Source organism: Citrobacter sp. Marseille-Q3906 (genome assembly GCF_916618775.1).
In the GTDB taxonomy this organism is placed as follows: Bacteria; Pseudomonadota; Gammaproteobacteria; order Enterobacterales; family Enterobacteriaceae; genus Citrobacter; species Citrobacter murliniae.
This window is the reverse complement of sequence record NZ_CAKAKA010000003.1, coordinates 1,153,430-1,266,722: the sequence shown is the minus strand read 5'-3', so window position 1 is coordinate 1,266,722 and position 113,293 is coordinate 1,153,430. Positions and strand designations below refer to the sequence as shown.

The window sequence follows — 113,293 nt, the reverse complement described above, 5'->3', positions numbered from 1 at the left end:
TAATGAATTACGTGTTCACTCAGAGACTTGGTATTCATTTTTCGTCTTGCGACGTTAAGAATCCGTATCATTGAGTGCCCACACAGATTGTCTGATAAATTGTTAAAGAGCAGTTGCGACGCGCTTTGGCGCTCTGTCGCGAGGTCCCGTATAATACGTTTTCCTCATTCAGAGTCAAGCATTTATTTTTGCTTTTCTCCGCGAAGTTCTCAGTGGAACCCCGCTGACCCGGCGGCCTGTAGCCCGTTGTTCCGTGTCAGTGGAGGCGCATTATAGGGAGTTATTTCAGGCTGACAAGTTAAAAATATAAAAAACCTATCAATCGATTACTTTTCAATCAATATATGTGATACAAACCCATTAGAGCCTTCTTTTTAAACAAAAACGGGTCCTGACGGACCCGTTTTTGATGTTTTGCGGCTTACTGCACTGCCACAATACGATCGTCATTCACTTCCAGGCGAATCGTTTTGCCCGGCATCAGCTCACCAGACAGGATTTGCTGTGCCAGCGGGTTTTCGATCTGCTGCTGAATAGCACGTTTCAATGGACGCGCCCCGTAAACAGGATCGTAGCCATTCGCACTCAGCAGTTTAAGCGCCTCATCAGAAATGTGGATTTCATAGCCACGTTCTTCCAGACGTTTGTACAGACGCTGCAACTGAATCTGGGCAATAGATGCAATGTGTTGTTCCCCAAGAGGATGGAATACAACAACTTCATCTATACGGTTGATGAATTCCGGACGGAAGTTTTGGCTCACAACTCCCAGCACCAGATCTTTCATATGGCCGTAATCGAGTTCACCGAAACGTTCCTGAATCAAGTCTGAACCGAGGTTAGAGGTCATAATCACTACCGTATTACGGAAGTCAACCGTTCTCCCCTGCCCGTCAGTCAGGCGGCCGTCATCAAGTACCTGCAGCAGAATATTGAACACATCCGGATGCGCTTTTTCAACTTCATCCAGCAAAATGACCGAATAAGGACGACGACGCACTGCTTCCGTCAGGTATCCACCTTCTTCATAACCGACATATCCCGGAGGCGCCCCTACCAGACGAGACACGGAGTGTTTCTCCATAAACTCGGACATATCGATACGTACCATTGCGTCATCGCTGTCGAACATAAAGTTGGCCAGCGCTTTGCACAGTTCAGTTTTACCCACACCGGTTGGTCCAAGGAACAGGAACGAACCAATCGGGCGATTAGGATCGGACAGCCCAGCACGGCTACGGCGAATAGCGTTAGAAACAGCTTCGACCGCCTCATTCTGCCCAATGACGCGACTATGCAGTTCCTGCTCCATCCGCAGCAGTTTTTCACGTTCACCTTCCAGCATTCTGGCGACCGGGATCCCCGTCCAGCGCGCCAGCACTTCAGCAATTTCCGCATCAGTCACTTTATTACGCAACAGACGCATCGTTTTGCCTTCGGACTGGGTGGCTGCTTCCAGCTGTTTTTCCAGCTCAGGAATTTTACCGTATTGTAATTCGGACATCCGCGCCAGGTCGCCAACACGACGAGCCTGTTCAATCGCGATTTTCGCCTGCTCCAGTTCAGCCTTGATGGTTTGCGTTCCGGAGAGTGACGCTTTTTCCGCTTTCCATTCTTCCTCTAACTCAGAATACTGACGTTCTTTCTCGTCCAGCTCTTCGTTGAGCATATCAAGGCGTTTCTTGCTCGCCTCATCAGACTCTTTCATCAACGCCTGCTGCTCCAGTTTCAACTGGATAATTCGGCGGTCGAGTCGGTCCAGTTCTTCCGGCTTGGAGTCAATCTGCATACGAATGCTGGACGCGGCTTCATCGATCAGATCGATGGCTTTATCCGGTAACTGACGGTCAGCGATATAGCGATGGGACAGCGTCGCTGCAGCAACAATTGCCGGGTCAGTTATCTGCACGTGGTGGTGCAGTTCATAACGTTCTTTCAAACCACGCAGAATGGCAATGGTGTCTTCTACTGAAGGTTCAGCGACAAACACTTTCTGGAAACGACGCTCCAGCGCAGCATCTTTTTCGATATACTGACGATATTCATCGAGCGTCGTGGCACCCACGCAGTGAAGTTCCCCACGCGCCAGCGCTGGTTTCAGCATGTTCCCGGCATCCATTGCGCCATCCGCTTTACCTGCACCTACCATAGTATGCAATTCATCGATAAACAGAATGACGTTGCCTTCCTGTTTCGAAAGATCGTTCAGAACACCTTTCAGACGTTCTTCAAACTCACCACGATATTTCGCCCCAGCCACCAGCGCGCCCATATCCAGCGCCAGTACGCGACGGCCTTTTAAACCTTCTGGCACCTCACCATTAATGATTCGCTGAGCAAGGCCTTCAACGATTGCCGTCTTACCGACACCAGGCTCACCAATTAATACCGGGTTGTTTTTAGTACGACGTTGCAGTACCTGAATGGTACGACGAATTTCTTCATCACGCCCAATAACCGGATCGAGCTTGCCCTGTTCGGCACGTTCGGTCAGATCAACAGTATATTTTTTCAAGGCTTGACGTTGGTCTTCAGCCCCCTGGTCGTTCACGCTTTCACCTCCACGCATCTGTTCAATTGCCTGAGTGATATTGGCGGTCGTCGCCCCCGCTGATTTTAATAAATCTGTCAGCGTACCGCGCGACTCAAGCGCCGCCAGAACGAACAGTTCTGACGAAATAAAGTTGTCCCCACGCTTTTGCGCCAGCTTGTCGCAAAGATTCAGTACACGCACCAGTTCTTGAGAAGGCTGCACATCACCGCCGGTACCTTCTACCTGCGGTAAACGGCTCAACGCCTGATCAATAGCTGTACGTAACTGGCCGGCATTAATACCAGCAGACGTTAATAAAGGACGTACCGATCCCCCTTCCTGATTCAGCAAGGCGCTCATTAGATGAAGTGGTTCGATGAATTGGTTGTCGTGCCCCAATGCGAGTGACTGGGCATCGGCAAGAGCAAGCTGGAATTTATTAGTAAGACGATCCAGACGCATAACTCCTCCCATAACAGGTCAAAATTGCTACTGGAGATTAAATGAGGTCATCCCTCAATTATTCAAGGTGAATGACCTGAATTATGTGAAAAGAAAATTACGCGTACCGGATCGTCTTGATTCTTTAGGTTATATCAGCCAAATAAAACTTGCCATACGACCCGTGGTATTGTCGCGACGATAAGAGAAGAAAGTCTCACTTTCGCTGAAGGTGCAATGGTCGCCTCCGTAGAGGTTCTCAACCCCGACATTTGCCAGACGCTGGCGCGCTAGTTGATAGATATCTGCCAGATACTTTTCACCGCGAGCCTGAAATGCGCTTTCCGCTTGCGGATCTATTGCCATAAACGCTTCGCGGACTTCTGGTCCCACCTCAAAAGCGTTCGGGCCAATCGCCGGCCCTAACCAGGCAATAATGTTTTCAGGTTTATCAGTAAAACACGACACCGTCTCTTCCAGGACACCCGCACATAGCCCGCGCCAGCCCGCATGGGCCGCCGCGACTTCCGTTCCTGCTCGGTTACAGAACAGCACTGGCAAACAGTCCGCCGTCATCACCGCACATACGGTGCCTGGCGTATTGCTCCAGGAGGCATCTGCACGCTTTGAAGAGTAAGGCCCGCCGCTAAGCTTGAGGACATCTTTACCATGAACCTGTTCTAGCCAGACGGGTTTCGAAGGCAGATTGCCCGCAGCAAACAGCCGATTGCGGTTCTCTTCAACATGCTCCGGGTTATCGCCGCAATGGGCCCCCAGATTCAGCGAATCATAAGGCGGCATACTGACACCGCCAATACGTGTAGAACTACAGGCTGCGACGCCTTGCGGCAGCGGCCACTGCGGGACAATTAGCTTACTCATAACCAGGCAACATCATCCTTATGTTCTTCGAAATCGGCACGCATCACCGCGATCAGATCAACCATATCTTGTGGAATCGGCGCGTGCCATTCCATTTCGATACCAGAGATCGGGTGATACAGGCGCAGCATGGTGGCATGCAGTGCCTGACGATCAAATTTACGCAGCGTAGAAATGAATTCGTCCGATGCACCTTTCGGTGGGCGCGGACGACCACCGTAAACCTGATCACCCACCAACGGATGGGTGATATGCGCCATGTGCACGCGGATCTGGTGCGTACGTCCGGTTTCCAGACGCAGCCGCAGACGCGTGTGCACACGGAAGTGCTCCATAATACGATAGTGAGTCACCGCCGGTTTACCCATTGGATGGACTGACATATGCGTACGTTTGGTTGGATGACGACTGATCGGTTCTTCAACCGTACCACCCGCAGTCATATGACCGATTGCCACAGCCTCATATTCACGCGTGATTTCACGCAGCTGCAACGACTCTACCAGACGCGTTTGTGCCGGAACGGTTTTTGCCACCACCATTAATCCGGTCGTGTCTTTATCCAGGCGGTGCACAATACCGGCCCGCGGAACATCCGCGATTGGCGGGTAGTAATGCAGTAACGCATTCAGTACCGTACCATCCGGATTACCGGCGCCCGGATGTACCACGAGGTCACGTGGTTTGTTGATGACAAGAATGTCATCATCTTCATAAACGATATCCAACGGGATATCCTGAGCTTCAAAACGGACTTCTTCATCAATTTCAGCATTGATGGAGACTCGTTCTCCACCTAACACTTTTTCTTTCGGTTTATCGCAAAGATGACCATTTACCAGCACGCGCTGATCGAGGATCCATTCTTTTATGCGTGAACGCGAATAATCAGGGAACAATTCGGCCAAAGCCTGATCTAAGCGTTGACCGAGCTGATTTTCGGAGACTGTTGCGGTGAGTTCTACTCGTTGTGCCATAAACTGCTTCTTCGTTTAACGTTGGGTTTTACGGCTTTGCCGTTTAATATAGTGTGCTATTGTAGCTGGTCTTAACCGGGAGCAGGAACAGAGAATCTCCCGTAAAACATTTTGAGGAAAGTCAAAACGTCATGACGCGCATGAAATATCTGGTGGCAGCAGCCACGTTGAGCCTGTTTTTGGCGGGTTGCTCTGGTTCAAAGGAAGAGGTGCCCGATAATCCGCCAAATGAAATCTACGCGACTGCTCAGCAAAAGCTGCAGGACGGTAACTGGAAACAGGCAATAACGCAATTGGAAGCGTTGGATAACCGTTATCCATTTGGACCGTATTCTCAGCAGGTGCAATTAGATCTCATCTACGCCTACTACAAAAACGCCGATCTGCCACTTGCTCAGGCTGCTATCGATCGTTTTATCCGCCTGAACCCGACACATCCTAACATTGATTACGTCATGTACATGCGTGGCCTGACCAATATGGCGTTGGATGATAGCGCACTGCAAGGATTCTTTGGTGTCGATCGCAGCGATCGCGATCCTCAGCATGCCCGAGCTGCGTTTAATGACTTTTCCAAACTGGTACGCGGTTATCCGAATAGCCAGTACACGACGGATGCCACCAAACGACTGGTCTTCCTGAAAGATCGCCTGGCGAAGTATGAGTACTCCGTTGCTGAATACTACACTGCACGTGGCGCATGGGTTGCAGTTGTGAACCGAGTGGAAGGAATGCTGCGCGATTTCCCGGATACACAGGCAACACGTGATGCTCTACCGTTGATGGAAAACGCCTATCGCCAGATGCAGATGAATGCACAGGCCGAAAAAGTGGCGAAAATTATTGCCGCCAACAGCAGCAACACCTGATTTATCTGTAAATGCAAAACGGCAGCCTTTGGGCTGCCGTTTTTTTATCCGTTGACGCTGTAACTGAAGCGGTTTAGCTGCAACGCATCCAGTCAAATATGGCCTGCTTTCAGGTATTCCTCAAGTAATAAATCACCTGTTCCTGCGGTGCCTCACAAAAAGGTTTTCTTGACAAAAAGCGACAAAAAAATGTGATTTAAATCACACATTTTGACATTAGGAACGGTATGCTGGAATCACCAAGACGGGAAAGACAAGAGGTAAAATTTATGACAATGAACATTACCAGTAAACAAATGGAAATTACTCCGGCAATTCGCCAGCATGTCGCAGACCGTCTCGCCAAATTAGATAAATGGCAAACTCATCTGATTAATCCACATATCGTCCTGTCCAAGGAGCCACAGGGTTTCATTGCTGATGCCACCATCAATACACCGAACGGACATCTGGTCGCCAGCGCAAAACACGAAGATATGTACACCGCAATTAACGATTTGATCAACAAGCTGGAACGGCAGCTCAATAAAGTGCAGCACAAAGGCGAAGCCCGTCGTGCAACAACTTCAGTAAAAGACGCCAACTTCGTCGAAGCAGAAGAAGAGTAGTCCCTTACATTGAGTGTATCGCCAACGCGCCTTCGGGCGCGTTTTTTGTTGACAGGGTGAAAACAGTACAGGTACTTTACTGTCGTAGCCAAAGGAAAATTACATGAAACTTGTCCCGTTCTTCTTCGCATTCTTTTTTACCTTCCCCTGAATGGGAGGCGTTTCGTCGTGTGATAAAGAATGCGAAGACGAACAATAAGGCCTCCCACAACGGGGGGCCTTTTTTATTGATAACAAGAAAGGCAACACTATGACATCGGAAAACCCGTTACTGGCGCTGCGAGAGAAGATAAGCACGCTGGATGAAAAATTACTGGCTTTGCTGGCTGAGCGACGTGGACTGGCCGTAGAAGTCGGCAAAGCTAAGCTGCTTTCTCATCGTCCGGTTCGCGATATTGACCGCGAACGTGATCTGTTAGACCGGTTGATTCAGCTTGGTAAAACACATCACCTCGACGCACACTACATCACCCGACTATTCCAGCTCATCATCGAAGACTCCGTACTCACCCAACAGGCGCTCCTTCAGCAGCATCTGAACAAGATCAACCCACACTCAGCACGGGTCGCTTTTCTGGGGCCAAAAGGCTCGTATTCTCACCTTGCAGCACGTCAGTATGCCGCACGCCACTTTGAGCAGTTTATTGAGAGCGGCTGCGCAAAATTTGCCGATATTTTCAACCAGGTAGAAACAGGGCAAGCCGACTACGCGGTGGTACCGATTGAAAACACCAGTTCCGGTGCGATCAACGATGTCTACGACCTCCTGCAACATACCAGCCTTTCTATCGTGGGGGAGATGACGATCACTATCGACCACTGTGTGCTGGTTTCCGGTACTGCGGATCTAAATAGCATTGAAACCGTGTACAGCCACCCGCAACCGTTCCAGCAGTGCAGCAAGTTTCTCAACCGCTATCCACACTGGAAGATCGAGTATACAGAAAGCACCTCTGCAGCAATGGAAAAGGTCGCGCAGGCCAACTCACCACACGTAGCGGCTCTTGGAAGCGAGGCCGGTGGCGTACTGCATGGTCTGCAGGTCCTCGCACATATTGAAGCCAATCAGTCGCAAAATATTACCCGTTTTGTCGTGCTGGCACGCAAGGCAATAAATGTTTCCGACCAGGTTCCGGCGAAAACCACGCTGCTAATGGCGACGGGTCAGCAGGCTGGTGCGCTGGTTGAAGCGCTCCTGGTGCTGCGTAACCATAATCTGATAATGACTAAACTGGAATCACGCCCGATTCACGGCAATCCGTGGGAAGAGATGTTTTATCTCGATATACAGGCCAATCTGGAATCACCAGAGATGCAAAAAGCATTGAAGGAGCTGGGGGAAATTACCCGTTCGATGAAAGTACTTGGCTGTTATCCAAGTGAGAATGTAGTGCCAGTCAATCCGAGCTAAAGTGTGACAATGCCGGATAGCGCTACGCTAATCCGGCCTACGATTCATACGATTTTGTAGGCCGGATAAGACGCGTAAGCGTTGCCATCCGGCATTTTACTTACTGGCGACTGTCGTTAGCCTGGCGCAACAGAGTACGGCTTTCACTCTGAAAACGTTTAGCATAATCACCAAACCAGTGTTCAACCTTACGGAAGCTGTCGATAAAGGCCTGCTTGTCCCCCTGTTCCAGTAAACCAATCGCTTCGCCAAAACGTTTGTAATAACGTTTGATCAGCGCGAGGTTACTCTCTGAAGACATAATAATATCGGCATACAACTGCGGATCCTGGGCAAACAGCCGTCCTACCATCGCCAGTTCAAGGCGGTAGATCGGTGAAGAGAGCGCCAGCAACTGCTCCAGTTGCACATTCTCCTCTGCTAAATGCAAGCCGTAAGCAAAAGTCGCAAAATGACGCAACGCCTGGATAAAGGCCATATTCTGGTCATGCTCAACGGCGCTAATACGATGTAGCCGCGCGCCCCAGACCTGAATCTGTTCCAGGAACCACTGATAAGCTTCCGGCTGACGTCCGTCACACCACACAACCACCTGCTTTGCCAGGCTGCCGCTGTCCGGGCCAAACATCGGATGTAAACCCACTACGGGACCATCGTGCGCCGCCAGCATCGCCTGCAGCGGGCCATTTTTCACCGAGGCCAGATCGACCAGGATACAGTCAGCAGGCAAGCGCGGTAATTTCGCAATAACCTGCTCCGTGACGTGAATTGGCACACTGACAATCACCATTCCGGCGTCAGCCACAATTTCCTGCGCACGATCCCAGTCCTGCTGTTCGAGAATACGCACCTGATAACCCGACAGGGTGAGCATTTTTTCAAACAGCCGCCCCATCTGACCGCCGCCACCGACGATCACCACCGGACGCAGAGAAGGACAAAGCGTTTTAAAGCCTTTGTCATTCTCGCTGGAGTAAGACTCGCGCATTACCCGACGCAAAACATCTTCAATAAGATCTGGAGGGACTCCGAGCGCTTCTGCCTCCGCACGGCGCGAAGCCAGCATAGATGCCTCGCGCTCAGGTACGTAGATCGGTAGCCCAAAGCGGCTTTTAACTTCGCCGACTTCAGCAACCAGTTCCAGACGGCGCGCAAGTAAATCCAGCAGCGCCTTATCCACTTCATCAATTTGATCGCGCAACGCGGTCAATTCAGCAACCATAACTAACCTCTTAAACCAGGCGCGTCGCCAGATGGCCGTTCAAGTCTTTGCTAATTTCACGCAACAACGCGTCCGTCATTTCCCAGCTAATGCAGGCGTCAGTTACAGAGACGCCGTATTTCATTTCACTGCGCGGTTGCTCGGAGGACTGGTTGCCTTCGTGAATATTACTTTCAATCATCAGGCCGATGATTGAACGGTTGCCATCTTTAATTTGAGCAACCACAGACTCAGCCACGGCTGGCTGACGACGGTAATCTTTATTGGAGTTACCATGACTGCAATCTACCATCAGTGAAGGCCGCAGTCCCGCCTGCTCCATCTCTTTTTCGCACTGTGCTACGTCTGCCGGACTGTAATTCGGCGCTTTACCGCCACGCAGGATCACATGGCCATCCGGGTTACCCTGGGTTTGCAGCAATGCAACCTGCCCTGCCTGGTTAATGCCAACAAAGCGGTGCGACTGCGCAGCTGCGCGCATGGCATTGATTGCTGTCGCCAGGCTGCCGTCAGTTCCGTTTTTAAAGCCTACCGGCATGGACAAACCCGAAGCCATTTCACGGTGAGTCTGCGATTCAGTCGTACGCGCACCAATAGCTGACCAGCTAAACAGATCGCCCAGGTATTGCGGACTGTTTGGATCTAATGCTTCCGTTGCCAGCGGCAGCCCCATATTAACCAGCTCAAGCAGCAGTTGACGCGCAATCTTCAGGCCTGCTTCTACATCAAAAGAGCCATCCATATGAGGATCGTTAATCAACCCTTTCCAGCCGACGGTGGTACGGGGTTTTTCAAAATAAACGCGCATCACCAGATAGAGGCTATCGCTGACCTCTGCGGCAAGGGTCTTAAATCGACGAGCATATTCAAGAGCAGTTTCAGGGTCGTGAATTGAGCAAGGGCCACATACCACCAACAGACGCGGATCGCGACCCGCTATAATGTCAGAAATGGTTTTGCGCGATTGAGCAATTTGCTCCTCTTGCGCCAGGCTCAACGGGAATTCCGTTTTGAGTTGTTCCGGGGTCATCAGAACCTGTTCGTCGGTGATATGTACGTTGTTCAGCGCGTCTTTTTGCATGGTGGTGATCCTGTTTAGCTCGTTTGCGATAGTGTCCTCTGCGAGGAGGAGATAACGATAACATAACAGGTAAAGATTTCAATCCATAATCCGTAAATTTTAATTTACACCACTACATTTTAACGCAAAAAACTGGCCTATAGATGTACATTTTAATTTACACTCCTCATGTTTCAGATCCACTATGCTTTTTTAATAAACCCAGGGAGTACAGGCAATGAAGCAACTCATCAGCACCCTATTTGTATTATTTCTTAGCGGCTGCCAGATAGATCCTTATACCCACGCCCCCACATGGACCAGCACCGACTGGTACGATGCGGGGATACAAGACTCTATTTCGGGTAATGTCATTAAAGATAATGAAATACTTGCCGACAACTACAATGATCCAGAGGTCGATCGTCCACAATATCTTAAGGGTTATGCCGAGGGACAAAGAAAAATCTGTCAGCCAGACTTTGTCTATGCACGAGGATTGAGCGGAAAAACCTTCCCCCCAGCTTGCGATACTGTCGAGAATGTCAGCCAATTACACAGTGCCTGGCAAAAAGGAGCAAACGAGGGAGCCGCCTCAACAAGATTAAATTAAACAAAGACTTACAATTCACCAATCACTGAGGTTTAGCTTAGGTCGTCAATATTAGCCCTCCAGATATAATGACGCCCTGAAAAAATAATGTTATTTTGCTACAAACAATCGCCAATTTATTTCGACGTATACAGCTGACGCTAGTAGGTAACATCTCATGAGCTTTTCTTATCGACTCATACTTCTACTGGCACTGCTCATGACCGGGTTACCGCTGTTTGCCCAAAGCATGACTGAAGAAGCAAAATCTGTACGTTCAATGGTTGCCGGCATCGTCAGTTACACTCGCTGGCCAGCACTTTCAGGTCCACCAAAACTGTGTATTTTCTCTTCATCACGTTTTTCCAGCGTATTGCAAGATACCAGTTCTGCGGCGTTGCCTTATCTTCCCGTCATTGTTCATACGGACCAGGAAGTTTTAGTTGCACAGTGTGATGGTTTTTATTTTGGTAAAGAATCGCCTACATACCAGGTGGAATTAAAGAATAAATATCCATCTAAGGCATTGTTATTAATTGCTGAACAGAATACTGAATGCGTTATTGGTAGCGCCTTCTGCCTCATAATTAATGATAAAGACGTAAGATTTTCCGTAAATATGGATGCCCTGTCGCGCAGCGGTGTAAGGGTTAGTCCAGACGTATTGATGCTGGCACGGAATAATAAGCATGGATAAGGGTATTTCTCCCATAAAACGCCCGACGTTTAAACGGACATTACGGCGTATCAGCATAATCAGCGTTCTGGTAACAATGACGCTGATCTGGCTGCTGCTTAGCATTTCTTCCGTGTTAGCTTTGAAGCAATATGCGCAAAAAAATCTGGATTTGACCGCCGCGACTATGACTCACTCGCTTGAAGCCGCGTTAGTCTTTTCTGATGGCTTTGCCGCAACAGAAACACTGGCTGCACTGGGGAAACAAGGGCAATTTTCAGTTGCCGAAGTACGCAACCAGGATCAAAAAGTGATCGCCACCTGGCGCTATGACGCACAGGATACAACAGACAAAATCAGCGGACTGATAAGCCACTGGCTTTTCCCACAACCGGTTACTCAGCCCATTATGCACAATGGCAACGTTATCGGTGAAGTATGCGTGGTTGCGCGCGATAGCGTGATCAGCCATTTTATTTATTTGTCATTAGCCGTTCTTACCGGATGCATTTTATTGGCATCGGGTATTGCATTAATGCTCACTCGCTATTTACACAACGGCGTTGTGGAGGCTCTGCAGAATATTACTGAAGTGGTGCATGATGTTCGTACTAACCGTAACTTCTCGCGACGAGTTTCAGAAGAACGTATTGAAGAGTTTCATCTTTTTGCTCAAGACTTTAATAGTCTGCTGGATGAGATGGAAGAATGGCAGCTACGGCTCCAGGCCAAGAATGCACAACTATTGCGTACCGCACTGCATGACCCTCTTACCGGTCTTGCTAATCGGGCCGCATTTCGTAACAGCATTAACGCCCTGATGAACGACAAAGACGCTCACGGTAGTTCGGCGTTGTTATTCCTCGATGGTGATAACTTTAAATTTATTAATGACACCTGGGGGCATGCTGCAGGCGATCGGGTTCTGATTGAAGTCGCCAAAAGACTGGCCGAATTTGGTGGCAATCGCCATCAACCGTACCGTCTGGGAGGGGATGAATTTGCCATGGTGTTGTACAGCGTTCATTCAGAACACGAAGTTGAGCACATTTGTACCGCACTGTCGCAAGAGTTTAACCGACCTTTTGACCTTGATAATGGTCATCTGGCAAGCATGACGCTAAGCATCGGTTTTGCGCTGACGTGGGAACATGCCTCTGCTGAAAAATTACAAGAACTGGCCGATCACAATATGTATCAGGCGAAACATTTGCGTTCTCAACGCATAATTAAAAAATAAGGAATTACACACATGCTGAAACGTCTATTATCCCCGTTTATTTTGATAATGCTGATTCTGGCAGGCTGTCAGGCTCCTCAGGGTAAATTTACACCTGAACAAATTGCAGCCATGAAATCATACGGGTTTACTGAAGCTTCGGGAGACTGGTCTCTGGGTCTGTCCGATACCATCCTGTTTGATAAAAACGACTATAAACTCCGCCCTGAAAGTGAAAAACAGATCCAGGAAATGGCATCCAAACTGGCTGCTACCGGCTTGAACCACGCTCGTCTGGATGGTCATACCGACAACTATGGTGAAGACAGCTACAATGAGGCTCTGTCACTCAAGCGTGCTAACGTAGTTGCAGATGCCTGGGCTCAGGGTGCTAACATCCCCAGAACTAATCTGACGACGCAGGGACTGGGTAAAAAATACCCGATCGCCAGTAACCAGACGTCAAAAGGTCGTGCCGAAAACCGCCGTGTTGCGGTGGTTATCAGCACGCCTTAATCATCACTCGGCTGACTGCGCCAGAACAGTATGCGAAGCACTGAACCAGCGCAGCCAGTCAATTGCTATAAAAAACAAAAGACTAATACCTGCAACTGGCATCAAGGCCCCCAGAACAATCGCCACCGCCAGCACAGCAAATCGCCCTTTCCCATTGAGCATCAGCCAGCACTGAACCAGCGTCTGTGCCGGGTTAACCGCTGAACGAGCGGGTCGACGAATCCACCACAGTCGATAGCCAATCACAATCATCAGGCAAAGCCCTGCACCAAAGATAATCAACAGCCATTGATTCAATTGACCAAACAGGATCCCCATATGGAAATCAACGCCCCAACGCGTCAGTTTCGCGATTAACGGGAAATCAGCAAATCGCGTCCGGTCGATTACCTGCATCGTTGTCGCATCAATAGAAACCGCATCGACCTGAGTAGGCCAACGGCGGTCAATCTCAGTGACGGTCCAACCATGCTGTGTATCTTTTGCCGGGCGGATCTCCAGCTTTTTAGCCTTTATCCCCGCCGCCTGCGCCACACGTAAAACGACATCAAACTGGTTACCGTCAATGACACTCATTGCGGGCATCACCATTTCAGCGTGATGCCCGGCATGGTCATGGTGAGATTCTATGGCACCATGGAGTTGAGTATTGACCTGCGGCGTCAGCCAGCCAAAAGCCGCGCGCATTTTATCCACATTCCCCCCAGCCCATTGTGACCAGGTCAACCCTGTAGCGGAGAACAACAACATTCCCCCCAACAGAAACCACCCCAGCACTACGTGTAAGCGACGACTGTTTTGCACACGATTATTCAGCCTGAGTTTTGGTCGCGTAAAAAACCAAAGCGCGATGCCGCCCAGGGCCGCTATCCACATCCAGGATGCCGCCAGTTCACTATACAGACGCCCTGTATCGCCCAGCAGCAAAGAACGGTGAGCATAGTCGATCCATTGTCGCAGAGGTAAGATCCCACTGGTGCCATATACGGTCATATCCCCATTTACCGACAGCGTAACCGGGTCGATAAAAATCGCCCGGTTTTCTGAGGGAGCCAGTGTCGGATCAGCAAACATGACCCGGGTTGTTGTCCCTGGCTCCAGAGCAGGCCGTACCGCATGCACACGCAACTGATTGCCGGTTATCTGCTGCGCTTTTGCAACTTGAGCCGCCAGCGATTGCAGCTCCCCTGGTCCTGTTCCCTGAAGCGCTCGTGAGTAAATCGCCTCTTCCAGCTGAGGCGTGGCGACATAGAGTGTACCGGTAAGCGCCGCTACAAAGATAAATGGTCCGACGAACAGACCGATATAGAAATGAAGGCGTCGCAGCAGGGCTACCCATGCCGCACGCGGGGTGCAGGTTGTCATACTTTTCCTTAGAAAAAGCAAAAGAGTGTCGTAGCGCTTATGCGTACAAACGTATTGTTAGAATCAGGAAAAAGCAGGCCTGCGCGGCGGCGCACGGGTATCGGGATAAAGCCAGGGGAAAAAGTGCCAGAATGTCGCTGTAGGATGCAACGGCATTTTTTTCTGAATAAGTAACACACCACACAGCAGGATCACCAGCGCCAGTATCAGCCCGGGAACATGAGCCAACAGGACACAATAGCCGCACGCTTCTCCGTGATCGACAGGCATCGTCATCGGCGCTGCACTCGAATGAGTTTCAGCGTGCTCCGCCATCATGCTCATGTCATGGTACATACCCGGCATAGTGCTCATGGGATCTTGTTGCAAAGAGACAGAAATCAGCGGCGCAACGACGATCAACAGGATCGCAAACAACGCAAACCATGCCGCGTATCGTTGATTAATTGACTGAGAAGTTACACCAATAGCCACTGTTCCTCCGGCAACGAAGAGTCATTGTAAATGATTTATGAACTAATGGTTAACAATGTGAGTTTCAACGATATAAAAAAAGGGGCCAGCCAATTGGCCAGCCCCTTCTGTCAGGATGTCGCCTGAGCGATATCTTAGTTAAGACGCTCTTTGATACGAGCAGACTTACCAGTACGCTCACGCAGGTAGTACAGTTTAGCTTTACGAACAGCACCACGACGTTTGACAGAAATGCTGTCAACTACCGGAGAGTGAGTCTGGAAGACACGCTCAACGCCTTCGCCGTTGGAGATTTTACGAACAGTGAATGCAGAGTGCAGACCGCGGTTACGAATAGCGATAACCACGCCCTCGAATGCCTGCAGACGTTTTTTGGAACCTTCAACAACCCATACTTTCACTTCCACGGTATCACCCGGACGGAAGGAAGGTACGTCCTGCTTCATCTGTTCTTGTTCAAGTTGCTTAATAATGTTGCTCATAATTTAATCTCTTATCCTGGGTAAACTGATATTGGGGGCTTACGCCTGCCCATCATGTTTATGTTGCTGTTGTGCGTGTTCCTTTTTGAACTCCGCCAGCAACCTTGCTTGCTCTTCAGTCAGAGCCAGGTTTTCCAGAAGTTCAGGTCTTCTAAGCCAGGTCCGGCCCAGCGACTGTTTCAAACGCCAGCGACGTATCTCAGCGTGGTTCCCCGACAGTAACACTGCCGGTACTTCCATCTGTTCTAACACTTCAGGTCGGGTATAGTGTGGGCAGTCCAGCAACCCGTCAGCAAACGAATCTTCGATTGCTGATGCTTCATGACCCAGAACTCCCGGAATAAACCGGGAAACGGAGTCGATCAGCGTCATTGCTGGTAACTCACCACCGCTGAGAACGTAATCGCCGATTGACCATTCTTCATCAATTTCGGTTTGAATCACGCGCTCATCTATTCCTTCATAGCGACCACACACCAGAATCAGCTTCTGATTCGTGGCCAGTTCGCTAACGCCCGCTTGATCAAGCTTGCGTCCCTGAGGTGACAGATAAATCACCTTTGCGCCTTCACCAGCCGCAGCTTTTGCTGCATGAATGGCGTCCCGTAAAGGTTGCACCATCATTAACATCCCCGGTCCGCCGCCGTAAGGACGATCGTCCACGGTACGGTGTCGGTCATGAGTAAAGTCACGAGGACTCCAGCTCTGGATGTTCAGCAGGCCATTTTTTACTGCCCGGCCAGTTACCCCGTAATCGGTAATTGCGCGGAACATTTCTGGAAACAGGCTAACGATACCTATAAACACAAGCCAATCCCCATAACGCCGACTTTTACCGTTTATCCGGTGGTTTAAAAACCAGGATCCCAATCTACTTCGATAGTACGAGTAGCGAGATCGACTTTCTTGATAACCTGCCCATCGAGGAACGGTACTAAACGTTCCTTGATACCAAACGCATCTTTCAGGTTTGCCTTAATGACGATTACGTCATTCGATCCGGTTTCCATCATATCGACGACTTTACCGAGATCGTAGCCTTCAGTGGTCACTACCTGACAGCCCATAAGGTCTTTCCAGTAGTAAGAACCATCTTCCAGCGCTGGCAACTGCGAGGAATCTACGACAATTTCGCAATTCGTCAGTAGATTCGCCGAATCACGATCGTCAACGCCTTTCAGCTTGATGATCAGATCCTGATTGTGGTGCTTCCAGCTTTCCAGCTGTACTTGCTGCCACTGACCCGCCTTCTGGATAAACCAGGGCTGATAGCCAAAAATGCTTTCGGCGTCTTCAGTGGAAGAAAACACTCTGAGCCAACCACGGATACCGTAAGAAGACCCCATTTTACCCAAAACGATGGGTTCCACGGGTGCCTGTGCGGCGAGTTGCTTGCTCATCATGACCACCGTGACAGATTAAGCTGCTTTGTTTGCTGCTTTGATCAGCGTAGCTACGCGATCAGAAATAGTCGCGCCCTGGCCAACCCAGTGAGCGATGCGATCCAGATCCAGGCGAGTGCCTTCTTCTTTTTCGCTAGCGATTGGGTTAAAGAAGCCAACGCGCTCAATGAAGCGACCGTTGCGTGCATTACGGCTGTCGGTGACAACAACCTGGTAGAACGGACGCTTTTTAGCGCCGTGACGAGCTAAACGAATAGTTACCATAACATCCTCTTGTGTGAATAAAACACCGGGCCCCATCGAGGGAAGGGACCCGGTGTCATATTAAAAGCCCGAAAATTTTACTGATTTCTGGGAAAAAAGCAATCAGCATGTGATGAAGCTTTATGCCAGGGCGTTACCGTTGCAGCCAGTTTGACGTCGGCGTGCGCGCAGAAAGCGGAGCGTACACGCAGTTCGTGAGCATTTACTCGCTCCGCTCGCCCTGAAGTGCGTTCAAAACACTATAGTGTTTTGTTGAGCACACTCCGGCGTCAAAATGGCAAATAAGGTAGCCCGATATATTTATCTACCAGGGAAGCCTGGCGGCATCATGCCCTTCATATTCCGCATCATCTTCGCCATTCCGCCCTTCTTCATTTTCTTCATCATGCGCTGCATGTCGTCGAACTGTTTCAGAAGACGGTTAACATCCTGTACCTGCATACCACAGCCCAGTGCGATACGGCGTTTGCGAGAACCTTTGATAATTTCCGGCTTGGCGCGTTCTTTCATCGTCATTGAGTTGATGATGGCTTCCATACGCACCAGCACTTTATCGTCCATCTGCGATTTCACGTTGTCAGGAATCTGACCCATGCCCGGCAGCTTGCCCATCAGGCTTGCCATGCCGCCCATGTTTTTCATCTGTTTAAGCTGCTCTAAGAAGTCGTTCAGGTCGAAACCGTCGCCCTTCTTCAGCTTGGTCGCCAGCTTTTCAGCCTGCGCGCGGTCAACCTTGCTCTCAATATCTTCAATAAGCGACAACACATCGCCCATACCGAGAATACGCGAAGCAATACGATCCGGATGGAACGGCTCCAGCGCTTCTGTTTTTTCACCCACACCGAGGAATTTAATCGGCTTACCGGTGATATGACGAATAGAAAGCGCAGCACCGCCACGGGCATCACCATCGACTTTAGTCAGAACCACACCGGTTAACGGCAGTGCTTCGTTAAATGCTTTTGCGGTATTCGCGGCGTCCTGACCAGTCATGGCATCGACAACAAACAGCGTTTCTACCGGATTGATAGACGCGTGGACCTGTTTGATTTCGTCCATCATGGCTTCGTCAACGTGTAAACGACCAGCGGTATCCACCAGCAACACGTCGTAGAACTTGAGTTTGGCTTCTTTCAGCGCGGCGTTAACGATATCAACCGGCTTCTGACCAACATCAGACGGGAAGAAGTCCACACCGACCTGCTCGGCCAGCGTTTCCAACTGCTTGATCGCCGCCGGGCGATATACGTCAGCGGATACGACCAGCACTTTCTTCTTGTGCTTCTCGCGCAGGAATTTACCCAGTTTACCGACGCTGGTTGTTTTACCCGCACCTTGCAAACCCGCCATCAGAACGACGGCCGGAGGTTGCGCAGCCAGATTCAACGTCTGGTTTTCTTCGCCCATTGCCGCAACCAGTTCGTTACGGACAATCTTGACGAACTCCTGCCCTGGCGTCAGGCTTTTGTTAACTTCATGACCAACCGCTTTCTCTTTTACGCGATTGATAAACTCACGCACTACCGGCAGCGCAACGTCAGCCTCCAGCAGCGCCATGCGCACTTCGCGCAGCGTTTCTTTAACGTTGTCTTCAGTAAGGCGTCCACGGCCACTGATATTGCGCAGCGTGCGCGACAAACGATCGGTTAAATTATCAAACATTGTCTCTCGCCTGGGGTGGAAACGGTCGGTCGCGACAGCGACACATCAACAGAAATTTGTCGCAGTATAACATGAAGCCGCCTTTGTTGTTATGCAACGGTTGGAGCAGCGGTCACGTAACGCTATACTGCTTTTCTTTATCACTGGCCAAACTGTCGACACATATATGCCCGTTTTTGCTCTGTTCGCCCTTGTCGCCTATTCCATCAGCCTCGCGCTGATCGTTCCCGCCCTGCTGCAGAAAAACAGCGGTTGGCGGCGCATGGCTATTCTTTCGGCGGTTATCGCGCTGGTATGCCACGCTTTTGCCCTGGAAGCTCGTATTCTGCCCGGAGGCGAAAGCGGACAAAACCTGAGCCTGCTGAACGTTGGTTCACTGGTCAGCCTGATGATTTGTACCGTAATGACCATCGTAGCCTCACGCAATCGTGGTTGGCTATTGCTGCCGATTGTTTATGCCTTCGCATTGATCAATCTGGCATGCGCCACGTTTATGCCCAACGAGTACATCACCCATCTCGAAGCCACGCCGGGTATGATGATCCATATCGGACTGTCGCTATTATCTTATGCAACGTTAATCATTGCCGCACTGTATGCACTGCAGTTGGCGTGGATCGATTATCAGCTCAAAAACAAAAAACTGGCTTTCAACAACGAAATGCCGCCGTTGATGAGCATTGAACGTAAAATGTTTCATATCACCCAGATAGGCGTAGTTCTGTTGACGCTGACCCTGTGTACTGGCCTGTTTTACATGCATAATCTGTTCAGTACGGAAAATATAGATAAAGCCGTTCTCTCTATCGTGGCATGGTTTGTCTATATCGTTCTGCTGTGGGGGCATTACCATGAGGGCTGGCGCGGACGTCGTGTCGTGTGGTTTAACGTCGCGGGCGCAGGCATTCTGACGCTGGCCTATTTCGGCAGCCGCATACTGCAGCAGCTTGTGAGTTAAGTCTTTAAGGAACCCTACGTGGAACATATCTCCACCACCACGCTCATTATCACTCTTCTCATCATGGTGGTTATTTCTGCCTACTTTTCCGGCTCTGAAACCGGAATGATGACCCTGAACCGCTACCGTCTACGTCACCGGGCAAAACAGGGTAACCGTCAGGCAAAACGCGTTGAAAAATTACTTCGTAAGCCAGACCGCCTGATAAGCCTGGTGCTCATCGGTAACAACCTGGTAAATATCCTGGCCTCGGCGCTCGGTACCATTGTCGGTATGCGCCTGTATGGCGATGCGGGTGTGGCGATTGCCACCGGTGTTCTGACTTTCGTCGTGCTGGTGTTTGCCGAAGTGTTGCCGAAAACTATTGCCGCGCTGTACCCGGAAAAGGTCGCCTATCCCAGCAGCGTATTGCTTGCCCCATTGCAAATACTGATGATGCCACTGGTCTGGTTGCTTAATACCATCACGCGTCTGCTGATGCGCCTGATGGGCATTAAAACGGATATCGTGGTGAGCGGTTCGCTGAGTAAAGATGAACTTCGTACCCTGGTGAATGAATCGCGCTCGCAAATCTCTCGCCGTAACCAGGATATGCTGCTGTCAGTGCTGGATCTGGAAAAAGTCAGCGTTGACGACATCATGGTACCGCGCAACGAAATTATCGGTATTGATATTAACGATGACTGGAAATCAATCGTGCGCCAGTTGTCGCACTCCCCGCACGGTCGCATTGTGCTGTACCGTGACTCGCTGGACGACGCCATCAGCATGCTGCGCGTACGTGAAGCCTGGCGCCTGATGGCCGAGAAAAAAGAGTTTACCAAAGAGACTATGCTACGCGCCGCCGACGAAATCTATTTCGTCCCGGAAGGCACACCGCTCAGCACCCAGTTGATTAAATTTCAGCGTAATAAAAAGAAGGTGGGTCTGGTGGTCAACGAATATGGTGATATTCAGGGACTGGTCACGGTCGAAGATATTCTGGAAGAGATTGTCGGCGACTTCACCACCTCAATGTCACCAACGCTTGCAGAGGAAGTCACGCCGCAGAATGACGGTTCAGTGATTATTGACGGCAGCGCCAACGTTCGTGAAATCAACAAAGCATTTAACTGGCACTTACCGGAAGATGACGCGAGAACGGTGAACGGCATTATTCTTGAAGCGCTGGAAGAGATCCCGATTGCCGGTACGCGAGTGCGCATTGGTCAGTACGATATCGATATTCTCGACGTGCAGGACAATATGATTAAGCAGGTACAGGTATTACCGGTAAAACCGCTGCGCGAGAGCGTGGGAGACTAGGAAGATGATTGTAGGCCGGGTAAAACATCTGCATTACCCGGCACTACAGGCTGGTTAGCCTTTGGCTTTTGCCACAGACACCATCGCTGCACGAATGGTACGTCCGTTCAGGGTATAACCCTTCTGCATCACCATCAGTACATTACCGGCAGCCACTTCGTCAGACTCAACCATTGCAATAGCCTGATGCACGTTCGGGTCCATCGGCACATCAATATCCGCAACCACCTGCACACCAAACTTCGCTACGACATCCAGCATCGACTTACGGGTCAGCTCAATACCTTCAACCATCGCCGTCATGGAATCGCTGTCTTTGTTCGCCACTTCCAGCGCACGATCCAGGCTATCCAGCACCGGCAGCAGTTCGTTGACGAATTTTTCCAGCGCGAACTTATGCGCCTTTTCTACGTCCAGTTCGGTACGACGACGCAGGTTTTCCATTTCAGCTTTGATACGCAACACGCTGTCACGCTCACGCGTTTCGGCCTCGGCAAGCTGAGCTTCCAGATTCGCAATTTTTTCATCGCGCGGATCCACCTGCTCAGCAGAAGCGTCTGGTTCAACCGCCTCAACTTCTTCATGCTGATCCATGATAATTTCTTCCGGGGCTTGCCCCTCAGGCGTTTTCTGTTCTTTACTACTCATGAATTTCTCCGCGTTTTTTTCGCATTCATCTCGCTAACTTGGCTTATTATGGGGATCAGATTCAGGGATTCAAGGGAAGTACTCACATTGTCACTAATCTTCGCTACAAGGACCTCGAGAAAATGAACAAACATTTCAAGTGTATTGGCATTGTGGGGCATCCACGTCACCCCACTGCACTGACGACACATGAAATGCTCTACCGCTGGCTGTGCACGAAAGGTTATGAGGTTATCGTGGAGCAACAAATCGCCCACGAACTCCAACTGAAAAATGTGAAAACCGGCACTCTGGCGGAGATAGGCCAACAAGCGGACCTCGCTGTGGTTGTTGGTGGCGATGGCAATATGCTTGGTGCAGCGCGCACACTGGCACGCTATGACATTAAGGTTATCGGGATTAACCGTGGCAACCTCGGTTTTCTGACAGACCTTGACCCGGACAACGCCCATCAACAGTTAGCCGACGTGCTGGAAGGCCACTACATCAGTGAAAAGCGCTTTTTGCTTGAAGCCCAGGTCTGCCAGCAGGATTGCCAGAAGCGCATCAGCACCGCCATCAACGAAGTTGTTCTGCACCCTGGAAAAGTCGCGCACATGATCGAATTCGAGGTCTATATCGATGAGACCTTCGCCTTCTCCCAACGCTCGGACGGGCTCATTATTTCTACGCCAACCGGCTCAACGGCCTACTCGCTTTCCGCCGGCGGTCCGATTCTGACGCCATCGCTCGATGCCATTACGCTGGTACCGATGTTCCCGCACACATTGTCGGCACGCCCGCTGGTGATTAACAGTAACAGCACAATTCGGTTGCGCTTCTCCCATCGCCGGAATGACCTGGAAATTAGCTGCGACAGCCAGATTGCGTTACCTATACAGGAAGGTGAAGACGTATTGATTCGTCGTTGTGATTACCACCTGAACCTGATTCACCCAAAAGATTACAGCTATTTCAATACATTAAGCACGAAACTGGGTTGGTCAAAAAAATTATTCTAATTTAACACCAGCCTCTTTACTGTATAAAAAACCAGTTTATACTGTATGTAATTACAGTCATGGTTTTTCATACAGGAAAACAGCTATGTTGGCACAACTGACCATCAGCAATTTTGCTATCGTTCGTGAACTTGAGATCGATTTCCAGAGCGGAATGACCGTCATCACCGGTGAGACCGGGGCGGGTAAGTCCATTGCCATTGATGCCCTCGGTTTGTGCCTGGGTGGGCGTGCAGATGCCGACATGGTGCGCACTGGTGCCACACGTGCCGACCTGTGTGCCCGCTTCTCTTTGAAAGACACACCTGCGGCGCTGCGCTGGCTGGAGGAAAACCAGCTTGAAGATGGTCGTGAGTGTTTGCTCCGCCGCGTGATCAGCTGCGACGGACGCTCCCGCGGCTTTATCAACGGCACCGCCGTTCCACTGTCACAGCTTCGCGAACTGGGCCAACTGCTTATTCAAATCCACGGCCAGCACGCACACCAGCTCCTGACTAAACCTGAGCAGCAAAAATTCCTGCTCGATGGCTACGCCAATGAAGCCTCACTGACTCAGGAAATGGCTGCACGCTACCAGCTGTGGCACCAGAGCTGCCGTGACCTGGCGCATCATCAGCAGCAAAGCCAGGAGCGCGCCGCCCGTGCGGAGCTATTGCAGTATCAGTTAAAGGAGCTGAATGAATTTAACCCTCAGGTGGGTGAATTTGAACAAATCGATGAAGAGTACAAGCGTCTGGCTAACAGCGGGCAATTACTCACCACCAGCCAACAGGCGCTGGCTATCATGGCAGATGGCGAAGACATTAACCTGCAAAGCCAACTGTACACAGCAAAGCAGTTGGTTGGCGAACTGGCGGAAATGGACAGTAAGCTCTCCGGTATTCTGGACATGCTCGAAGAGGCCACCATCCAGCTCAGCGAAGCCAGCGACGAATTGCGCCACTACTGCGACCGACTGGATTTAGACCCAAACCGTTTGTTCGAACTTGAGCAGCGGATTTCTAAGCAAATCTCTCTGGCGCGCAAACATCATGTCGCACCGGAAGCGCTTCCTCAGTTTTACCAGTCTCTGCTGGATGAACAACAGCAGCTTGACGATCAGGCCGACTCGCTGGAAACCTTAACGCTGGCGGTGAACAATCACCACCAGCAAGCGCTGGAAACAGCTAAAGCACTGCATCAGCAGCGGCTGTATTACGCTCAGGAGCTTGGGCAACTGATTACAGAAAGTATGCATACCCTCTCTATGCCGCACGGCCTCTTTTGTATTGATGTAAAGTTTGATGAACATCATCTGAGCGCAGACGGTGCCGATCGCGTTGAATTTAAAGTCACCACGAACCCTGGTCAACCGATGCAGGCCATTGCGAAAGTTGCTTCTGGTGGGGAACTGTCACGTATCGCACTGGCTATTCAGGTCATCACTGCGCGTAAAATGGAAACCCCGGCACTGATTTTCGATGAAGTTGACGTCGGTATTAGCGGCCCTACAGCCGCCGTCGTGGGGAAAATGTTACGCCAGTTGGGTGAATCAACACAGGTTATGTGTGTCACACACCTCCCACAGGTTGCTGGTTGTGGCCACCAACACTTCTTTGTCAGCAAAGAAACTGACGGCGCGATGACTGAAACGCATATGCAACCGCTCGACAAACGCGCGCGCCTGCAAGAGCTAGCCCGCTTGCTTGGCGGTAGCGAAGTGACGCGCAATACCCTGGCAAATGCAAAAGAACTGCTGGCAGCGTAAACTTTTTTCCCTTGTAACGGTCTGAGTTCAACATAAAATCGCCAGCCGACCCGACAGCAAAAGGTTTTAAAGTGGTGAAAGGTCTATTATCATCGACATATTACATATGAGCCGCGTACTGCTCGGGCCCGAAAAGGAATCAAATCACTATGCGCTGTAAAACGCTGACTGCTGCTGCAGCAGTACTACTGATGTTGACTGCAGGCTGTTCCACTCTGGAGCGAGTGGTTTACCGTCCTGACATCAACCAGGGAAACTATCTGACCGCTAACGATGTATCCAAAATTCGTGTGGGTATGACGCAACAGCAGGTTGCTTATGCTCTGGGTACGCCGATGATGTCCGATCCTTTTGGCACCAACACCTGGTTCTATGTGTTCCGCCAGCAACCAGGACATGAAGGCGTAACGCAGCAAACGCTGACTCTGACCTTTAACAGCAGTGGTGTATTGACCAATATCGATAACAAACCAGCGCTGACTGACAATAAATAAGGTTCAGAACGCAGGTTTCAGAGATCAAAAAAGGTGCTCAGTGAGCACCTTTTTTATATCTGCTACTTTTTAGCAGATTTCTCTGCCCGCTGTCTGCGCAGCTCTTTCGGGTCAGCAATCAATGGTCGATATATTTCTACTCGATCACCATCATGCACGGTATCGGCAAGTTTTACCGGACGACTGTAGATACCTACTTTATTTTTGCTGAGATCGATATCGGTGCGTAATTCCAGCAACCCGGAGGTGCGAATGGCCTCTTCAACCGTTGCCCCCTCTTGCAGCGTTACGCGTTGCAGGTACTGTTTTTCCGGCAGCGCATACGCGACTTCGACGACAATCTTAGCCGACACTGACACTGTAAACCTCTTTTGCACGAACGGTGAAGGCCTGCACCATGTTAGACGCCAGCTCTTTGAAGATCCGGCCAAACGCCAGTTCAATTAACTTGTTGGTGAACTCAAAATCAAGCTGAAACTCAATGCGGCACGCATCCTGGCTGAGCGGCGTAAATTTCCATCCGCCGATCAGTTTTTTGAAAGGGCCATCGACCAGATGCATCAGGATGCTCTGGTTATTGGTCAGTTGATTGCGCGTGGTGAACGTTTTGCTGATCCCTGCTTTAGAAACATCCACAGCCGCCGTCATCTGTCCTGGTGTTGACTCCAGGACACGACTTCCGGTGCAACCGGGTAAAAACTGGGGATAGGATTTAACATCATTCACTAACTGATACATCTGTTCCGCACTGTAAGGTACTAAAGCGGTCCGGCTAATCTGAGGCATAACAATTTCCATCAATATCAATCGTACAAATAATACCATTTATCATCCGCTAAAAAAAACGCTATAGCCTAACTCGTGCTAAGATAGCGCCTTACGCCCCGCTGGATGAAATGGGGTGTTTTTCGATTCCAGATTACCTATACTGAGCGGCATTATGACGAAGAAAAAAGCACACAAACCTGGCTCAGCCACAATCGCGCTTAACAAACGCGCACGACACGAATACTTTATCGAAGAAGAGTTCGAAGCCGGACTCGCCCTGCAAGGCTGGGAAGTTAAATCCCTGCGCGCAGGCAAAGCCAATATCAGCGATAGCTATGTCATTCTCAAAGACAGTGAAGCTTTCCTGTTTGGCGCAAACTTCACCCCGATGGCGGTTGCCTCAACACATGTCGTGTGCGACCCCACCCGTACCCGGAAACTGCTGTTAAACCAGCGTGAACTTGACTCTCTTTATGGTCGAATGAACCGTGAGGGTTATACCGTGGTTGCACTTTCGCTGTACTGGAAGAATGCCTGGTGCAAAGTGAAAATTGGCGTAGCCAAAGGTAAGAAGCAACACGATAAACGCTCCGATGTGAAGGAGCGTGAATGGCAGTTGGATAAAGCTCGTATTATGAAAAATGCAGGCCGATAAATCTCCATACTTTGTGATCAGTCTCTCCCGCGGAGACTGGTCGTTATTGTTTAGTTATTGAAACCACCCCAATACATTCACCGTATTTATAGTTTATTTTTGCTGAATCGTTAAAATCCCAAATACACCGTTCTCTTTTTATTGCCCCTCATAGCTTAATAAAATAAAACATCAAGCCACCACCATCTTATTTCCACCGGTGAATAACATTATTATTACTGGTGTTTATTATATATCTTCCCGACTCAGCAGATAAAAACAAAAAACCTTAAAATACAATGCAATATGAAAACATCCGTACTCAAACAACCTTTAATTAGTATCTACCTGAATTATCACCATATGTTTTTAATATGTAGAAGTTGCAGAATACTTTCTTTGTGACTATATCATCTAATACGAAAGAACTATCTGACCACGGGGCCAGGATTAATTTTATATAAGCAGCTGACATCATTACGACCTAACCAATGAAATTACATGTGTAAATTCATCTTCATGATGAACGGGGCACCTGTCTGCTCATTATTCCCAGCGCGCCGTTGCGAATTAATACTCCCGGCCAGCCATCAGGAGTGAACATATGCGTCTACTCGCCGTTGTATCAAAATTGACTGGTGTCTCCACAAATATTGAAGCCTCTGAAGTTACGCTCAGTGCACCGTCTGTCGTGAAGCTGTCCGTTCAACGTGAGGACATCAGTCAACTGACTCGTATTAATCAGGATCTGGTTGTCACACTCCGCTCAGGCGAAACCATCACGATTAAAAATTTTTACGTCGCAAACGGTAATGACAAAAGCCAGCTCGTTCTCGAAGATAACAACGGCGCACTGTGGTGGGTTCAGGATACCGATGGCGCATTCCACTTTCAGCACATTGATGACCTGACGCCGCTGATGACAGCGGAAGGCAGTCATGAAGGCGGAGCTGTCTGGCCCTGGGTTCTCGGCGGCGTCGCGGTTGCGGGGGGCATCGCCCTCGCTGCAGGCGGAGGCGGTGGTGGAGGTGGTGGCGGCGGTGATAGCGGGAATAACGCTGGCAACGGAAATGGCAACGGCGGTAATGGTAGCGGAAACAGTAATAACGGTAATGGTGACAGTGATGGTGATGGCGGTGCGCCGCCGACAACGATGCCAGCAACACCAGATGTGCCCGTTATTACCAGCGTAACAGATGATCAGGAGCTTATTACTGGCATCGTAAATCAGCAGGAATCCACCAACGATAGTACCCCTACTCTTCAGGGAACCGGCCCCGCGAACACCACTTTGCATATTTTCGACAACGGCACTGAAATTGGCCAGGTCACTATTGATGCCAATGGTAACTGGACATTTACGCCTTCATCTCCTCTCGCGGATGGTACTCACGAGTTCACGGTCAGCGCATCGAACAATGCGGGCAGCAGTGAAATGTCTGAAGTCTGGGAGATTATCATCGACACCGTCTCCCCTGATGCGCCAGTAGTCAGCCAGGTAACCGACGATGCAGATTCCATTACCGGACCTGTCAACAATAACGCCGTGACTAACGACGACACGCCAACCCTCTCCGGTACCGGTGAAGCCGGCAACTTCATCAGCATTTCTGATAATGGCATCCTGATTGGCATGACCCAGGTTGATGAGAATGGCAACTGGACTTTTACGCCGGATATACCGCTGAGCGAGGGCATCCACAATCTGACGGCCACGCAAACCGACGCTGCAGGTAACGTGAGTACAGAAACCTCCGTACCAACATTTACCGTCGATATCACCCCACCGTTAGCCGCAACAATTTCCGGTATTAATCCTGAAGGTACAACGGTAACCGGCAACGCGGAAGCCGGTAGCAAAGTCATGATTATTGGCAGCAATAACCAGTTGCTCGGCTCAGCCATCGTCGAGCCAGGCGGAAATTTCTCTATTAATATTTCACCATCGCAGACACATGGCGAATCACTTACGGTCAGGATTCAGGACGAAGCGGGCAACGTTGGTCCGGAGACGCAATTCAACGCTCAGAACTCTGGCTATCCGGGTGTACCGGTTATCGTCAGCGTGATGGATGACGTCGCACCGTCTACCGGAACCTTGAGCAACAATCAGGCTACTAACGACGCTACACCTACCCTTTCCGGTACCGCAGAAGCCAACAGTACAGTTAAAATTTATAACAACGGTACGCTTATCGACAATGTGCTTGCAGACGGTAGCGGCAACTGGAGTTGGACGTCCGGCATGCAGTTGCCAGATGGTCCGTACGCTTTCACTGTCACCGCGACTAACCAGTCGGGTACAGGGGGAATGTCGCCAGCATTCAACATAAATATCGACACTCAGCCACCATCACCTCCGGATGATCTGAGCGTATCAACTGATGGATCCGTCGTCACAGGAACGGCCGAGCCAGGCAATACTGTGGTTATTACCGATGGCAACAGTAATCAGATAGGTAGTGGCGTCGCCGGACCGGATGGTTCTTTTACCATTACGATTACCCCGCCGCAGACCAATGGCGAAACGCTAACGGCCATCGCAACCGATCCGGCAGGAAACCCGAGCCAGCCAGAAACCGCGCTTGCACCGGATACTACCGCCCCACTGCCGCCTGGCAATTTGCTGATCACTCCTACTGGCGACCAGGTCTCCGGCACGGCAGAGCCCAACAGTACAGTGCATATACTGAATCCGGCCGGCGACATCATTGGTACAGCAACAGCCGGCGTTAACGGGGAGTTTACCGCTACGCTGGTTCCGCCACAGATTAACGGAGAGAAGCTTGCCGCTAACGCCACTGATGCGGCTGGCAACACAGGTGAAAATGCTAATGTCACCGCGCCGGACACCACGGCGCCTGATGCACCAACAGGTGTAACCGTCGCCGGGGATGGTGGTTCGGTGAGTGGTCACGCTGAAGCGGGTAGCACCATCACCATCAAAAACAGCAATGGCATTGCTATTGGCACTGGCCAGGCAGACAGCGGGGGGAATTTCACCGTGCCGATCTCGCCGTCACAAATCAACGGTGAAACGGTAAAAGCCACCGCAACGGACAACACAGGAAACGAGAGCAAGCCGACCACTGCGCTTGCCCCGGACCTCACTGCGCCAGACCAGCCCGTTATCATTGCCGTCATAGACAATGTTGCCGAGATCGTCGGCAACATCGATAACAATACGCTCACTAACGACGACAAACCGGAAATCAAGGGCACCGCCGAGGCCGGTTCTCAGGTCAAAATATATGATAATGGCGTACTGCTGACGACCGTTACCGCCGATATCAACGGTAACTGGAACTACACACCAATCACCTCACTGGGTCAGGGTGCGCACGTATTTACAGTGACGGCGACGGATGCCGCCAACAATACCAGCAGCGCCGCAAGCTGGAAAATTATTGTTGATAGTGTTGCTCCAACCGTACCGGTCATTACCCTCATAAGCGACGACGTCGGCACTATCACCGGTAACATCGCGAATAACGGCTGGGTGACCAATGACAGTACACCCACTATCTCTGGGACCGGTGAGCCTGGCTCTCTGGTGACGCTGTATGATGGCAGCCTGCTGATGACAGTGATACTTATCGATAAATCAGGTACCTGGAGCTATACCGTACCAGCGGACAAAGCGCTCAGCGACCGCGATCACCATTTTAAGGTGACAGCCACAGATGCAGCCGGTAACGTCGTCACCTCACAAACCATCGTCACTGTTACCGTTGATACTCAGGCCCCTGGAGCCCCCACTATTTCGACCGCCACAGACGACGTCGGAAATGCGCCAGTCGATCTGCCTTCTGGTAGCCGTTCAAACGACAACCTGCCGCTACTGAAAGGCACCGGAATAGTTGGATCCACCATCACTATTTACGACGGTGCTACCCCGATTGGAACGGCGACAGTCATCACGGGAGGGGGCTGGAGTTTCCAGGTTAGCCAGCCTCTCAGTGAAGGCCCCCACAATCTGTCTGCTATCGCGACAGACACAGCGGGCAATGCCAGTAACGCCGGAAATTTCACGCTGACTATTGATACCACACCACCCGCAGCACCCGTCATCACTTCTGCGGAAGGCCTGATTGGCAGTGATACGAAAACGTTGAGTAACGGGGGTAGCACGAAGAGTACCGAGCCAAAACTGTCTGGAACCGGTGAGGCTGGTGCGACAATTACTATTTTTGATAATAGCGGTCCCATTGGCACCGCCCTCGTGAAGCCCGATGGAACCTGGACATTTACGCCTCCCACTCCCCTGTCGGATGGCCCACACAAATTCACCGCAACGGCTACCGACATTGCGGGCAACTCGGGGATCCCGTCAGCAGGCTTTACTCTGACGGTGGATAATCAGCCGCCGGTGAGGCCCGCTCCACCGACGATGACTGATGATACCAACCCGATAACCGGAATTATCACCAACGGTACCACTAACGATACCACGCCAACCTTCAGCGGGACGGGGAGTGCCGGGGATCGTATTTCCATTTTCCTTAATGGCAATACTACACCGCTGGGTGAAGTGACGGTCGGTGCAGATGGCAGCTGGAGTTATACGCCAACCACCCCAGTCGCTCAGGGTAATTACCAGGTGACTATCACGGCAACCGATCCGGCAGGAAATGTCAGCTTACCATCGGATCCTGTCCTACTGAACATCGATACAACACCACCTGCACCTCCGGTGATTATCGCCGCCAGTGATGACGTCGGTAACGTCAAAGGCGATATCGGTCCCAGTGCCGTGACCGATGACACGACACCGACCATTCGTGGAACCGGTACTACCGGAGACACCATCACCCTGTATAACGGCAGCACGGTTATCGGCACCACTACTGTCGTTAACGGCGAATGGAGCATCACTCCCGGAATGGCGCTGGCAAACGGAAACTATACCCTGAACGCCATCGCAACCGATGTGGCTGGTAACGCCAGCGGCAGCTCAAACAGCATCTCGTTTACGGTAAACAACACAACATTGGCCTCGCCACTGGTAACAGATATTCAGGATAACGCCGGCGTTATTACGGGTTCGCTTGGTAACGGAAGCGTCACGGATGATACGACCCCCACCATTAGCGGAACCGGCACTCCCGGCAGCACCGTATTAATTTATGATGGCAGTAATCCTGTCGCTATTGCTACGGCAACTGTTGGCGCGAATGGGAACTGGAGTGTTGAAGTTACTCTCTCCGCTAACGCCTCTCACACACTGACTTTCGGCGCACAGGATGCCGCAGGTAACGTGCTACCAGCAGGGAACGCTGTCACCTTAACTGTCGACACTCTGGCACCCGACGCACCTACAGTCACCAGCGTAGATCCAAACGGTACGCTGGTTATCGGTAAAGCCGAAGCGGGCAGTACCGTTATCATTCGCAGCGGTACTACGGTTCTCGGCCAGGGGATCGCAGACGGTTCCGGAAATTATTCCGTCACCCTGTCACCGGCGCAAACAACAGGTCAGACATTGAACGTCATCGCCCAGGATCCCGCGGGTAATCAGAGCGGTCCAACCTCTTTTGCAGCCGCCACTTCCAGTGTACCGCACCCGCCAACTCTTGAAATCGTAGATGATATCGCTCCCGGCGTTGGCGTCATTGGTAACGGTAAAACCACCAACGATACCCAACCGCTACTGCAAGGAAGCGCGACTGCTGGCGCAACGGTCAATATATTTCAAAATGGGATCCTGCTGACCACAGTGACTGCCGATGCCATTTCTGGCGCATGGAGTTATCAACTGCCTACAATCCTGGCGGAGGGTACAACCTATAATTTTACTGTGTCACAAACTGTTGGCGGTACTGACAGCGGTCTGTCACCCAACTACGCCATCACCATCGACAGCACCGCCCCGCTGGCGCCGACCATCACCAGCATCATAGACGACATCTCACCGGGCGCAGGATCGTTAGATAAGGGGCAAATGACTAACGACTCGCGCCCAACCTTAAACGGAACCGGTGAAGCTGGCGCCACTATCACCCTCTATGATAAAGGTGTTGCGATTGCCACAACCACGGTAAACAGCAGCGGATTCTGGAGCTTTACCCCGACAAACTCGCTGGGAGAAGGCGAGCATATTTTTACCGTGCGCGCGACTGACGCAGCAGGCAATCAGGGAGATGAGTCTACGGACTTCCGGATTATTGTTGATACTTTGATCCCGGACGCCCCATCCATTGTGACGGTAACGGACGATGTTGGCACTCCCCAGACGCTTACATCAGGACAGTCAACCAACGATAGTACGCCAACGCTCAACGGCGTTACCGAGCCTTATTCCATTGTCACTATTCGCGATAATGGCGCGGTAATTGGCACTGCCACCAGCGACGAAAACGGCAACTGGAACTTTACGCCGCCATCTTCACTCAGCGAAGGCAGTCATTCGTTGACCGCAACCGTCACGGATGGTGCTGGTAATATCAGCCCGGCGACGCCACCGTTCGTCCTGATTGTAGACACACTACCACCCGCCGCGCCGCTTATTACCTCAGTAATTGACGATCAACCCGGCAGCACATCGCTGACAAACGGGCAACTGACCAATGACGCGCAGCCTACGCTGAACGGTACAGGGGAAGTTGGCTCCACCATCACGATCCGCGATAAAGGCGTTGATATCGGCACGGCCCTGGTCGATGAGTCAGGTAACTGGAGCTTCACACCGGATAACGCGCTGAGTCAGGGGCAGCATGTATTTACCGCCGTTGCTACTGACAAGGCGGGTAATACAGGCGGTTCCTCCTCGTCCTTCACCCTCGAACTGGATTCCCTTGCCCCGCAGGCACCGGTCATCAGTACAGTGCAGGATAATACGGCTCCCACAACAGGCCCGATTAATAATGGTCAGACAACGAACGAAACCCGCCCGGCATTGAGCGGTACTGGCGAAATTGGCGCAACTATTACTGTCCTGAGTGACGGTCAGCCAATCGGCACCACCACCGTAGGCGCTGGTGGGACCTGGAGTTTTACCCCCACAACAGCGCTGGGCAATGGTACGCATACGCTGACCGTAACCGCCACCGACAGCGCAGGCAACACCAGCCCTGCATCTAACAGTTTTACGCTCACGGTTGATACCGTATTGCCAACCATGCCCGCCATCACTCAGGTCGTCGATGACGTCGGCCCGATAACCGGTATTCTGAGCAACGGCCAGGCCACAAACGATGCACTCCCCACACTTAGCGGCACCGCTGAGGCCAATTCAACGGTCAAAATTTACGATAACGGATCGCTTATCGGTACGGTTTCGGCAGACGGGAATGGAGCCTGGAATTTCACCCCCGGGACCGCACTTGGTAACGGCAATCACGCACTGACCGTGACTTCAACGGATGCCGCCGGAAACGTCAGTCCCTCGTCGGCCGGGTTTGGTATCATCGTTGATACCGTCCCCCCTCTTGCGCCCACGATTATTGAAGCTTTCGATGACGTGCAGCCAGGAACCGGTACGCTGTCGAGCGGTGCGTTTACCAATGACACCCGTCCTGTTCTGAGCGGTTCAGCGGAGGCTAATGCGCGAGTCGCCATTTACGACAATGGCACACTGCTGTTTACGGTAACAGCGGCAATAGATGGCACCTGGGAATATCTGCCAACCACCCTGAGTAATGGCCAGCACGTATTTACCGCCATCGCCACCGACGCCGCCGGAAACGTCAGCTCTGCCTCCGCCGGGTTTATTATCAATGTCGACACGGTCCCGCCTTCAATACCACAGCTAATCACGGTGGTGGATGATGTTGCAGGCGGTGCGTTTAATGTGGCGCTGAGCAACGGGCAACTGACTAATGATGCCCGTCCAACGCTAAACGGCACCGCCGAAGCGGGCAGCACCGTTAGTATCTATGACGGTGGTACACTGCTCGGCACCGCGCTCGTGCAAAGCAATAACAGCTGGTCGTTTACGCCAGGCACACCGCTTGCTAACGGTTCACATACCTTCACTGTGACCGCCACCGATGCCGCGGGAAATACCAGCGGCGCGACAGCCGGATTTACCGTTATCGTGGACATTACTGCTCCGGCGCAACCATCAATTAGCAGCATTATTGATGATGTGGGACCAAACACAGGGGTAATTGGCAACAACCAGGTCACCAATGACGCGCGCCCGACATTAAACGGCACCACGGAAGCCAATGCCCGGGTCGATATTTATGACAACAGCAACTTTGTCATCAGCGTGACGGCAGACGGAAACGGCAACTGGAGTTACACCCCACCCACAGCGCTGACTCAGGGTGCGCATGCCTTTACTATCACGGCAACGGATACCGCAGGAAATACCAGCGGGACATCGTCTGCCGCCGCGATAGTGGTCGATACCCTCGCTCCGGGCATTCCTACCGGACTGGTGATTAACGCCAACGGCACCACGTTAACAGGTGTTGCTGAAGCAAACAGTACAGTAATCATCACCTCAAGTAGCGGAACCGTACTCGGCACCGCAACGGCCAATGCATCCGGCAACTTTACTTTCATCCTTAACCCACCGCAGATCAGTGGGCAAACGCTGCTGGTTAGCGCACAGGATGCGGCAGGCAACATGGGTTCGCCAGGTAGCGCGCTGGCTCCGTTTACTGGCGTGCCACCTGCTCCTGTTATTTCCAGCGTATTTGATGATATAGGTACGATAACTGGCGCAGTCGCCGCCGGGAAAACCACCAATGATACCCGCCCGACGCTTAGCGGAACGGCGCAGGCTAACGCCGTCGTCAGCCTCTACAATAATGGGGTATTGATGGGCACAACGACTGCTGACGGTAACGGACTCTGGAGCTTTACCCCTGGCAGTGCACTCAGCGAAGGCAACCACGCATTTACCGCCAGTGCGGCAAATGCCAACGGTTCAGGCGGTTTATCCGGCGCATTCAGCGTCATCGTGGATACCACGCCACCGCCAGCACCAACGGTCCTGATCAGTGCCGATGGCGGAACCATCAGTGGTATCGCCGAAGCGGGAAGCACCGTCACCATCTCCCTGCCTGGTGGTGGCAGCGTAACGGCTATCGCCAACAGCAGCGGTGTATACAGCGTAACCCTGCCGGTTCGCCAGATTGAGGGCCAGTCGTTGTCCGCCACCGCAACCGATGCGGCTGGCAACACCTCATCACCGACAAGTGTTATCGCCCCGGTATTGCCACTGTTGGCCGAAGACAACGTCACCCGGCTGGCATTACAAACCGATGTCACCATCACCAATGAGCACAAAAGCGATTATGGTTTTCTGTTGGTGGATGCACTGGGAACAGTGGCTAACGTGCTGGGGAACAACACGGCCGCCGTCAATTTCAGCATCCAGTCTGGTGGCAGTGGTTCCGTCACCATCAACGCTGCCGCAACCGGCATTGTGCTGTCACTGCTGAGCACCATGGAGATCGTTATCCAGCGCTTTGACACCGCGCTCAACGCCTGGGTTACGGTAGTCGATACCTCAAAACCCCAGTTTGCCGATCTGCTAACGCTCGGTGCTTCAGGAGTGACGCTCAACTATGATGGATTGACAGGCGGGGATTACCGCGTAGTCAGCTACAACACCAGCCTGCTGGCTACCGGTGCCTATACCAGTCTGGATGTTGCGGTGGTGAAAACCAGCGCCGGAAACATCACCGGTGGCTTGACGGAATCCGGCAACATCATCACAGATACCGACCCCACCAACGGACAGGATAACGCCCCTTCCGGCACCCGGGTGACCTCGATTACCGATGGCAACGGGAATCTGGTGAACATCCCCGCGGGTGGAGCCGATATTCAGGGTAAATACGGCATCCTGCATATTAACCAGGACGGTAGCTATACCTACACTCTCACCAACACATCGGCATCGGTCTATGGGCGTTCCGAAAGCTTCACCTATACGCTGACTCACGGTAATGATCACTCTTCGGCAAAATTAGTGGTCACACTAGGTCAAAACCCTGCAACCAGCACCGTAACGGCTGCGGATGATGTAGCCTCACTGACCTACGGAACGGAAGTCAGCGCGGTCGACCATGGACCGTCAAAACAAACCGGCTTCACACTCGCGAATATCGGCCTGGGTAATGTTCTGGACGTCAGTCTGGTAAACGGCCTGACCAACCCGATCAAATTCAACGTTGATGACGGCGCCACCCGCACGCTGACAATTCAGGCTGATGTTCTCGGCGTTACGCTTGGCGGTTTTGATCTCTACGTCTACCGTTTCAATGAGACAATCCAGCAGTATGAGCAATATCGGGTACAACCAAACTGGGTCACCGCGCTGTTAGGCGGCAGCTCTACGGCATATACCATCACGCTGCCTGGTGGCGACTATTTGTTCCTGCTTAACGCCTCAGGCGGCCTGACCCTGCTGACAAGCTATACCCTGAATATTCAGGCGGATCACACCTACGCAGTAGACAGTCTGAGCGCCTCAACCAACGGCAACATTCTGGCTAATGACTCGGCTCCGGCCAATACGGTCATCACTGAAGTGAACGGCGTCACGGTCAATGCCACGGGCACCACGCGCATTGATGGGCAGTACGGTACGCTGATAATCGATGCGAAAGGCAATTACACCTACACGCTGAAAAGTGGATTGGGCGCAGACAGCATCAATACGCCGGACAGCTTTGTCTATACGGTAAAAGCACCAAACGGCGATACCGGCAGCGCGTCGCTGAACATCAAGGCGACGCCACAGGCGCTGGATGCCGTAAATGACATCAGCAGCCAGATGGCGGTCACCACACTGCAGGACACCTCTCAGCCGTTTACTGATACCAGCGTAGGGAATGCCAGTTGGAACACTTTGCTGGTGCCAAGCTCGAAAAGCGGCACTGGCACCATCGAGGTGGCAGCGGGTACAGCGGTGCAGAACGTCGTGCTGCACTTTAACGTGGCATCCGGGCTAACGCTTGGCGGGCTGAATGTCGTCTGGGCGTTGTACGACAGCAAAGGCGTTAAGGTGGCCGGGGATTCATTCAACGGTGGGTTGTTGCTCGGCGGCAACATTGATATCGCCCTGAACGGGCTCGTGCTGCACGCAGGGAACTATCGTCTGGACTATACCGGTAGCGTCGGTGCACTGGGTGTGGGTTCCATTACCATCACGCCAAGTGTCAAAGGCTCGGTAGTCGACCTCGATAACTTCGAAACTTCCGGCGTGAATAACGTCACAGGCAATATCTATGACGGGGACCATATTGCCAGCGTGCATACCCTGCTGACGGTGAATGGCGCAGGCGGCAGCACCGCTACGCTGGATCCACTGGGAAGCAGTACCGCCAGCGCTACCATCAATGGATTGTACGGCAAACTGACCATCGGGATTGACGGCCATTACACCTATACCCTCAACAACGATGTCTCTCTTGCGACGATCACCAACAAAGAGACATTTACCTACACCCTGAACGACCAGAAAGGCCATACCGATACTGCCACGCTGACCATCGACATGAATCCGCAGGTCGTGAGCACCGCAGATGCCGATCGTCTTATTGGCAGTGCATATGGCGATACGCTGATTTATCACCTGCTCAGCGCCAACGATGCGACCGGTGGCAACGGAACAACGGACACATGGACTAATTTCTCACTGGCGCAGGGAGACAAAATCGATATCGGCGACCTGCTGGTCGGCTGGAACGGGCAAAACGCCACGCTCGGCAATTATCTCTCCGTTTCCACCAATGGTAACAACACGGTGGTTTCTATCGACCGCGACGGTACGGGCGCAACGTATCACTCGACTAATCTCATTACTCTGGAGAACGTACACACCACGCTCGACGAGCTGATCCAACAAAACCACATTGTGACCTGAAATCAGTACCGTAACGCCATAACTACAGCCCCGGATGCCATGACGTCCGGGGCAATAACAGTCGTCACAGCCGTATTTTGAAAGGGATAAACTATGAGACGTGTCGCCCCTGTCGCTTTACTGCTGGCATTAACGCTCTGTTCCTTATGGGTTAATGCCAAAGATGAACCTCAAGTTATTACGCCGGAAGGGCTGGCCACCAGCCAGATGCTTCCCTCTCTCGATGGTTCCATGGCCGAACTACCGCTTAGCGCCGCCGCGCCCGGCAATCTGACGCTTAGCGATGCGGTAAGCCGCGCTGTAAGCTGGCACCCCTCTATTCGTGAATCCATCGGTAAACTGCTCTCACAGAATGAGCAGATCGACGTGGCGAAATCGAAATATTATCCGCAGGTCACTGCCGGAATGAACAACGGATACAGCAATACCTATAACGATCACGGTTTCAGCCCGTCACTGGTGATCTCGGTATCGCAAATGCTGTACGACTTCGGCAAAGTCGCAAGCCAGGTCCGGGCTGAAACCGCCGGGGCCGCTCAACAACAGGCAAACGTATTACTCAGCATTGATACCGTCGCCCACGCCACCGCAAACGCCATTGTCCAGGTTCAGGCGTGGCAGCAAATGGTCGATGCCGCCGAAGAGCAGCTCGTTGCCCTGAACGGCATTGGCAGGCTGACCCGGGAACGCAATAATGAAGGGGCGACGTCGCAGTCAGACGTGGTACAAACTGACGCGCGTATTGAGTCTGCTCGCTCACAGCTGGCGCAGTATCAGGCTAACCTAGACAGCAGCAAGGCGACGCTGATGAGTTTTCTCGGCTGGAACTCACTCAACGGCATCAGCAATGAGTTCCCGGTCAAACTGGACAGCAGTTGTGATGTGGCAAAACCGGATGACCGGCTGGTTCCAGCCGTACTCGCGGCATGGGCACAGGCAAACATCGCACAGGCAAACCTGGACTACGCCAATGCGCAAATGACACCGACCTTCTCTCTGGAGCCCTCTGTTCAGCATTACCTTAATGACAAGTATCCCAGCCATGAAGTACTCGACAAAACACAGTACTCAACGTGGGTAAAAGTTGAGATGCCGCTGTATCAGGGCGGCGGCCTCACAGCCCGACGCAACGCCGCCAGCCATGCGGTCGAGTCCGCACAATATTCCATCCAGCGCACCCGACTCGACGTACGTCAGAAATTACTGGAGTCCCGTAGCCAGGCGATGAGTCTCGCCAGCGCCCTGCAAATTCTGCGCCGCCAGCATCAGCTGAGCGAACGTACGCGCGAACTTTATCAGCAGCAGTATCTCGACCTCGGTTCACGTCCGCTGCTCGACGTACTGAATGCAGAACAGGAAGTGTATCAGGCCCGTTTTGCCGAGCTACAGACCCAAAGTCAGCTTCGTCAGCTTCAACTGAACTGCCTCTACAACACCGGATCGCTACGTCAGGCGTTCGCCTTAAATAACCGCAGCATCCAGTCGGTGGAGATACAGCTATGAGCCAGGTCGACCCGCATACCGAAGATGTCATTGGAGAACCGACTCTCAGCCAATGGGCGCAGGCGATTACCCACATTGCCGGCCACTACCGCGTGACCTGTCCACCCGGTGCAATTCAGGCCAACGCCCCGTGGTTTGCTGGTAAAAACAGGTCTCTCGCCCTGACGCAGCTGGCCCGACAGGCGGGGTTGTCATTTCATACACTGGATACCACAAAGCAGGTATTCAGCCAGTGGCGTTTACCGGTAGTGGCTGAACTTCGCGACGGCCAAATTATGGTGATAGAACATTTCAACGGCGAAGATACGCTGGATGTGTTTATCATTGCCGAAGAGGGACAGCGCAATCGGTTGACTGTTACGGAACTGCTGCCGGAAATCCACACCATCACCGCATTGCGCCCATTATCAGCGCTGAAAGACAGTCGGGTAGATCGCTACATTTCGCGCTTTAAGCCTGACTGGATGCGTGAACTGGTGTTAAAGGACATCCGTCCTTACCTGCCGGTAATGATCGCCGCATTTCTGATTAACGTCCTGTCGCTCGCCGGGATTATCTTTTCCATGCAGGTCTATGACCGGGTGATCCCGGCCCAGTCGTATCCCACCTTGTATGTTCTCTCAACTGGAGTGCTGGTCGCGGTGCTGTTTGGCTTTTTACTCCGCGAAGCGCGAACCCATATTATGGATCTGCTCGGTAAACGCGCTGACATGCGGATTTCCGATCGCGTGTTCAGCCATGCCTTGCGGCTGCGCAACAGCGCAGTGCCTCGCTCAACGGGAAGCTTTATTTCCCAGCTACGCGAGCTGGAGCAGGTACGTGAGATGATCACCTCCTCCACCATGTCGACCATTGTTGATCTGCCCTTTTTCTTTCTGTTTATTGTCGTGCTGGCATGCATTGCCCCACCGCTGGCGTGGATAGCTCCTGTCGCCGCCATTCTGATGATCCTGCCGGGATTGCTGTTACAGAAAAAACTGTCGGTGCTCGCCAACCAGGCTGCTCACGAATCCACTCTACGTAACGCCGTGCTAGTCGAGAGCGTACAGGGGCTGGAAGACATCAAACTGATGCAGGCGGAGAACCGCTTTTTGCAGCAGTGGAACAGCTACATCCGCATTACCGGAGAGTCCGGTCTGCGCACCCGCAAGCTGACACAGGGACTGATTGGCTGGGGAATGTCGGTACAAAGTCTGGTCTACGCGGCAATCATTATGTTCGGTGCACCGATGGTCATTGAAGGTACGATGACCACCGGGGCCGTGGTGGCGGCCTCCATGCTCGGCTCACGGATGATCGCCCCAATGGCTAACCTGTGCGGCGTGCTGGCACGCTGGCAGCAGGTCAAAGCGGCGAAGATGGGTCTGGACAGCATTATGCAGTTGCCCACTGAAACCCAGCACGATGAAAACCGGGTACATCAGGAGATCTTTCATGGCCACTATCTGTTTGAAAATGCGCATTTTCGCTACCACAGTGAGGACCAGCGCGTACCGCTGCGCATCTCGCGCCTGGAAATCATGCCAGGAGAACGGGTCGCCATCCTCGGACGTAACGGCGCAGGAAAATCCACTCTGCTACAGGCAATGGCAGGCGGCATAGACATTATTCAGGGCGATGTCCGGCTTGATAACCTGAGCCTGGCGCAAATCGATATGGCTGATTTACGCAGAAACATCGGATTTCTCAGCCAAAACGCGCGACTGTTTTTCGGGACGCTGCGCGAGAACCTGACCCTCGGCGCACCACATGCCAGCGATGCGCAGATATTTGACGCACTGGAAGTCAGCGGCGCAGCAGCATTTGTGAAGCAGCTCGCCAAAGGGCTGGCTCACCCTATTATGGAGGGTGGCAACGGTCTCTCCGGCGGGCAACGACAGTCAATTCTGCTGGCAAGAATGCTTCTGAGATCCCCCAATATCGTACTGCTCGACGAGCCAAGCGCATCGCTGGATGAACACACCGAGCGAGAGTTTATTCAACGACTGAACCTGTGGCTGGGCAACCGCACGCTGGTTGTCGCCACCCATCGCGTTCCGGTTCTCGAACTTGTCGAACGCGTGGTGGTGTTAAAAGAAGGTCAACTGGTAATGGATGCCCCGAAAGCACAAGCGCTGAATGCAAGCCGGGCTTCCACACAGACTCATGGTCGGGAGTGGAAAAATGAAAACCAATCCGCATGATGCCGCCATGGACGACCTCGATATCCGCCGCGAACACCGTTTTTCCGGTGCCAGCAGTATTATTCTGCTCAGCACACTGCTGTTTGCGGTATTAGCGATATGGGCGTATTTCGGCAAACTGGATGAAGTTTCCACCGGTAGCGGGAAAGTGATCCCCAGCTCGCGTGAGCAGGTGTTGCAGTCGCTCGACGGCGGTATCCTCGCAGAACTGACGGTGCGCGAAGGAGATAAAGTGCAAGCCAATCAAATTGTGGCTCGCCTCGACCCGACCCGTTCTGAATCAAACGTTGGTGAAAGCGCAGCCCGATTCCGCGCCTCGCTGGCCTCCAGCGCAAGGCTCAATGCCGAAGTCAACGATCTACCGCTGACATTTCCCGACTCGCTAAAAGCCTGGCCGGAGCTTATCGCCACAGAAACCCGTTTGTATAAAAGCCGTCGGGCACAACTTGCCGACTCGATGGTGGAACTGCAGGATGCGCTGGTATCAGTGAATAAAGAGCTGGCAATCACCCAACGACTGGAGAAAAGCGGAGCCGCCAGCCATGTGGAAGTGCTGCGCCTGCAGCGACAAAAAAGCGATCTGGGGTTGAAAATCACCGACCTGCGCTCGCAATATTACGTGCAGGCGCGTGAAGCACTGTCAAAAGCGAACGCAGAAGTGGATATGCTCGCATCTATTTTGAAAGGACGCGAGGATTCTGTTACCCGCCTGACGGTGCGTACCCCCATGCGCGGCATCGTGAAAAACATCCAGGTCACCACCATTGGCGGCGTAATTCCGCCTAACGGCGAAATGATGGAGATCGTGCCAGTGGACGATCACCTGTTGATAGAAACACGCCTGTCACCGCGCGACATCGCATTTATCCATCCCGGCCAGCGGGCGTTGGTGAAGATCACTGCCTATGACTACGCCATTTATGGCGGACTGGAAGGTGTGGTTGAAACCATCTCACCGGATACTATCCAGGACAAAGTAAAACCGGAAATTTTCTACTACCGCGTTTTTATCCGCACCCACCAGGACTATTTGCAGAACAAACTGGGACGTCATTTCTCTATCGTTCCGGGTATGATTGCCACAGTGGATATAAAAACAGGTGAAAAAACCATCGTCGACTATTTAATCAAACCGTTTAACCGCGCAAAAGAAGCGCTGCGCGAGCGGTAAATCGTTGAGGATAAGGGGTTGCAGGGGCTGGTCACGCATGTCACAAGTCTGTTATACTTACTGCAACACATTGGGGCTGATTCTGGATTCGACGGGATTTGCGAAACCCAAGGTGCATGCCGAGGGGCGGTTGGCCTCGTAAAAAGCCGCAAAAAAATAGTCGCAAACGACGAAAACTACGCTTTAGCAGCTTAATAACCTGCTAAGAGCCCTCTCTCCCTAGCTTCCGCTCTTAAGACGGGGATCAAGAGAGGTCAAACCCAAAAGAGATCGCATGGATGTCCTGCCTGGGGCTGAAGTGCTAAAACTAATCAGGCTAGTTCGTTAGTGGCGTGTCTGTCCGCAGCTGGCGTGCGAATGTAAAGACTGACTAAGCATGTAGTACCGAGGATGTAGGAATTTCGGACGCGGGTTCAACTCCCGCCAGCTCCACCAAAATTCTCCATCGGTGATTACCAGAGTCATCCGATGAAGTCCTAAGAGCCCGCACGGCGCAAGCCCTGCGGGCTTTTTTTGTGCCCTCAATTTGTCCCGCGAAGTCTGATGCCAACTAATTAAATCCGAACCTTTTAGGCACCTTGTTAGGCACCTCATAAAGCTTTATTGTTTTTGAGGTGCCTAAAACTATGGAAACCCGGCTATGGCAAGACAAACCAAACCTCTATCCGTTAAAGAAATCGAATCTGCTAAGCCCAAGGAAGCGGACTACGTTCTCTATGATGGTGATGGCCTTGAGCTACTCATCAAATCCAGCGGCAGCAAAATCTGGCAGTTTCGCTACATTCGACCTGTTACCAAGAAACGTGCGAAGAAGAGCATAGGCCCCTACCCGTCAGTTACCCTTGCCGATGCCAGAAGCTACAGGGCAGAGTCTCGCTCTCTCCTTGCGAAACAAATCGATCCACAGGAACATCAGCAAGAACAACTTCGCAGTTCGCTGGAAGCCAAAACCAATACTTTCCAACTCGTGGCTGAACGTTGGTGGAATGTGAAGAAAGCCAGTGTGACAGAGGACTACGCAGAAGATATCTGGCGCTCTCTTGAAAGAGATGTCTTTCCTGCGATTGGCGACGTTAGCGTTACAGATATTAAAGCTCACACACTGGTTCAGGCCGTCCAACCGGTTCAGGCCAGAGGAGCGCTGGAAACCGTCCGTCGCCTGTGCCAGCGCATTAATGAGGTCATGATCTATGCCCAAAATACAGGTCTGATTGATGCGGTGCCTAGTGTCAACATTGGCAAGGCCTTTGAGAAGCCGCAGAAGAAGAACATGCCAAGCATTCGACCGGATCAGCTACCTCAACTGATGCAGACAATGCGAACAGCCAGCATTAGCCTTTCCACACGCGGCCTGTTCATGTGGCAACTTCTTACTATTACCCGCCCTGCCGAAGCGGCTGAATCTCGCTGGGAAGAGGTAGACATAGAAGCGCGAGAGTGGAAGATTCCTGCAGCACGCATGAAAATGAACCGCGACCATACTGTTCCATTGTCAGATGAAGCAATTGCGATACTGGAGATGATGAAGCCGTTAAGTGGAAATCGAGAATTTATCTTTCCCAGCCGCATCAAGCCAAACCAGTCGATGAACAGTCAGACCGTAAACGCATCGCTAAAACGCGCAGGTTTTGGTGGGGTGCTCGTTTCACACGGACTGCGATCTATCGCCAGTACAGCCCTTAATGAACAAGGCTTTCCACCTGATGTTATTGAGGCAGCACTGGCCCACGTGGATAAGAATGAGGTTCGTCGTGCTTATAACCGCAGCGATTACCTCGAGCAGCGTCGTCCAATGATGCAATGGTGGGCTGACTTCGTTATGGCTGCTGATCACGGAAATATGATTGGAGATGGCATTCGAGGTATAAGGCTTGTCGGCTAATACACGAATAAGCGCTTCATAGGGAGCGCTTATTCTTATTATCCAAATTCACATAAAAGATTACTACAACTGACCAGTTCTTTTTTTTCTGCTTACAGTGTCCTCGAAAGCCTGCTTCACACTTTCAACATTTGTAGACCACGATTTTAAAATAGTATCGGCTAAGGCTTCCTGACTGGTAGTTGGCATTCGGTATTTTTTATCGTGCTTATTAACAATCAATTTTGACTCCTCTATAAATAGCCACAAAGGTTCAATGAGAACATTCACCGCTGCAACTTTACTTCTCCATCCCTCTTCAGGAGCCAAATCATTTATAAGTTCCACCAGTTTTTCCTGAATAGGTCGATACATTTCAGATTTTTTTACCCCACCTTTTCTTCCTGATCTATTCTTGGTAGATAAAAGTTTAGTTTGTTTATCTATAGAGATCTTATACCAAACCATCCCCATGCTTTTATCAAATAACTCAGATGCTTTTTTAAATGCTTCAAATGCAACATCCTCACTATCTGACATAATTAATCGACCCAACTTATAGCACTTAAGAGCATATCTAAGTTGTAGTTTAAATATTTCATCTATTGAGGGATACTCAGGAATATTAACAGCGACTTCTTCGCAAATAATACGAGCCTGCAAATTAACCCAGTACTGACTAAGAAGGTTATCTAACTTTATGCTTTCCTCTTCCCTCGGAAAGCCCTTATGAGATTCAGTGTATCCATGCTCTTTTAAATAAGAAGGCGAATATAACAATATCCCGGGACCAAACTTTTTAGAGTTCCATACCTTTTCCTTCATCATAGTCATCTCAGCCTGCATATCTGCATGCTCTTCATCCAACATGCCAGCATACATACACCACCCACAGTCATTCATTCCACGGGTAAGATCACTACGTTTTCGTCTAATTTCTTCACAAAATCTTTAATAAAAAACATTTAACCCCACAATATCAACAAGTTAAACGCGTTAAAAATAAAGTTCTGCTAGCCGTATTTTTTTGATGAATCCTTGCAGCTATTCTTTGCAGCAACCAAACTGAACTAACAAGAGGCAAACAAGTATGAACACTTCCTCATCAGTCAGGATACTCCGCTTACCTGCTGTTATCCATAAAACAGGTATCTCACGAGCCACAATCTACGACTGGTTGAACCCGAGGTCACCACGTTATGATCCAACTTTTCCTAAAAAAAGAAAGCTTGGAACACAATCTGTTGGATGGCTTGAATCAGAAATTGATGAGTGGTTGTTACATCGTAGTCTCATTAATTAATTCTAAAGAGGAGTTAGATAGGATGTATGTCTAAAAAAAACAGCTCAACGCAAAATAAAGAACTTGGACTAAAATTCCAGACACTTCCCACTTTTGCACAACGGTTAATAAGCTACATACATTATAAAACAGGAGCCGCCGCTGAACTTATTTTAATAGTGCTACTTGGGGTAATGACACTTGCCTGCCAGGACAAATTTGATGTTCAGCTTAAAAATGGGAGAACCTTTACATCACTATATCTCATGCTATTGGCACGCTCAGGTAGCAGGAAATCAACGGTATTCAGGCTATTGATGGGGATAATTTATCAACTGGAAAAAGAGCTGCGAAATGATTTTCTGTTAAAAGAGAAAATTCATAAGCTTAAACTAGTATCCTGGGAAACCGAGCTAAAGGAGCTTAAAAAACAATTTGGCAAAGCTGTTCGTCAGAAGGCTGATGTAACTGAAGCACTTGAGGCGTTGGAGGAGTGCCAAAGAAGAAAACCATCAGCTCCAGAAAGAAAGTATCTTACAAAAAACGATTCGACAAGTGAGGGACTTAGAAAGGCATTAGCACTGGGTTCTCCATCATTGATGCTCGGTTCTGATGAAGCTGGAGGGGTGTTTGACAGCAATCTTTTTCGCAATATATCAGTTCTCAACTCTCTTTGGGGAGAAGGGAGAATCTCTGACAGCAGAGCATCTCGTGACAGCTACGATGTTGATGATGTCCGGCTAACCGTATTGCTGTTGTTACAGCCTGAATTATTTAACGACTTTATAAGTAAGCAGGGGAAAAAATTAAGAAACTCAGGATTCTTAGCCCGTTTATTATTGATTGATCTGGAGCAACTCCCTGAACTATGTGACATCCCTGAAGCGTGTTCATGGTCTGATGAACCAGGACTTGATGGTTTTTTCTCTATTCTCGTTAAGCATTTGCAAGACGGGATAGAGCGTAGAGAAAAAAATGAAGAACGTATCTGTATTACTTTATCTGTAGAAGCACAGGCTGTATGGGATACACAAAGCCAAAGAATTACAGAGCTTATGAAACTAGGAGAGAGTCTGCACTACTATGATGATTTTGGTGCCAGATTTATGGAACAAACAACAAGAATCGCAGCAGTAATGCAAATGTTTATTACACCCGATTCATCGATAATTACTAAGGATACTTTTATGTCAGCATCTAAATTAATGCAATGGATTCTTAATCATTCAATCATTAAGGTTGATTCTACCCGAGAGCCTACAAGGGCTGAAAAATTAAAATGGTACCTTGAGGATAATCTTGTTAGTAATGGTTCTTACGACTACAAAAGGAATGACCTCATTAAAAAAGGTCCATATTCGATCAGAAGTTCAGAAAACCTGATGCCTACTTTAGAACAGCTTGAATCTGAAGGAGTGGTGCAATTATTCGAAAGGAATGGAATTAATTATGTAAAATTTATTGGTTCAATAATGGAACCTAAAGAACTAGCCGAGAAGACCAATATTCCTTTAATAAACTCGGGGTCAGTTGTAATGAATAAGCTCCCTATATCTAAATAACTTCAGAGTAGTTTTATTTTTTTATCTGATTAATGTTTTGACGTTAATATCAGTAACACTGCGGCTTTTGTTTAAATTATTGTGGAGAACAATTCATGAGTTTACCTGGTATATGTAATATACCTTCATCCATGTTCTAATTTTATACCTACATATCCCTTGCTAGGGATTATATCCGATATCACATGGGTAGCCCTCACGCTACCCATTATCCAAAGATTATTATTTACATACTTAAGGATTATTATGGAATCACAATATTCACTTACCAATGAAGAAATCCATGACTTGGTAGAAATAGCCTCCAGAAAGTATAGATCGCCTATTGACCTCAATATTCTCAACCCACTGCTTAACATGGTCTACGGCACACTGGAGCAGAATAACCGAATACTAGGTATTCGTACTGACTCGAGATTCGCCCAGTCTCATGTACCGGGAGAGCCTGATCTACCAATATGCTTCCAGCGCGATGATGCGCAGGCAATCACGCGCTTCTACGAGTCACTGAAAAGCCAGTTACGAGCGGATCATAACCGGTCCAGAAGACCGGGAGATCCGACATTACCATCTTATGGATGGTGCAGGGAACGTGATACAAGCGAACATCCCCATTACCACCTGATGTTGTTGTTTAATGCAGATGTGTATGGGTACCTGGGCAATTACCAAGAACTCAATGCTAAAAATATGGCAACCCGAATACAGAAAGCCTGGTGCAGTGCTGTAGGGCTTGCTCACGAAGATTACGCAACATTAACTGAATTCCCACCAAATGCTGTTTATAGGTTTAGCATCTTCGATGCTTTGGATCGTAACCCAGTCTACTGGGATTTCCTGATTCGACTGGCGTATCTGGCGAAAACCAGGACCAAGGATATTCACAGCGGTTACCGCAACTTTGGCACAAGCCAGTGTCCACGCTTAAGCGGATTAGCCTGTTAATAGCACTCTGGGTGAGGTATTCATCCTCACCCTATCCATTAACATAATTGATACATTTCTCGGTAAAAAATTCGATAAAATGTCTCGGTACCCTGCTACAACCTGCTACATGTAGCAGCTGTAGCAGTCTCCAAAGGTCGGAATATTCGTTTTGGGTTAAGTATGAGGCCATCTAAACCGACCCGCTTGAATGTCCAGAATTGCTGAACGTTTTGTAATTTTAACAACGTTCATTGCGGCCGATTGGCGGTAGATATAGTCAATCTCACCCTGAGAATTACACTTTTAAGTGATTCAGGGTATGAAGTAGACGTTGCTAGCATCCGTTCGTGTTAACCAATGGGGCTCCTCTCGTTCTATCGCTCCTTAATTACAATGCATATTAAGTAAAAAATGACAGAACATAACTTCACGTTCCCCTCTTAACCTGGTTTCTGTACAAACCCAAAGATTGTCCGTAACGGATTCTTCATCAATTTTTACAGCTTGGCCGTCTTTTTTGTAACCGACATAGTCTGTTTTCGAAATAAACTTGTGATATCCCATCGCAAGAGTGCTGAAATCTTTAACATCACAATAGGCAACCATGAAGACAGGGCTTAGGGCTTCAGCATCGTAACCAGATACTTTGTTGAGATGTTCGACTATAACTGTCTTGTTAAGCGAAAAGAGGCGAAATGCCTCGAAAATTGCAATCCGTCTGTTTTTGCTGTCGGTAATCAAACCATCACTCTCACCGGGGCTTTTTCCTGATTCAGAGCTGCCGGTACGTTTCTGATCGCGAAAACCAATTCTCGCCTCAGCCATTCGCATATCAACAAGAGAAGCAAACCAGTCGTTGATGAGATCTTCATGAATAATTTTATTGAGCTGTCCATCAGTGCTCTGCTGGCTTTGAAGGTTCTTTTTCCTCAAAAGCAACTCACCAGCCACCTCAGTAATTACTTTTCTCAAAAACATCTCTTTCGAACGGCCACCTCCAGTAATCTGTACATAGTCCTCGAAGCTGCCACCGGTAATACGTAGGTAGTGCTGTCTGAGTTGATCAATACTGCGCTGACTAGATTCTGCCATTGCATGGACGATGTCGAGAACAGAGTTCTGATTAGGAAGAGCTTGACTGAGCTGGGTAATCAGATCGGCCAGCCCCACATCATGTTCACTGAGAATGAGATTACACTCTCGAAACTCATTAATGATTTGAGACGCAACAAGGGGTTTACCTCGTTGGATAAGACCTTTGCAATATGGCAGGAGGATTTCCCGTGTTCGGTGCTGCTCCCCCGTGAGTTTTCTCCAGTATTCATCCGCCCGCTGCTGATCGCCGACCTGTATCATGACGTCAAGCACCATGGCTACCCAGCTTGCAGCCATCTGATCCGGTGTAATGCTGCTTGTCTGCTCCAGAAACTTATTCAGAGCGCGGCGACGCGCGGCTTTATTCTGGCTATCTGACAGCTCGGCTATATGCCCTCTGAACAGCGTAAATGCGAAATGTGGCGCGTTGACCTCTGCGCAAAGAGCTTCCATATATCGTACCGTTTTGCGGGGCTCAATCTGACAGAATGCTATTGCGATGATATAACGACGGAACTGTTCACATTCCCTGAGTTGGCGACGGACTATTTCATGCCCCGGTAAGCCGGTCAGGCCATCAGGTAAAGAGATACGTAACACTACTTCTTCGAAGGCATGAGGAGCTTCGTGACCGGAAAGGTAGGCTGACAAAAGGCTGTATTTATAGTGATAGGTTTCCCATCGGTAGATAGTTTCTTTGAACTGTATGTGAGAGGGACCTCTGAAACGTTCAAGCAAGGGTTTTGCAGCAGATAGAACTCTTTCGGCAAGTTCCATATGACCATTTTCACAGGCATGAATAAATGCCGTTTCCAATGATTTTAGGCCAAGCTTTTCGTCACTGAGGTCCTGTCGGTCGAGAATTGCATCATGAAGAACCTGCCTTCTTTCATGGTTATTACAACGTTCAAGCAGGATATACAGTGAATCAAGCGGAATCATGTCGATACAGCGTTCCGTAAACTCATCGTACTTTGATGGGGGAAGGATATTCACAAAAAGGCTAAAAATTTTCCACAGGTCTGCTGCCTCATCATTAAGAACAGCGCTGAAGAGATAGCATCTCTCCTCATCATGACCGAATCCAAGCGCGCACACGATGTTTATGATGCGCTGCCACACGCGCGAGCGCTCTTCTTCTTCCAGCGGACCTTTAGAGATTAGCATCAGGAGTTGCAAATACTGGCAGATAGCTGATACAGCATCAAAGCATCGGTCATGCTTGTAGGTCAGCACGGTAGTCCAGCTATCATATCGACTAGAAAGCCGCAGGATTTCATTAATTCCAATAATTTTTATCAGGCTTTGCCAAGGTAGAAGCGCAAAGAAATTGTCAGATTGCAAATCTCGTCTACGCGTAGCAATGCATTCTGTGAATGCATTGCTATAAAAGCGAATCAGGCATTCACCCAGTTGCGGCAGCAAGTCATGATACGCAACATCTGTAGATTCGAGTCGCTGAATAAGCCAGAGCCCGAGGTGGTATACACTCCTTTCCCTGATATGTGAAATGCGCCGTTCATATTGCTCGGGGATGGTTTCAAGGAAGGCAGAGGCAACTGCAGCTACGTGCTTATCTTCAAGCTTGTGCATAAAACAGGTTAGCGCCCTGTACTGGAAACCATCTGTATTAAGCAACGTAAACAGTCCACTGTTGTCGGCAAGATAAAGAGATACGTTGAGTAACTTCAGACCGTTATCTGATCGATTTTTTATGGTACGGACATACTCTCTCACCAGCACGTCGAGAAACAACTGGCTCAAGTCATCGGACATATCATGTCGACGGGTCACGGACAGCGGATACTCCCGATTAGTCAGATGATAAATTGCAATCTCACAGGCTTCAGGCCTCGATAGTAAAAAGAGGATGTATTTGCAGTTGAAGCGGAGAGGGAGAGCAATGAAGAGCAAATACTTTAGCGCTTGACGTGACTCGACCAGTGAAAGTAGGTTGAGCGCAAACGGTTTGGTAGTTAGTGAGTGATGATCGATGAGTATTACATGGTTAAAGCACGCCTGAATGAGCCAGGACAAGGCTCCCATTGGATCACGCCAGCTTCCCCAATTCTGCAATTGTCCTAGAGCAATTATTTCGGCAGGATCGTCAATGTCAGGAAAATGGTAGGCATCATCCAGCGTCTCCGCAGTCCTCATTGTCAGTGGAGCAGGTTCATCTGGCTCATCGGTTTTATCCAGCATGATACTTTCACTGCCAATGTGTAGGTTAATTTCCAACGTGACAGGCTGGATCAGGCGCGCAAAGTCATATGAATTTACGGCCTGCTTGTAGATTGTTCTGAGTGGATAACTGAACTCAGGTGCCGTCTTCACCAGCAATTCAACCTGACGCAAGAATTGGTCCGTTTCATTTTCATCAAGCAAGCTGAACTGCACCGGAACAATTGAATGACTTAATACGCGCACGCAAAGCATCCATTGGCGAAAAGCTTGTTCAGGAGAATGACGTCTCAGAAGACACTGCCAGAGATAGGCGCTCTCCAGTCTGGTAAACCGATGTTTTTCAGGATAAATGGCAACCTTCCCGCCCTGCTGAACTGCGCCGGGAAAGAGACGATCAAGAAGAATATTCCCCAGTTCTTTACTTATAAGAGCAATGAGCTGAGCCTCCTCCATCACGAAATGAGGTTGAACGTAACCCTTCCGACCAAAGCGAATATTCTGCAAAAGGTTTGTTACCCGAAGAATATCCTCAATGCTCTGATCCAACGGCTTAGATTGATGCGGTTCACTGCAGTGAACCGCAGCCCATCCTCCGGGAAATGAAATGAATCCCCCAGCTTCAAAGAATGCCAACGAATATTGGGTGCCAGAGTAAAGATCTGAGCCTTCAGAACGCGGCCAAGATAATTCTCCCGCAATCAACGCGGCCACGTTGCACCGGTTTAACTCGGGTGTCGCAAGCGTTGCGTCAACCAAAAAAAGGGCAAGCGCATAGGCCTGCTGGTGTTCGAAAAGATTGCCATTACCGTGCGAAACTTGTCCTGAATTATCATTAAGTAACTTGAGAAGAAACGCCCAATTTTCTGAATGTGAAGTGTCCATTTAATGTCTCTGCCCCATCCGTATTTTAGCCAATATTACTGGCTGAACCGCTGCTGGGTCATTGTTATTTTCACCTCATGCAAACACCATACGAACCAATTGTTACGATAAGACTATTGAGCTCTTTGCCTCTAAGGTTCGCAATGTATAGGACTGCACCTTCTGGACGTGACGTTTCAGGTATGGTTTACAGGGAGGTTATGAAGTACAGCTCGCCCTGAATATAAGCGCTGCAGCATTATGCTTCTCCTAGTTGTTAACCTGCCCCCCGCTGCTTAACACACCACGATGTTAGTAATTGCTCCAACAGATTTGATAGCAATTATGAACTTCTGTAGCTCGCTCGTAGCGGACTCAGTACACCACTCTGGCCGCAAAGTGCCAGATATAGTCATTCACACCTCAGTTTATGTGACCAAAATCGGTATGGAACTACATTTCTATATCGCTAATGTGTTTGAATGAGTTGCTTTTTAAAGAGGTCGAGGCTGTCACAAAGGTCATTGCAAGATACAGATATGATCATTTCATAGTTCAGAGGTGGCATAAGCACTAATGATTAAAAGAACGTTCAAAGAAATTCCTGATGGAAAAAGTATTGAAGCCGACCAGCAATCATTCTTGACTGGCTTGGGCTGGTCCCAAGGTGCTACATGGGACGATTTACTGCAATCGAAACGTGTATTGATAATTTCCGAAGCAGGTGCAGGAAAAACCTATGAATGTCGAACACAGGTGGAGCATCTGCGTGCTGCTGGCGAATACGCATTCTTCGTTGAATTAGCGGCCTTGGCGACCGAAGATCTTCGTAGCCTGCTCGATGGAGATGAAGAAGCCCGTCTGGACGCTTGGCTTACTTCACAGTCCGAGGTTGTGACATTTTTCCTTGACTCGATTGACGAGCTGAAACTGACGTTGGGCTCGTTTGAGCGGGCCCTCAAACGACTGAAAAAGTGTATCGGAAATCAGCTTCACCGGGCGAAGATCGTCATCACGACACGACCGGTCCCTTTCGACGAACAACTGGTTAGAAGCATACTACCTGTTCCTCCTTCGCCATCCTTTGAATCCAGTGAAGAGACATTTGCGAAGATTGCAATGGGCGAGCATCAGGGTCAATACAACAACAGGAAGAGGAGCCAATTGCCTGATTGGCGGTCTGTAGCCTTGATGCCGCTGTCGGACGAACAGATAATCCAGTTTTCTAGAGACCAAGGGGTGAATGACCCCGAGCTTCTTTTGGGAGATCTGCGGCGTCGCAATGCCCAAGAGTTTGCACGGAGGCCTCAGGACCTCATTGAGTTATGCGCGGACTGGCGTGAGCACAAGCGTATTCGAACACATCGAGATCAGGTTGCCGCTAATGTCCGCGTGAAGCTGCTTCCTCGCGATGAAAGACCCGAACTTGCGGAATTGTCAGTCGATAAAGCGATTGAAGGAGCTAGCCGGCTCGCACTTGCAGTTCAAATGACTCGTCGTCTAACCATCCGTCATAGTGCAGCATCTGACGTTGTCGACGAGGAAGCAGCTCTAGATCCAGCAATCATCCTGTCCGATTGGCAACCGAATGAACGAAAAGCACTTCTGGAACGACCACTATTTGGTTTCGCTTCATATGGCCGTGTGCGCTTTCACCATCGCTCGGTTGCTGAATACCTTGCTGCGGAGCGCCTAATAGCTCTGCAAACGCAAGGTATGCCGTTTAAGGCTCTCATACGGCTTCTCTTCGCAGAGACCAAAGGAAAGACAATTGTTCGTCCCTCTAAACGGCCTGTGGCAGGTTGGTTAGCGTTGCAGGAAAATAGGATATTTGAACTATTGCGAGACAATGAACCCGCAGTTCTTTTGGATGAAGGCGATCCCGAATCGTTAACACAAACGCAGAGGAAACAAGCACTTCGTGCCTATGTGAATCTTTATGGCCCAGGGGGATGGAGAGGTCTTCGAGTTCCTGACATTCAGGTCCATCGTTTTGCATCAAGAGAGCTGGCAGAAGAGATCCTGCAGCTCTGGCGTGGTGGAGTGCAGAATCCGGATGTGCGGGAAGTCCTTATTAGTCTCATTGAAGCGGGTCATATCGAAGACTGTGCTGACATTGTATTCGATATCACTCAGGACTCCTCTGCACCTGCTATTGAGCGCATAACCGCTTTTGATGCGCTCGTTGCTCTTGATGACCATAGGCTCCACGAAATTGCTCTTAGTATTGCATGCGCCGATGAACTCTGGCCTGACGATGTTGCCCAGGGGGCCACTCTACGTCTTTTTCCAAAATACATGTCGGTTGAGCAGCTTTGTCAGACTCTTCGGTGGTTAAAGCGAGAAAAACGCAGTGTAGGCAATTTTAACTGGCAGCTTCCACGGCTAATAACAGCATCGCCTTTCGACGTTATAACTCTTGAGAAGCTACGCGATTGCCTCGTTATGTTGGTTTCTGAGGGGTTAAAATGGCGAACAGAGTGGCCGCATATTACGAGTGAACGACCATACCTCTGTGAGGCGCTTGCGGCGACTTGTGAGCGCGGCCTTGATATCAGGCATGGAGACGAGTGGCTGTATGCCAGTACCCTTGCTTTGCGATTGCATCATCAGGACCATAGCAACGACGAATCGATAAAGTCACTTTGCAAACGACTTTCCACTCTGAATGGAGACGATAATAGTCGTCTCTTCTGGGTAGAAGACGCTTTTCTTCAGTCGCTCAATGAATTCAAAACCCCCTGGGAACGGCTTGCAGAAATCACCATACATGATGGACCAGTCCAACTCAGGGCTGATCGGGATCTTAACTGGGTAAGCAGAGCACTTGGCGATACGACTCGCGAAAACGGTGAACGGGAGATGCTCTTAGAAGCAGCCATTCGTTTGTCGCCGGATCGTGATAATTCGAAGGAACACATTGAAGGGCTTAGACTGCTCGTAGCGGATCAGCCTTTATTTTTGCGAATGCTTGATGATTGGCTGAAACCATCAAAATACGATAAAGAGCGTCGCCGTTGGGAGAAAAAGCATGCCGAGCGGAAGAAGCAAGAGGAACGTCGAAAGGCCAAGAATCATGCCAGTTGGGTTCAGTTTTGGAGGAAAATTGCTAATCAGCCTGAAGACGCATTTTCGTCTGGGCAAGGTTGGAACACCGCTTGGGACCTTTGGCGAGCAATGAGTCACGATGGTGATGACAGCCGATCCTCCGGCTGGAATCGTCACTTTATTGAAAAGCAATTCAGCCCACAAACGGCTGATAGGCTGCGTTGTGTTTTGATGAGAATCTGGCGCGAAGATTACCCAACCCTCCCCAGCGAAAGACCAGAAAGTGAGCGAAATACGTTCCTTGTGCGCTGGCAGCTTGGATTAGCTGCGATCTATGCTGAAGCAGAGGACCAAAGCTGGGCAACTAAGCTAAGCAATGCAGAGGCTCATTTGGCGGCACGATACGCCCTAATTGAGTCTAATTGCTGCCCAAAGTGGTTAGAGTCCCTGGTATGCGCACATCCTAACGCCGTGGAGCAGGAGCTTGGAAATGAACTGTCATGGGAGTTGAACCTGCCGCCAGGAACGTATGGCTATTTGAGCCTGATTCAAGGAATTGGCTATGCGTCAGAGAGAATTGCGAGACTATTTCTACCACGGTTTGAATCTTGGCTGGATACTGGGGACGACCAGATATGTAGTGTTGATAATGTTACCGCAATGGCTGAAAGGGTACGGCAAATCACGCGGATAATCTTGCAGTATGGCGATGCCGGAGAAATAGAGAGGCTTCGAGAATGGGCACTTCAAAGGATGGAGCAACAATTGCCGTTTGCGCTGCGGCTAGTTTGGCTTTCGACCTTAATGCGGATTGATTCGCAGGTAGGTGTCGAGGTACTAGAAGGTCAGATCGATATAGTGACGCCAGACGAGCGATCAGAAGCAGTAACATGGCTAGCCAGTCTCTTTGCGCCTTGCCATGGCTCAATTGACTTAGGAAGCGAACGCTTCACGCCACAATTGCTGCTACGGTTACTGCGTCTCGCCTATCGGCATGTTCGAATTCAAGACGATGCGCATCACGAAGAGTCCTATTCACCGGACACTCGAGACAATGCAGAACAGGCACGTAGTAACATTGTAGCTGCAATATTCAACGCGAAGGGTGAAGAGGGCTTGGCCGCTAAGCTCGAAATGGCTAGGGATCCTTTGTGCGCGCATTTCAAGGATCGCATTTTTGCTGTGGCAGAAGAAAATTGGGCGCAAGAGATTGATGCAGAGGTATTTGATGAGGAGCAAGTGCTAAAGCTTGATCGAAGCGGAGAAACGCCTGCCTCAACAAATGAAACCATGTTTGCAATTATGAAAGATAGATTGTCTGACCTCGACGACCTTCTTTTAAGTGATGTTTCACCGCGAGAGGCTTGGGCAGAGATATCAGACGAGAAGGTCATGCGTCGAGAAATCGCGCGCGAGCTAAGGCATGCATCGAACTCAATCTACACGGTAGATCAGGAGGCTGTGACTGCCGATGAAAAGGAAACTGATATACGTCTCCGTTCTGTTATTTCTAAGCATGAGGCAGTGATCGAACTCAAACTTGGAGATGGACGAACAGCAAAAGATTTACGAGATACAATAGAAAATCAATTAGTTAGAAAATACATGGCTGCAGAATACAACAAGTCGGGAGCTCTGCTGGTGACTCTTGCAAAAGACCGCCAATGGAAGCATCCAGTTGAAAAACGCATGATCAAAGCAGATGAATTATTATCGCTTCTTATTGAAGAAGCTCAGAGAGTCCAGGAGGTTTTGGGAGGAGGTACTTATATATATATTCACCTTCTTGATTTGCGCGCTAGGTTGCCTGTCGAGTCTCAGGCTAAATTGTAAACTCCAAATGAATTACCATGGGATTGACGGACACCGACAAGCCATTAACCGACTAGTCACAGGGACGAACGTAATGAGTGTCCGTTCTTCACTCATTCAGCCTGTAAGAGATGCTAATGCAACCTGTTGCCAGAATCACCTATTGGGGTGGAGTCAGTCCAGTTTTAATAGTTCTGTTTCATAGTCACGTTTAATTAAGTACTAAGCAATAAAGTGTGGGTTTAAGGTAGTATAGTAAGACATCTTCATACCATAACCTCGCATTGTGTATCACACTAATTGTTGAAACTCCTTGAATGGTGATATCTAAATTTTTAATTAAGGAATGAAATTAAATGATTACAAGCGGCTACTTGATTGGACAGATAATTGACGAGTTCTCTACGTTAGGAGAACAGGCAAAGCTAAGGAATAGGCTTGGTTTATCTGATTTATCTGTCTTTAGTGAGAATTTTTTTAGAGACATATTAAACATCATTGAAGGATTAAACTTAGTCAATACCAATGAAGATAGAGCAAACGAACCGGGTATAGACTTAGGTGATGAAAAACAAAAAATAGCGTTTCAAGTTACCACTACGAAGACAAGCGGAAAGGTCATTAACACCCTAAAAAAAATTACCGATGAGCAAAGAAAAAAATATAATGTTTTCAAAGTTCTTATTGTTGGTGAAAAGCAGAATAGCTACTCCTCCGTCACCGAGGCGTTGAATAACAGAAATACCAGCGAAATACACGCATCAATTACTTTTGACCTAGATCAAGACATCATGGATCTAACTGACTTAGCTCGCAAAGTAATAGGACTTCCCCTACCAACAATTCAACGTTTGAACCGTCTTATTCAAGACCAACTGGCTCAAGTTAAGATTGAACTACAAGTCCCAGACCAAGATGGAAACTATGAGACTTCTGGTTATGCATTATGGGAACCTTTGCCTATCCCAACGTTAGGAGATGGCTCTTCCTTTGCCGTTTGGGAAATAAAGCAAAATAACGTGAGTCATGAACTTCTCGAAGAAGAGATTAGCTCTATAAGAGATGATATTGTAGAGCTCTCGCGACGTCTTCATAAGCTACCCCGCATCACTAGGGAGTTTTTTGCGATGCTTCATGAACGAGCAGAATATATGAGTTTTCGCTTTAAAGAATATCCAAGCCTCTTCCTTGACTCAGTTGAAAAAACATACCCGAATGCAAAAAATGAATTAGCTCTGCTACAGGCTCAAAACCTGCTATATATAAACGCCGATCCTTTATTATTTGATGACCACTTACCGGCTGAAATTGGGCTGCAAATAGGACTTCATGGTGACATCTTTCGTCTTGGATTTTTTAATTTTGTAATTGAAAATAGACTATCATTTCGGCAAGTGCTCGGGGAGTTAGATTTCTCTGCCTTCTGACTTACCATCAAGCTATCACCCTGCGTTCTTGAAAGCTGAGGTCTAGATTCTGTGTGACCAGGTTCCTCATGACTAAACGCCTTCAATGCACTGCCCGCTTTTCACTAATTGCGGGCATTATGCCCCTCTATCTAGGCATTGAAGTCGATGATACGCCAGAGATCTCCGAATCGATTGAAGTCTAAGATTATCAGGGCCGCTACAGCAACCCTATGCCAGAAACTGACATTTTACAAATGCACTGTTACTTCATAGGAATTAGTTAAATATCCTATTGAAATAAACAGCATTATATTATATTTTATTCCCATGTATATTTTCTCTTTTGAATAAGTTTATGAACAAAATGGCAAGTCTTGTAGGGTTAGGTTATGAAATGGGAAGAATTTAAACTTTCTTTATCGAAAAAAGATTTAACTGGCGTAGATTCTGAATTCACTGTTTCAACAAGGCGTTTAGTTTCTTTTTTTAAAGCAGATGGAGCCCATCTTAATAAATGGTGGGTTATGACATCGGTTGACTGGATGTGCCCGTGCTGCAAAAGGAAAAAATCAGAAATTGTTAGGTTAAATAAAAATAATTTTCTAACCTGCCAACTACACGAACATCATGATCATATGAAAGAAGTTGTAAAATCCCTTTTCGAGGAATTTTCAAAGAGAAAGCAGCGTATTGTTGCAGATGAACTATCTGAAAAATTTGCCATTAAGGCGGCCTTTTCATTATCGGCTTATGATAATACAGTTATATGTTTTGATTGTAATAAAGCAGATGCAGACGCAAAACGTTTAGTTAAGTGCCATAAATTCTTTTCATTCTCTCCAAGGGAGATCTCAGAGTTTATTTGTGTAAATCCTAATCATGAACACCAGATTAATGTAAAAGCTGCGAATGAAGTTTGGGCGCGAATAGAACCCATATTTAAAATACGCCTAAATCTCGCTAGACAATTCGCTGAAATAGCTGCAGAGAAGCAAGACTGGTATCAACCATCTGAGAGAACGGCAAAACAGACTGAGCGAATTGCAAAACGATTATTTAAGTTGAATGGATTACATGATTTTGATGAAATAGAACCTGAAAGGTTATTGTATAACACCGAGCCATTTAAAGGTTCAAAAAATTCCTGGCGGATAAAAAATAATCCCGCAGCAAAAAAAATCCCTTTAGCTAACGATATAGCACATTTATCTGCTGTTAGAGGTAAATATTGGAACAGATATGATGAAGAATGGGTGTGTCCATGCTGTCAGCGAAAAAAATATAGCTGCGTTAGACCATCTAAAAAAAATCAATGGGTTCTTGAAGTAAAAAAAGTCCCATTGTTTTATGAGAGTAATTCTAAAACCAATCACCATGAAATTGCAATGTGTATGGATTGTGTTGACGCAGCGATAAATTTAGGGCGTGAGGTTTCACACCTTATATCAAAAGGGATCGAGTTTCCTAGTTCTGTTATCACACTTGAAGAGCTTTCCAAAGTTATAGTTCCTCGCCTCCACTCAATGCATGCATTTCATAATAATTTAATAGAAACATTATTGCCTTCTATTATTAATAGATACCTTAATTTTATTGAAGATTAACTTAGTTTACTTCAATAAAATCACATTCAGAGACTCACAAATTCTAAGTGTTTAACGTCGAATTCTTGCTCATAGCTGCCCCTATTCTCTACTGTGGATGGCTATGTTCCAAAAGCGGATCATTCAGAACTATTGAGGTTTGAAGCAACGATGAAAAAATAAGTACAGCTGGCTTAGTCTGTTACGCCAGCTAGTTCCCCTTGGTTTGGTCATCTTAAGGTGATAAATTAAACCTTAAAATTCAAATAGTTGAATGCATTCCCATTATTGCTAATTTGGTCAAAATAAATTGTTACCTTGGGCTAGGACTGCCAACCTCTAAGGATTAATTTCGATAAATAGCGATCAGTAGCACACTGTCAAACTAGCAGGGTTCAAGCGGTGGACTCATAGTGTTACTTTATGTGTAAATACTGCTAGCATTTGGATTTACAAACTTGCAGAGGTCAAAATGGGACGTTCGGCCGACTACACAATCCAAGGTTTTTTGTATCAGTTTAATCTCACCCTCGCTGAATTGCTTAGGGCTTCAGACGAAGCGGAAATTACTATCGAAGGTATTGTCGAAGATATTGAGGTAGCGACCTTTTCAGGTACTAAAGCCATTCAGTGTAAGTACCATGAGACGAAGGAAAAGTACACAGCGAGCATTCTATATGATCCATTGCTTCAGATGATGAAGCACTTTAAGTCGAACCCAAGCGCAAAAATAAAATACCATCTTTTCGCACACTTCCCGAACATCCCTAAAATCGTCATCTCAACTGAAGATTTGAAGAGTGCTCTAAATTCTAAAAACAAAGAATTAAAAACATTGGTGGCGGAGGCTGCTGGTGTTGATGTTGATAAATTCCTAAAAGTATTTTCAATTACTGTAACACCAAAGTACGACGACTTGATGGAAGAAAATGTAAAACTGCTTGTTGATCTAGGCTTCAATCAAAATGAAGTAGATACGTTATTTTATCCAAATGCTATTCAAATCATTGCTGACCTTAGTATTAAACATGACGAAAAATTTAGAAAAATCACCAAGAAATATTTTTTTGAAGAATTACATCGTATTAGGACTACAGCGATCTCCCAATGGACTCTTGCATTAAAGTCGCGACAGAAGGTTTTGGAAGCTCGACGTAAACAGCTAAAAGAAAACTTGAGTGTAAATGTCAGACTGCGGTTTTTCGTTATATTTCCCTCCCTCATTGAGCAGTTTGACAACGAGATTGTTCTCTTTATTAAGTCGTTTATTGATAAATATCATTTTAAACAGGCGCATACGCACACTCCTATTTTTGTGCTCGATGTTCCTCAAAACTTATTTGAGGAAATTGCGGAGCGATTAATCGATAAGGATGTAATTCCAAACCTTGGATGTCCAGTAAAAAAATTCTCCGAGATCAGTTTTTTCCGTGAGCCAATCGTCGTAAGGGATAAAAAAGAGTTTGCCCTACGCTTTATTCGTTGGGATGATTATAAAAATCTTAAGCTTAAAGTTAAGGCAGATGATTTTTTTGTGATTGGGGATGGAGATATTACGGATTTAGATCTTCAAGATGTGAACCTTGAAGTCTTGGGTGCCGAAAAATTCATTGAAATCAGATATATGATGGGGATGAGTAATGCCTACTAAAATTGGAGCTGTACTTTCATGTGCGCCAGAAGCTGTCGTCGTTGCGGTAGATAGCCTTGAAGTATTCGAGAAATATAAAGAAACGCTTCAAGTTGGTCGCTTTCTGAAGATCGCACAGGGCAATCGCGATTTTACGATTGTAACAATTCGAAACATCAAGGGCACGAATACGAGCACTCAGGACGGAAGGCCTAATTGGAGTTTCCAGATTGAGTGCCAAGCGATAGGAACTTTAGTTGATGATAAAAGTTTTGATCGTAGTAGCCTTCTCTTACCAGTACCAACTGAACATGCTTTTATCGCAGAAAATGATTCTTTAGACAAGATATTCTCGGCAGATGGAGATCACGATCTCCCACTTGGCAAACTTTCCATGAATAAATCCATTGATCTTATGATCAATGGTAATAGATTCTTCAGCAAACATATTGCAGTAGTAGGTTCCACTGGTTCTGGTAAGTCATGCACTGTTGCTAGTGTGTTGCAGGGTATCGTTGGCATATCTAAGCATAAAAATAACAACAAGGGTATGCAAAATAATTCGCATATAGTGATATTTGATATTCATGATGAATATACAGCCGCATTCACTTTACATGCGGAAGAGTCTTTTACTCTGAGTCGATTAGATATTGATACGCTCCAACTCCCATATTGGTTGATGAATTCTGAAGAACTCGAAAGCATGTTTATTGAAAGTAACGAAGCGAACTCTCACAACCAAGTGAGCCAGTTCAAACATGCTGTTGTATTGAATAAGGAAATGCATAATCCGGATGTTCCTGAAGTAACTTACGATACTCCTGTTTATTTCTCGATCAGGGAGGTTTATCACTTCATTGAAAACCTGAATCGAGAGGTCATTGGTCGGCAACCTGGTGAGGACAAACCTAAATTAGCCAATGGGGATTTCGTATATGACCGGAAGATTTATTTCGAAAAAATCCACGATTTTGTAACCACTTCATCTGCCGCAGCGTCCAAGGCGACCAATGGGCCGTTCAATGGAGAGTTCAATAGGTTCGTTTCGCGGTTGGAGGCGAAATTGGCTGATAAACGTCTTCGGTTCCTTTTAAACCCGAAGAAAGCTGACGGGCAGGCACATGCTACTGAAGACTTCGAGACATTAATGAAGCAATTTCTCGGCTACCTCCACAAAGCGAATGTCACAGTTGTAGACCTGAGTGGGGTTCCATTCGAAGTTCTTAGCGTTACAGTAAGCCTGATCTCTCGCCTCATCTTTGACTTTTGTTTTCATTATTCTAAGTTGCAGCATGCCCAAAGCAAACTCAATGACATCCCGGTTATGCTAGTGTGCGAAGAAGCGCACAATTATGTGCCACGAGACAGTCACGCAGCTTATCGAGCATCCCGAAAATCCATCGAACGCATAGCAAAGGAAGGTCGAAAATATGGCTTAAGTCTTATGGTAGTGAGTCAGCGCCCCTCGGAAGTATCGGAAACTATATTCGCCCAGTGTAACAACTTCATTTCCTTGCGCCTAACCAACGATGCCGATCAGACCTACGTGCGACGATTATTTCCAGACAACGCCAATGCGATCACCGAGATTCTACCTAACTTAGCTCCAGGTGAATGCGTGGTGGTTGGTGATGCCGTGTTGTTGCCAGCAGTGATCAAGATGCCGCTACCGGTTCCAGAACCACATTCACAAAGTGTCAAAGTCCATAGTGAGTGGAAGGCGCCATGGCGCGATATTACCTTCACGCAAGTTATTGAACGCTGGAGAAAATAAGAACGATGACCGCCAACGCGATGGCGAAAATGTAACTATTGTCTTAAGACAATCTAAACGATAATTCCACGCTCAATCCAGATGACAGCGTTGTAAAAACTTACAGATATATATCATTTTCCTGAACATACCCCATTGACAGCAGAACCTCTCGGTTCTGCTGTTTTTGTATTCATTTTCAGAGGAGTAGTGATGAAAAAATCTGAAGGTTTGCAGTTACTACAGCGATCGCTTTCTGGCCTCCCACTTTGGGCATCGGAGCGTATTCTGCAGCAAATAAACCAACTTACTGACTATGAGCCAGTGATTGGCATTATGGGTAAAACCGGGGCGGGCAAGAGCAGCCTGTGCAATGCCCTGTTTGCCGGTGAGGTGTCGCCGGTCAGCGATGTGGTTGCCTGTACCCGTGAACCCCTGCACTTTCGTCTGCAGGTTGGCGAACGCTTTATGACGCTGGTGGACCTGCCTGGTGTGGGAGAAAGTGGTGCTCGCGATACTGAGTATGCCGGGCTGTACCGTGAACAGCTTCCCCGGCTCGACCTGGTACTGTGGCTGATTAAGGCTGATGATCGGGCGCTGGCTGTGGATGAGCATTTTTACCGTAAGGTAATTGGTGAGGCATATCGGCATAAAGTGCTGTTTGTTATCAGTCAGTCGGATAAAGTCGACCCCACCAGCAATAGTGATAAATTGTCCAAAGAGCAGAAACAAAACATCAGCCACAAAGTCTGCCTTCTGCATGAATTATTCCAGCCGGTAAACCCGATCTGTGCGGTGTCGGTCCGGTTGCAATGGGGGCTTCGTGTGATGGCAGAACGGATGATTCGTTACCTGCCGCGTGAAGCCAGTAGCTCGGTAGCGGTACAGCTCAGTGCGCCGCTTCGTACCGATGCCGTTAATAAAAAAGCATGTGACGATTTTGGTGAAACGGTCGGTTCGGTACTGGACACAGTAAGTTCCCTGCCCCTGATACCGGCCCCGGTTCGGACAATAATCCAGACTGTACGAGACACCGTGGTGTCGGTTGCCCGTGCTGTCTGGAATTTCTTCTTCTGAATATTAACTCGTTATTTCCTGAGCCCTGTTGCGATTTCGCGGCAGGGCTTTTTTGTCTTTGTTTTCCATCATGAGGAGTCTCTTATGACCCGTCTGGCTTCGCGCTTTGGTGCAGTAAACCTTATTCGTCGTGACCGTCCGCTAACTCGAGAAGAGTTATTTCGTGTTGTCCCCAGTGTTTTTAGTGAAGACAAACATGAGTCCCGGAGCGAACGATATACCTACATCCCAACGATAACGTTGCTGGACAGCCTGCAACGGGAGGGCTTTCAGCCGTTCTTTGCCTGTCAGACTCGCGTTCGTGACCCTGGTCGCCGTGAGCATACAAAGCACATGCTGCGCCTGCGGCGCGAGGGGCAGATAACAGGCAAACAGGTTCCGGAAATCATCCTGCTCAACTCGCATGACGGCACCAGTTCGTACCAGATGCTGCCGGGATTATTCCGTGCGGTGTGTCAGAACGGGCTTGTCTGCGGTGAGTCGTTTGGTGAGGTGCGTGTACCGCACAAAGGGGATGTGGTGAGTCAGGTGATTGAAGGGGCCTATGAGGTGCTGGGGATTTTTGACCGTGTGGAGGAGAAACGTGATGCCATGCGGTCGCTGATACTACCGCCACCTGCGCAACAGGCTCTGGCACAGGCCGCGCTGGTATATCGTTTCGGGGAAGACCACCAGCCGGTTGCTCCGTTACAGGTACTTGTCCCACGCCGCTGGCAGGATGAGAGCAACGACCTGTGGACCACGTACCAGCGGATTCAGGAGAATCTGGTTAAGGGTGGGCTCAGTGGGCGGAGTGCGAAAGGTGGGCGAACGCATACCCGTGCCGTACGCGCTATCGACGGTGACGTGAAGCTCAACCGGGCTCTCTGGGTGATGGCGGAAGCGATGCTGAACGGGTTTCAGTCCTGAGTTTGTTAGCGCTACGTTATTAATGGACATACCCTGTCCGCTTTGCCTCTGTTGCGTCGTATGTATTTTCACCGTTTTTATCGGAATGCCGCGCCGAGCCTGCTTCTGGTGGCAGATAAAAAATAGTTCATTCTGTGTCCATACCCTGTCCGCCCCCTTCTATAGAATTACTTTCATATTCAGTCATTTAATAATCACGGAGATTCAAGATGACACAGGCAGAGCGCCGTCATGACCGGCTGGCTGTCAGGCTGTCACTGATAATCAGCCGCCTAGTTGCTGGTGAGACACTGAGCATGGCTCGACTGGCGGCAGAGTTTGGCGTGTCAGTCCGTACCCTGAGACGGGATTTTCGCGAGCGACTGATGTACCTGGATCTGGAATATTGCCGGGGACAATGCCGCCTGCGCAGCACCAGCGGTGGCGTACAGGGTGAACTGGATGCTCTGATCTTTGCGCACCGGGCGGGGCTGGCCGATATCTTTCCTGGGCTGGACCGGCGTCTGGCGGGGATGCTGCTTACTGCCGAAGGGATGCCCTGTCTGGTGTGGCAGTCTCCACAGCCGATGTCACCGGCCATTTCACTGTTGTTTTACCGTCTTGTCAGCGCCATTACTGCATGCCAGCGGGTACTGCTGCTGGCCGACGGTGAACGTTGTGACGGACTGGCCCCGTACCGCCTGATATCACTCGACGGTTGCTGGTACCTCACCGGTGAACTTAACGGGCATATCACCGTACATCCTCTGACGGCCATTCATGCGGTGACAGTCCTGAACACCACCTTTACTCTGCGAAAACGTCTCAGCCTGTTAACCACTCAGGCAGGCTTTATCCGGGCACTTCCTCACTTCAGCTGTATCCGTGAAGTTTTGTCACAGACTGCCGATAACGGGGAATCGGGGTGAGCTTCGGTTTAATGATCTCTGTTAACAAGGAAAAACAATGACCTGGCATTACGAGAAAAATGGCGTACGTCACGACAATGTGACCGAAGACGACATCACCGGCCTGACTGTTCACGGTGAACTGACTGCCGCCACTCTGGTTTTGCGACAGGAAATGACGGAGTGGCAACCGGTCTCCACCATCCCGCTAGCTTCGGTGCTACTTCAGAGCACCATACACCAGCATACGTCCGCAGCCCCTGACGCTTCAGGGGCTTTATCAGGAGTCTCATAATGAAAAGAAAATCTTCCTCTGCAAGTGTGAAATGGAATTGGCTGGCACTGTCTGTCGCACTGATGGCCCCGACTGTAGCCCAGGCAACCGTCAAAACGGCGGTAGAAGCCAAGAGCTGTCAGTCAGAAAACAATACCTGTCCATATCCTTTCGACCTGTACAAAACTGACTCAGAGTACAAAAAGTCGTTTGATGAGACCATGAATCAGAATGGTTTACCGGCGATGCTCGACGAGATGAATGGTCCAGCGGGTCCGATGGAACCAGTAAAAATTGACGGTAAAGTCTACCTGAAAGGTTTTATGTGTGAAGACGGTAACTGTGGTAACCACAATCTGACATTCTTGTACCAGCCTGACCTCCATAACTTCGTGGGCTTCTACAGCAACGGTAAAGATGGGCAGTGGGTTAACACCCCAAGCGATGGTGAGCTGAAAGTATTACGTGCATTAGTCAATGGGACTGCGGAACCAACACACACGCCAACCGCCACTACCACGTCCAATGATGCACCACCAGCGAATACCATCTGGGAATTTACCGGGGGTAACGGTGACACTCTGTGGAACATGTGCGGCGGTAAACAGAATAGTTGTGTGATTGTTGGTAATACCAAACACGTGGCCGCTGTGTTAAATCACAAGTCTGCCAGTGGGTGTTCATTAGGTGATTTTTACATCATTGACAGGGATGACCGTTCCTGGCAACAGCGAGATACTGGAACCTGTAGTCCAAATGCCTGGGTGCGCAAAGGCTCCATTAAAGGTGGTCAATATCTGTCTGTTGACATCGGCGTCGGTGATGAAACTGTTATCCAGTACCCTATCGGTTACTGGTCAGACATGAAAGAGTTTTCTGGCCCAAACCGACCATCCTGGGAAAAAGCAAAACAAGCTGCTAAGCAGTAGTGTTATCGTTACGACACGAAACATACCCTATTTTTCCTTCCTCTCTTTCAGTCCCCTGTCGCTTTTGCGACAGGGGATTTTGCTTTCAAGGTACACCGAATGTCTGAACCTCAATGGTTACCACCGGGACCTTTCATCCGACAGCAGGCCGAAGCGATTACCCGCCGGTATCACAACATTGCTATTGAAGACGACCAGGGTGGGCACTTCCGTTTGGTGGTTCGTGACCCTGCTGGTCGAATGGTCTGGCGGGCGTGGAACTTTGAACCGGATGCCGGTGAAGGTCTTAACAGCTATATCCGGCAGTACGGCATCCTCACAGACGCCTCCACCCGCAGATCCAAATCATTCACCAGATGATGCTCATACCCCTGACTTTATTACATCAATACGCCAGCCATCATCGCTGGCGTTTTTTTTAACGGAGAAATTCCCATGACAACACAGACACAGTACGAGCTTGTACCTGCTAACGAACCAGAGTTTGAACTGACGGTAACGCAGGTACTTGACGAAGAGCGTATCAACTTCTGGCCGCAGCACTTTGGCACCATTCCACAGTGGATAACGCTGGAGCCGCGCATCTTCGCCCGAATGGATCGCTTCTGTGCAGGTTACAGCGGCGGTATCTGGTCGTTTTACACCCTCAGCAACGGTGGCGCATTTATGGCTCCCGATACTGACAGTAATGAGGCATGGACTCTGTTTAACTGCCTGAACGGTAATGCCGCAGAAATGAGCGCGGAAGCCACAGGTATCGCTGTCTGCCTGATTGAATACAGCCATCATGCCTGCCGTACTGAGTGTGACACGATGACCGCGCACTATTACCGCCTGCGGGACTATGCCCTGCAGCATCCTGAAGCCCACGCCATTCTGCACATCATCGACTGACCGGAGGAACAACGAATGAAACAGCTTTCCTTTTTACCCGGTGAGATGACGCCACAAGACCGGCATCTCATTCAGCGGGCGCTCAGGGTTCTGGACCGGCACCTGCATGAGCCTGGGGTGACTTTCACCTCCACCCATGCCGTCCGGGAGTGGCTGCGACTGCATATGGCCGCGCTTGAGCGTGAAGAGTTCCGGGTGCTGTATCTGGACAACCAGAACCAACTTATCGCGCATGAAGCGCTCTTCACCGGCACGATTAACCGCACCGAGGTCCATCCCCGGGAAGTGGTTAAACGCGCTCTGTACTTCAATGCCGCAGCAGTGATACTGGCCCATAACCACCCTTCCGGGAACACCACACCCAGCCAGGCAGACAAAACCCTCACACAGCGGCTGGTGCAGGTACTTCAGCTGGTGGATATCCGCGTCCCTGACCATCTGATTGTCGGCGGCAGGCAAATATTTTCGTTTGCAGAACACGGCCTGCTGTGAGGAACACTCATGAAAATTATCAGTCAACGTCGGGCGATGACGTTATACCGTCAGCATCCTGAGTCCCGCATTTTTCGATACTGCACCGGCAAATACCAGTGGCATAGCAGCATCCGTCATTACCTCGGTAAGGACATCCCGGATATTCCCGGCGTGCTGGCGGTATACGCTGAGCGCCGCCAGGACCGTAACGGATCGTATGCCTGCCTGATGAGTATCACTCTGAACTGACAATAAAGGAGAACAGTAATGAGCAACATCACATGGGGCCTGCAGCGGGATATCACACCGCGTCTGGGGGCCCGTCTGGTACAGGAGAGGAATCAGCTACATTATCTGGCTGACCGGGCCAGTATCACCGGTAAGTTCAGTGACGCCGAATGCCTGAAGCTGGATGAGGCATTTCCGCATTTTATCAGCCAGATGGAATCGATGCTGACCACTGGTGAAATGAATCCCCGACATGCCCACAGTGTTACGCTGTACCACGACGGTTTCACCTGTGAAGCCGATACCCTTGGTAGTTGCGGCTACGTATACATCGCCGCTTATCCCACTCAACGCTAATTATTTCCACGAGAGCCAAAAATGAAATCTCTACCTGCAATAACCCGGCGGGCGGCGAAGCCATGCCTGCCACCTGTGGTTGTCTGGCAAATGTTGCTGACCCATTTACTGGAGCTACACTATGGTCTGACGATAAACGACACACCGTTCAGTGACGATACCGTTATTCAGGAACACATTGATGCCGGTATCACTCTGAGCGATGCCCTCAACTTTCTGGTAGAAAAGTATGAACTGGTTCGTATCGATCGTAAGAGGTTTAGCTGGCAAGAACAGTCGCCATTTATTACCGCTGCAGATATTCTCAGAGCCAGGCGAGCGATGGGAGAAATGAGCACTTGAGTAGTATTAGTTTTCTTCCCATTACCCACCTTTTTTCTGAGCCAAAAGGGGTAAAAATATTTTTAGGCACCACATTAGGCACCATCGCAAAGTTGAACTAGATTTTAACATAATCAATTCAATGAATTACAAACCCAATTCAGACTCCGCCAGCCCAAAATTCTCCATCGGTGATTACCAGAGTCATCCGATGAAGTCCTAAGAGCCCGCACGGCGCAAGCCCTGCGGGCTTTTTTGTGCCCTCAATTTGTCCCGCGAAGTCTGAAGCCAACTAATTAAATCCGAACCTTTTAGGCCCATTGATAGGCCCAACGAAAAGCTCTATTGTTTTTGAGGGGCCTAAAACAACGGAAACCCGGCAATGGTCAGACAAATCACTCTCCGTAAAAGAAATCGAATCTGCCTGATTCGGGGAAACGAATCACGTTTTCTACGATGGCGATGCGCGGGGCTTTCGGGCGGAGTCCAGCACTTTTCTGGCGAAACAAATTGATCAGCAAGAACAACTCCGCTGTTCGTTAGAAGCCAAAATCAATACTTTCCAACCTGCACCTGAAATCACATAGGCTGGAAGGCTACATCAGTCGCCGTTTTAGCTGTTATGGCAACAGAGTTGCGAAAAACTTATTCTTGTTACTGAAGCGTGAACGGATACATAAAATGATCTACGGAACGCGGGAAGAGACCCGGAGCGATATTTTAAATTCCAACAACTAAAAATCCAAAATAAGATTCATTCTTTTCTGGACTCGCAATTAATCGGCATGTTACTTTAAAATGAATTGATTAATTCCTAACCGTTTCACTGCATCGTGCTGAGATGAGTGTCATTTTTTAAGAAAAGTAACCACATGAACACTGTCACCAGGCTTATTCTGGCATTCAATTTATTTATACCATTAGTGTCTCACGCTGAAATTCCTGACAAATTTAATAGCAGTTATCTTCTCGAGGGTTATCAGCTTTATAAAAAGGATCATAACACTATTTACCAACAATCCGCTCCAGCCGCATTTTCAGGATATGTAAGAGGAATAGCAACAGTTCTGACGGCTGAGAAAGAGATTTGTATTTCGGATACATTCGATATAAACCAGGTTTTCGATACCGTAGGCAACTGGCTTAAAAACAAACCAGAAGAAAGAAATAATCCCCCAGCAATGATAGTTGCTGAGGCATTGGTTGAAAAATACCCCTGTTCTTCTTAACTCATCAAAAGGCGGGTTTATACGTTGACGCCAGGTTTATAAACCAGTCGTTCGTTTTTAATGAGCGACTGCTAATCTATATTTCATATTATCTGACCCTTGACTTTAACTGCAAAAACCGCCTTTCTACTAAATACCACGACCCACTTGCCACAAAAAAAGTCAGTATCAATGACAACCCGAATGATAAATATGGATGCGTGTTATATAACCCTAAAGAATAAAGGAGCTGGATTACAGGGAAGTTATACAGATAGATACCATATGAAAAATCCCCTATTTTTTCAAAATTGAATCCCAAAGGGATATTCAAACAACAAAAAAGCACAGAGGATACAACAAGAAAATATTCACTCAAAAACCTCAACTCTTTCCCTTCCGCCAGCATATAACAAATAGCAGAAACAACTGCAATTGGTGGAATGAGTTTTATAAAATTTTTAACAATAGCAAACAATGCACCGCCGAAAAAATATGCCGCCATACCGACAAACTGTAACGACATCATCCTGGCATTAGGTGAATCACTGATACACCGGAAGTAAAACAGCCACGGGACAGAAACCAAACAGACCAAAGTAAAAGCGAGCATTTTATTCCGCACGTATATATAAAAAAAGATCGGCACAGATAAGTACAGGATGATTTCCGTTTTAAGCGTCCACAATGAACCATTGACAGCAGTTAATGGATTATCGACAAATATACCGGGCAAAGCCGGATGGAGAAAGTTCATAAATACTGCATTTGCCACAATATATTTTAATAAATCGAGGTTAAAAAAATGTTCTCCGATACAATACATCGCAACTACACTGGCACAAAAAACAATAAAAGAAAGACAAAAGTAATATGCAGGAAGTAATCTTAGAGCACGCCTATAGAAAAAACCACGCTGATTCCTCATGTAGCTTTTTACTATCAGATAGCCGCTTATCACAAAGAAGCATTCAACAATCACATCACCACTGAGGTAAGACAGGATCGGCTTTAACACATCTGAATTTGTAATACCTCCATTATGTACAAGTAGTACACCAACAGCCAGAACCAACCTGATTAGGGTAAAATTATCACTGCATTTAACATTCATTTCATTATAACCTCCTGATATTTTCTCTAAAATATTTTACTTTACATTTAAATAAACTCACCTTCATATATGAAACAAAAAAACACAACAGAAATATATTTATAGGCATCATTAATCAGCCAATAAACATAATAAAAATGAATAATAAACCCAGGACACACAACTTTTCTCGTCGCATCAATATCCTGTTTATTTACGCCTATGTGAATTTGACCGATTGCCACAATACGGCCTTAATCAGTCATTACATCGGCAGTTCTGGCTTCATTGCCCGTCCCGTCGATCGCATTTCTGTTCTTGAGAAATTATCGCCACGCTATAGGAAAGTTAAGCTCTACGGTTTGTGAATCCGCGATCCAAACTCTTTATAAAAGCCCGTGCTCTACGGGCTTTTGTTAATCCAGGCTGGGCTACATTTTCGGCTGATATCGATACTGCTCGAAATATTTCCTCGCCTTCGAGTCCGCTTCCTTTAGAGCTGTTGGAGTCAGGTTCTCCCGGGTAATATCAAGCCCGGTCTGCGCATCAAAGTTCCCGTTAGCTACGGCCACAGCATTCCAGATATAGGCTTGCGCATAATCTTTATCGACGCCTTTCCCCTCGAGGTACATCCTTCCCAGCATTCCCTGCGCTTCCGCGTTGCCCTTTCTGGCTGCCTGATCAAATTGTTCAACAGCTTTCTTGTCATCCTGGGCAACACCTTTACCTTCTAAGTACATCAACCCAAGCTCCTTGTAAGAGCCAGCATCTCCCTGTGCGGCGGCCTGTTCATACCACTCGACGGCTTTCTTATCGTCCTGTGCCGTTCCCTCACCCTTTGAATACATCATGCCGAGCATACCCTGAGCCAGCACATCACCGTGGGGAGCGGCTTGATTAAATAACTCAAACGCTTTCTTGTGATCCTGCGCCACACCGACACCTTCACCAAGGTAATACATGGCCCCCAGCATGCTCTGAGCCAGAGTATCTCCGTGGCTGGCAGCCTGATTAAACAATGCGAAAGCTTTGTTGTTATCCATACCCACGCCATCACCTTCCAGGTATTTTCGACCGAGCAGGCCCTGTGCCCTGGCATCCCCTTGCTCAGCCGCTTTGCTCAATGACTGAACTGTGTTGTAGCCATCTAACAGTGACTTCTTACTTTCAAGAAAATGCTGCGCGTCAGGATTCCCTTTCTCAACAGCCCGGTGTAACCACTCTATCGCATGATAGTTTCCCCGTTCGGCAGCAATACTTAGCCACTCAACCGCCTTCTTATTTCCTTGTTCGGCCTGTTTGTTAAACCAGTCGATAACCGTTTCGTCATACCAGCGCCTCCCTTCGCCATCAAAATAGACTAAGGCAAGAAAATAGCGCGCATCGAAGTTCCCTTGCTCAGCTGCGCGGGTAAGCCACTCAACGGCTTGCTTATCATCCCGGGCAACCCCCTGACCTTCGAAATACCGTATTCCGAGACAGTACTGCGCATCTACATCCCCCTCCCCGGCGCCCTGCTGTAATACCGCTACAGGCTCCTTTTTCCACTCTTTTGCCTGTCCTTGTGATGTTCCCACGCCCCATAACAGGCCAATGAAAGTTAAGGCGAGGAGAGGCCGACTGTTCATAAAACGTAATCCTTGTTAAGAAAAATGCACATAATGGAGATGACACTTGCACAATCCAACCGGTTTGACTGGCGGTTGTGATCCCTATCAGAACTATTAGACATCGGCTGGACAAAGCAGGAAAAACAACTTCCTGATAATTCAGGTGATTCTGACAATTATATTTTCAGCGACATAACAATTATTGCGCCAAATAAAAAACATATCTCATCACACATCGTGACCTTTTGTCTTCGGACTGTTATTGAATGTTAATCAAACACATCATTAATACCCGGGATAATATGGAAGCAGATTTAACATAAAGGTACCGGAGGGAGTGGCTTTCCCCGCGCAGATCATTTGCAATATTGCCAGGTTAAATTCTGCGATTCCCGATAACTCAGATCTTCAAGTAACAGACAGAGGATCTGAGTTTTTGGGAATAACTTCGCGAAAACGGAGAGAAAACGGTGTTTTTTTTCAGTTAAGCTATGTTCATGCTTTGGCGCTACTACTCGGTCAGTCTCACAATCCAGGAACGCAACCTATAATGGCAAAAAGTATCCCGCAGCTGCCACATGACCCTCACATGTGCCGCAGTTATGAAAAAAAGACTCGCAGCCCACTGGCTCTCTATTCAGAGTATCAGCGGATGGATGTCGAGTTGCGGGCGCCGCTGGCGATGACCTACAGCCACTGGCATGGTCAGGTTGAGGTCAATGTGCCATTTGATGGCGATGTGGAATACCTGTTTAATGACGAAGTGGTACGCAGCAAACAGGGTTATATCACGCTATTCTGGGCCTGTACGCCTCATCAACTCACAGATGCCGGGCACTGTAAGCAAATGGCAATCTTCAATTTACCCATGCATCTGTTTTTGTCCTGGCCTCTGGATCGTGAACTGATTAACCATGTGACACACGGGATGGTTATTACCTCGTTAGCCTCACAGCAACTCAGCGCTTTTGAAGTTCAGCGCTGGCAGAACGAACTCAACAGCGATAACGAGCAGATTCGCCAGTTGGCCATTGATGAAATTGCCCTAATGCTCAAGCGCTTTAGTCTTTCAGGCTGGAAGCCTGTACTGGGTCATAAAACATCACGAACCCAGAAGAACAGTATTTCGCGGCATTCACAGTTTTACGTCAGCCAGATGCTTGAGTTTATCGCCGCCAACTGTGACAAACTGCTCACGGTCGATGCCATAGCCGAGCACGTTAAACTCAATCCAAACTACGCGATGGGTATATTTCATCGGGTGATGCAACTAACCATGAAACAGTATATTACCGCGATGCGCATCAACCACGTGCGAGCGTTACTCAGTGATACTGATAAGACAATACTCGATATTGCCATGCTTGCGGGTTTTCGCTCCAGCAGTCGTTTTTACAGCTCATTTCATAAATATGTCGGTATGCCGCCGCAACAGTACCGTAAACTCAGCCAACAACGGCGAAATCATCAACCCTATGTGGAGGGATAATTTATTAGCAAAACCGCCGCTTATATTACTACCGGGATATGAACAGCAGAGTCACGATCAAATTAGAGAACCCGATACAGTTAATAAAAATAGCGTTTTTCCGGAAACACTAGCCACTATGTCATTCAATAATTGAATGACCTGTAGCAGGTATTTATTTGATTCGTTCAGCCATTAACGATTGGGATGGAATTATGCAACAGAATAGCTGTACCTCACACAACAGAAAACCATTATCTTTCTTATGGTCAGTATTACCAATGGTGGTAATGCTGAGCGGAATTAGCATCGGGTATTTTATATTTGGTATTCGCGCAGAACCAATGATACTGATGGGGACAGCGACCGCCTCATTTATTGCTATCGCTCATGGCTACACCTGGGATGACATTCTAAAATCCATTTGTAATAAAATATCGGAAGCGCTACCTGTAATATTGATTGTCGCCAGTATCGGTTTTTTAATTGGCTCATGGATGGTGTCAGGAACTATCCCTATGATGATCTATTACGGTCTGAAGTGGATTAATCCGCAATATTTCTATATTTCCGCTTTTATGCTGGGAGCACTGATCTCTGTCTGCACCGGTACGTCCTGGGGATCTATCGGTACCGTAGGGATTGCCATGATTGGCGTGGCGATCGGCCTCAATGTTTCACTCCCGGTTGCTGCCGGAGCCATTGTTTCGGGGTGCTGGTTCGGCGATAAACTCTCGCCGGTCTCTGATTCAACCAATATGGCGGCACTGGCTGCCGGTGTAAACCTGTACTCACATATCGGCCATCTGCTATGGACCACAGGACCTGGATTTATTATCTGCTGTGTCGTTTACAGTTATATGGGGATGGGTATTGATGCAACCAGCAGTGCTCCAGAAAATATCACTAATTTAATGAGCTCTATCGGCCAGATTTATCACTTTAATATTCTGTTGCTGCTACCGCCGATTATTGTTTTATACGGTTCATTATCAAAGAAACCACCTATTCCCATGTTATTTCTGTCGACCTTAGTCTCGATGATTCTGGCATTAGTCTTTCAGGCATTCACGGCATCCTCTGTTGGTGAATCCGTAGTCAGCGGCTTTAAGCTCGCTATGCTCACAGGAGATGCCCTTCCGGCACTATCATCTGATGTCTCTCGCTTGCTGGAGAGAGGTGGCGCAATTTCTATGTTTAGTAGCTTTGTGACTGTTTTCAGCGCCTTTAGTTTTGCCGGTGCCATGAGCGCAACAGGTTCTCTGCATACCGTGATTAACGCACTGACAAAAGGCGTTAAATCCACATTCCGTCTGGTTGCCACCACTATTGTTACGACATTCACCATCTGTGCCTGCACGGCAAATGGTACCTTACCGCTGCTGTTATGTGGCGATGCATTTAAAGACGAGTATAAAAAACGGGGACTTGCCGCAAAGAATCTTTCGCGAACCACCGAGGATGCCGGAACGGTCGTCGAACCTATTATTCCGTGGTCTGCTTCCGGCGTTTATTGTGCAACTATGCTCGGAGTCGCCACCCTCGATTATTTGCCGTGGGCAATCTTATGCTACAGCGGCGTCATCTTCGCACTACTGTGGGCGGCGACTGGTATCGGCATTGCTAAATACGAGCCAGACAATGTCGCTGAGAATATGGCCGAGCAAAAATCACCGGCTAATTAAAAAATCAATATCGATATTCACCAGGGTTAACTATTCGATATTTAGCTGACATGCAGATTATATGCATATAAATATTCTGCATTTATATTTCATTGTTTAAATAATAATTTATAGAGACTGACCAGGAGTTAACAATGTCTTTGTTTGACGATATTGTCATAAGGGATGATAGTTGCCGTAAATACGGGCAATTACAACAGATGTTTGGCACTCATGATGTATTGCCGCTATGGATTGCAGATATGGATTTTGTCACTCCAGAGCCGATTATGAATACGCTACATGCTGTGGTTGAACAACCCGTTCAGGGATATAACCTGGATTATCCGCACTGGAAGGAAGCGGTTATCCACTGGTATGCGAAACAGTATGACACCGACATCAAACAACACTGGGTGCATTTCGTCCCAGGGGTCATTAAAACGATTGTGTTATCTCTGATGGCGCTCACCCGTTTGGGCGATAATATATTGACCTGTACCCCAATATATGACCCTTATCCAAATCTTGTAAAGACCAGCGGCAGAAACCTGATCCAGACACGCCTGGTCGAGATGAATGGGGGCTATAAATTTGACTGGCATGATTTCCGTGAGAAGCTAAAACAGTGCAAAATGTTTCTTTTTCCTTCACCACATAATCCCGGCGGGATGATATGGAGCCGGGAAACGCTTGAGAAAATTAGCCTCTATTGCCAGGAGGCTGGCGTTATCGTTGTATCGGATGAAGTCCACGGTGATTTAACCTTACCGGGTAAGCAACATTACCCGTTTTTTACCATTGATGAAGGTCTCAACGCTAAATCAATCGTATTGACCTCGATCAGCAAGACCTTCAATACCGCGGCAATCCAGGGCGGGATAGCAATTATTAAAAATGATGAGCTGCGCAGTCAGTTTTATGGTTTTCTCGATAATTGTTATCTTGCAGAGACAAATTCATTACAGCAGGCAGCCATTTATAGCGCCTATACTCACTGCGCTAACTGGCACCAAAATTTATTAACTTATCTGTCTGATAACGTCGCGTTTGTAAAAAGCGAAATAGAGAAAAACTGTCCTTTAATATCAGTTACCTATGGTGGTGCATCCTATCTGCTTTTTCTTAATGCTGAAAAAATGGAACTCAGCGATAAGCAGCTCGCTTCATTTTTTGTTCATGAAGCCCGACTGGGTCTTTCTCCTGGCGCACAGTATGGCCCAGGCGGAGAGGGACACATGCGATTAAACGTTGGCTGCCCACGCGCCGTTCTGGTGGAAGCGATGAACAGGCTAAAAGCGGCTTACCAAAGGCGCTACGCAAGCTAATCTTGAGCTTATCAGCGTACTTTTTCGCTGTCCGCTATCGATATTATGTTGCCCTGCAGCGATGGGGCAACCATTGGCCTTACAAGGTAAATACCTGCCATTTATTACCCAAAGATATTGGTTTAACGGCTATAAAGTCTTTCTCTTCTGTCTGCTGGTGTTAAACTGGAAAGTGTGATCTTCATCATAACCTGCTTAAACAGAGAAAAGAGACACTGCTATGCAACATATCATTGAGGGCTTCCTCAACTTCCAAAAAGAGATTTTCCCTCAACGTAAGGAACTCTTCCGCAGCCTGGCATCCAGCCAGAATCCTAAAGCGCTTTTCATCTCCTGCTCAGACAGTCGCCTGGTACCAGAACTCGTCACACAGCAAGAGCCAGGGCAGCTTTTTGTTATCCGCAACGCCGGTAATATCGTGCCTTCCTTTGGCCCGGAGCCAGGTGGGGTATCTGCGACTATCGAATACGCGGTTGTCGCATTAGGCGTGACGGATATCGTTATCTGTGGCCACTCCAATTGCGGCGCGATGAAAGCCATTGCCGAAAGCCAGTGCCTGGATCCGATGCCTGCGGTCGCCCACTGGCTGCACTATGCCGATGCCGCTAAAGCGGTGGTCGATAAAAAAACCTGGGATAACGAAACCGATAAAGTTAACGCGATGGTAGAAGAGAACGTTATCGCTCAGTTGAACAATATTAAAACGCATCCTTCAGTTGCTGTTGGGCTACGTAATAATGCACTGCGTCTGCACGGCTGGGTGTACGACATTGAAAGCGGCGAAATCCGTACTCTGGATAAAAACAGCAAAGCCTTTGTTTCGCTGGCAGATAATCCGCAGGTACATTTCGAATAAATCCTCAACTGGAGCAGGGATGCTCTGGCAACGTCATACCTCCCCCCACTATCTCTGCTAGTGGACAAAAATCACTGTTGCTACTAGCTTTTACACTGGCGATGAGTGTAGCCGTATTGGAACCAGCAGCAAATTAAGCGATAAAAAGGAGCAGTTGCGAATGCGAACGAAAAATAACAGACTTATTAATATGTTATTCTTTCATGAGTCGTGGGACACTGTGATCATTAAAAATGACGGCCCTCATACATTCCCCACCAATACGCTGGACATCCTTACTAACACCAAGGGACAACAACTCAAAAAAAAATATACCTTCCAGGCCGATCCTTTCATTATTGAAAGGGACAATAAAGTGTATGTTTTTTATGAAGCATTAAGTTTTCGTAATTCTAAAGGAATATTACGATGTCGCATACTTGATGCTAATTTGGTTGAGCTTGATGATGTAAAACTCGAAGGTTTTGATAACCTAAAGTGTCATTTATCATTCCCTTTTTTATTTTACAGTCATGATCAACTCTTCATGATCCCTGAGTCCTCCGAAAGAAAAGAAGTTATCTTATTCCAGTCCATAGATTTCCCCGTACGCTGGCAGCAAGTAAAAGTATTACTGTCTGACATCGCATTAACAGATAATGTTCTTTGTTCGCACAATGGGAATCTCTATCTTTTATCCACCACGATGGATGATGAGTTAACGATTCATACAGCCGCGGAGGTAAATGGGCCATGGCAGAAAATAACGCCAGCATTACACGTATGTAATCAACACCATCGGGGAGCGGGTTCGCCACACTGTATAAATAATAAAATGTACATCCTCACCCAGGAGTGTACGCCAGAGACTTATGGAAAGTCAGTCTATATCAAAGAGTTAAACACTCTTGACGCTGCCACATTTGATGAGAGTCTGGTTGTACAAATAAACGCCAGCATCAACCAAAGCGAAGGGGTACATACATTAAATTTCACCGACAACTATATTGTTTATGATACCAAGATAAACCGGTTTAGCTTTTTAGCCATACTTAAAAAAATATCATATAAGTGCATGGTGAAATACAGGAATTTTTACCTTACCAGACGCCACCAATAGCGTTTTATTTATGGCAGTGGCATTGGTAAATCAATGGTCGTTTGCATAAAATTTATCTGGAGACTGTATGGCAATTCTAGTCACAGGTGGCGCTGGTTATATTGGTTCACATACCGTGCTAACCCTTCTGGAGAGAGGAGATGACGTCATCGTCATCGATAATCTCTCGAATGCCTCTCAAACATCACTGAACAGAGTCGCAGAACTCACCGGAAAAGAACCCGTCGTTTACATTGCTGACATCCTGGATCGGGATACTTTGAAAACAATTTTTTCCCGTCATAGCATCACCGACGTTATTCATTTTGCGGGACTAAAATCGGTTTCAGAGTCAATAAAAGAACCTCTCGCCTACTATGAAAACAATGTCACAGGAACGCTGGTTTTGCTTTCTGAGATGTTAACCGCAGGAGTTAAGAACTTTATATTCAGTTCTTCCGCAACGGTATATGGCGAACCGGAAAACGTGCCGCTAAGTGAAAAGTCACGTACAGGCGGTACAACTAATCCGTATGGCACATCCAAATTTATGGTCGAGCAAATTCTGGCGGATTTTTCGCGCGCACAACCCGAGTTTCGCATCACCTGCCTACGCTATTTTAACCCCGTTGGCGCTCATCCTTCAGGCCGGATTGGTGAAGATCCTAATGGGATACCTAACAACCTGGTACCCTACATTTCACAGGTTGCGATTGGCAAACTTGAAACCGTGTCTGTATTCGGTAATGACTATCCGACCCCTGACGGAACAGGCGTGCGTGATTACATCCATGTTATGGATCTGGCAACAGGTCATTTAGCGGCACTGGATTGCCAGGATAAAGGCGAGTCATTCAAAGTTATCAATCTGGGTACCGGAGTCGGTTATTCCGTCATTGATCTCATTGAAGCCTTCGAAAAAGCGGCGCAAACAAAAATCAATTATAAGATTGTAGCGAGAAGACCCGGTGATATCGCCGAATGTTGGTCGGACCCGTCGTTAGCACGAGCAGAGCTAGGCTGGCAGGCCATCTACGGACTTGATGAAATGATGCGTGATACGTGGAACTGGCAAAAAAACAATCCTGACGGATATCACGAGTAATATTTAACCCGCAATGCGCCTTACTATTGGGCGCATTGCGGCTGCAGGCTAACGTGCGGTAATCGACGACACTCGATACCAACCGCTGCTCTGTTTTCCTTCATTGGCAAAGCTAATTCTGGCCATGCCAGACTTGTCCACAATAGCAACTTCAAGATGGTACATCCCTTCCGGCAACGCACCTGGCATTGGCAACTGATAATTCAGCAGATGTTTTCCGGGCAACCAGCGACGAATATCTTCCGGCACATTCCCTTGTGCAATAACTTTATTGGCATCATTAATAATGCGAAATGACAGGGTGTAAGGAAGATAAATAGGCGCGATACCATCGTTATACCAGGTGCTGGTCAGTGCCAGGCTTTGTCCATTTTGCCATACTGACTCGTGGCTCAGGGAGGCTAAACGAAACCGGTAGCCCAGCTTTGTCAGCGCATCATCGACAATCGGCCGATATTCACTGGGGACCGCTCTCGATTTCAGGTTGATCGTACTGGCGTGCTGCTTCACCGCCCAGTCAAAAATCCCCTGCACTTCAGCCCGCGTATAATGGTAGGTCTTCTTCCATTCCGGCATATATGAACACATTTCCAGACTCACTGGCGCTTTCTTCCAGGCATCATTAAATCCTGAAAAACTTGTCTGCGCCGCCAGCAATCGTTGTGGATAATCATCGTGCATATGATTCCAGGTATCGGAAAACACGCGCAGGTCGCCCCAGCAGTCCGCGCGCCATCCAGCCCCTCGCACCACCGCATTCGCCAGGCTTTGACCGCCACTCATCAACATAATTTTCGGGGTAACGGGAAAAGCAGAAAAATGCATGGCGACGTAACGATCCAACTGAGCCGTCGTGTACCTCTCCAGCAGCGGTTTCAGCGTCGGAAAGTTGCTGTTATGCCACTCTCCCCATGCCCCTACCATGCCAATATCCACAAAAGCCAGATTCTCATTACCATCGTAACGCTTACCAAAGGCATTCAGCAGTCGCTGACTGTATTCAATAAACAGGGGATCATCTAAATCAGGGGCGAAGGTTTTATGATCGGGCGTCCATGTTCCTTTCACTCCTTTTTTAATCAACCAGTCAGGTATTTGCGGACCACTTTCCGGTTCTGCAAGCGCCATAAACCGCAGCCCTACATTCATCGCAGGCCGATGTGCGGCTGCGTATTTGAAAGCATCATCAACAAGTGCAAAATTGTACTGACCTTCGACGGGCTCCAGTTCTCGCCAGTAAAAACGCTCATATTCAAATCCGGTATCAGGGTAATCAGCCAGGCCCAGCTTTTCGCCATATCCCTGATGAAAACTGGCAACCCCAATACCAGGATTCGTCAAAGGGCCGGTCAGTGCTTGGGGCGTTACGGTCGTTAATGCGGCCATTGCCGCCAGCGGAAAGAACAAACACAACAGTGCAGAAACCCATTTACACTTCATCGCAGCAACGCCCTCAGCAGTCTGTTAACGCTAGCGGTCTTTCAGGCTTAACCACCAGTCCCAAATACCAACGTGGAAATTGTGGAAAATATCGATACCCAATGCAGATTTGATCATATACAGCGTCAGCAATATACAGCTGGTGACAAACAGCACGGCAATCAGCAGCAAAAAAGTGAGCAAGATTCGCGACAACGTCGACTCCTGGCGATGCTGCTGACGTAAATCTCTGCCAAGCAAAAAAACCAGATAAAAACGTTTACCGAAAAAAGGGAAACTTCTGCGGATATCAACCTTGTGCCTTGCGCCCAGGGTAATGGCGAGGACCGCTTTCTCTACCCCCGCTTTTTGTTCCGGAGTTAACTCTTCCGATATCTGCGGATCAAGCTGAGCATAAAATCTCTCGATAGCGGGGGGACGTGTTTGAGGACTGGTCAAAATTAACCTATATCTTTATCGATTGAGTGATAGACATTGACTGTTTTTCTGGCGATTTCGTGCCAGTTATAATTTTGCAAATATACACTATAGTCAACGCTATTAGCTGCTGCCCACACAGCCATTTTCTCAGCCAGATTAGTCAGATTCCCCACCTTAAAATACGCATCTGGAGGCAATTTGACCTCGAGGTTAGCAGGAATATCGCTCACCACAGCTGGCAGGGAGAATGACATAGCTTCCAATAACGCTATCGGCAATCCTTCATGGTACGAAGGCATCACGAACAGTTTTGCCTGCGAAAACACCGCCTGCAGCTCATCACCTCTTAAAAACCCAGTCATTACTACGCCAGGGGTATCGGCAGCAAGCTGCTTGAGTCGAATGCTGTATTCGGTCGGATGATCCGCATCACCAATTAATACTAATGGCAGTTGCAAACCGCTTTGTTGATAAGCGGAAATAGCATCATGCATCCCTTTTTCTTCAACGAATCGTCCAACCACAACTAAATAGTTTTTCGCTTCGAGTCCGAAGCGGGAAAGCGTGGTGTGAAGAGTGTTATCTGATAATAACCGGGGTTCATTGACGCCGTTGTAAATCAAATGTGCATCATAGCGGCCATGTTTTTTCTGGATCAGTTGGTTAATAACCTCAGAAATAACAATCACCTCGCTGGCATATTTCACCGCCCAGCGCTCACCGAGCAGCAATATTTTTTTGGCGACATATCCCCATTTCTGCCGATCGTAGTCAGGCCCATGATGGGTGAAAACTACCCTCTTACCTAACAAACGCAATAAAGGAATAACTAGTCCAGGACCAATAGCATGTACGTGCACAATATCCGAGCGGTCTATGCAGGTTCTGAACGCCGCTAAAACGGAATGGACAATCGCTTCCAGCGAGCGTTTTTTAGGTGCCCACAATGCATAAGTTTCGACTTTCTTATAGGAAGACCGTTTGTAATTCACATACGGCGAGCGGGCGATGACACAAATATCAACATCAAACTGCTGTTTAATAGCAGGATAAAGATTCTGGCAATGCGTTTCCACACCGCCCAATACATCTGGGATCCCACGAGTACCAAACACCGTTATTTTTTTGCTCATCTTATGGCCTGCTTAAAAGTTCTTTATATAACGTCTGTAGCGTCTCCATATGCTTGTCGAGAGCATATTTTTCACTTAGACGTTCACGGCCATGTAAGCCCATCACCCGAGCTTTCTCAGGATCCTCTACAAGGGTATCCATCGCCCCCGCCAGCTCCTGTGCATTGCCCGGCTCAAATAAGATCCCTTCAATACCATCGCGAATTTGTTCTGGAATGCCGCCAATGCGCGACCCAATCACCGGCTTCGCAAATGCCATCGCCTCTAACACCGCCATCGAGCAGTTTTCATAACATTCAGAAGGGAGGATCACCACCCTGGCTCGTTTAATCAGATTATCCAGCGCCTCTCCCTGCTGCACGTAACCTAAAAATTCAACATCCGGGTATTTAGCAACCAACTCGTCATACAGCGGACCGTGACCGACAATTTTCAGTGTGGCTTTGTTACGCATTTTTTGATGAGCCTGCAGCAACGTTGCCACCCCTTTCTCACGACTCAAGCGACCAAAGTACAGCACGTAACCCTCATCGTTTATCTCACCGACAGGCTGGCTGTCATCAACGCCATTGACGATCACATCAATACGGGAATTCGGCAGGGTACGCAGCAAAATACCGCGCAAGAACTTACTGGGTGACACGATCACATCCAGTGCCTGATAGTTTTGCGCAATATATTGCCAGGTAGCCTCTAAAGAGAGCAGTAAACTCTTCGAGGCAGAGCCTTCCTGGCAGCGATATCTGAAAGCATTAAAAACTGTCCCGGTGATACAGGCATCACAAACCTTACCCTCACGTAACATTGAATACGAGGGACAAACAATCTTATAGTCGTGCGCAGTCAACACCGTTTTACAGCCAAAATTGCGCGCCACTTTAATCAATGCCGGCGTCAACTGGTGGTAGATATTATGAAAGTGGACGATATCCGGGCGTTCTTTTTGTAATAACGCCAGCATTTTTTTACAGGCTTCAGCGTTATGAATAAAGCTAACTGCCGTTTTGATACCGCCCAGCAGACTACTGTCTTTATGATAATCCACATTACCGACGAAAAAATCCGCATAATCAGAAGGGAAATTCTTTTCATGCTGCATGGAAAAATCAATCACCTGCACGCCAGCTTTTTTCAGCATGCTTCGTTCCTGAAAATAAACCGTTTCCGCCCCACCCTTAATGAAGAAAAACTTGTTAACCAATAAAATTTTCATCACATCTGCCCTGTTTATTCATGAATGATTTTACTGTTGGGCGGAGTCAGCGGATCGCGTACCGGATAAATACACCCTTTGAGCAACCCCGCTGAACGAACAACCATATTTATTACGCTTTGTAACCCATCGGTTAGCGAGCGGTTTTTCACTATTTTCAACAGGATAAATACCAGTAATGGCAGAAGTGCAACCGCCATGACTTTACCGTTAAAAGTGAGCAGTGCAGCGAACAACAAAATAAGATAGAGGGCAAATACGGCCTCATTCCTGACTATTTTTAGTGCCCCCATAAACCAGGGTTTCCCCCAGCTACAGCGCAACAGCTCGCCTGGCGCCTGGTAATATCTTGTCTTCCACCGATGCATCAGCATCTTAAACGTCGGCATGGTATGTGAAGTATGGCTAAAATACGGAATATCCAGACGACGCAGTTTGTAACCGGCGCCAGTAATGCGCAGACCCAACTCAGCCTCTTCATAAGCATGTAAATTCCGGTTTGTCAGATAGCCTATTTTTTCTATCGCAGAACGGCGATACAACCCACCGCCACCTAAATGATCGCAATCCCCAATGGGATAAATTTGATTAATTCGTTGCTTACGGGATTTAAATTCATAGTTAACGGCATCATCCATTTCTACGGTCCCGGCAACACCCGCATATTCCGGTTCAGCCTGTAAAAATGCGATGGCCCGATCGATAAATCCTTCTTCCAGCTCCATATCGCCATCCATCAGCAACAGGTAATCTCCTTCACTAAAAAGGTAACCCAGTTGATGCCCCACACCGCAGCAGCGATCGCCAGGATCGGTTAATGACACCACCGTCACCCCTTTATTTACCGCCAGTTGCTGGGTGTTATCGGTCGACAGGCTATCGGCAACAATAATTTTATGTGGGTAGCCTACGAGCTGTCGCCGGATACTATCGATCGTTTTCTCAATACCTTTTGATTCGTTGAGAGTCTTAATACTTACTGAAATAAATGGTTTATTGTCCATCCCATCCCCCTGCGCTGCGAAGAACGGTTCGACGAATCACTAAGCTTGAGCCCAGTGACAAATAAAAAAGGAACTGTAACATCGGCGTTATCATCAGTATTTGGCTGTAAGGTAAGCTGATTAAACAACTAATAGCAAAAGCGTTGAACGCTGGCGCGAAGCTCAACAACTGGAGATCCTGCTTGTCCAGTTGCTCAAGCACCAGCAATGGTTTTGGCTGGCACACTTTCAGAATATAAATAAACAGACTAATAAAAAGCAGTGTGCCGATGACACCAATTTCCCAAAGAAGCATACTCAGAGAAGTGGAATCGAGAATTAAGTTATAAACAATATTCAAAAACCCAGGGGAGACTGTACTTCCGCTGTTTGTCGCATTAAGTCCGTAGCCAAATAACGTGCCCGACAGCCCCCACAGATCGTTATTTTTTAGCCAGAACAGAAACGTCGTAAAGCGCCCCAACTCACCGGTAGACATGACGTAGTTTGGGTCAAAAATATAGCTCAGAGAATCGATGAAAATGCTCAATGAGCTTTTCGTTGGGTCGGCGCCAAAAGCCGAAGTATAGTACCAGGCAAGAATCACAACCGACAGGCAGATAAGCAATAGCATACCCGCTACGATCAAAATCAACGTCTTGAAGTTAATCTTACTGACGTCTTTAACATAGCTCGGGGAGAGCCATACCCATACCAGGAATAGAGGTGAAAGCAGGATGACAAACTTCACTTCACCAATGATGCATAACCCTAGCCCGAGCACAATATGCAGCGCCATAGATTTAAACGTCGTCAGCCCGTGCTTATACTCCGAGAGTTTTAGCAACATGATTAACAGGCAAAACAACCCCATTGCTGCTGTATTCCCGCCGCCCATTGGGTCGCCGCCAAATGTACCCACTACGGAGTCCCATTTTTCATCTTCACCACGCTGAGCAACGCGCTGAGGAACCACCAGTAACACCTGATATATCATTACCGGAATTTGTACGTAAAACACCCAATACAAATATCGCGTGGCCCGATAAATCTGCGATTCCCGGCAAAATCCCAGTAGCAAACAGATCATCACCAGCGACAACGCAATTTCGTTTTTAAACGCGACAATCGCGACGGTTACTCCCCCCTGGAGCAGAGTTGAGGCCCCGGCCAGCACCAGAAAAGAGAAATACAGTGCCAGGATTATGGTTTCCTGCGCATCCAGTTGCAGCGGGGCATCCCGTGTCTGCATGACCATTAATCCGACCATCAGCAGCGTCAGAAAAAATGGGATCCACAGCACCGACTGCATACCAGTGAAATACTGCACCAGACCACACAGTATCAACGTAATAAAGGTATAGGCCTGTAAATAATATCCGGTATTCAATGTCATAATATCACCGGCTTGTCTTTCAGGAGATTGGCACGTTTGTTCATTTTGAGATAAATGAACGCATAACGAATAAAGGTCAGTGAAGAAAATAATATTACTGACGCTGCATAGTCATGATAAAAATAAGGCGTCACAACAAAAGCAATCAACACAATGGCCAGCTGTTCAAGCTGGATCCTGAGAAAATAGCGATGGGAACCAAATATCAGCTCAATCACCGTCAAAGGGCTGATCGCCAGCGCCGGAAACAAATAGGGCAACATGTAGCGCGAAGTCTCAATAGAGTTAATCCAGTCTTCGCTAAAACCAAGCCGCATCACAATCGGATAGAAAATAAACACCCCGAGAGTGCAAACAACCCCAAGAACTAAAAGCAGCATCCTTACCTTAGTATACTCTTGATAATTAAAGGTGTTATTCCGGAAATCCATAGACCACTTTGAGAAAATCGTATTGCGTACTGCATTACCGATAATCACGACGGGTGCCAGACAGAACCGACTGACGACTGAAAAATAGCCCGCTGTCAGCGCCGAGAACCAGAAGTTAATTAACATGATCGGCAAGTTGCTGCTTGCCATCGCCAACACCTCGGCACTCCCGACCTTAGTGATGTGATGAATATGCTGTTTAAAAAATAGCAGGTTACTGGATGGGCGCAGATGCTTAACAGTCACTGAACGAATATCAAACGAATGTAAAATGCAGCTCGTCGTCAGCAGCATCATCGCACATGCCCACGACCAGTAGAACATCTGTACATGATGAGTGAGCAGCACTGAGAGCACCACTACCACTGAGACAGAAATTCGCTGAAATATCAGAAAAGAAAAATTTGCCGTCCGCAGTGACAAATTCTCTGATATTAAAACCCACGCATTTGAAAGCGACAGCAAATAGAGAAACAGGACGTTCTGATGAAATAACCATGCTGTTAATGCGGCATACGGCAGCGCAATTACCGCACTTTGCAGCAGACAAAACACCACATTTTGCGCCAGGTCCTCATCCTGCTGTTTAGGAATCAACAGCTGTGAGGCAAAGGTACACACCTGTGCCCCAACCACCGCAATGCTGTAGTTGAGCGCATAAAGCCCAACCTCAGCCATATCATACTTGTGTGAGATCAACCAGATAGACAGCGCACCAATCAACTGCGAGATGACTGATGAACCGGCTATCGTGGAAGCACTCTTCAGTAGACTCATACACGACCTGGCGTAGTCATCAGTTGGTCAGTATTAAAGTTCAGTGAACGCAGTCCCTCTTGCGTTTCAAGATTCTTTTCCTCGACCGCATTTAATACCGCGCCAATCACAACGCCCTGATTATCTTCAATCTTATCCAGCGCGCTGGCAATTGTCTCCGCTGAACCACTCCCGGCTTTCACGATGAAAACAACGCCGTCAACCGCCCGTTTAAGCAGTTGGATATCCTGGCTCTGATTCACCGCAGCAACATCAATAATAATGCGCTGGTATTGCGACTTGAGTTCGCGCATTAAGGGTTCAACACGTTCAGACGACAGCATCAGTAAAGAGGAGATCGTGGCCTTGCCGTGTGGAATAAAATCAAGATTCTCATTAATCTTAATACGCGTATTTTCCAGTACGGCTTCACCCCGCAGTAGTTCCGCCATGCCAGCCGATGCTGGGGTAGCAAGCTCAGTAGACAGACCATCATGATTAAAGAAGTCCGCATCAATAAGCAGTGTTTTCTGATCGAAGCTAAATGAACTCGCCAGCAGATTAGCTAACAGAGAGCGCCCTTCACCATGCTCCGCCGATGCCATCGCGACCGTCTGTAACGCGCGGTTATCTAACATTATCCGCGTGCGAATACCGTGAATAATATCGGCGTTCAACGGGTTCTTCAGGATCAGGTCGCGAACCTGTGCTCGCCCCGTTATACCGATGAAACGACGGATCTCACCCAAGGGTTCGATATTAAGGCGTTTTTTCATCCGGCTAAGGGTGCTAATCGAATTATCCATTGCCGCTTTAACGATGAAATACATAATGCTGAAAACGACCACCAGCATAACAATCATCACCAGCAGTAACGACTTATTCGGCTTAGCAGGCTTTAGCGGAGGAACTGCAGGATCATACAGCACCGCGTCAGCATTTACGCCGGAAAGCGACAACTCCTGAGTACGCTGGTAAAGCGTTTTATACAGATCTTCCATTTTATCCAGTGACAGTTTTTGGCTGTTGTAGATATCCCGTTTTGACGCCATTTTCTGGAATATCTCTTTCTGCTGCGCCAACTGCTGCCGGTAGTTATTTTCATCTGTCACCGCAGCCAGATATTGCTGACGTAACCCAGCTTTCAGTTCACCCAGTACCCGCTGCGTTTGATTTTGAATCGACTGAACGTCGGCTTCTGCTTTTAAGATGGTTGCGTGCTTAGGCCCATACAATTTTCTCTGTTCAGACAGCACGCGCTGTGCCTGAATCAGTGCAATACGTAAATCCTGAATCTGTGCATGGTCAGAAACAGAGGGCAGAGAAATGATATCCCCGGAAGACTTTCCGCGACCATTCACTTCGTTATAAACAGATTCCGCGGCGACACGACGTTGAGTCGCATCTGCCAGACGATTGGTTACAATACTTAATTGCTCTGTTTCAAAACCATCAATACCGCGGAACGTTAATAGCCCCGCATTTTTCAGGTAGTCATCCATCTCCGCTTTTTGTTTAGCAATTGACTTCTGCACCTCTTCCATCTTTGCAGCGTTTAACTCTTTCGCTTTCTCTGCTTTCTCGCGCTTTTGCTCAACGGTGTAGTTGATAAAAGCCTGAGCCACGCCATTGGCTATCTCAGCCGAAAGCTGCGGAGAGGTAGATTCATAGGAAATGGACGCCAGATTAGTCGTGCGAATGCCGACGATCTTCAGGTCTTTCGACAACGTCTTCAGCGCCTGTTCGACCCTCAACTGCCGACTCTCACTGCTGTCAGCCCCGCCAGTACCCGATTTCTCACCATTGAAGTCCGGATTTTCATCCAACTTCAGATCGCGCACAGCCTGCTCCAGAATGATTCGTGACTGCATCAGAGCATATTGGGTTTCGTAGTAGCCACTGCGCGTTGAATCAAAACCATCAACCTGTGGAAACGGCGAAACATTATCAGCCTGGGCCTTAATCAGCACAGTCGCCGTCGAAACATACTTTGATGACATCATGCTGATTAATGGATAGGCCACCGCCCCCGCAACGATACCGGCAAGTGCGATTTTCCAGGCATTCTTTTTAAGTTCTTTGGCAAAGCGTGAGAAATCGACTGAGTTCTCTCTTTTCTTGCCGTTTTCCACTATAGATAGTTTCATCGTTAGAAGAACCCCATGCCAATAATCACGACGTCCCCAGGACGAACAGAGTGCGTTAAATCGACATTCTCAAGGAGCTGATTGCTACCAGCCAGTCGAATGTTGATATCTTTGCGGTCTGCACGGTCAGTAAATCCCCCCGCCTGGGCAATAGCTTTTTCTACGGTAAGTCCCGGCTCATAAGCGAATGCATTCGGGCTTTTCACTTCACCTGAAACGTAGAATTTACGGAATTCAGCAATGCTTACGGTCACCATAGGATTAACCATATAACCATTGCGTAAACGTTGAGATAATTCCGCACTCACCTGTTCAGGCGTTTTGTCTTTCAATGCGAGTACGCCAATATAGGGGAAATTTATTGAGCCACTCTTATCCACAATAAACTTCATCGTCATCTCCGGTTCCCCGTAAACAACGATATTGACAGTATCCCCGGCACCAAGTCGGTAATCCTCTGAGGTGACAGCAGGATCGTCCGTTAATGGTGGTCTGGACGTTGCGCATCCGACCAACAGGATACTGAATAGAAAAAACGCGCACAGTTCTATTATTTTCATTTTAGATCTGAACCTTAGCTTTAAGCATAATCATCGAATTATCATAACCTAACGTTCTTATGACTTCCTGATTGTCATTGGGACCGATAAAGAACGAGTCAGTATCCTTATTCGAATTTAATGTATCTAACTGATATTTAATCTCAAAATTAACAGACGGTGTGTAGTCATAGCTCATGGTTACACTGAAGACACCATTTTTATCATGTCGGTCCTTGTTTTGTTTCTTATAGTCTTCCATGGTGTAGGCATAGTCGAGAATGGTTGAAAAGCGTTCACCTAACCAAAAATGCTGGTAAGAAACCCCATACTCAGTCACTAAAATATACCCCCCAACTTCCGATGGGTCTTTAATGCTTTGCGCGGTACGAGCAGTAAAAACAGACTGTTTTAACGGTTTCCACTCTCCCTTAATATCCCAGTTTAGACCATTAAAATCATGCGAGTTTGGGCTGTTTTCAAATGTTTTGTACAACCAGGCGATATTCATATCGACATTGGTTTTCCCCGTCAGCTGCGATTTCAGACCGTAAAGCAAATAATATTCATTACTGTCTTTTTCTGAGTTGTTATCATAGTGACGTTGGTTAGTAATAAAACTATAGCGAAAACGCGTTCTGGATGTGTATTGATCAAAAATCTCTGCAACCAGGCTATTTTCATGCCATTCCTGATCAAGGATGTAATTGTAAAAATCCTCACTGGTATCTTGCGTATCCTGCGTGTTACCGAAAGTCAGTTTTTTATATAACAACGCCAACTCCGCTTTACCACGTCCATCTGGCGCACCGTAGCTATAGCGTAATTCACTGTTGATAAAATTTGTCGTCAGCGGAGATGTAATTCCGTACTGCCGAAACTGGCCCGGCAGAAAACCTTCGGTGATATCACGACCACGATTTTCATGCCCAAGAGAATCTTCCAGATTGAGAGTTAAACCGTGCATTTGCCCATAACGCCAGGCACCGTTAAAACGGAAAAAATGATCGTTGTAGTTATCAGCGGAATCGCTTGAATAGTTACGGTAATCGCCGGAATACATCAGTAAATACTTATCCTGACCGCGCTCTCCGATCATACTCAGCACTGGCGCTGCGCTCTGAAATGAGGAACCAATAGCATCACTGTTATGTGGCTGATAAGTCACGTTATCATCATAACCGTAGTCCACAGCAACCTTGCCCTGGAAGTCGATCCCGGCAAAGCCAATGTGTGATTTCGGTGTTAAATCAGCCCATGCGGACTGCGATATCACGATTCCGGTAATAACTATTAATTTAGTATGCATTCTTACCGACAAATCCTTTGAAAATAGTTTTAATAATAATTTTTATATCCAGCCATAACGACCAGTTTTGAATGTATTCGATATCATACTGAACGCGTTTTTCCATCTTGTAGAGCGCATCAATTTCCCCACGAAACCCGTTAATTTGCGCGAGGCCAGTGATCCCAGGCTTAACTTTATGGCGGATCATGTAATTTTCTACCTGCTTACGGTATTGCTCATTATGCGTAACCGCATGCGGTCTTGGACCCACAATCGACATGCTGCCTTGCAACACATTAATAAACTGAGGTAACTCATCAAGCGACGTTCGACGCAAAAAACTACCAAATTTCGTCACTCGCGGATCGTTCTTCGTGGCCTGAATCACCGTGTCGGAATTCTCCATTACCCGCATAGAGCGAAACTTCCAGACTTTAATTTTTTGCCCACTCAAACCATAGCGGTCTTGTTTAAAAAATACTGGCCCACGTGAAGTGAGTTTGATACCAATAGCGATCGCTAACATTAGCGAAGAGATCATCACCATAATAATGCTGCCCAGCACCAAATCTTCAGCCCGCTTAATAAACGATCCGGCCCCTTCAAACGGGGAACTAAAGATACCGATAGTTTGCAGATTATGGATAGATCTCAACTTAGACATATTGTTACTGTAAGTATAAAAATCAGGCACAATATAGGTATCAACCGTGGTATCAGACATCATGGCCAAAAAATGACGAATACGTTGTAGCGCCACCATCGGCAACGCAATATAGATTTCATCTATATTTCCCAGTTTAGCCTCTTCAACCAGGTTGATCACCGGCCCTCTAAAGGGGCTTTTAATTTTGTTAACAAAATCACCGCAGCGGGATAAGCTGCGTTCATCATAAAAGGCCAAATCTAATTGGATATTGGAATATTCATTCATCAATGCATTTTCTGCAGCGAGGCCATTATCGGTAAGACCAATAATCGCTACGCGAACATTTTTCTTGGTTGAATATTTAAAAATGAAAAAACGAATGTAATATAAAAAAGGTAAGGGAAAGAAATACCAAAAAATAATAGCTGAACAAACTGGGTTGTCCAGTTTACTTAAGTATCCTAATGTCTGAGGTTCAGCCACCGCAACGCTGACTATCTCAATAGAAATAATCGCCAGCAAGGTACAAGAAAGCAGTCGTTTTTGATTACGTAAGCCAATGGTCTTTATTTTTTGCTGATACATTTTAGTATATTCAGCAAACAGCAGAAAAAAGGTAGAAAAAAGAACACTCAAAATAGCAACTGTCTTAAATGGCGCCATATTCAACAGATGTGCGCTAACAATCAACGTTAAGTTGATAACAATAAAATCGACCAGTTTTATAAATACTGGGTATCCTTGACTGCTAATCTTTAGCGAATTTTTCAGCATATCCCAGCCTATTATCTATTGATCTTTAATTATTTTTTGCTCTTTTCATGTTGCTAATTATATCACAAGTCAAAAAAACGCAATGGTACATTGTCAGTAAATGTAAAAAATAATGCTACACAATGTGACTCTGGCTCCATTGATAGTATGTATTTATATGATTTTTAAGGTTATTAAAAATATCAGCACTTGATTATCATTATCAAAAAAAATGATTATTAGCAACAAAGCGACTATTGACAGATAACAATCCATAGACTATGGAATACCCACTTATGTATGATAAATATCATCTGTTTTTCCTTTTTTGCCCACCATTACTGCTAAGTTAATGCTCAACACAGAGAGAGTTATAAAAATATTCTCCACACATCCATCCAATAAATAACAAAATGAAACCATTAAAATTCTAATTAATAATAAAGTTAATTAATTGGAATATATACCCAATAGATTTCGAGTGCATTGAGGCAGCTTGAAAGACCAGGGGTACAGACAGACGATAAACAGCATCTGTATCTCTTTCTTAGCACGATACGCTCAAAAACCGTACCCGTACGCTCAACCCTCCTAACGTCTCACTGCGAGACAGGTGTGGACGCGTATGGTGCAAACGCGCGATGTCATTCACCAGCGCCAGACCGATACCCGCTCCGGGAACATTGCCGACATTATCCAGGCGATGAAACGGCAACAGCGCCTGATGCATCCGATCATCATCAATACCGGGACCGCTGTCTTCAACCACCAGCACCACCGCTTCCCCTTCTCGTAGTAGTCTGGCGGTGACTATTTCCTGCGCTGGCGTATATTTCAGCGCGTTATCCAGTAGATTCCCGCACAGCTCACCAAGCAGAACCTCATCTCCTTCAATCCATACTGCGTCCTGTTCACCTTCATAACCCAGATCGATGGCTTTACTGCGCGCCTGCGCCAGACGAGTAAAACAGCTGGTTTGCACGACCTCATACAGATTGACCGGTGAAAAATGTCTTTCCCCCTGCTCCTTACGCTTTACCGCGGAAAGCTGCAGTAGCCTTTCTGTCAGTTGAATGGTGCTATCCAGCGTCGAACTCATCGCTTGTAAACTCTCATACCACTGCTGCGGCTGTGGGCTGGCGAGGGCTACCGCCGCCTGGGTTTTAAGCACCGCCAGCGGAGTTTTAAGCTGATGAGATGCATCTGCGCTAAAGCGTTCCTGACGCGAAATAAGCGCGCGTAGCCGGTCGATATAGCGGTTGAATGCCACAATCAGCAGACGGGTTTCCGACCATGGCAGCAGCTCCGGCAACGGCGTCAACAGCCCCGGTTCACGGCGTACCATCAATGATGACAGCTGGCGCATGGGGCGTAATACCCGACGAAGCAGCCAGCCGACCAGCACCAGCGTCAGTAACACCAGCAACCCTTGAGAAACCCATGAGGAAAAGAGCAGTTGCCCCGCCAGATAGCGCCGCGATTGCAGCGTTTCAGCGACATAAATCTCCGCCATACCAACGATTCCCCCTTCGTTCACCGGCTGGAGAAGACGCGCCACGCGGATAGCCTCCCCGCGATACTCAGTGTGATAAAACCACGCCAGCGCCGGATAAAGCCGGGTGCGCGATGTAGCTGGCGGCATCGCAGGTAAATCGTCATAGCCGGAAATCACCTTCCCCGCCGGATCAACCACTTTGTAATACAGCCTGTCATTCATGTTCAGTTCAAAGCTGTCCAGCACCACCCATGGCACATTGACTTCGAGCTGTTTATTACGAACCACAAGTCGCTCAGACACCGTTCTGGCCGATGAGAGCAGCGTCCGGTCATACGCCTGCGTCGCTGCCTGTAGAGCGCTAACGTAGCTGTTAAACGCCGACAGTCCCCACAGCAGCAACAGCGGCAAGCCAAGAAACATTAATAACTGCAGGTACAGCGACTGGGGCTTAACCCACTTCATCACAGCACTCCAGCACATAACCCAGGCCGCGCAACGTCGCGATCCTCACATCGCTCCCCTGCAGTTTTTTACGCAGGCGATGGATATACAGTTCAATGCTTTCAGGGCTGACCTCATCGCTCAGACTGAAGACCTGTTCAAACAGTTGCTGGCGCGAAACCGGGCGTAATCGCCGGTACATCAGCACCGTCAGCAGCGCCTGTTCACGCGGCGTGAGCGCCAGCGGCTGCCCCTGCAACAGAAAATAACCTTCATCATGAAATGCCAGTTCCCCCAGTTGCTGTATACCTTGCACCTGGCCTGCGCTACGTCGCAGCAGTGCCCGCAGTCGCGCATCAAGCTCTTCAATTTCAAACGGCTTCGCCAGATAATCATCGGCCCCGACGTTCAGCCCCTTCACTCTGTCAGCCACTGCGCTACGCGCCGTCAGCAGCAGAACCGGGAGCGTCTGCCCGCGTTTGCGCAGTCGCTGAACGACTTCCAGACCATCCAGCCCCGGCATATTGATGTCCAGAACCGCCAACGCATACGTTTCGCTATGCAAGAGATGATCGGCGGCCTGCCCATCAAAGACGCAATCGACAGCAAAACCGTTTTGTACCAGCGCTTTCTCCAGCCAGTGAGCCAATTCACGGTTATCTTCCGCTAATAAGAGACGCATATCACATCCTGTAAAGTTTCTGCCGCATTGAAAGGGAATTGAAAGGTTAATGTTTTAACAATCATGCAACCGAACTGCTACACATCGGCTCACATAATCACAAAAATCTTCTTTCGTACCCGAAACTCCGGTCGCCCGGCGCGAGGATAAATAATGAAAAAACAATTACTTCGTACCCTTACTGCAAGCATGTTACTGATGAGTACCGCTGTTCTGGCTGAACAAGCCCCCTCACGCACTGAATGTATCGCTCCGGCGAAACCCGGCGGGGGATTCGACCTCACCTGTAAGCTGATTCAGGTGAGCATGATGGAAACGGGTGCTATCGAAAAACCGATGCGCGTGACCTACATGCCCGGCGGGGTGGGCGCGGTAGCCTATAACGCCATCGTCGCGCAACGCCCTGCCGAGGCGGGAACCGTGGTGGCCTTCTCTGGCGGCTCGCTGCTGAACCTGTCGCAGGGCAAGTTTGGTCGCTATGGCGTCGATGATGTGCGCTGGCTGGCAAGCGTGGGAACTGATTACGGCATGATTGCCGTACGCAACGACTCACCGTGGAAAACGCTGAAAGATCTGCTGACGGCCATGGAGAAAGATCCCAACAGCGTGGTGATTGGTGCTGGTGCTTCTATCGGCAGTCAGGACTGGATGAAGTCAGCGCTGCTGGCACAAAAAGCCAACGTCGATCCGCACAAGATGCGTTACGTGGCGTTTGAAGGCGGCGGCGAGCCGGTGACTGCGCTGATGGGAAATCATGTGCAGGTAGTGTCTGGGGATCTCAGCGAAATGGTGCCCTATCTCAGCGGCGACAAGATCCGTGTGCTGGCAGTGTTCTCTGACGAACGTCTGCCTGGCCAACTGGCAAATGTCCCTACAGCTAAAGAGCAGGGCTATGACCTCGTGTGGCCGATCATCCGTGGCTTCTACGTCGGACCAAAAGTCAGCGATGCTGAATATCGGTGGTGGGTTGAAGCATTTAACAAGCTCCAGCAGACCGATGAGTTTAAAAAGCAGCGCGAACTGCGCGGTCTGTTCGAATTCAACATGAGCGGCAAGCAGCTCGACGATTACGTGAAGAAGCAGGTCACCGATTATCGTGAGCAGGCGAAAGCCTTCGGCCTGGCTAAATAACCGCAGGGACATTGATGATGAGCGATCGTATTTTTGCGGGTATCTGGCTGTTGCTCTGTATCGCCGGGCTGTTCATAGCCTGGCAAATCAGCAGCGAATACAGTTATGAACCGGTTGGGCCGCGTCCCTTTCCACTTGGCATTATCAGCCTGATGCTCCTGTGCGCCGTGGCGCTGCTGTTGCGTCACCCGGACACCATCAGTTGGCCTCGCCGCCACGTGCTGCAAAAACTGCTCACGATGGTGATTGTTCTGTTGATGTACGCCTGGGGGTTTGAATGGCTGGGCTTTCCGATCGCCACCGCCATTCTCACCGTGGTGATTGGCATGTTGTTCGGTGCCACCATTCCGGCTGCGGGTATTTCAGGCTCTGTCCTCGGCATTCTTCTGTGGTATGCCTTCGATCGGCTGCTTGACGTCACCTTACCACTCGGCGCCTGGCTGGGTTAACGGAGAAACGATGGATACCTGGATATATCTTTCTCAGGGCTTTGCGGTGGCGATGACGCCGGAAAACCTGGTTATCGCCTTGATCGGCTGTTTTGTTGGCACCATCGTTGGGCTGCTGCCGGGCCTCGGGCCCATCAACGGCGTGGCGATATTGTTGCCGCTGGCCTTCGCATTGCATCTGCCAGCAGAGTCTGCGCTGATCCTGCTGGCCACTGTTTATATCGGCTGTGAATACGGCGGGCGCATCTCCTCGATTCTGCTCAATGTTCCCGGCGATGCAGCCGCCATTATGACCGCGCTTGACGGCTATCCGATGGCGCAGCAAGGGCGCGGCGGCGTGGCGCTCTCTATCTCGGCGGTCAGCTCCTTTTTCGGCTCACTTATCGCTATCGGTGGCATCATTCTGTTTGCCCCGGCGTTAGCGCAATGGTCGCTGGCTTTCGGTCCGGCAGAATACTTTGCCTTAATGGTCTTCGCCATTGCCTGCCTCGGCAGCATGATGGCGCAAAACCCACTGAAATCATTTCTGGCAGCGCTAATCGGTCTCGGCCTTGCGACCGTCGGCGTAGATGCCAACACCGGGGTCTATCGCTTCACCTTTGACAGTGTCCATCTCTCCGACGGCGTGCAGTTTATCGTGGTGGTGATTGGGTTGTTCTCTGTCTCAGAAATACTGTTAATGCTGGAACATACCAGCAGTGGCCAGACGCTGGTGCGTAAAACAGGCCGCATGTTGTTTAACGCCAAAGAAGGTATGCAGTGTGTAGGCGCGACACTTCGCTCGTCGGTGATTGGCTTTTTTGTCGGTGTGCTACCAGGCGCCGGGGCGACCATCGCCAGCGCAATCACCTACATGACTGAGAAAAAACTCAGCGGTAACAGCGACAGCTTTGGTAAAGGGGATATTCGTGGCGTTGCCGCACCAGAAGCGGCGAACAACGCCTCGGCCTGCGGATCCTTTATTCCGATGTTGACGCTCGGTGTGCCTGGCTCCGGTACCACAGCGGTAATGATGGGTGCGCTGACGCTGTACAACATCACGCCAGGCCCGGCCATGTTCACCGAGCAACCAGATATCGTCTGGGGGCTGATTGCAGCGCTGCTGATTGCTAACGTGATGCTGCTGGTGATGAACATTCCGCTGATAGGTTTGTTTACCCGCATGCTAACCATTCCGCTGTGGTTCCTGGTTCCGGCCATTGCCGCAGTCTCCGCAGTAGGCGTTTATGCAGTCCACAGTACCACTTTCGATTTGGTGCTGATGGTCGCCCTCGGCGTACTGGGCTACATACTGCGAAAAATGCACTTCCCGATGTCACCGTTGATTCTCGGGTTTGTACTGGGGGAAATGCTGGAGCAGAATCTGCGTCGCGCGCTGTCTATCAGTAATGGCAACATAGATATTCTGTGGGCAAGCGGGGTGGCAAAAGTACTGCTGGTACTGGCAGTGATGGTTATCGTGATCCCACCCGTGCTGCGTCTGATCCGTAAGCGCCACAACAAGCCGCAGGTGGACATCGGTTAGTAAAATGACGCGCCTTATCCGGCCTACGATTGATCGCCACTGTAGGCCGGATAAGCGCAGCGCCATCCGACATTTTTATTTTGAGCGTAAACCCTGAGTTCCTGCCAGGACATGCTCGACAAACTGCGTCAGCTTTGGCAGCGGGCGTAAATCCTGCCGCCACAGCAGATGTATCGGGCGCGGCTCAGGTGTAAAGCCCTCCAGTACCCGAACCAACCTGCCACTTGTGAGTTCTTCGGCCAGTAAAACCTCGGGCTGCAACAGCAGACCCGCCCCTGCGACCGCCGCCATACGCAGGCCGTGGCCATCGTTACAACGCAGGATCGCATCGCGTTTCCATCTGACCTCCCCCTCCACGCCCGGCAGCTTCCATTCGTTGCGGGCCGTCCACACCGTGTGGGATAAACACAAATGATCCACCAGATCTGCCGGCGTTCGGGGCGTACCGTGACGGGCCAGATACTCCGGTGAGGCGCAGATCGCCATACGGTACGGACACAGGTATTTCGCCACTACATCAGTCTGATGAATATCACCAATCCGGATCGCCAGATCCACACCCTCATCTACCAGATCAACCATCCGGTTAGTCAGATCCAGTTCAAGACGTACCTCCGGCCAGGTCTGTAAAAAAGCAGCAGCCAACGGCGATACCACACATGCGCCAAATGAGGTTGGTGCGCTGATGCGCAGCGTGCCAGCAGGTACCAGCCGCAAGCGCTCTACCGAGCTTTCAGCTATTGCCACCTGCTCCAATACTCGTCTGGCTTCTTCAAAGTAAACCCGCCCGGCATCGGTCAAACTCTGGCGACGGGTATTACGCTCCAGCAGACGCGTACCGAGCTGAACTTCAAGCTGGGCGATATATTTCCCCACCATTACCGCCGACATCTCCAGTCGCGTTGCCGCGCCGGTAAAGCTACCGCTCTCCACCACGGCGATAAATGTTTCCATGCCGCGCAACTTGTCCATATTACAAACCTCTGGTTAGTAATCATCTAACTTTTAGCCAGTTTATCTGATTTCATTTTCATTAAAGAATGGTGGCTCACACTATTCAGGAGGTGGTTATGAAAATCGTCGTTATTGGTGCCAGCGGCACAGTCGGTCGCGCAGTCACAGAAGTATTGAGCCGTACACATGACGTTGTTCGCGTGGGCCGCACACAGGGTGATTACCTGGTTGATATCACTTCTCAGGAGAGCGTGCAGGCGTTGTTTGAAAAAATCGGTCGGGTAGATGCGATCGTATCCGCCACCGGCAACCTGTTCTTTGGCCCGTTGTCGACAATGACCGACAACGAGTTTAATCAGGGGTTGCAGGATAAGCTGTTAGGTCAGGTGCGGCTGGCATTAACCGGGCAACACTATCTGAATGATGGCGGTTCAATTACGCTTATCAGCGGCATCATCGCTCATGAGCCGATTGCGCAAGGGGCAAGCGCTGCAACCGTCAATGCCGGACTGGAAGGTTTTGTTCGCGCTGCTGCCCGCGAATTAGAGCGCGGAATTCGCATTAATCTGATCAGTCCCACCGTGCTGAGCGAATCCGCCGACGCTTACGATAGTTTCTTCCCTGGTTTTGAAAGCGTGCCCGCCGCTACGGTGGCAAATGCTTTTCGCCGCAGCGTGGAAGGCATACAAACCGGTCGCGTCTATAAAGTCGGCTACTGATATTTTGCTGCCGCTGCATCCCTTATCAGCGGCAGCATTATTAACTCATTGTTTTAAAACATTCCCTTCTTGATTTTCTTCCCTGCATCACACTTACCCTCACCTTTTATGTTGTTAAAAAATTGTTGCTTTTGATCACAAATAATAAACAAAACAGTCCATTTTGTGCGCACTTTTCAAAAATGTAGATATTTTTAATTTATGGCTACGAAACGAGCATCGCCATGTCTCCCTGACAATCTACTGAGAGGATCGATTCTGATGAACGCACTGACTGCCGTAAAACCGAACGCTGAAGATCCAGCCCAGCACTACAGCGGTTTCACGCTGAAACCATCAGCCCAGTCTCCACGCCTGCTGGAACTGACTTTCTCCGCCGAGACTACGGAGCAATTTCTGCAAGCTGTGGCACAGTGGCCGGTGCAGGCACTGGAATACAAATCTTTCTTGCGATTTAAAGTGAGCAAAATCCTCGACGATTTGTGCGGTAATCAGTTGCAGCCTCTGCTGCTGAAAACGCTGCTGGATCGTGCTGAAGGCGCACTACTGATCAACGCCGTGGGTGTTGATGACGTGGCGCAAGCAGAAGAGATGGTCAAGCTGGCAACGGCAGTCGCACATCTTATCGGACGCTCCAATTTTGATGCGATGAGCGGTCAGTACTATGCGCGTTTTGTGGTTAAAAACGTTGATAACTCAGACAGCTATCTGCGCCAGCCGCACCGTGTAATGGAGTTGCATAACGACGGAACCTACCTCGAAGAAATCACCGACTACGTGTTGATGATGAAGATCGACGAGCAGAACATGACCGGCGGTAATTCGCTGCTGCTGCACCTTGACGACTGGGAACATCTGGATCAGTACTTCACCCATCCGCTGGCACGCCGCGCTATGCGCTTCGCCGCACCACCAAGCAAAAACGTCAGCCAGGACGTGTTTCATCCGGTGTTTGACGTCGACCAACAGGGTCGCCCGGTGATGCGCTACATCGACCAGTTCGTCCAGCCAAAAGACTATGAAGAAGGTGTCTGGCTGAGCGATCTCTCAGACGCGCTGGAAACCAGCAAAAGCATCCTGTCTGTTCCGGTTTCAGTCGGCAAATTCCTGCTGATCAACAACCTGTTCTGGCTGCACGGTCGCGATCGTTTTACGTCGCATCCTGATCTGCGCCGTGAACTGATGCGCCAGCGTGGTTACTTTGCTTACTCCACCAACCACTACCAGACCCATCAGTAAGCGCGAAGGAAAATAGCGGATGTATGATTTTGTGATTATTGGCGGCGGCATTATCGGCATGTCGACCGCCATGCAGCTGATTGATGTCTATCCGGACGCCAGAATTGCGCTGCTGGAAAAAGAGTCCGGCCCGGCCTGTCACCAGACGGGCCACAACAGCGGCGTGATCCATGCCGGGGTTTATTACACCCCCGGCAGCCTGAAGGCACAGTTTTGCCTGGCCGGAAATCGTGCTACCAAAGCCTTTTGCGACCAAAACGACATCCGCTATGACGTCTGCGGAAAAATGCTGGTTGCCACCTCTGAACTGGAAATGGAGCGGATGCGCGCCTTATGGGATCGCACCGCCGCCAACGGCTTAGAACGCGAGTGGCTGAACGCTGAAGAACTGCGTGAGCGTGAGCCGAACATCACCGGACTGGGCGGTATTTTTGTCCCGTCGAGCGGGATTGTCAGCTACCGTGAAGTGACGGCTGCAATGGCGAAAATCTTTCAGGCCAGAGGCGGTGAGATTATTTACAACGCCGAAGTCAGCGCGCTGAAAGAACACGCTACAGGTGTAATCGTGCATACCCGCCAGGGTCAGGAATATGAGGGCGCGACGCTGATTACCTGCTCCGGCCTGATGGCTGACCGACTGGTGAAAATGCTTGGCGTCGACCCCGGCTTTATCATCTGCCCGTTTCGCGGTGAATACTTCCGTCTGGCGCCAGAGCATAACCAGATAGTCAACCATCTGATCTACCCCATTCCCGACCCGGCGATGCCGTTTCTTGGCGTTCATCTCACCCGCATGATTGACGGCAGCGTAACGGTAGGTCCCAACGCAGTACTGGCGTTTAAGCGTGAAGGTTATCGCAAACGCGATATTTCCCTCAGCGACACGCTGGAGATATTAGGTTCCTCCGGCATCCGCCGGGTGCTGCAAAATAACCTGCGTTCCGGCCTTAGTGAGATGAAAAACTCACTGTGCAAAAGCGGCTATCTGCGGCTGGTACAAAAGTACTGCCCGAGCCTGACGCAAAAAGATCTGCAGCCGTGGCCCGCGGGCGTACGTGCGCAGGCGGTATCGCCTGACGGTAAGTTGATCGACGACTTTCTGTTTGTCACCACGCCACGTTCAATTCATACCTGCAACGCCCCCTCTCCAGCCGCGACATCGGCAATCCCTATCGGTGCGCATATCGTCAGCAAGGTTCATGCGCTGCTGGAAAACCAGAGCAATCCCGGACGCACGCTGCGTGCGGCACGTAGCGTGGAAACATTACACGCCGCATTCACTCGTTAAACATTTTATGACAGGAAGCAATCATGCAACTTAACGATCCAACCTTGTTTCGCCAGCAGGCATTGATCAACGGCCACTGGCGTGACGCCAACAACGGCGAGACCATCGCGGTGACCAACCCCGCAAATGGTCAGCAGTTAGGTAGCGTACCGAAAATGGGTGCGGATGAAACCCGCGAGGCCATTGAAGCCGCTAACCGTGCACTGCCCGCGTGGCGGACGCTGACCGCCAAAGAGCGGGCGAATATTCTGCGCCGCTGGTTTAACCTGATGATTGAACATCAGGACGATCTCGCCCGCCTGATGACCCTCGAACAGGGGAAACCGCTGGCGGAAGCGAAAGGTGAAATCATCTATGCCGCCTCCTTTATTGAGTGGTTTGCCGAAGAGGGCAAACGTATCTACGGCGACACCATCCCAGGTCATCAGGCCGATAAGCGCCTGATCGTCATTAAGCAACCTATCGGCGTGACCGCCGCGATTACGCCGTGGAACTTCCCTTCGGCGATGATCACCCGCAAAGCCGGTCCGGCGCTGGCGGCAGGCTGCACGATGGTACTCAAACCGGCCAGCCAGACGCCTTACTCAGCGCTGGCGCTGGCGGAGCTGGCCAATCGCGCCGGGATCCCGGCGGGCGTATTCAGCGTCGTCACCGGCTCGGCTGGCGCAGTTGGCAACGAGCTGACCAGCAACCCGCTGGTACGCAAGCTGTCGTTTACCGGCTCTACCGAGATTGGTCGTCAGCTCATGCAGCAATGCGCTAAAGACATCAAAAAGGTGTCGCTGGAACTGGGCGGCAATGCGCCGTTTATCGTCTTTGACGATGCCGATCTCGATAAAGCGGTGGAAGGCGCGCTGGCATCGAAGTTTCGTAACGCCGGGCAGACCTGCGTCTGCGCCAACCGTCTGTATGTTCAGGACGGCGTGTATGAACGTTTTGCTGAGAAACTCCAGCAGGCCGTGAGCAAGCTGCACCTCGGCGACGGCCTGGAGCCCAACGTCACCACCGGGCCGCTGATTGATGAGAAAGCGGTTGCCAAAGTGCAGGAGCACATCGCAGATGCGCTGGAGAAAGGCGCTCGGGTTATCACGGGTGGCAAGGCGCATGCGCTGGGCGGCAACTTCTTCCAGCCCACCATTCTGGTGGAAGTACCTGACAACGCAAAGGTCGCCAAAGAAGAGACCTTCGGCCCGCTGGCTCCGCTATTTCGTTTTAAAGATGAGGCTGACGTCATCGCACAAGCCAACGATACCGAGTTTGGTCTGGCGGCTTACTTCTACGCCCGCGATTTAAGCCGCGTTTTCCGCGTCGGCGAAGCGCTGGAGTACGGCATCGTCGGGATTAACACCGGCATCATCTCCAACGAAGTCGCCCCATTCGGCGGAATTAAAGCTTCTGGCCTTGGTCGTGAAGGCTCTAAATACGGCATCGAAGATTACTTAGAAATCAAATATATGTGCATTGGCCTTTAATAAAACAAATACTGGAGAACACCTGATGAGCACCAATAAAGAACTTATGCAACGTCGCAGCAATGCCGTTCCTCGTGGCGTAGGACAGATCCACCCTATTTTTGCCGAACGCGCAGAAAACTGCCGGGTCTGGGACGTTGAAGGCCGCGAGTTCCTCGACTTTGCTGGCGGTATCGCGGTGCTGAATACCGGTCACCTGCATCCACAAATTGTCTCTGCGGTAGAAGCTCAGCTAAAAAAGCTGTCGCATACCTGCTTCCAGGTGCTGGCTTATGAGCCGTACCTGGAACTTTGCGAAATCATGAACAAGAAGGTGCCGGGCGATTTTGCTAAGAAAACGCTGCTGGTCACTACCGGCTCTGAAGCGGTGGAAAACGCGGTGAAAATTGCCCGAGCCGCCACCAAACGAACCGGCACCATCGCCTTTAGCGGCGCCTATCACGGTCGTACCCACTACACCCTGTCATTAACCGGGAAAGTCAATCCGTACTCTGCCGGAATGGGACTAATGCCGGGCCACGTTTATCGCGCACTGTATCCTTGCGCTCTGCACGGTATCAGCGAAGACGATGCTATCGCCAGCATCCATCGAATCTTTAAAAACGACGCCGCCCCGGAAGATGTCGCCGCCATCGTGATTGAGCCGGTACAGGGCGAAGGCGGTTTTTACGCCGCTTCCCCCGCCTTTATGCAACGCCTGCGCGCAATTTGTGATGAACACGGAATCATGCTGATTGCCGATGAAGTGCAAAGCGGCGCGGGCCGTACCGGCACGCTGTTTGCCATGGAGCAGATGGGCGTCGCGCCAGATATCACCACCTTCGCTAAATCCATCGCCGGTGGCTTCCCGCTGGCAGGTGTTACCGGACGCGCCGAAGTGATGGACGCCATCCCCCCTGGCGGTCTGGGTGGCACTTATGCCGGTAACCCGATTGCCTGTGCCGCTGCGCTGGCGGTGCTGAACATTTTCGAGCAGGAAAACCTGCTGCAAAAAGCCAATGAGCTGGGCAAGACCCTGCGTGATGGGCTGCTGGCAATCGCCGAAACACATCGCGAAATCGGTGACGTTCGCGGCCTGGGAGCGATGATTGCCATCGAACTGTTCGAAGACGGCGACCACAACAAGCCAGATGCCAAACTGACTGCTGAGATCGTTGCCCGGGCCCGTGATAAAGGGCTGATCCTGCTCTCCTGTGGGCCGTACTACAACGTACTGCGTATCCTCGTGCCACTCACCATCGAAGATGCGCAAATCCGCCAGGGGCTGGACATTATCGCCCAGTGTTTTGATGAGGCGAAGCAGCACTAATTGCCGGATGGCGCAATCTGTAGGTCGGATAAGGCCTTTACGCCGCCATCCGACAAACAAGCAAAACAAAACGGATAAGGCCGTCCGGTAAAAATATCCAATAACAATTATACGCGTGCCCCGGCGCGGGAATGCCGGGGTGCTCTCCCAAGTGAAATACTTTCGAGAGGTTTAAAAGATGGGGCAAGTGTCACAATCACATGATTTAGGGGGCGGGCTGAAATCACGCCACGTCACCATGTTATCTATTGCCGGGGTTATCGGTGCAAGTCTGTTTGTAGGTTCAAGCGTAGCCATTGCAGAAGCAGGACCTGCGGTATTGCTGGCCTATCTGTTCGCCGGATTACTGGTGGTGATGATTATGCGCATGCTGGCCGAAATGGCCGTTGCCACCCCTGATACCGGTTCCTTTTCTACTTACGCCGACAAGGCTATCGGGCCGTGGGCTGGTTATACCATCGGCTGGCTGTACTGGTGGTTCTGGGTATTGGTGATCCCACTGGAAGCTAATATTGCCGCCATAATACTGCACTCATGGATCCCGGGCATTCCTGTCTGGCTGTTCTCGCTGGTTATCACGCTGGCGTTAACCGGCAGTAATCTGCTGAGCGTCAAAAATTACGGTGAGTTCGAGTTCTGGCTGGCGCTGTGCAAAGTGATTGCCATTCTGGCATTTATCGCCCTGGGCGCGGCAGCGATTAGCGGTTTCTATCCCTACGCTGAGGTCAGTGGAATTTCACGGCTGTGGGATCACGGCGGCTTTATGCCTAACGGTTTTGGCGCGGTGCTCAGCGCGATGCTGATAACCATGTTCTCCTTTATGGGCGCGGAGATTGTTACCATTGCCGCCGCGGAGTCCGACACCCCGGATAAACACATCGTGCGCGCCACGAACTCGGTTATCTGGCGTATCTCTATTTTCTATCTGTGCTCAATTTTCGTGGTGGTGGCATTGATCCCGTGGAACATGCCGGGGCTTAAAGAGGTTGGCTCTTACCGCTCGGTGCTGGAATTACTGCACATCCCGCACGCGAAACTGATCATGGACTGCGTCATTTTACTGTCGGTAACCAGTTGTCTGAACTCTGCGCTGTATACGGCATCCAGGATGCTCTACTCCCTGAGCCGTCGTGGAGATGCCCCAGCTTTTATGGGCAAAACTAACCGTAGCAAAACACCTTATGTCGCGGTGCTGCTGTCGACTGGGGCTGCTTTCCTCACCGTGATCGTCAACTATTATGCGCCAGCAAAAGTGTTTAAGTTTCTGATCGACAGCTCTGGCGCCATCGCGCTGCTGGTCTATCTGGTGATTGCTATTTCCCAGCTCCGGATGCGCAAGATCCTGCTGGCACAAGGCGGTGAAATTAAGCTGAGAATGTGGCTCTATCCGTGGCTGACCTGGCTGGTCATCGCCTTTATTATCTTTGTATTAGTGGTGATGCTCTTTCGCCCGGCGCAACAGCTGGAGGTTATCTCAACCGGGCTGCTCGCCATCGGGATTATTTGCACCGTACCAATTATGTCACGCTGGAAAAAACTGCTATCGTGGCAAAAAGCACCGTTGCAAAATACGCATTAAATCCGTTCCCGGCACAGGCCGGGAAACCTTTTCAGGAGTATGACCATGACCGCCATTTCCCAACCGACGGCCATTGACGGGTACCGCTGGCTCAAAAACGACATCATCCGTGGTGTGTATCAGCCTGATGAAAAACTGCGAATGAGCCTGCTGACCTCGCGCTATGAACTGGGAGTCGGGCCGTTGCGCGAGGCGCTTTCGCAACTGGTGGCAGAACAGCTGGTCACGGTGGTCAATCAGAAAGGGTATCGTGTGGCATCGATGTCAGAGCAGGAGCTGCTCGATATTTTTGACGCCCGCGCTAATACGGAGGCGATGCTGGTGAGTCTGGCAATTGAGCGCGGCAACGACGCCTGGGAAGCAGAGATTCTGGCGCGGGCACATATGCTGAGCAAGCTTGAAGCTGTTGACGCCAGCGAGCAGATGCTGGATGAGTGGGATCAGCGACATCAGGCGTTTCACACGGCAATTGTTGCCGGGTGCGGTTCACACTATTTGCTGCAAATGCGCGAACGGTTGTTCGATCTCGCAGCACGCTACCGGTTTATCTGGCTGCGTAAAACGGTGCTATCCGTTGAAATGCTTGAAGACAAACACGATCAGCATCAGACGCTTACCGAAGCAATTATGGCGCGCGATGCAGAGCGCGCCAGCGAATTAATGCGCCAGCACCTGCTGACGCCAATTCCTATTATTCAGCAGGCCATGTCCGGAAAACTTCTGACGGAATAAACCTGTTCTTCTTTACTCTTCCGGAATACGTAAAACCTGCCCGGGATAGATTTTATCCGGGCTTTTCAGCATCGGTTTATTCGCCTCGAATATCTTATTGTACAGGTTAGCATTACCATAAACCTGTTTCGAAATAGCGCTCAGCGTGTCACCGGACTTCACCGTATAAAACTGACTTTCATTCGCCGGCGCAGAAGTTTTGACCTGGTCATCCACACTACCAATACCGGAGATATTACCGATCGCGATCAGAATTTTTTCTTTCGCTTCCTGGCTTAACCCATCTCCAGAAACGGTCGCCTTACCTTCGGCAATTTGGACGTTCACTTTATCTGCATCTGGAATACCGGTTTTACTCAGGTGTTCCTGCACCTTTTTCGCCAGTTCGTCACCACCATGATTTCCTGTGACCGCATCCCAGAGTTTTTCACCCGCATCTTTCACAAAATTGAAGAGACCCATATTCACCTCGGTTATTAACAATCAACACCAAGAAGTGTAGCAGAGGGGAAGGATCGATCAGGAAAGCGGCGCAGATGCGCCGCAATAGTGGAAAAGATTAGTTACGCGTCTGTACCCAGAATGCATGAATAAGACCGGGGATGTAACCCAGCAGTGTCAGTACGATATTGAGGATAAACGCCCAGCCAAATCCTTTCCCCAGCAGTACACCAAGCGGAGGCAAAATAATAGTTAAAACAATTCTCCAGAAACCCATACACACTCCATACAAGCAAAAAATTAATCATTGTGTATACCCAAAATAATTTGAGTTGCAGCCAGGCGGCAAAAGAGTGAGTCCCGATGAGCTTGCTCTTGCAAGTGATTCGGGTGAGCGACAAATCTGTCAGAAACAGATTTGAGCGCTACGGAACAACCGCCCGTAAGGCGAGACTCATGGATGAGTCGTGTAACTCGTAGCCAACGCGCATGCAACTTAAGTATGACGGGTATAAAAAGAGATTTCGTCTCTAAGCATAACCAGTGTACTCAACTCTGCCAGCCCACCCCTGCGGTTTTACCCTCCTTTACTCTCTTTACGCTGGCGTACGATGATTGTTTATTTTAGAATGTGCTTAATTTAGAACTCACTTAAATAACTATGACTGAACTTGAACAACTCCAGGCCAGCGCTGAAAAAGCGGCCGCCCTGCTCAAAGCGATGAGCAATCCGAAACGGTTGCTGATTTTGTGCATGCTCAGCGGTTCACCGGGTACCAGCGCGGGTGAATTAGCCCGCATTACCGGCTTGAGTCCTTCCGCGACCTCCCAACATCTGGCGCGAATGCGCGAGGAAGGTCTGATAGAAAGCCAGCGAGATGCTCAGCGCATCCTCTATTTCATTAAAAATGCGGCGGTGAATTCACTTATCGCCACATTAAAAACACTGTATTGCCCATAAGGAACCATCATGACCATTGGGATAATTTCCCCGCGCGAAGCACAGGCGCTCCTGGCACAAGGGGCAAAACTGATTGATATCCGTGATGCAGATGAGTATCTGTACGAGCATATCCCAGAGGCGCAACTGGCCCCGCTATCCACCCTGGAACAGAACTCACTACCCACAAATTTGCGGGCCGAGCGCATTATTTTTCACTGCCAGTCGGGCAAGCGCACACAAAACGCCGCAGCCAAATTGCATGCCACCGCCGCGCCTGCACAGGTATGGCTGCTTGAGGGCGGAATCGACGGCTGGAAAGCTGCAGGTTTGCCGGTAACAAAAGATAACTCACAGCCGTTGCCGCTGATGCGTCAGGTGCAGATTGCGGCTGGTAGCCTTGCCTTACTCGGCGTCGTTCTCGGTTACACGGTCAACAGCGGCTTCTTCTTACTCAGCGGTTTTGTCGGCGCTGGTCTGGTTCTTGCTGGCGTTACCGGCTTTTGTGGCATGGCACGGCTACTGGATAAAATGCCGTGGAACCGACGTACTCATTAAGCGGTAATAACCGAAACAGCGCTGTACCCGCCAATTGACGTGCTCTATGGTGGGCCATGTGATAAAGAAAGGAGCGCAGTATGTTTAAACCTGGCGATTTGGTGCAACCGCGTATGGGCGGACCAAAACTGAAAGTTGTCGAAGTGAATGGCGATCAGATTGTGGCCGTACAAGCCAGTAACGAAAGCGGTGAGAAATTCACACTGAAAGCTGCTGATGTTACGCGATATTCCGAAGACGGTGATTTCGGCGTTTGCTGAAATAAGCGGTGAGGATCTCCTCACCGCATTGCTATCAGATTAAAAAATCGTCGAGAGATTTACCAGCAGCCAGTGCCTGAGCAATGGGCTTCGGTGTACGTCCTTGTCCGGTCCATGTTTTCGTTTCACCATTGGTATCAGTAAAATGATATTTCGCCGGACGCGGTTGGCGTTTTTTTCCGCCCCGTGACGTGGTTGGCACCATACTCAGCAACTCTTCTGGATTAATTCCATCAGCTTGCATCAGCGCCAACAACGTATTAATTTTTTCCTGCTGCTCTGCACGCTGACGCTGTAACTTTTCTTCTTCATCGCGTCTTTCTTTGGTAACTACCCTGAATTTTTCCAACATATCTTCAAGAACCTCGATGGAAAATTCACGGGCCATAGAACGCAGTGTGCGGATATTATTTAAGTTTTTTAACATTAAGCTCATATTAATAAAACCTCTTTAACGCAGAAATCAAAAACAGTAATACGGCAGGAAGTGTATTCGATTGTTTTTTCTATTTCCAGTATATTTTGTCGCAAAGTATTAAGCTAACAACGTTTCTTATTATTTACCTGTTGGTACGGGTGAGTCGATTTTCCGATATTTTATATAACGTGAGTATTAAAATAAATATGGCTAACGGCCTCTTAAATCATATACCCACAATACAGAAAATCACAACGTACAGTCAGGTCTGGCAGACATACCCAACATCAATTCACATTCAGAAAGGAGCTCAAAAAATTCAGAAAAACAAGTCAAAATAAGACATTGATTTAAAAGAGTTTTAACCAATACAGCAACGAAAATGCCAAAACGAACAAAAAACGAACCAACACAGAGCATTTTATCGACAAAAAGACAATAAATAAAAATTTTAAGCTAGTTGCCAGTTATTATGTAGCCATATATCCTATTAAAACGCGAAAGCAGCAAGATAAAACACTAGTTAAAAGGTATTCAAAACCTTTTCTTCCCTTTTTACAAGGAGCATTAACATGTTCTCTCCGCAGTCACGCTTGCGTCATGCTGTAGCAGACACGTTCGCGATGGTTGTTTATTGTTCTGTCGTGAACATGTTGATCGAAGTATTCCTCTCTGGAATGACCTTTGAACAATCGCTTTCTTCCAGACTGGTGGCTATCCCTGTTAACATTCTGATCGCCTGGCCCTATGGTATGTACCGTGATTTATTCATGCGCGCGGCGCGTAAAGCCACGTCAGCCGGATGGGCTAAAAATCTGGCAGATGTGCTGGCGTATGTAACG

The 113,293-nt window shown here is 49.0% G+C and carries 94 protein-coding genes, 1 other RNA gene, 3 pseudogenes and 1 other annotated feature (1 of these 99 only partly in view); of the genes and pseudogenes, 62 read left to right on the top strand and 36 right to left on the bottom strand.

What is annotated here, in order from left to right; genetic code table 11:
- Positions 1–421: 421 nt before the first annotated feature.
- From clpB to rluD, 3 genes are all read right to left on the bottom strand, one after another.
- Entirely contained in the window at positions 422–2,995 is a 2,574-nt protein-coding gene (gene clpB, locus LG384_RS23300; protein WP_045446336.1) for an ATP-dependent chaperone ClpB, read from the bottom strand.
- Positions 2,996–3,124: 129 nt separating this feature from the next.
- Complete coding sequence (yfiH, locus tag LG384_RS23295) at positions 3,125–3,856, bottom strand: purine nucleoside phosphorylase YfiH (RefSeq protein WP_045446338.1); 732 nt, start codon at positions 3,854–3,856, stop codon at positions 3,125–3,127.
- Complete coding sequence (gene rluD, locus LG384_RS23290; protein WP_045446340.1) at positions 3,853–4,833, bottom strand: 23S rRNA pseudouridine(1911/1915/1917) synthase RluD; 981 nt, start codon at positions 4,831–4,833, stop codon at positions 3,853–3,855. The genes yfiH and rluD overlap by 4 nt, the downstream gene beginning before the upstream one ends.
- 131 nt (positions 4,834–4,964) lie before the next feature.
- Here rluD and bamD point away from each other — a divergent pair, with 131 nt between their 5' ends.
- The 4 genes from bamD to pheA all read left to right on the top strand — a co-directional run bounded on the left by bamD (position 4,965) and on the right by pheA (position 7,721).
- Positions 4,965–5,702: an outer membrane protein assembly factor BamD gene (gene bamD / locus LG384_RS23285; protein ID WP_136345265.1), complete on the top strand. Its 738-nt coding sequence runs from the start codon at positions 4,965–4,967 to the stop codon at positions 5,700–5,702.
- A gap of 269 nt (positions 5,703–5,971) precedes the next feature.
- A complete protein-coding gene (gene raiA / locus LG384_RS23280; protein ID WP_045446346.1) occupies positions 5,972–6,310 on the top strand; it encodes a ribosome-associated translation inhibitor RaiA in 339 nt (112 codons plus the stop codon).
- A gap of 102 nt (positions 6,311–6,412) precedes the next feature.
- Positions 6,413–6,538: a sequence feature (Phe leader region), on the top strand.
- Complete coding sequence (pheL, locus tag LG384_RS23275) at positions 6,414–6,461, top strand: pheA operon leader peptide PheL (protein ID WP_100250063.1); 48 nt, start codon at positions 6,414–6,416, stop codon at positions 6,459–6,461. Its footprint overlaps the feature before it by 48 nt.
- 22 nt (positions 6,539–6,560) lie before the next feature.
- Positions 6,561–7,721: a bifunctional chorismate mutase/prephenate dehydratase gene (gene pheA, locus LG384_RS23270; protein WP_045446349.1), complete on the top strand. Its 1,161-nt coding sequence runs from the start codon at positions 6,561–6,563 to the stop codon at positions 7,719–7,721.
- Positions 7,722–7,821: 100 nt separating this feature from the next.
- Here the strand turns inward: pheA and tyrA are convergent, their stop codons facing one another.
- Both tyrA and aroF read right to left on the bottom strand, forming a co-directional pair.
- Entirely contained in the window at positions 7,822–8,943 is a 1,122-nt protein-coding gene (gene tyrA, locus LG384_RS23265; RefSeq protein WP_045446352.1) for a bifunctional chorismate mutase/prephenate dehydrogenase, read from the bottom strand.
- Between the two features lie 10 nt (positions 8,944–8,953).
- Entirely contained in the window at positions 8,954–10,024 is a 1,071-nt protein-coding gene (gene aroF / locus LG384_RS23260) for a 3-deoxy-7-phosphoheptulonate synthase AroF (RefSeq protein ID WP_045446355.1), read from the bottom strand.
- Between the two features lie 217 nt (positions 10,025–10,241).
- Here aroF and LG384_RS23255 point away from each other — a divergent pair, with 217 nt between their 5' ends.
- The 4 genes from LG384_RS23255 to LG384_RS23240 all read left to right on the top strand — a co-directional run bounded on the left by LG384_RS23255 (position 10,242) and on the right by LG384_RS23240 (position 13,006).
- A complete protein-coding gene (locus tag LG384_RS23255; RefSeq protein ID WP_045446358.1) occupies positions 10,242–10,616 on the top strand; it encodes a DUF2799 domain-containing protein in 375 nt (124 codons plus the stop codon).
- Between the two features lie 157 nt (positions 10,617–10,773).
- The gene (locus LG384_RS23250) at positions 10,774–11,292 is read left to right on the top strand and encodes a YfiR family protein (protein WP_045446360.1); all 519 of its coding nucleotides are present in this window, start codon (positions 10,774–10,776) and stop codon (positions 11,290–11,292) included.
- Positions 11,285–12,511: a diguanylate cyclase DgcN gene (dgcN, locus tag LG384_RS23245; protein WP_045446363.1), complete on the top strand. Its 1,227-nt coding sequence runs from the start codon at positions 11,285–11,287 to the stop codon at positions 12,509–12,511. The genes LG384_RS23250 and dgcN overlap by 8 nt, the downstream gene beginning before the upstream one ends.
- Positions 12,512–12,523: 12 nt before the next feature.
- Complete coding sequence (locus LG384_RS23240; protein WP_045446366.1) at positions 12,524–13,006, top strand: OmpA family protein; 483 nt, start codon at positions 12,524–12,526, stop codon at positions 13,004–13,006.
- 3 nt (positions 13,007–13,009) lie between these two features.
- Here the strand turns inward: LG384_RS23240 and LG384_RS23235 are convergent, their stop codons facing one another.
- The 7 genes from LG384_RS23235 to ffh form a co-directional block, all read right to left on the bottom strand.
- Positions 13,010–14,371 carry a PepSY domain-containing protein gene (locus LG384_RS23235; RefSeq protein ID WP_225761598.1) on the bottom strand — a complete coding sequence of 454 codons (1,362 nt, stop codon included), beginning with the start codon at positions 14,369–14,371 and terminating at the stop codon, positions 13,010–13,012.
- A gap of 63 nt (positions 14,372–14,434) precedes the next feature.
- On the bottom strand, positions 14,435–14,845 hold the full coding sequence (locus LG384_RS23230; RefSeq protein ID WP_370637230.1) for a DUF2946 domain-containing protein: 411 nt from the start codon (positions 14,843–14,845) through the stop codon (positions 14,435–14,437).
- A gap of 134 nt (positions 14,846–14,979) precedes the next feature.
- Complete coding sequence (rplS, locus tag LG384_RS23225; RefSeq protein WP_004104634.1) at positions 14,980–15,327, bottom strand: 50S ribosomal protein L19; 348 nt, start codon at positions 15,325–15,327, stop codon at positions 14,980–14,982.
- Positions 15,328–15,366: 39 nt separating this feature from the next.
- The gene (gene trmD, locus LG384_RS23220; RefSeq protein ID WP_003031232.1) at positions 15,367–16,134 is read right to left on the bottom strand and encodes a tRNA (guanosine(37)-N1)-methyltransferase TrmD; all 768 of its coding nucleotides are present in this window, start codon (positions 16,132–16,134) and stop codon (positions 15,367–15,369) included.
- 44 nt (positions 16,135–16,178) lie between these two features.
- Entirely contained in the window at positions 16,179–16,727 is a 549-nt protein-coding gene (rimM, locus tag LG384_RS23215) for a ribosome maturation factor RimM (protein WP_225761612.1), read from the bottom strand.
- Between the two features lie 18 nt (positions 16,728–16,745).
- Positions 16,746–16,994 carry a 30S ribosomal protein S16 gene (gene rpsP / locus LG384_RS23210; protein WP_003031228.1) on the bottom strand — a complete coding sequence of 83 codons (249 nt, stop codon included), beginning with the start codon at positions 16,992–16,994 and terminating at the stop codon, positions 16,746–16,748.
- Positions 16,995–17,294: 300 nt separating this feature from the next.
- Positions 17,295–18,656 (bottom strand): signal recognition particle protein, encoded by a 1,362-nt coding sequence (gene ffh / locus LG384_RS23205; protein WP_045446375.1) that lies wholly within the window; start codon positions 18,654–18,656, stop codon positions 17,295–17,297.
- Between the two features lie 166 nt (positions 18,657–18,822).
- Between ffh and LG384_RS23200 the strand changes: the two genes are divergently transcribed.
- Together LG384_RS23200 and LG384_RS23195 are read left to right on the top strand one after the other, a co-directional pair.
- Positions 18,823–19,614 carry an inner membrane protein YpjD gene (locus LG384_RS23200; protein WP_045449751.1) on the top strand — a complete coding sequence of 264 codons (792 nt, stop codon included), beginning with the start codon at positions 18,823–18,825 and terminating at the stop codon, positions 19,612–19,614.
- Between the two features lie 18 nt (positions 19,615–19,632).
- Positions 19,633–20,919: an HlyC/CorC family transporter gene (locus LG384_RS23195; protein ID WP_225761597.1), complete on the top strand. Its 1,287-nt coding sequence runs from the start codon at positions 19,633–19,635 to the stop codon at positions 20,917–20,919.
- A 54-nt stretch (positions 20,920–20,973) separates the two neighbouring features.
- On the opposite strand, the gene grpE is transcribed toward LG384_RS23195, so the two are convergent.
- Positions 20,974–21,567: a nucleotide exchange factor GrpE gene (gene grpE, locus LG384_RS23190; protein ID WP_045446381.1), complete on the bottom strand. Its 594-nt coding sequence runs from the start codon at positions 21,565–21,567 to the stop codon at positions 20,974–20,976.
- A 122-nt stretch (positions 21,568–21,689) separates the two neighbouring features.
- Here grpE and nadK point away from each other — a divergent pair, with 122 nt between their 5' ends.
- From nadK to bamE, 3 genes are all read left to right on the top strand, one after another.
- Positions 21,690–22,568, top strand: coding sequence for an NAD(+) kinase (gene nadK, locus LG384_RS23185; RefSeq protein WP_045446384.1), 879 nt, complete (start codon positions 21,690–21,692; stop codon positions 22,566–22,568).
- Positions 22,569–22,653: 85 nt separating this feature from the next.
- Positions 22,654–24,315, top strand: a complete 1,662-nt coding sequence (recN, locus tag LG384_RS23180; RefSeq protein WP_225761596.1) for a DNA repair protein RecN — start codon at positions 22,654–22,656, stop codon at positions 24,313–24,315.
- A gap of 149 nt (positions 24,316–24,464) precedes the next feature.
- Positions 24,465–24,809: an outer membrane protein assembly factor BamE gene (gene bamE, locus LG384_RS23175; RefSeq protein WP_045446389.1), complete on the top strand. Its 345-nt coding sequence runs from the start codon at positions 24,465–24,467 to the stop codon at positions 24,807–24,809.
- A 62-nt stretch (positions 24,810–24,871) separates the two neighbouring features.
- Here the strand turns inward: bamE and LG384_RS23170 are convergent, their stop codons facing one another.
- On the bottom strand, positions 24,872–25,162 hold the full coding sequence (locus LG384_RS23170) for an RnfH family protein (protein ID WP_136345272.1): 291 nt from the start codon (positions 25,160–25,162) through the stop codon (positions 24,872–24,874).
- The gene (locus tag LG384_RS23165) at positions 25,152–25,634 is read right to left on the bottom strand and encodes a type II toxin-antitoxin system RatA family toxin (protein ID WP_071829014.1); all 483 of its coding nucleotides are present in this window, start codon (positions 25,632–25,634) and stop codon (positions 25,152–25,154) included. Before LG384_RS23165 ends, LG384_RS23170 begins: the two co-directional genes overlap by 11 nt.
- 115 nt (positions 25,635–25,749) lie before the next feature.
- Here LG384_RS23165 and smpB point away from each other — a divergent pair, with 115 nt between their 5' ends.
- From smpB to LG384_RS23130, 7 genes are all read left to right on the top strand, one after another.
- Positions 25,750–26,232, top strand: a complete 483-nt coding sequence (smpB, locus tag LG384_RS23160; protein WP_045449753.1) for an SsrA-binding protein SmpB — start codon at positions 25,750–25,752, stop codon at positions 26,230–26,232.
- A 583-nt stretch (positions 26,233–26,815) separates the two neighbouring features.
- On the top strand, positions 26,816–38,038 hold the full coding sequence (locus LG384_RS23155; RefSeq protein WP_225761595.1) for a BapA/Bap/LapF family large adhesin: 11,223 nt from the start codon (positions 26,816–26,818) through the stop codon (positions 38,036–38,038).
- A 93-nt stretch (positions 38,039–38,131) separates the two neighbouring features.
- Positions 38,132–39,541, top strand: a complete 1,410-nt coding sequence (locus LG384_RS23150; RefSeq protein WP_225761594.1) for a TolC family outer membrane protein — start codon at positions 38,132–38,134, stop codon at positions 39,539–39,541.
- Positions 39,538–41,724, top strand: a complete 2,187-nt coding sequence (locus LG384_RS23145; RefSeq protein WP_225761593.1) for a type I secretion system permease/ATPase — start codon at positions 39,538–39,540, stop codon at positions 41,722–41,724. Before LG384_RS23150 ends, LG384_RS23145 begins: the two co-directional genes overlap by 4 nt.
- Before the next feature lie 7 nt (positions 41,725–41,731).
- Positions 41,732–42,895: an HlyD family efflux transporter periplasmic adaptor subunit gene (locus LG384_RS23140; RefSeq protein WP_136345271.1), complete on the top strand. Its 1,164-nt coding sequence runs from the start codon at positions 41,732–41,734 to the stop codon at positions 42,893–42,895.
- A gap of 72 nt (positions 42,896–42,967) precedes the next feature.
- Positions 42,968–43,330, top strand: a transfer-messenger RNA (tmRNA) gene (gene ssrA / locus LG384_RS23135).
- Positions 43,331–43,535: 205 nt separating this feature from the next.
- Positions 43,536–44,777 carry an integrase gene (locus LG384_RS23130; RefSeq protein WP_225761592.1) on the top strand — a complete coding sequence of 414 codons (1,242 nt, stop codon included), beginning with the start codon at positions 43,536–43,538 and terminating at the stop codon, positions 44,775–44,777.
- A gap of 63 nt (positions 44,778–44,840) precedes the next feature.
- Here the strand turns inward: LG384_RS23130 and LG384_RS23125 are convergent, their stop codons facing one another.
- Entirely contained in the window at positions 44,841–45,638 is a 798-nt protein-coding gene (locus LG384_RS23125; protein WP_225761591.1) for a hypothetical protein, read from the bottom strand.
- A gap of 208 nt (positions 45,639–45,846) precedes the next feature.
- Between LG384_RS23125 and LG384_RS23120 the strand changes: the two genes are divergently transcribed.
- The 3 genes from LG384_RS23120 to LG384_RS23110 all read left to right on the top strand — a co-directional run bounded on the left by LG384_RS23120 (position 45,847) and on the right by LG384_RS23110 (position 48,545).
- The gene (locus tag LG384_RS23120; RefSeq protein ID WP_032197603.1) at positions 45,847–46,059 is read left to right on the top strand and encodes an AlpA family transcriptional regulator; all 213 of its coding nucleotides are present in this window, start codon (positions 45,847–45,849) and stop codon (positions 46,057–46,059) included.
- 26 nt (positions 46,060–46,085) lie between these two features.
- On the top strand, positions 46,086–47,600 hold the full coding sequence (locus LG384_RS23115) for a YfjI family protein (protein WP_225761590.1): 1,515 nt from the start codon (positions 46,086–46,088) through the stop codon (positions 47,598–47,600).
- Between the two features lie 246 nt (positions 47,601–47,846).
- Entirely contained in the window at positions 47,847–48,545 is a 699-nt protein-coding gene (locus LG384_RS23110) for an inovirus Gp2 family protein (protein ID WP_225761589.1), read from the top strand.
- A 366-nt stretch (positions 48,546–48,911) separates the two neighbouring features.
- Here LG384_RS23110 and LG384_RS23105 read toward each other — a convergent pair whose 3' ends face one another.
- Positions 48,912–52,688, bottom strand: coding sequence for a hypothetical protein (locus LG384_RS23105; protein ID WP_225761588.1), 3,777 nt, complete (start codon positions 52,686–52,688; stop codon positions 48,912–48,914).
- Between the two features lie 555 nt (positions 52,689–53,243).
- Between LG384_RS23105 and LG384_RS23100 the strand changes: the two genes are divergently transcribed.
- The 19 genes and pseudogenes from LG384_RS23100 (at position 53,244) to LG384_RS23010 (ending at position 71,484) form a co-directional block, all read left to right on the top strand.
- A complete protein-coding gene (locus LG384_RS23100) occupies positions 53,244–57,548 on the top strand; it encodes an NACHT domain-containing NTPase (protein ID WP_225761587.1) in 4,305 nt (1,434 codons plus the stop codon).
- A 335-nt stretch (positions 57,549–57,883) separates the two neighbouring features.
- On the top strand, positions 57,884–58,954 hold the full coding sequence (locus tag LG384_RS23095) for an SMEK domain-containing protein (RefSeq protein WP_225761586.1): 1,071 nt from the start codon (positions 57,884–57,886) through the stop codon (positions 58,952–58,954).
- 371 nt (positions 58,955–59,325) lie between these two features.
- On the top strand, positions 59,326–60,540 hold the full coding sequence (locus LG384_RS23090; RefSeq protein WP_225761585.1) for a hypothetical protein: 1,215 nt from the start codon (positions 59,326–59,328) through the stop codon (positions 60,538–60,540).
- Positions 60,541–60,991: 451 nt separating this feature from the next.
- Complete coding sequence (locus LG384_RS23085; RefSeq protein ID WP_225761584.1) at positions 60,992–62,170, top strand: hypothetical protein; 1,179 nt, start codon at positions 60,992–60,994, stop codon at positions 62,168–62,170.
- Positions 62,160–63,926 carry an ATP-binding protein gene (locus tag LG384_RS23080; protein WP_225761583.1) on the top strand — a complete coding sequence of 589 codons (1,767 nt, stop codon included), beginning with the start codon at positions 62,160–62,162 and terminating at the stop codon, positions 63,924–63,926. The genes LG384_RS23085 and LG384_RS23080 overlap by 11 nt, the downstream gene beginning before the upstream one ends.
- A gap of 192 nt (positions 63,927–64,118) precedes the next feature.
- The gene (locus LG384_RS23075) at positions 64,119–64,982 is read left to right on the top strand and encodes a GTPase family protein (RefSeq protein ID WP_225761582.1); all 864 of its coding nucleotides are present in this window, start codon (positions 64,119–64,121) and stop codon (positions 64,980–64,982) included.
- Positions 64,983–65,066: 84 nt separating this feature from the next.
- Positions 65,067–65,891 (top strand): DUF932 domain-containing protein, encoded by an 825-nt coding sequence (locus tag LG384_RS23070; RefSeq protein ID WP_225761581.1) that lies wholly within the window; start codon positions 65,067–65,069, stop codon positions 65,889–65,891.
- Between the two features lie 209 nt (positions 65,892–66,100).
- Positions 66,101–66,799: a DeoR family transcriptional regulator gene (locus LG384_RS23065; RefSeq protein ID WP_225761580.1), complete on the top strand. Its 699-nt coding sequence runs from the start codon at positions 66,101–66,103 to the stop codon at positions 66,797–66,799.
- A gap of 37 nt (positions 66,800–66,836) precedes the next feature.
- Positions 66,837–67,013, top strand: a pseudogene (locus LG384_RS23060) (DUF4339 domain-containing protein); the annotation flags it as partial.
- Between the two features lie 59 nt (positions 67,014–67,072).
- Positions 67,073–67,981: an Ivy family c-type lysozyme inhibitor gene (locus LG384_RS23055; protein WP_225761579.1), complete on the top strand. Its 909-nt coding sequence runs from the start codon at positions 67,073–67,075 to the stop codon at positions 67,979–67,981.
- A gap of 99 nt (positions 67,982–68,080) precedes the next feature.
- Positions 68,081–68,341 (top strand): DUF905 domain-containing protein, encoded by a 261-nt coding sequence (locus LG384_RS23050; RefSeq protein ID WP_225761578.1) that lies wholly within the window; start codon positions 68,081–68,083, stop codon positions 68,339–68,341.
- A 75-nt stretch (positions 68,342–68,416) separates the two neighbouring features.
- On the top strand, positions 68,417–68,875 hold the full coding sequence (locus LG384_RS23045; RefSeq protein WP_225761577.1) for an antirestriction protein: 459 nt from the start codon (positions 68,417–68,419) through the stop codon (positions 68,873–68,875).
- Positions 68,876–68,890: 15 nt separating this feature from the next.
- Positions 68,891–69,367, top strand: coding sequence for a RadC family protein (locus tag LG384_RS23040; protein WP_225761576.1), 477 nt, complete (start codon positions 68,891–68,893; stop codon positions 69,365–69,367).
- Between the two features lie 9 nt (positions 69,368–69,376).
- A complete protein-coding gene (locus LG384_RS23035) occupies positions 69,377–69,598 on the top strand; it encodes a DUF987 domain-containing protein (RefSeq protein ID WP_225761575.1) in 222 nt (73 codons plus the stop codon).
- An 18-nt stretch (positions 69,599–69,616) separates the two neighbouring features.
- On the top strand, positions 69,617–69,934 hold the full coding sequence (locus LG384_RS23030) for a type IV toxin-antitoxin system YeeU family antitoxin (RefSeq protein ID WP_225761574.1): 318 nt from the start codon (positions 69,617–69,619) through the stop codon (positions 69,932–69,934).
- A gap of 21 nt (positions 69,935–69,955) precedes the next feature.
- Positions 69,956–70,276 (top strand): TA system toxin CbtA family protein, encoded by a 321-nt coding sequence (locus LG384_RS23025; protein ID WP_225761573.1) that lies wholly within the window; start codon positions 69,956–69,958, stop codon positions 70,274–70,276.
- Positions 70,277–70,716: 440 nt separating this feature from the next.
- Positions 70,717–70,833: pseudogene (locus LG384_RS23430) on the top strand (hypothetical protein); the annotation flags it as partial.
- Positions 70,829–70,981, top strand: a pseudogene (locus tag LG384_RS23015) (IS3 family transposase); the annotation flags it as partial. The pseudogenes LG384_RS23430 and LG384_RS23015, both read left to right, overlap by 5 nt.
- 146 nt (positions 70,982–71,127) lie before the next feature.
- Entirely contained in the window at positions 71,128–71,484 is a 357-nt protein-coding gene (locus LG384_RS23010) for a Rap1a/Tai family immunity protein (RefSeq protein ID WP_045446450.1), read from the top strand.
- An 88-nt stretch (positions 71,485–71,572) separates the two neighbouring features.
- Here the strand turns inward: LG384_RS23010 and LG384_RS23005 are convergent, their stop codons facing one another.
- Together LG384_RS23005 and LG384_RS23000 are read right to left on the bottom strand one after the other, a co-directional pair.
- Positions 71,573–72,577 carry an acyltransferase gene (locus LG384_RS23005; RefSeq protein WP_225761572.1) on the bottom strand — a complete coding sequence of 335 codons (1,005 nt, stop codon included), beginning with the start codon at positions 72,575–72,577 and terminating at the stop codon, positions 71,573–71,575.
- Between the two features lie 410 nt (positions 72,578–72,987).
- On the bottom strand, positions 72,988–74,184 hold the full coding sequence (locus LG384_RS23000) for a tetratricopeptide repeat protein (RefSeq protein ID WP_225761571.1): 1,197 nt from the start codon (positions 74,182–74,184) through the stop codon (positions 72,988–72,990).
- 532 nt (positions 74,185–74,716) lie between these two features.
- Between LG384_RS23000 and melR the strand changes: the two genes are divergently transcribed.
- From melR to galE, 6 genes are all read left to right on the top strand, one after another.
- Positions 74,717–75,655 (top strand): transcriptional regulator MelR, encoded by a 939-nt coding sequence (gene melR, locus LG384_RS22995; RefSeq protein ID WP_045446456.1) that lies wholly within the window; start codon positions 74,717–74,719, stop codon positions 75,653–75,655.
- Between the two features lie 194 nt (positions 75,656–75,849).
- Positions 75,850–77,319, top strand: a complete 1,470-nt coding sequence (gene nhaC / locus LG384_RS22990) for a Na+/H+ antiporter NhaC (protein WP_225761570.1) — start codon at positions 75,850–75,852, stop codon at positions 77,317–77,319.
- 134 nt (positions 77,320–77,453) lie between these two features.
- Positions 77,454–78,626, top strand: coding sequence for a MalY/PatB family protein (locus tag LG384_RS22985; protein WP_045446459.1), 1,173 nt, complete (start codon positions 77,454–77,456; stop codon positions 78,624–78,626).
- Positions 78,627–78,846: 220 nt separating this feature from the next.
- Positions 78,847–79,482, top strand: a complete 636-nt coding sequence (locus tag LG384_RS22980; protein WP_045446462.1) for a carbonic anhydrase — start codon at positions 78,847–78,849, stop codon at positions 79,480–79,482.
- Between the two features lie 160 nt (positions 79,483–79,642).
- Positions 79,643–80,581 carry a hypothetical protein gene (locus LG384_RS22975; RefSeq protein ID WP_225761569.1) on the top strand — a complete coding sequence of 313 codons (939 nt, stop codon included), beginning with the start codon at positions 79,643–79,645 and terminating at the stop codon, positions 80,579–80,581.
- Between the two features lie 67 nt (positions 80,582–80,648).
- Positions 80,649–81,665 (top strand): UDP-glucose 4-epimerase GalE, encoded by a 1,017-nt coding sequence (gene galE, locus LG384_RS22970; protein ID WP_048220722.1) that lies wholly within the window; start codon positions 80,649–80,651, stop codon positions 81,663–81,665.
- 48 nt (positions 81,666–81,713) lie between these two features.
- Here galE and LG384_RS22965 read toward each other — a convergent pair whose 3' ends face one another.
- From LG384_RS22965 to tctD, 13 genes are all read right to left on the bottom strand, one after another.
- Positions 81,714–83,105, bottom strand: a complete 1,392-nt coding sequence (locus LG384_RS22965; RefSeq protein WP_225761568.1) for a DUF4832 domain-containing protein — start codon at positions 83,103–83,105, stop codon at positions 81,714–81,716.
- 30 nt (positions 83,106–83,135) lie between these two features.
- Positions 83,136–83,543: a hypothetical protein gene (locus LG384_RS22960; RefSeq protein WP_045446474.1), complete on the bottom strand. Its 408-nt coding sequence runs from the start codon at positions 83,541–83,543 to the stop codon at positions 83,136–83,138.
- A 2-nt stretch (positions 83,544–83,545) separates the two neighbouring features.
- Positions 83,546–84,658 carry a glycosyltransferase family 4 protein gene (locus LG384_RS22955; protein ID WP_225761567.1) on the bottom strand — a complete coding sequence of 371 codons (1,113 nt, stop codon included), beginning with the start codon at positions 84,656–84,658 and terminating at the stop codon, positions 83,546–83,548.
- Between the two features lies 1 nt (position 84,659).
- Entirely contained in the window at positions 84,660–85,871 is a 1,212-nt protein-coding gene (locus LG384_RS22950; RefSeq protein WP_045446480.1) for a glycosyltransferase family 4 protein, read from the bottom strand.
- 14 nt (positions 85,872–85,885) lie between these two features.
- Positions 85,886–86,875, bottom strand: a complete 990-nt coding sequence (locus LG384_RS22945) for a glycosyltransferase family 2 protein (protein ID WP_225761566.1) — start codon at positions 86,873–86,875, stop codon at positions 85,886–85,888.
- On the bottom strand, positions 86,865–88,250 hold the full coding sequence (locus LG384_RS22940) for a hypothetical protein (RefSeq protein WP_045446486.1): 1,386 nt from the start codon (positions 88,248–88,250) through the stop codon (positions 86,865–86,867). Before LG384_RS22940 ends, LG384_RS22945 begins: the two co-directional genes overlap by 11 nt.
- A complete protein-coding gene (locus LG384_RS22935; RefSeq protein ID WP_200012319.1) occupies positions 88,247–89,458 on the bottom strand; it encodes a lipopolysaccharide biosynthesis protein in 1,212 nt (403 codons plus the stop codon). Before LG384_RS22935 ends, LG384_RS22940 begins: the two co-directional genes overlap by 4 nt.
- Positions 89,455–91,584, bottom strand: a complete 2,130-nt coding sequence (locus LG384_RS22930; protein ID WP_048220717.1) for a polysaccharide biosynthesis tyrosine autokinase — start codon at positions 91,582–91,584, stop codon at positions 89,455–89,457. Before LG384_RS22930 ends, LG384_RS22935 begins: the two co-directional genes overlap by 4 nt.
- A gap of 2 nt (positions 91,585–91,586) precedes the next feature.
- On the bottom strand, positions 91,587–92,144 hold the full coding sequence (locus LG384_RS22925) for a polysaccharide biosynthesis/export family protein (protein WP_045446495.1): 558 nt from the start codon (positions 92,142–92,144) through the stop codon (positions 91,587–91,589).
- Position 92,145: 1 nt separating this feature from the next.
- Positions 92,146–93,432, bottom strand: a complete 1,287-nt coding sequence (locus LG384_RS22920; protein ID WP_045446498.1) for an outer membrane beta-barrel protein — start codon at positions 93,430–93,432, stop codon at positions 92,146–92,148.
- Complete coding sequence (locus LG384_RS22915) at positions 93,422–94,837, bottom strand: undecaprenyl-phosphate glucose phosphotransferase (RefSeq protein ID WP_225761565.1); 1,416 nt, start codon at positions 94,835–94,837, stop codon at positions 93,422–93,424. Before LG384_RS22915 ends, LG384_RS22920 begins: the two co-directional genes overlap by 11 nt.
- 526 nt (positions 94,838–95,363) lie before the next feature.
- Positions 95,364–96,776 carry a sensor histidine kinase gene (locus LG384_RS22910; RefSeq protein WP_045446504.1) on the bottom strand — a complete coding sequence of 471 codons (1,413 nt, stop codon included), beginning with the start codon at positions 96,774–96,776 and terminating at the stop codon, positions 95,364–95,366.
- Positions 96,763–97,437 (bottom strand): transcriptional regulator TctD, encoded by a 675-nt coding sequence (gene tctD / locus LG384_RS22905; protein ID WP_045446507.1) that lies wholly within the window; start codon positions 97,435–97,437, stop codon positions 96,763–96,765. The genes LG384_RS22910 and tctD overlap by 14 nt, the downstream gene beginning before the upstream one ends.
- A 153-nt stretch (positions 97,438–97,590) precedes the next feature.
- Here tctD and LG384_RS22900 point away from each other — a divergent pair, with 153 nt between their 5' ends.
- From LG384_RS22900 to LG384_RS22890, 3 genes are read left to right on the top strand one after another with little or no spacing between them, the layout of a single operon-like run.
- The gene (locus LG384_RS22900) at positions 97,591–98,568 is read left to right on the top strand and encodes a tripartite tricarboxylate transporter substrate binding protein (RefSeq protein WP_045446510.1); all 978 of its coding nucleotides are present in this window, start codon (positions 97,591–97,593) and stop codon (positions 98,566–98,568) included.
- Positions 98,569–98,582: 14 nt separating this feature from the next.
- The gene (locus tag LG384_RS22895; protein ID WP_136345262.1) at positions 98,583–99,017 is read left to right on the top strand and encodes a tripartite tricarboxylate transporter TctB family protein; all 435 of its coding nucleotides are present in this window, start codon (positions 98,583–98,585) and stop codon (positions 99,015–99,017) included.
- 10 nt (positions 99,018–99,027) lie between these two features.
- The gene (locus tag LG384_RS22890; protein ID WP_045446512.1) at positions 99,028–100,542 is read left to right on the top strand and encodes a tripartite tricarboxylate transporter permease; all 1,515 of its coding nucleotides are present in this window, start codon (positions 99,028–99,030) and stop codon (positions 100,540–100,542) included.
- Positions 100,543–100,617: 75 nt separating this feature from the next.
- Here the strand turns inward: LG384_RS22890 and LG384_RS22885 are convergent, their stop codons facing one another.
- The gene (locus tag LG384_RS22885) at positions 100,618–101,514 is read right to left on the bottom strand and encodes a LysR family transcriptional regulator (protein ID WP_045446514.1); all 897 of its coding nucleotides are present in this window, start codon (positions 101,512–101,514) and stop codon (positions 100,618–100,620) included.
- A gap of 98 nt (positions 101,515–101,612) precedes the next feature.
- Between LG384_RS22885 and LG384_RS22880 the strand changes: the two genes are divergently transcribed.
- The 7 genes from LG384_RS22880 to csiR all read left to right on the top strand — a co-directional run bounded on the left by LG384_RS22880 (position 101,613) and on the right by csiR (position 109,834).
- Positions 101,613–102,215: a short chain dehydrogenase gene (locus tag LG384_RS22880; protein ID WP_225761564.1), complete on the top strand. Its 603-nt coding sequence runs from the start codon at positions 101,613–101,615 to the stop codon at positions 102,213–102,215.
- Between the two features lie 261 nt (positions 102,216–102,476).
- Positions 102,477–103,454 carry a glutarate dioxygenase GlaH gene (gene glaH / locus LG384_RS22875; RefSeq protein ID WP_045446517.1) on the top strand — a complete coding sequence of 326 codons (978 nt, stop codon included), beginning with the start codon at positions 102,477–102,479 and terminating at the stop codon, positions 103,452–103,454.
- Between the two features lie 19 nt (positions 103,455–103,473).
- On the top strand, positions 103,474–104,742 hold the full coding sequence (gene lhgO, locus LG384_RS22870; RefSeq protein ID WP_200041876.1) for an L-2-hydroxyglutarate oxidase: 1,269 nt from the start codon (positions 103,474–103,476) through the stop codon (positions 104,740–104,742).
- A 23-nt stretch (positions 104,743–104,765) separates the two neighbouring features.
- Positions 104,766–106,214, top strand: a complete 1,449-nt coding sequence (gene gabD, locus LG384_RS22865) for an NADP-dependent succinate-semialdehyde dehydrogenase (protein WP_225761563.1) — start codon at positions 104,766–104,768, stop codon at positions 106,212–106,214.
- 25 nt (positions 106,215–106,239) lie between these two features.
- A complete protein-coding gene (gabT, locus tag LG384_RS22860) occupies positions 106,240–107,523 on the top strand; it encodes a 4-aminobutyrate--2-oxoglutarate transaminase (protein ID WP_048220709.1) in 1,284 nt (427 codons plus the stop codon).
- 178 nt (positions 107,524–107,701) lie between these two features.
- Positions 107,702–109,102 (top strand): GABA permease, encoded by a 1,401-nt coding sequence (gene gabP / locus LG384_RS22855; RefSeq protein ID WP_045446526.1) that lies wholly within the window; start codon positions 107,702–107,704, stop codon positions 109,100–109,102.
- A 45-nt stretch (positions 109,103–109,147) separates the two neighbouring features.
- Positions 109,148–109,834 (top strand): DNA-binding transcriptional regulator CsiR, encoded by a 687-nt coding sequence (gene csiR / locus LG384_RS22850; RefSeq protein WP_225761562.1) that lies wholly within the window; start codon positions 109,148–109,150, stop codon positions 109,832–109,834.
- A 12-nt stretch (positions 109,835–109,846) separates the two neighbouring features.
- On the opposite strand, the gene lysM is transcribed toward csiR, so the two are convergent.
- Entirely contained in the window at positions 109,847–110,296 is a 450-nt protein-coding gene (gene lysM / locus LG384_RS22845; RefSeq protein WP_045446532.1) for a peptidoglycan-binding protein LysM, read from the bottom strand.
- Positions 110,297–110,393: 97 nt separating this feature from the next.
- Positions 110,394–110,552 (bottom strand): YqaE/Pmp3 family membrane protein, encoded by a 159-nt coding sequence (locus tag LG384_RS22840; RefSeq protein ID WP_045446535.1) that lies wholly within the window; start codon positions 110,550–110,552, stop codon positions 110,394–110,396.
- A gap of 384 nt (positions 110,553–110,936) precedes the next feature.
- Here LG384_RS22840 and LG384_RS22835 point away from each other — a divergent pair, with 384 nt between their 5' ends.
- The 3 genes from LG384_RS22835 (at position 110,937) to LG384_RS22825 (ending at position 112,033) form a co-directional block, all read left to right on the top strand.
- Positions 110,937–111,236 carry a helix-turn-helix transcriptional regulator gene (locus tag LG384_RS22835; protein WP_225761561.1) on the top strand — a complete coding sequence of 100 codons (300 nt, stop codon included), beginning with the start codon at positions 110,937–110,939 and terminating at the stop codon, positions 111,234–111,236.
- Between the two features lie 9 nt (positions 111,237–111,245).
- A complete protein-coding gene (locus tag LG384_RS22830; protein ID WP_045446541.1) occupies positions 111,246–111,773 on the top strand; it encodes a rhodanese family protein in 528 nt (175 codons plus the stop codon).
- Between the two features lie 80 nt (positions 111,774–111,853).
- Entirely contained in the window at positions 111,854–112,033 is a 180-nt protein-coding gene (locus LG384_RS22825; RefSeq protein ID WP_045446544.1) for a hypothetical protein, read from the top strand.
- Positions 112,034–112,067: 34 nt separating this feature from the next.
- Here LG384_RS22825 and stpA read toward each other — a convergent pair whose 3' ends face one another.
- Positions 112,068–112,469 (bottom strand): DNA-binding protein StpA, encoded by a 402-nt coding sequence (gene stpA / locus LG384_RS22820; RefSeq protein WP_225761560.1) that lies wholly within the window; start codon positions 112,467–112,469, stop codon positions 112,068–112,070.
- 554 nt (positions 112,470–113,023) lie between these two features.
- Here stpA and alaE point away from each other — a divergent pair.
- Positions 113,024–113,293, top strand: the 5' portion of a protein-coding gene (gene alaE, locus LG384_RS22815) for an L-alanine exporter AlaE (RefSeq protein ID WP_045446551.1). 180 nt of this gene lie beyond the right edge of the window; the window shows 270 of its 450 coding nt (coding positions 1–270); the start codon lies at positions 113,024–113,026; its stop codon lies off the right edge, out of view.

Coding starts and splice junctions, on each gene's coding strand:
- gabP (WP_045446526.1), top strand. CDS start 107,702: ATGGGGCAAGTGTCACAATCACATGATTTAGGGGGCGGGCTGAAATCA.
- LG384_RS23085 (WP_225761584.1), top strand. CDS start 60,992: ATGGGACGTTCGGCCGACTACACAATCCAAGGTTTTTTGTATCAGTTT.
- aroF (WP_045446355.1), bottom strand. CDS start 10,024: ATGCAAAAAGACGCGCTGAACAACGTACATATCACCGACGAACAGGTT.
- LG384_RS23155 (WP_225761595.1), top strand. CDS start 26,816: ATGCGTCTACTCGCCGTTGTATCAAAATTGACTGGTGTCTCCACAAAT.
- LG384_RS23120 (WP_032197603.1), top strand. CDS start 45,847: ATGAACACTTCCTCATCAGTCAGGATACTCCGCTTACCTGCTGTTATC.
- LG384_RS22950 (WP_045446480.1), bottom strand. CDS start 85,871: ATGAAAATTTTATTGGTTAACAAGTTTTTCTTCATTAAGGGTGGGGCG.
- dgcN (WP_045446363.1), top strand. CDS start 11,285: ATGGATAAGGGTATTTCTCCCATAAAACGCCCGACGTTTAAACGGACA.
- LG384_RS22955 (WP_225761567.1), bottom strand. CDS start 84,658: ATGAGCAAAAAAATAACGGTGTTTGGTACTCGTGGGATCCCAGATGTA.
- LG384_RS22885 (WP_045446514.1), bottom strand. CDS start 101,514: ATGGACAAGTTGCGCGGCATGGAAACATTTATCGCCGTGGTGGAGAGC.
- LG384_RS23025 (WP_225761573.1), top strand. CDS start 69,956: ATGAAATCTCTACCTGCAATAACCCGGCGGGCGGCGAAGCCATGCCTG.
- galE (WP_048220722.1), top strand. CDS start 80,649: ATGGCAATTCTAGTCACAGGTGGCGCTGGTTATATTGGTTCACATACC.
- LG384_RS23035 (WP_225761575.1), top strand. CDS start 69,377: ATGAAAATTATCAGTCAACGTCGGGCGATGACGTTATACCGTCAGCAT.
- LG384_RS22920 (WP_045446498.1), bottom strand. CDS start 93,432: ATGCATACTAAATTAATAGTTATTACCGGAATCGTGATATCGCAGTCC.
- rimM (WP_225761612.1), bottom strand. CDS start 16,727: ATGAGCAAGCAACTCGCCGCACAGGCACCCGTGGAACCCATCGTTTTG.
- pheA (WP_045446349.1), top strand. CDS start 6,561: ATGACATCGGAAAACCCGTTACTGGCGCTGCGAGAGAAGATAAGCACG.
- stpA (WP_225761560.1), bottom strand. CDS start 112,469: ATGAGCTTAATGTTAAAAAACTTAAATAATATCCGCACACTGCGTTCT.
- LG384_RS23105 (WP_225761588.1), bottom strand. CDS start 52,688: ATGGACACTTCACATTCAGAAAATTGGGCGTTTCTTCTCAAGTTACTT.
- LG384_RS23050 (WP_225761578.1), top strand. CDS start 68,081: ATGTCTGAACCTCAATGGTTACCACCGGGACCTTTCATCCGACAGCAG.
- LG384_RS23250 (WP_045446360.1), top strand. CDS start 10,774: ATGAGCTTTTCTTATCGACTCATACTTCTACTGGCACTGCTCATGACC.
- LG384_RS22930 (WP_048220717.1), bottom strand. CDS start 91,584: ATGAAACTATCTATAGTGGAAAACGGCAAGAAAAGAGAGAACTCAGTC.
- clpB (WP_045446336.1), bottom strand. CDS start 2,995: ATGCGTCTGGATCGTCTTACTAATAAATTCCAGCTTGCTCTTGCCGAT.
- tyrA (WP_045446352.1), bottom strand. CDS start 8,943: ATGGTTGCTGAATTGACCGCGTTGCGCGATCAAATTGATGAAGTGGAT.
- LG384_RS22915 (WP_225761565.1), bottom strand. CDS start 94,837: ATGCTGAAAAATTCGCTAAAGATTAGCAGTCAAGGATACCCAGTATTT.
- LG384_RS22975 (WP_225761569.1), top strand. CDS start 79,643: ATGCGAACGAAAAATAACAGACTTATTAATATGTTATTCTTTCATGAG.
- LG384_RS22985 (WP_045446459.1), top strand. CDS start 77,454: ATGTCTTTGTTTGACGATATTGTCATAAGGGATGATAGTTGCCGTAAA.
- grpE (WP_045446381.1), bottom strand. CDS start 21,567: ATGAGTAGTAAAGAACAGAAAACGCCTGAGGGGCAAGCCCCGGAAGAA.
- LG384_RS23235 (WP_225761598.1), bottom strand. CDS start 14,371: ATGACAACCTGCACCCCGCGTGCGGCATGGGTAGCCCTGCTGCGACGC.
- rluD (WP_045446340.1), bottom strand. CDS start 4,833: ATGGCACAACGAGTAGAACTCACCGCAACAGTCTCCGAAAATCAGCTC.
- glaH (WP_045446517.1), top strand. CDS start 102,477: ATGAACGCACTGACTGCCGTAAAACCGAACGCTGAAGATCCAGCCCAG.
- raiA (WP_045446346.1), top strand. CDS start 5,972: ATGACAATGAACATTACCAGTAAACAAATGGAAATTACTCCGGCAATT.
- LG384_RS23045 (WP_225761577.1), top strand. CDS start 68,417: ATGACAACACAGACACAGTACGAGCTTGTACCTGCTAACGAACCAGAG.
- rplS (WP_004104634.1), bottom strand. CDS start 15,327: ATGAGCAACATTATTAAGCAACTTGAACAAGAACAGATGAAGCAGGAC.
- LG384_RS23240 (WP_045446366.1), top strand. CDS start 12,524: ATGCTGAAACGTCTATTATCCCCGTTTATTTTGATAATGCTGATTCTG.
- smpB (WP_045449753.1), top strand. CDS start 25,750: ATGACGAAGAAAAAAGCACACAAACCTGGCTCAGCCACAATCGCGCTT.
- LG384_RS22945 (WP_225761566.1), bottom strand. CDS start 86,875: ATGGACAATAAACCATTTATTTCAGTAAGTATTAAGACTCTCAACGAA.
- lhgO (WP_200041876.1), top strand. CDS start 103,474: ATGTATGATTTTGTGATTATTGGCGGCGGCATTATCGGCATGTCGACC.
- LG384_RS22910 (WP_045446504.1), bottom strand. CDS start 96,776: ATGAAGTGGGTTAAGCCCCAGTCGCTGTACCTGCAGTTATTAATGTTT.
- nadK (WP_045446384.1), top strand. CDS start 21,690: ATGAACAAACATTTCAAGTGTATTGGCATTGTGGGGCATCCACGTCAC.
- LG384_RS23090 (WP_225761585.1), top strand. CDS start 59,326: ATGAAATGGGAAGAATTTAAACTTTCTTTATCGAAAAAAGATTTAACT.
- LG384_RS23010 (WP_045446450.1), top strand. CDS start 71,128: ATGAACACTGTCACCAGGCTTATTCTGGCATTCAATTTATTTATACCA.
- nhaC (WP_225761570.1), top strand. CDS start 75,850: ATGCAACAGAATAGCTGTACCTCACACAACAGAAAACCATTATCTTTC.
- LG384_RS22895 (WP_136345262.1), top strand. CDS start 98,583: ATGATGAGCGATCGTATTTTTGCGGGTATCTGGCTGTTGCTCTGTATC.
- csiR (WP_225761562.1), top strand. CDS start 109,148: ATGACCGCCATTTCCCAACCGACGGCCATTGACGGGTACCGCTGGCTC.
- gabD (WP_225761563.1), top strand. CDS start 104,766: ATGCAACTTAACGATCCAACCTTGTTTCGCCAGCAGGCATTGATCAAC.
- LG384_RS22925 (WP_045446495.1), bottom strand. CDS start 92,144: ATGAAAATAATAGAACTGTGCGCGTTTTTTCTATTCAGTATCCTGTTG.
- LG384_RS22965 (WP_225761568.1), bottom strand. CDS start 83,105: ATGAAGTGTAAATGGGTTTCTGCACTGTTGTGTTTGTTCTTTCCGCTG.
- LG384_RS23150 (WP_225761594.1), top strand. CDS start 38,132: ATGAGACGTGTCGCCCCTGTCGCTTTACTGCTGGCATTAACGCTCTGT.
- LG384_RS23000 (WP_225761571.1), bottom strand. CDS start 74,184: ATGAACAGTCGGCCTCTCCTCGCCTTAACTTTCATTGGCCTGTTATGG.
- LG384_RS23030 (WP_225761574.1), top strand. CDS start 69,617: ATGAGCAACATCACATGGGGCCTGCAGCGGGATATCACACCGCGTCTG.
- LG384_RS23140 (WP_136345271.1), top strand. CDS start 41,732: ATGGACGACCTCGATATCCGCCGCGAACACCGTTTTTCCGGTGCCAGC.
- LG384_RS23200 (WP_045449751.1), top strand. CDS start 18,823: ATGCCCGTTTTTGCTCTGTTCGCCCTTGTCGCCTATTCCATCAGCCTC.
- LG384_RS23115 (WP_225761590.1), top strand. CDS start 46,086: ATGTCTAAAAAAAACAGCTCAACGCAAAATAAAGAACTTGGACTAAAA.
- melR (WP_045446456.1), top strand. CDS start 74,717: ATGGCAAAAAGTATCCCGCAGCTGCCACATGACCCTCACATGTGCCGC.
- LG384_RS23165 (WP_071829014.1), bottom strand. CDS start 25,634: ATGGTATTATTTGTACGATTGATATTGATGGAAATTGTTATGCCTCAG.
- LG384_RS23055 (WP_225761579.1), top strand. CDS start 67,073: ATGAAAAGAAAATCTTCCTCTGCAAGTGTGAAATGGAATTGGCTGGCA.
- LG384_RS23255 (WP_045446358.1), top strand. CDS start 10,242: ATGAAGCAACTCATCAGCACCCTATTTGTATTATTTCTTAGCGGCTGC.
- LG384_RS22890 (WP_045446512.1), top strand. CDS start 99,028: ATGGATACCTGGATATATCTTTCTCAGGGCTTTGCGGTGGCGATGACG.
- LG384_RS23100 (WP_225761587.1), top strand. CDS start 53,244: ATGATTAAAAGAACGTTCAAAGAAATTCCTGATGGAAAAAGTATTGAA.
- bamD (WP_136345265.1), top strand. CDS start 4,965: ATGACGCGCATGAAATATCTGGTGGCAGCAGCCACGTTGAGCCTGTTT.
- LG384_RS23075 (WP_225761582.1), top strand. CDS start 64,119: ATGAAAAAATCTGAAGGTTTGCAGTTACTACAGCGATCGCTTTCTGGC.
- LG384_RS22880 (WP_225761564.1), top strand. CDS start 101,613: ATGAAAATCGTCGTTATTGGTGCCAGCGGCACAGTCGGTCGCGCAGTC.
- bamE (WP_045446389.1), top strand. CDS start 24,465: ATGCGCTGTAAAACGCTGACTGCTGCTGCAGCAGTACTACTGATGTTG.
- gabT (WP_048220709.1), top strand. CDS start 106,240: ATGAGCACCAATAAAGAACTTATGCAACGTCGCAGCAATGCCGTTCCT.
- LG384_RS22980 (WP_045446462.1), top strand. CDS start 78,847: ATGCAACATATCATTGAGGGCTTCCTCAACTTCCAAAAAGAGATTTTC.
- LG384_RS22900 (WP_045446510.1), top strand. CDS start 97,591: ATGAAAAAACAATTACTTCGTACCCTTACTGCAAGCATGTTACTGATG.
- LG384_RS22835 (WP_225761561.1), top strand. CDS start 110,937: ATGACTGAACTTGAACAACTCCAGGCCAGCGCTGAAAAAGCGGCCGCC.
- LG384_RS23005 (WP_225761572.1), bottom strand. CDS start 72,577: ATGAATGTTAAATGCAGTGATAATTTTACCCTAATCAGGTTGGTTCTG.
- LG384_RS23145 (WP_225761593.1), top strand. CDS start 39,538: ATGAGCCAGGTCGACCCGCATACCGAAGATGTCATTGGAGAACCGACT.
- LG384_RS23070 (WP_225761581.1), top strand. CDS start 65,067: ATGACCCGTCTGGCTTCGCGCTTTGGTGCAGTAAACCTTATTCGTCGT.
- LG384_RS22940 (WP_045446486.1), bottom strand. CDS start 88,250: ATGACATTGAATACCGGATATTATTTACAGGCCTATACCTTTATTACG.
- ffh (WP_045446375.1), bottom strand. CDS start 18,656: ATGTTTGATAATTTAACCGATCGTTTGTCGCGCACGCTGCGCAATATC.
- LG384_RS22825 (WP_045446544.1), top strand. CDS start 111,854: ATGTTTAAACCTGGCGATTTGGTGCAACCGCGTATGGGCGGACCAAAA.
- yfiH (WP_045446338.1), bottom strand. CDS start 3,856: ATGAGTAAGCTAATTGTCCCGCAGTGGCCGCTGCCGCAAGGCGTCGCA.
- LG384_RS22830 (WP_045446541.1), top strand. CDS start 111,246: ATGACCATTGGGATAATTTCCCCGCGCGAAGCACAGGCGCTCCTGGCA.
- LG384_RS23125 (WP_225761591.1), bottom strand. CDS start 45,638: ATGTATGCTGGCATGTTGGATGAAGAGCATGCAGATATGCAGGCTGAG.
- LG384_RS23095 (WP_225761586.1), top strand. CDS start 57,884: ATGATTACAAGCGGCTACTTGATTGGACAGATAATTGACGAGTTCTCT.
- LG384_RS23110 (WP_225761589.1), top strand. CDS start 47,847: ATGGAATCACAATATTCACTTACCAATGAAGAAATCCATGACTTGGTA.
- LG384_RS22935 (WP_200012319.1), bottom strand. CDS start 89,458: ATGAGTCTACTGAAGAGTGCTTCCACGATAGCCGGTTCATCAGTCATC.
- tctD (WP_045446507.1), bottom strand. CDS start 97,437: ATGCGTCTCTTATTAGCGGAAGATAACCGTGAATTGGCTCACTGGCTG.
- LG384_RS23080 (WP_225761583.1), top strand. CDS start 62,160: ATGCCTACTAAAATTGGAGCTGTACTTTCATGTGCGCCAGAAGCTGTC.
- LG384_RS23040 (WP_225761576.1), top strand. CDS start 68,891: ATGAAACAGCTTTCCTTTTTACCCGGTGAGATGACGCCACAAGACCGG.
- LG384_RS23065 (WP_225761580.1), top strand. CDS start 66,101: ATGACACAGGCAGAGCGCCGTCATGACCGGCTGGCTGTCAGGCTGTCA.
- recN (WP_225761596.1), top strand. CDS start 22,654: ATGTTGGCACAACTGACCATCAGCAATTTTGCTATCGTTCGTGAACTT.
- LG384_RS22840 (WP_045446535.1), bottom strand. CDS start 110,552: ATGGGTTTCTGGAGAATTGTTTTAACTATTATTTTGCCTCCGCTTGGT.
- rpsP (WP_003031228.1), bottom strand. CDS start 16,994: ATGGTAACTATTCGTTTAGCTCGTCACGGCGCTAAAAAGCGTCCGTTC.
- LG384_RS23130 (WP_225761592.1), top strand. CDS start 43,536: ATGGCAAGACAAACCAAACCTCTATCCGTTAAAGAAATCGAATCTGCT.
- lysM (WP_045446532.1), bottom strand. CDS start 110,296: ATGGGTCTCTTCAATTTTGTGAAAGATGCGGGTGAAAAACTCTGGGAT.